This window comes from Halomonas sp. EF61 (assembly GCF_040147045.1).
Lineage (GTDB): Bacteria > Pseudomonadota > Gammaproteobacteria > Pseudomonadales > Halomonadaceae > Halomonas > Halomonas litopenaei.
The window spans coordinates 628,107-743,449 of sequence record NZ_JAMSHM010000002.1 but is presented as its reverse complement, the minus strand read 5'-3'; the positions used below and the strand labels follow the sequence as shown (position 1 = coordinate 743,449).

General features: G+C 64.8%; 92 protein-coding genes (1 of these 92 only partly in view). 44 read left to right on the top strand and 48 right to left on the bottom strand.

Annotated features, from left to right (window positions below; genetic code table 11):
* Window positions 1-250: 250 nt before the first annotated feature.
* Window positions 251-838, bottom strand: coding sequence for a Smr/MutS family protein (locus NFI08_RS12170; RefSeq protein WP_045991797.1), 588 nt, complete (start codon window positions 836-838; stop codon window positions 251-253).
* A 264-nt stretch (window positions 839-1,102) separates the two neighbouring features.
* Here NFI08_RS12170 and prmB point away from each other — a divergent pair, with 264 nt between their 5' ends.
* The 5 genes from prmB to phaC all read left to right on the top strand — a co-directional run bounded on the left by prmB (window position 1,103) and on the right by phaC (window position 6,584).
* Complete coding sequence (prmB, locus tag NFI08_RS12165) at window positions 1,103-2,074, top strand: 50S ribosomal protein L3 N(5)-glutamine methyltransferase (RefSeq protein ID WP_231498478.1); 972 nt, start codon at window positions 1,103-1,105, stop codon at window positions 2,072-2,074.
* Window positions 2,075-2,084: 10 nt separating this feature from the next.
* Window positions 2,085-3,170 (top strand): chorismate synthase, encoded by a 1,086-nt coding sequence (gene aroC, locus NFI08_RS12160; RefSeq protein ID WP_108131481.1) that lies wholly within the window; start codon window positions 2,085-2,087, stop codon window positions 3,168-3,170.
* Between the two features lie 131 nt (window positions 3,171-3,301).
* Window positions 3,302-3,682 carry a hypothetical protein gene (locus tag NFI08_RS12155; protein ID WP_045991794.1) on the top strand — a complete coding sequence of 127 codons (381 nt, stop codon included), beginning with the start codon at window positions 3,302-3,304 and terminating at the stop codon, window positions 3,680-3,682.
* 284 nt (window positions 3,683-3,966) lie between these two features.
* Window positions 3,967-4,509 carry a phasin family protein gene (locus tag NFI08_RS12150; protein WP_045991793.1) on the top strand — a complete coding sequence of 181 codons (543 nt, stop codon included), beginning with the start codon at window positions 3,967-3,969 and terminating at the stop codon, window positions 4,507-4,509.
* A 236-nt stretch (window positions 4,510-4,745) separates the two neighbouring features.
* A complete protein-coding gene (gene phaC, locus NFI08_RS12145; protein ID WP_045991792.1) occupies window positions 4,746-6,584 on the top strand; it encodes a class I poly(R)-hydroxyalkanoic acid synthase in 1,839 nt (612 codons plus the stop codon).
* Window positions 6,585-6,811: 227 nt separating this feature from the next.
* Here phaC and lnt read toward each other — a convergent pair whose 3' ends face one another.
* From lnt to miaB, 5 genes are all read right to left on the bottom strand, one after another.
* A complete protein-coding gene (gene lnt / locus NFI08_RS12140) occupies window positions 6,812-8,302 on the bottom strand; it encodes an apolipoprotein N-acyltransferase (RefSeq protein WP_108449787.1) in 1,491 nt (496 codons plus the stop codon).
* A gap of 60 nt (window positions 8,303-8,362) precedes the next feature.
* Window positions 8,363-9,229 (bottom strand): CorC family transporter, encoded by an 867-nt coding sequence (locus tag NFI08_RS12135; protein ID WP_045991790.1) that lies wholly within the window; start codon window positions 9,227-9,229, stop codon window positions 8,363-8,365.
* The gene (ybeY, locus tag NFI08_RS12130; protein ID WP_108449786.1) at window positions 9,226-9,732 is read right to left on the bottom strand and encodes an rRNA maturation RNase YbeY; all 507 of its coding nucleotides are present in this window, start codon (window positions 9,730-9,732) and stop codon (window positions 9,226-9,228) included. The genes NFI08_RS12135 and ybeY overlap by 4 nt, the downstream gene beginning before the upstream one ends.
* Window positions 9,729-10,820, bottom strand: a complete 1,092-nt coding sequence (locus NFI08_RS12125; RefSeq protein WP_045991788.1) for a PhoH family protein — start codon at window positions 10,818-10,820, stop codon at window positions 9,729-9,731. Before NFI08_RS12125 ends, ybeY begins: the two co-directional genes overlap by 4 nt.
* A gap of 141 nt (window positions 10,821-10,961) precedes the next feature.
* Window positions 10,962-12,305: a tRNA (N6-isopentenyl adenosine(37)-C2)-methylthiotransferase MiaB gene (gene miaB, locus NFI08_RS12120; protein WP_045991787.1), complete on the bottom strand. Its 1,344-nt coding sequence runs from the start codon at window positions 12,303-12,305 to the stop codon at window positions 10,962-10,964.
* 468 nt (window positions 12,306-12,773) lie between these two features.
* Here miaB and NFI08_RS12115 point away from each other — a divergent pair, with 468 nt between their 5' ends.
* Window positions 12,774-13,400, top strand: a complete 627-nt coding sequence (locus NFI08_RS12115) for a TIGR04211 family SH3 domain-containing protein (protein ID WP_108131485.1) — start codon at window positions 12,774-12,776, stop codon at window positions 13,398-13,400.
* A 20-nt stretch (window positions 13,401-13,420) separates the two neighbouring features.
* Window positions 13,421-14,056 carry a class I SAM-dependent methyltransferase gene (locus tag NFI08_RS12110; RefSeq protein ID WP_349589623.1) on the top strand — a complete coding sequence of 212 codons (636 nt, stop codon included), beginning with the start codon at window positions 13,421-13,423 and terminating at the stop codon, window positions 14,054-14,056.
* A gap of 88 nt (window positions 14,057-14,144) precedes the next feature.
* On the opposite strand, the gene NFI08_RS12105 is transcribed toward NFI08_RS12110, so the two are convergent.
* The 5 genes from NFI08_RS12105 to cysP form a co-directional block, all read right to left on the bottom strand.
* Window positions 14,145-14,732 carry a YajG family lipoprotein gene (locus NFI08_RS12105; RefSeq protein ID WP_349589620.1) on the bottom strand — a complete coding sequence of 196 codons (588 nt, stop codon included), beginning with the start codon at window positions 14,730-14,732 and terminating at the stop codon, window positions 14,145-14,147.
* Window positions 14,733-14,942: 210 nt separating this feature from the next.
* On the bottom strand, window positions 14,943-16,085 hold the full coding sequence (locus NFI08_RS12100) for a sulfate/molybdate ABC transporter ATP-binding protein (RefSeq protein WP_213231530.1): 1,143 nt from the start codon (window positions 16,083-16,085) through the stop codon (window positions 14,943-14,945).
* Window positions 16,082-16,909 (bottom strand): sulfate ABC transporter permease subunit CysW, encoded by an 828-nt coding sequence (gene cysW / locus NFI08_RS12095; RefSeq protein WP_108449783.1) that lies wholly within the window; start codon window positions 16,907-16,909, stop codon window positions 16,082-16,084. The genes NFI08_RS12100 and cysW overlap by 4 nt, the downstream gene beginning before the upstream one ends.
* A complete protein-coding gene (gene cysT / locus NFI08_RS12090; protein WP_108131489.1) occupies window positions 16,909-17,772 on the bottom strand; it encodes a sulfate ABC transporter permease subunit CysT in 864 nt (287 codons plus the stop codon). Before cysT ends, cysW begins: the two co-directional genes overlap by 1 nt.
* A gap of 24 nt (window positions 17,773-17,796) precedes the next feature.
* A complete protein-coding gene (cysP, locus tag NFI08_RS12085; protein WP_502881096.1) occupies window positions 17,797-18,750 on the bottom strand; it encodes a thiosulfate ABC transporter substrate-binding protein CysP in 954 nt (317 codons plus the stop codon).
* 337 nt (window positions 18,751-19,087) lie between these two features.
* Here cysP and rpe point away from each other — a divergent pair, with 337 nt between their 5' ends.
* From rpe to NFI08_RS12070, 3 genes are read left to right on the top strand one after another with little or no spacing between them, the layout of a single operon-like run.
* Window positions 19,088-19,777, top strand: coding sequence for a ribulose-phosphate 3-epimerase (gene rpe / locus NFI08_RS12080; protein ID WP_083970258.1), 690 nt, complete (start codon window positions 19,088-19,090; stop codon window positions 19,775-19,777).
* A complete protein-coding gene (locus NFI08_RS12075; protein ID WP_349589611.1) occupies window positions 19,774-20,205 on the top strand; it encodes a GIY-YIG nuclease family protein in 432 nt (143 codons plus the stop codon). The genes rpe and NFI08_RS12075 overlap by 4 nt, the downstream gene beginning before the upstream one ends.
* Entirely contained in the window at window positions 20,206-21,063 is an 858-nt protein-coding gene (locus tag NFI08_RS12070; protein ID WP_249743072.1) for a mechanosensitive ion channel family protein, read from the top strand.
* A gap of 123 nt (window positions 21,064-21,186) precedes the next feature.
* Here the strand turns inward: NFI08_RS12070 and NFI08_RS12065 are convergent, their stop codons facing one another.
* Window positions 21,187-22,485 carry an NAD(P)/FAD-dependent oxidoreductase gene (locus tag NFI08_RS12065; protein WP_108131491.1) on the bottom strand — a complete coding sequence of 433 codons (1,299 nt, stop codon included), beginning with the start codon at window positions 22,483-22,485 and terminating at the stop codon, window positions 21,187-21,189.
* A 127-nt stretch (window positions 22,486-22,612) separates the two neighbouring features.
* On the opposite strand from NFI08_RS12065, the gene NFI08_RS12060 reads away from it, so the two are divergent.
* The 5 genes from NFI08_RS12060 to trpC all read left to right on the top strand — a co-directional run bounded on the left by NFI08_RS12060 (window position 22,613) and on the right by trpC (window position 27,816).
* Window positions 22,613-23,278, top strand: coding sequence for a phosphoglycolate phosphatase (locus tag NFI08_RS12060; RefSeq protein ID WP_108131492.1), 666 nt, complete (start codon window positions 22,613-22,615; stop codon window positions 23,276-23,278).
* A 323-nt stretch (window positions 23,279-23,601) separates the two neighbouring features.
* On the top strand, window positions 23,602-25,083 hold the full coding sequence (gene trpE, locus NFI08_RS12055) for an anthranilate synthase component I (protein WP_045993597.1): 1,482 nt from the start codon (window positions 23,602-23,604) through the stop codon (window positions 25,081-25,083).
* A 266-nt stretch (window positions 25,084-25,349) separates the two neighbouring features.
* Window positions 25,350-25,931, top strand: coding sequence for an anthranilate synthase component II (locus NFI08_RS12050; protein WP_286985312.1), 582 nt, complete (start codon window positions 25,350-25,352; stop codon window positions 25,929-25,931).
* 19 nt (window positions 25,932-25,950) lie between these two features.
* Window positions 25,951-26,970 carry an anthranilate phosphoribosyltransferase gene (gene trpD, locus NFI08_RS12045; RefSeq protein WP_045994365.1) on the top strand — a complete coding sequence of 340 codons (1,020 nt, stop codon included), beginning with the start codon at window positions 25,951-25,953 and terminating at the stop codon, window positions 26,968-26,970.
* A 45-nt stretch (window positions 26,971-27,015) separates the two neighbouring features.
* Window positions 27,016-27,816 (top strand): indole-3-glycerol phosphate synthase TrpC, encoded by an 801-nt coding sequence (trpC, locus tag NFI08_RS12040; protein WP_108131493.1) that lies wholly within the window; start codon window positions 27,016-27,018, stop codon window positions 27,814-27,816.
* A gap of 56 nt (window positions 27,817-27,872) precedes the next feature.
* Here trpC and NFI08_RS12035 read toward each other — a convergent pair whose 3' ends face one another.
* Both NFI08_RS12035 and ydiJ read right to left on the bottom strand, forming a co-directional pair.
* Window positions 27,873-29,816: a cation:proton antiporter gene (locus tag NFI08_RS12035; protein WP_349589604.1), complete on the bottom strand. Its 1,944-nt coding sequence runs from the start codon at window positions 29,814-29,816 to the stop codon at window positions 27,873-27,875.
* 97 nt (window positions 29,817-29,913) lie between these two features.
* Window positions 29,914-33,060, bottom strand: a complete 3,147-nt coding sequence (ydiJ, locus tag NFI08_RS12030) for a D-2-hydroxyglutarate dehydrogenase YdiJ (protein WP_349589601.1) — start codon at window positions 33,058-33,060, stop codon at window positions 29,914-29,916.
* Between the two features lie 396 nt (window positions 33,061-33,456).
* On the opposite strand from ydiJ, the gene serS reads away from it, so the two are divergent.
* Window positions 33,457-34,734, top strand: coding sequence for a serine--tRNA ligase (gene serS / locus NFI08_RS12025; protein ID WP_349589598.1), 1,278 nt, complete (start codon window positions 33,457-33,459; stop codon window positions 34,732-34,734).
* Window positions 34,735-34,952: 218 nt separating this feature from the next.
* On the opposite strand, the gene NFI08_RS12020 is transcribed toward serS, so the two are convergent.
* Window positions 34,953-35,825: an SIMPL domain-containing protein gene (locus NFI08_RS12020; RefSeq protein ID WP_261392147.1), complete on the bottom strand. Its 873-nt coding sequence runs from the start codon at window positions 35,823-35,825 to the stop codon at window positions 34,953-34,955.
* Between the two features lie 333 nt (window positions 35,826-36,158).
* Between NFI08_RS12020 and NFI08_RS12015 the strand changes: the two genes are divergently transcribed.
* Window positions 36,159-37,292 carry an AI-2E family transporter gene (locus tag NFI08_RS12015; protein ID WP_045994370.1) on the top strand — a complete coding sequence of 378 codons (1,134 nt, stop codon included), beginning with the start codon at window positions 36,159-36,161 and terminating at the stop codon, window positions 37,290-37,292.
* A gap of 248 nt (window positions 37,293-37,540) precedes the next feature.
* Here the strand turns inward: NFI08_RS12015 and NFI08_RS12010 are convergent, their stop codons facing one another.
* A complete protein-coding gene (locus NFI08_RS12010) occupies window positions 37,541-39,475 on the bottom strand; it encodes an alkaline phosphatase D family protein (protein WP_349589593.1) in 1,935 nt (644 codons plus the stop codon).
* A 259-nt stretch (window positions 39,476-39,734) separates the two neighbouring features.
* On the opposite strand from NFI08_RS12010, the gene NFI08_RS12005 reads away from it, so the two are divergent.
* Window positions 39,735-40,730 (top strand): cation diffusion facilitator family transporter, encoded by a 996-nt coding sequence (locus NFI08_RS12005; RefSeq protein ID WP_108450108.1) that lies wholly within the window; start codon window positions 39,735-39,737, stop codon window positions 40,728-40,730.
* Between the two features lie 101 nt (window positions 40,731-40,831).
* On the opposite strand, the gene NFI08_RS12000 is transcribed toward NFI08_RS12005, so the two are convergent.
* Window positions 40,832-42,481 (bottom strand): FMN-binding glutamate synthase family protein, encoded by a 1,650-nt coding sequence (locus NFI08_RS12000; protein ID WP_045994372.1) that lies wholly within the window; start codon window positions 42,479-42,481, stop codon window positions 40,832-40,834.
* A 401-nt stretch (window positions 42,482-42,882) separates the two neighbouring features.
* Between NFI08_RS12000 and NFI08_RS11995 the strand changes: the two genes are divergently transcribed.
* The 4 genes from NFI08_RS11995 to NFI08_RS11980 all read left to right on the top strand — a co-directional run bounded on the left by NFI08_RS11995 (window position 42,883) and on the right by NFI08_RS11980 (window position 47,670).
* Window positions 42,883-43,089, top strand: a complete 207-nt coding sequence (locus NFI08_RS11995; protein WP_045994373.1) for a cold-shock protein — start codon at window positions 42,883-42,885, stop codon at window positions 43,087-43,089.
* 282 nt (window positions 43,090-43,371) lie between these two features.
* A complete protein-coding gene (locus tag NFI08_RS11990) occupies window positions 43,372-45,141 on the top strand; it encodes an SLC13 family permease (protein ID WP_045994374.1) in 1,770 nt (589 codons plus the stop codon).
* Between the two features lie 114 nt (window positions 45,142-45,255).
* Window positions 45,256-45,918: an alpha/beta hydrolase gene (locus NFI08_RS11985; protein ID WP_108450110.1), complete on the top strand. Its 663-nt coding sequence runs from the start codon at window positions 45,256-45,258 to the stop codon at window positions 45,916-45,918.
* Window positions 45,919-46,104: 186 nt separating this feature from the next.
* Window positions 46,105-47,670 (top strand): sensor domain-containing diguanylate cyclase, encoded by a 1,566-nt coding sequence (locus NFI08_RS11980; protein ID WP_349589587.1) that lies wholly within the window; start codon window positions 46,105-46,107, stop codon window positions 47,668-47,670.
* A 141-nt stretch (window positions 47,671-47,811) separates the two neighbouring features.
* Here the strand turns inward: NFI08_RS11980 and NFI08_RS11975 are convergent, their stop codons facing one another.
* The 6 genes from NFI08_RS11975 to NFI08_RS11950 form a co-directional block, all read right to left on the bottom strand.
* Window positions 47,812-49,215 (bottom strand): PhoH family protein, encoded by a 1,404-nt coding sequence (locus tag NFI08_RS11975; protein WP_045994377.1) that lies wholly within the window; start codon window positions 49,213-49,215, stop codon window positions 47,812-47,814.
* Between the two features lie 496 nt (window positions 49,216-49,711).
* Window positions 49,712-50,077, bottom strand: coding sequence for a nitrite reductase small subunit NirD (nirD, locus tag NFI08_RS11970; protein WP_108450113.1), 366 nt, complete (start codon window positions 50,075-50,077; stop codon window positions 49,712-49,714).
* Between the two features lie 77 nt (window positions 50,078-50,154).
* A complete protein-coding gene (gene nirB / locus NFI08_RS11965) occupies window positions 50,155-52,722 on the bottom strand; it encodes a nitrite reductase large subunit NirB (protein WP_108450114.1) in 2,568 nt (855 codons plus the stop codon).
* The gene (locus tag NFI08_RS11960) at window positions 52,722-54,035 is read right to left on the bottom strand and encodes an NAD(P)/FAD-dependent oxidoreductase (protein ID WP_349589582.1); all 1,314 of its coding nucleotides are present in this window, start codon (window positions 54,033-54,035) and stop codon (window positions 52,722-52,724) included. Before NFI08_RS11960 ends, nirB begins: the two co-directional genes overlap by 1 nt.
* 300 nt (window positions 54,036-54,335) lie before the next feature.
* Window positions 54,336-55,430, bottom strand: a complete 1,095-nt coding sequence (locus tag NFI08_RS11955) for a CmpA/NrtA family ABC transporter substrate-binding protein (protein ID WP_108450116.1) — start codon at window positions 55,428-55,430, stop codon at window positions 54,336-54,338.
* Window positions 55,427-56,026, bottom strand: coding sequence for an ANTAR domain-containing response regulator (locus tag NFI08_RS11950; protein ID WP_045994380.1), 600 nt, complete (start codon window positions 56,024-56,026; stop codon window positions 55,427-55,429). Before NFI08_RS11950 ends, NFI08_RS11955 begins: the two co-directional genes overlap by 4 nt.
* Before the next feature lie 712 nt (window positions 56,027-56,738).
* Between NFI08_RS11950 and NFI08_RS11945 the strand changes: the two genes are divergently transcribed.
* Both NFI08_RS11945 and cobA read left to right on the top strand, forming a co-directional pair.
* Window positions 56,739-59,570, top strand: a complete 2,832-nt coding sequence (locus NFI08_RS11945; RefSeq protein WP_108450117.1) for a nitrate reductase — start codon at window positions 56,739-56,741, stop codon at window positions 59,568-59,570.
* A complete protein-coding gene (gene cobA / locus NFI08_RS11940; RefSeq protein ID WP_240184321.1) occupies window positions 59,533-60,498 on the top strand; it encodes a uroporphyrinogen-III C-methyltransferase in 966 nt (321 codons plus the stop codon). Before NFI08_RS11945 ends, cobA begins: the two co-directional genes overlap by 38 nt.
* An 18-nt stretch (window positions 60,499-60,516) precedes the next feature.
* On the opposite strand, the gene NFI08_RS11935 is transcribed toward cobA, so the two are convergent.
* The 4 genes from NFI08_RS11935 to NFI08_RS11920 are packed head-to-tail and all read right to left on the bottom strand — an operon-like array spanning window position 60,517 to window position 65,783.
* Window positions 60,517-61,833: a fimbrial protein gene (locus NFI08_RS11935; protein ID WP_108450119.1), complete on the bottom strand. Its 1,317-nt coding sequence runs from the start codon at window positions 61,831-61,833 to the stop codon at window positions 60,517-60,519.
* On the bottom strand, window positions 61,834-64,443 hold the full coding sequence (locus tag NFI08_RS11930; RefSeq protein ID WP_349589575.1) for a fimbria/pilus outer membrane usher protein: 2,610 nt from the start codon (window positions 64,441-64,443) through the stop codon (window positions 61,834-61,836).
* Between the two features lie 9 nt (window positions 64,444-64,452).
* On the bottom strand, window positions 64,453-65,244 hold the full coding sequence (locus NFI08_RS11925) for a fimbrial biogenesis chaperone (RefSeq protein ID WP_349589572.1): 792 nt from the start codon (window positions 65,242-65,244) through the stop codon (window positions 64,453-64,455).
* Window positions 65,241-65,783 carry a fimbrial protein gene (locus NFI08_RS11920; protein WP_306168875.1) on the bottom strand — a complete coding sequence of 181 codons (543 nt, stop codon included), beginning with the start codon at window positions 65,781-65,783 and terminating at the stop codon, window positions 65,241-65,243. The genes NFI08_RS11925 and NFI08_RS11920 overlap by 4 nt, the downstream gene beginning before the upstream one ends.
* Before the next feature lie 338 nt (window positions 65,784-66,121).
* Between NFI08_RS11920 and NFI08_RS11915 the strand changes: the two genes are divergently transcribed.
* Window positions 66,122-67,678 (top strand): phospholipase D family protein, encoded by a 1,557-nt coding sequence (locus NFI08_RS11915; RefSeq protein WP_349589568.1) that lies wholly within the window; start codon window positions 66,122-66,124, stop codon window positions 67,676-67,678.
* A 179-nt stretch (window positions 67,679-67,857) separates the two neighbouring features.
* Here the strand turns inward: NFI08_RS11915 and NFI08_RS11910 are convergent, their stop codons facing one another.
* The 4 genes from NFI08_RS11910 to NFI08_RS11895 all read right to left on the bottom strand — a co-directional run bounded on the left by NFI08_RS11910 (window position 67,858) and on the right by NFI08_RS11895 (window position 71,441).
* Complete coding sequence (locus NFI08_RS11910; protein WP_045994383.1) at window positions 67,858-68,295, bottom strand: GFA family protein; 438 nt, start codon at window positions 68,293-68,295, stop codon at window positions 67,858-67,860.
* Window positions 68,296-68,578: 283 nt separating this feature from the next.
* On the bottom strand, window positions 68,579-69,058 hold the full coding sequence (locus NFI08_RS11905; protein WP_349589565.1) for a peroxiredoxin: 480 nt from the start codon (window positions 69,056-69,058) through the stop codon (window positions 68,579-68,581).
* A gap of 64 nt (window positions 69,059-69,122) precedes the next feature.
* Window positions 69,123-69,812: an SDR family oxidoreductase gene (locus NFI08_RS11900; protein WP_045992600.1), complete on the bottom strand. Its 690-nt coding sequence runs from the start codon at window positions 69,810-69,812 to the stop codon at window positions 69,123-69,125.
* A 279-nt stretch (window positions 69,813-70,091) separates the two neighbouring features.
* Complete coding sequence (locus tag NFI08_RS11895) at window positions 70,092-71,441, bottom strand: MFS transporter (protein WP_045992599.1); 1,350 nt, start codon at window positions 71,439-71,441, stop codon at window positions 70,092-70,094.
* Window positions 71,442-71,855: 414 nt separating this feature from the next.
* Between NFI08_RS11895 and NFI08_RS11890 the strand changes: the two genes are divergently transcribed.
* The gene (locus NFI08_RS11890; protein ID WP_349589562.1) at window positions 71,856-72,257 is read left to right on the top strand and encodes a hypothetical protein; all 402 of its coding nucleotides are present in this window, start codon (window positions 71,856-71,858) and stop codon (window positions 72,255-72,257) included.
* On the opposite strand, the gene NFI08_RS11885 is transcribed toward NFI08_RS11890, so the two are convergent.
* Window positions 72,247-73,002 (bottom strand): murein L,D-transpeptidase catalytic domain family protein, encoded by a 756-nt coding sequence (locus NFI08_RS11885; protein ID WP_083970384.1) that lies wholly within the window; start codon window positions 73,000-73,002, stop codon window positions 72,247-72,249. The genes NFI08_RS11890 and NFI08_RS11885 overlap by 11 nt on opposite strands.
* Before the next feature lie 215 nt (window positions 73,003-73,217).
* On the opposite strand from NFI08_RS11885, the gene NFI08_RS11880 reads away from it, so the two are divergent.
* Both NFI08_RS11880 and NFI08_RS11875 read left to right on the top strand, forming a co-directional pair.
* The gene (locus tag NFI08_RS11880) at window positions 73,218-74,924 is read left to right on the top strand and encodes a L,D-transpeptidase family protein (RefSeq protein WP_349589559.1); all 1,707 of its coding nucleotides are present in this window, start codon (window positions 73,218-73,220) and stop codon (window positions 74,922-74,924) included.
* 177 nt (window positions 74,925-75,101) lie between these two features.
* A complete protein-coding gene (locus NFI08_RS11875) occupies window positions 75,102-76,160 on the top strand; it encodes a polyamine ABC transporter substrate-binding protein (RefSeq protein ID WP_348827722.1) in 1,059 nt (352 codons plus the stop codon).
* A 206-nt stretch (window positions 76,161-76,366) separates the two neighbouring features.
* Here the strand turns inward: NFI08_RS11875 and NFI08_RS11870 are convergent, their stop codons facing one another.
* The 5 genes from NFI08_RS11870 to NFI08_RS11850 all read right to left on the bottom strand — a co-directional run bounded on the left by NFI08_RS11870 (window position 76,367) and on the right by NFI08_RS11850 (window position 82,095).
* Window positions 76,367-76,981: a LysE family translocator gene (locus NFI08_RS11870; protein WP_349589555.1), complete on the bottom strand. Its 615-nt coding sequence runs from the start codon at window positions 76,979-76,981 to the stop codon at window positions 76,367-76,369.
* 124 nt (window positions 76,982-77,105) lie between these two features.
* Complete coding sequence (locus NFI08_RS11865; RefSeq protein ID WP_349589552.1) at window positions 77,106-79,445, bottom strand: xanthine dehydrogenase family protein molybdopterin-binding subunit; 2,340 nt, start codon at window positions 79,443-79,445, stop codon at window positions 77,106-77,108.
* A complete protein-coding gene (locus NFI08_RS11860; protein ID WP_222515451.1) occupies window positions 79,442-79,906 on the bottom strand; it encodes a (2Fe-2S)-binding protein in 465 nt (154 codons plus the stop codon). Before NFI08_RS11860 ends, NFI08_RS11865 begins: the two co-directional genes overlap by 4 nt.
* 456 nt (window positions 79,907-80,362) lie before the next feature.
* Window positions 80,363-80,887, bottom strand: coding sequence for an invasion associated locus B family protein (locus NFI08_RS11855; RefSeq protein ID WP_045992593.1), 525 nt, complete (start codon window positions 80,885-80,887; stop codon window positions 80,363-80,365).
* Window positions 80,888-81,300: 413 nt separating this feature from the next.
* Window positions 81,301-82,095: an arylamine N-acetyltransferase family protein gene (locus NFI08_RS11850; protein ID WP_349589549.1), complete on the bottom strand. Its 795-nt coding sequence runs from the start codon at window positions 82,093-82,095 to the stop codon at window positions 81,301-81,303.
* A gap of 140 nt (window positions 82,096-82,235) precedes the next feature.
* Here NFI08_RS11850 and NFI08_RS11845 point away from each other — a divergent pair, with 140 nt between their 5' ends.
* The 7 genes from NFI08_RS11845 to NFI08_RS11815 all read left to right on the top strand — a co-directional run bounded on the left by NFI08_RS11845 (window position 82,236) and on the right by NFI08_RS11815 (window position 89,673).
* Window positions 82,236-82,793, top strand: coding sequence for a YgjV family protein (locus tag NFI08_RS11845; protein WP_349589546.1), 558 nt, complete (start codon window positions 82,236-82,238; stop codon window positions 82,791-82,793).
* Between the two features lie 105 nt (window positions 82,794-82,898).
* Entirely contained in the window at window positions 82,899-83,354 is a 456-nt protein-coding gene (locus NFI08_RS11840) for an arsenate reductase ArsC (protein ID WP_308812402.1), read from the top strand.
* A 72-nt stretch (window positions 83,355-83,426) separates the two neighbouring features.
* A complete protein-coding gene (locus NFI08_RS11835; RefSeq protein WP_108450213.1) occupies window positions 83,427-84,443 on the top strand; it encodes an ArsJ-associated glyceraldehyde-3-phosphate dehydrogenase in 1,017 nt (338 codons plus the stop codon).
* 7 nt (window positions 84,444-84,450) lie between these two features.
* Window positions 84,451-85,698: an organoarsenical effux MFS transporter ArsJ gene (gene arsJ / locus NFI08_RS11830; RefSeq protein WP_502881095.1), complete on the top strand. Its 1,248-nt coding sequence runs from the start codon at window positions 84,451-84,453 to the stop codon at window positions 85,696-85,698.
* Between the two features lie 238 nt (window positions 85,699-85,936).
* On the top strand, window positions 85,937-86,290 hold the full coding sequence (locus NFI08_RS11825; protein ID WP_108131519.1) for a metalloregulator ArsR/SmtB family transcription factor: 354 nt from the start codon (window positions 85,937-85,939) through the stop codon (window positions 86,288-86,290).
* 180 nt (window positions 86,291-86,470) lie between these two features.
* Window positions 86,471-88,822 (top strand): glucose/quinate/shikimate family membrane-bound PQQ-dependent dehydrogenase, encoded by a 2,352-nt coding sequence (locus tag NFI08_RS11820; protein WP_349589541.1) that lies wholly within the window; start codon window positions 86,471-86,473, stop codon window positions 88,820-88,822.
* 233 nt (window positions 88,823-89,055) lie between these two features.
* Window positions 89,056-89,673, top strand: a complete 618-nt coding sequence (locus tag NFI08_RS11815) for a hypothetical protein (RefSeq protein ID WP_222515446.1) — start codon at window positions 89,056-89,058, stop codon at window positions 89,671-89,673.
* Window positions 89,674-89,760: 87 nt separating this feature from the next.
* On the opposite strand, the gene NFI08_RS11810 is transcribed toward NFI08_RS11815, so the two are convergent.
* The 6 genes from NFI08_RS11810 to NFI08_RS11785 all read right to left on the bottom strand — a co-directional run bounded on the left by NFI08_RS11810 (window position 89,761) and on the right by NFI08_RS11785 (window position 98,327).
* On the bottom strand, window positions 89,761-91,023 hold the full coding sequence (locus NFI08_RS11810; protein WP_349589538.1) for a lactonase family protein: 1,263 nt from the start codon (window positions 91,021-91,023) through the stop codon (window positions 89,761-89,763).
* A 248-nt stretch (window positions 91,024-91,271) separates the two neighbouring features.
* Complete coding sequence (locus NFI08_RS11805) at window positions 91,272-92,636, bottom strand: APC family permease (RefSeq protein WP_045991889.1); 1,365 nt, start codon at window positions 92,634-92,636, stop codon at window positions 91,272-91,274.
* Between the two features lie 273 nt (window positions 92,637-92,909).
* Complete coding sequence (locus NFI08_RS11800; protein ID WP_108449709.1) at window positions 92,910-93,941, bottom strand: histone deacetylase family protein; 1,032 nt, start codon at window positions 93,939-93,941, stop codon at window positions 92,910-92,912.
* A 69-nt stretch (window positions 93,942-94,010) separates the two neighbouring features.
* A complete protein-coding gene (locus tag NFI08_RS11795) occupies window positions 94,011-95,480 on the bottom strand; it encodes an NAD(P)/FAD-dependent oxidoreductase (protein WP_349589534.1) in 1,470 nt (489 codons plus the stop codon).
* Complete coding sequence (locus NFI08_RS11790; protein ID WP_045991891.1) at window positions 95,480-96,856, bottom strand: Na+/H+ antiporter NhaC family protein; 1,377 nt, start codon at window positions 96,854-96,856, stop codon at window positions 95,480-95,482. Before NFI08_RS11790 ends, NFI08_RS11795 begins: the two co-directional genes overlap by 1 nt.
* Before the next feature lie 178 nt (window positions 96,857-97,034).
* The gene (locus NFI08_RS11785) at window positions 97,035-98,327 is read right to left on the bottom strand and encodes an NAD(P)/FAD-dependent oxidoreductase (RefSeq protein ID WP_108449707.1); all 1,293 of its coding nucleotides are present in this window, start codon (window positions 98,325-98,327) and stop codon (window positions 97,035-97,037) included.
* 466 nt (window positions 98,328-98,793) lie between these two features.
* Between NFI08_RS11785 and NFI08_RS11780 the strand changes: the two genes are divergently transcribed.
* From NFI08_RS11780 to NFI08_RS11770, 3 genes are all read left to right on the top strand, one after another.
* Entirely contained in the window at window positions 98,794-99,516 is a 723-nt protein-coding gene (locus tag NFI08_RS11780) for a GntR family transcriptional regulator (RefSeq protein ID WP_108449706.1), read from the top strand.
* Between the two features lie 71 nt (window positions 99,517-99,587).
* Window positions 99,588-100,034 (top strand): VOC family protein, encoded by a 447-nt coding sequence (locus tag NFI08_RS11775; RefSeq protein WP_124802494.1) that lies wholly within the window; start codon window positions 99,588-99,590, stop codon window positions 100,032-100,034.
* A 139-nt stretch (window positions 100,035-100,173) separates the two neighbouring features.
* Complete coding sequence (locus tag NFI08_RS11770; protein ID WP_162816517.1) at window positions 100,174-100,836, top strand: MOSC domain-containing protein; 663 nt, start codon at window positions 100,174-100,176, stop codon at window positions 100,834-100,836.
* Window positions 100,837-101,047: 211 nt separating this feature from the next.
* On the opposite strand, the gene NFI08_RS11765 is transcribed toward NFI08_RS11770, so the two are convergent.
* Entirely contained in the window at window positions 101,048-102,817 is a 1,770-nt protein-coding gene (locus NFI08_RS11765) for a peptidoglycan DD-metalloendopeptidase family protein (protein ID WP_045991895.1), read from the bottom strand.
* Window positions 102,818-103,257: 440 nt separating this feature from the next.
* Here NFI08_RS11765 and NFI08_RS11760 point away from each other — a divergent pair, with 440 nt between their 5' ends.
* Complete coding sequence (locus tag NFI08_RS11760; RefSeq protein WP_045991896.1) at window positions 103,258-104,148, top strand: LysR family transcriptional regulator; 891 nt, start codon at window positions 103,258-103,260, stop codon at window positions 104,146-104,148.
* 124 nt (window positions 104,149-104,272) lie between these two features.
* Window positions 104,273-105,274, top strand: a complete 1,002-nt coding sequence (locus NFI08_RS11755) for a glutathione S-transferase family protein (protein ID WP_349589527.1) — start codon at window positions 104,273-104,275, stop codon at window positions 105,272-105,274.
* Between the two features lie 82 nt (window positions 105,275-105,356).
* Here NFI08_RS11755 and NFI08_RS11750 read toward each other — a convergent pair whose 3' ends face one another.
* Entirely contained in the window at window positions 105,357-105,809 is a 453-nt protein-coding gene (locus NFI08_RS11750) for a YaiI/YqxD family protein (protein ID WP_045991898.1), read from the bottom strand.
* Between the two features lie 433 nt (window positions 105,810-106,242).
* Here NFI08_RS11750 and NFI08_RS11745 point away from each other — a divergent pair, with 433 nt between their 5' ends.
* The 4 genes from NFI08_RS11745 (at window position 106,243) to NFI08_RS11730 (ending at window position 112,249) form a co-directional block, all read left to right on the top strand.
* Window positions 106,243-107,979, top strand: a complete 1,737-nt coding sequence (locus NFI08_RS11745; RefSeq protein WP_108449702.1) for a DEAD/DEAH box helicase — start codon at window positions 106,243-106,245, stop codon at window positions 107,977-107,979.
* 358 nt (window positions 107,980-108,337) lie between these two features.
* Window positions 108,338-108,874 (top strand): fimbrial protein, encoded by a 537-nt coding sequence (locus tag NFI08_RS11740; RefSeq protein ID WP_052704279.1) that lies wholly within the window; start codon window positions 108,338-108,340, stop codon window positions 108,872-108,874.
* An 88-nt stretch (window positions 108,875-108,962) separates the two neighbouring features.
* Complete coding sequence (locus NFI08_RS11735) at window positions 108,963-109,688, top strand: fimbrial biogenesis chaperone (protein WP_045991900.1); 726 nt, start codon at window positions 108,963-108,965, stop codon at window positions 109,686-109,688.
* Between the two features lie 62 nt (window positions 109,689-109,750).
* The gene (locus tag NFI08_RS11730) at window positions 109,751-112,249 is read left to right on the top strand and encodes a fimbria/pilus outer membrane usher protein (protein WP_349589521.1); all 2,499 of its coding nucleotides are present in this window, start codon (window positions 109,751-109,753) and stop codon (window positions 112,247-112,249) included.
* Here the strand turns inward: NFI08_RS11730 and NFI08_RS11725 are convergent.
* The 3 genes from NFI08_RS11725 to NFI08_RS11715 all read right to left on the bottom strand — a co-directional run.
* The gene (locus NFI08_RS11725; RefSeq protein WP_108449698.1) at window positions 112,246-113,013 is read right to left on the bottom strand and encodes a glutamine amidotransferase; all 768 of its coding nucleotides are present in this window, start codon (window positions 113,011-113,013) and stop codon (window positions 112,246-112,248) included. The two genes, NFI08_RS11730 and NFI08_RS11725, sit on opposite strands and share 4 nt — an antisense overlap.
* A gap of 47 nt (window positions 113,014-113,060) precedes the next feature.
* Window positions 113,061-114,227: an acetylornithine deacetylase gene (gene argE / locus NFI08_RS11720; RefSeq protein WP_108449697.1), complete on the bottom strand. Its 1,167-nt coding sequence runs from the start codon at window positions 114,225-114,227 to the stop codon at window positions 113,061-113,063.
* A gap of 203 nt (window positions 114,228-114,430) precedes the next feature.
* On the bottom strand, window positions 114,431-115,343 hold the final stretch of the coding sequence (locus NFI08_RS11715; RefSeq protein WP_108449696.1) for an AAA family ATPase. Its footprint extends 2,402 nt past the window's final position; 913 of the gene's 3,315 nt are visible here — the last part of the coding sequence; its start codon lies off the right edge, out of view; the stop codon is at window positions 114,431-114,433.

The following is a 115,343-nucleotide window of genomic DNA, read 5'->3' as shown; positions in this document are numbered from 1 at the left end:
TTCGGCATCGGTGGCAGGGGTTGAGAAAGCGAAGGCCAGTACGCTTGGCCATTCTCCTGAATTTCTAGAGAGCCAGCCGTTGCCGCGGGGGACTCAAGGCGTCTGTCCGCGCCGTCTCAGCAACACGTAAACCGCACCGGTGCCGCCTTCGGCGTCGGTGGCAGGGGTTGAGAAAGCGAAGGCCAGCACGCTTGGCCATTCTCCTGAACTTATGGAAAGCCACACATTGACGGTCGTTCGTGACAGGGCCTCAGGGCGTTTGTCCGCGCCGTCTCAACAGCACGTAAACCGCACCGGTGCCACCTTCGGCGTCGGTGGCCGAACAGAAGGCCAGTACGCTTGGCCATTCTCTCAACCACGCATTGACGTGACTCTTGATCACCGGATAGTCGGCGGTGGCGCCCCAGGCCTTGCCGTGGACCACGATCACGCAGCGATGACCACTGGCCACCGAGTCACGCAGAAAGCTCTCGAGTTCCGAGCGAGCCTCCTCGAGGCTGTAGCCGTGCAAGTCCAGACCACCTTCCCAGCCGATCATCCCGCGCTTCAACTGGCTACGGGTGCGATAGGGCAGGTCGGGAAGGGCAAAGTCCAGATACTCCGATGGGCGTACCGGCTCGACTCGTCCATCCGAGGTGCGCCCGGTGGCCACGTCATCACCCGCGCTGACGGCGGCAGCGCGGCGCGCGGCGGCGGCCTGATCTCGCTGGGCACGGGTGGTCGGACGCGGCTTGCCGGTGTCGGCGCGGTTGTGGCGGATACGACGGACACCTGCCTGCTCCAGGGCCTGGCGAAATGCGCTGATCTCGTCGTCGGGCGGTGGCTGGCGCTGGCTCATGGGGTCCTCGGGTCCGGTAAAAGGGAGGCCCAGTATACCGTGGTGGCCGTGGCAGTGAACCGCCGGCACGGATACAATGCCTTGCGAGTCAGATAGCCATCTATATCGCTATCTCGATCTCTATCTATATCGCTATCCAGGATCTTGCATCTGCCTTCGCCCCTGGAACGGAAGGGACCTTCGCGTGAAGGTCGTCGAAGGCGGTGATGGTCCATGCGATCCTGGCGCACGCCTCTTCTTGAACCCGATCGACAGGATGCCCTCTTGGCCGACTCTTCCTCCTCTCCGTCCACTTCCAGGTCTTCGACGCTGGCGCTCCCCGACGCTGAATTGGCCGACGGCCTTTTCACCCTGCGCGACTGTCTGCGTTGGGCAACCAGCGAGTTTCACCTGGCGGGGCTGACCTATAGCCACGGCACAGACAGCGCCTGGGACGAGGCGGTGGCCCTGGTGCTTGGCGCCTTGCATCTGCCCTGGAACGTGGACCCCGGCGTGCTGGATGCGCGGCTGCTGCCGATGGAACGCGAGCGCATCGTCGGCCTGGTGCGCGCCAGGATCAGCGACAGGCGGCCCTTGCCCTACCTGCTCGGCGAGGCCTTCTTCGCCGGGCTTGTGTTCAGTGTGGACGAGCGGGTGTTGATTCCGCGCTCGCCGATTGCCGAGTTGATCGAGTCGGGCTTTCAGGCCTGGTTCCCCGAGGAGCCGCCTCGGCGCATCCTCGACCTGTGCACCGGCTCGGGCTGTATCGGCATCGCCTGCGCCGAGTATCTGCCTACCGTCGAGGTGGACCTGTCCGATATCAGCCAGGACGCCCTGGCGGTGGCCCGTGAGAACATCAATCGCCACGACGTAGGCCGGCGCGTGCGCGCGGTGCACAGCGACGTCTTCGATGGCCTGGAAGGGCAGCGTTACGACTTGATCGTGTCCAACCCGCCCTACGTCGATATCCGCGACCTGACCACCATGCCGGAGGAGTTCCGTCATGAGCCGGCGCTGGCGCTGGGGGCGGGCAGCGATGGCCTTGATATCGTCAGACGTATCCTGCGCGAGGCAAGAGCGCACCTCAGCGACCACGGCGTGCTGATCGTCGAGGTCGGCAACTCCGATCATCATCTGGAAGCGGCCTTCCCCGAGGTTCCCTTCCTGTGGCTCGAATTCGAGCGCGGCGGCCAGGGCGTGTTCGCCCTCACCGCCGAAGAACTCGACGCCCATGCGGCGTCCTTTGCACAACAATAGAGGAGCGCCCATGTCCGGCAATACCTTCGGCAAGCTGTTTACCGTCACCACCTTCGGCGAGAGTCACGGGCTTGCGCTCGGCGCCATCGTCGATGGCTGCCCGCCTGGCATCGAGCTCAGCGAGGCCGATCTGCAGGCCGACCTGGATCGTCGCCGTCCAGGCACGTCGCGCCATACCACCCAGCGTCGTGAGCCTGATCAGGTGAAGATCCTGTCGGGCGTGTTCGAGGGGCGCACCACCGGTACCTCGATTGGCCTGTTGATCGAGAACACCGACCAGCGCTCCAAGGACTATTCGAAGATCAAGGACCAGTTCCGGCCGGCCCACGCCGACTACACCTATCACCACAAGTACGGCGAGCGCGACTATCGCGGTGGCGGACGTTCCAGTGCCCGCGAGACCGCCATGCGGGTGGCCGCCGGGGCCATCGCCAAGAAGTACCTGGCGAGCCAGGGCATCGTGGTGCGTGGCTACATGAGTCAGCTGGGCGAGCTGGCCATCGAGTTTCGTGACTGGGAAGCGGTCAACGACAACCCCTTCTTCTGTCCCGACCCCGAACGGGTGCCGGAACTCGAGGCCTACATGGACCAGCTTCGCCGTGACCAGGACTCGGTGGGGGCGAAGATCACCGTCACCGCCGAAGGGCTGCCGCCCGGGCTTGGCGAGCCGGTGTTCGACCGCCTCGATGCCGAACTGGCCCACGGCCTGATGAGCATCAACGCGGTCAAGGGCGTCGAGATCGGTGACGGCTTTGCCAGCGTGGCCCAGCGTGGCAGCCAGCACCGTGACGAGATGACCCCGGAGGGTTTTCTGTCGAATCATGCCGGTGGCGTACTGGGAGGCATCTCCAGCGGCCAGACGCTGATCGCTCACCTGGCGCTCAAGCCGACCTCCAGCATCACCATTCCTGGGCGCTCCATCGACGTGGATGGCAACCCGGTGGAGGTGGTGACCAAGGGACGCCACGATCCCTGCGTGGGGATTCGTGCCACGCCCATCGCCGAAGCGATGATGGCGCTGACCCTGATGGACCACCTGCTGCGTCATCGCGCACAGAACAGTGATGTGCGAGTCAGCACACCACGGCTACGCTGAATCGCAGAGCATGACAGGACTGCTACACTCAAGTAACGGTGGCAGGGAAGGTGCAGGATGCAGGCATCTTTGCGCCCGATAGTGCGGGCTACCGGCGCCACACACCGCCATACAAGGATCACGAGGCCAGCATGAAGATCAACGTCGAATTCGATCTGACCCCGGAAGAGTTACGCCAGGCATTGGGGCTTCCCAATATCGAGGCCTTCCAGCAGGACCTGCTCGATCGCATTCATCGGCAGATGGAGTCCGGTGTCGAAGGCTACGATCCGATGAGCCTGATGCAGCCGTTCCTGCAACAGCCGGCGCTGCAGCAGGGACTGTCCCAGGGGCTTGCCAGTTTCGGCAACTATCAGAAGATGATGATGGATATGCTGACCCAGGCCGCCCAGAGCGCCAAGGGGTCTTCTGCCAAGGATGACAAGGCCGAGGAGGCGTCAAGCTCCACGGCGCCGCGGTCCAGTGGGGCGGCCAAGGCCAGCTCGCGCAGCGCCAAGGGCGGCAAGAGCTAGCCAGGTGCTCGTCAAGTGCCTGCCAGGGGCCCGCAGGAAAGCGGCCTCGGGTATGACGGGGAGGGCAGATTCGCCGATGGCGAGGGTGCGGGGCGTCTTGATGCACAATCGCGCAGGAGGCGACGCCTGTCATGGCGTTGTCACCGAGGGTGTGCCAGACTGAGTTTGTTGCGCTGCAACAACGCTGTCCTCAGCATGCTTCCTGGACGGAGGCGCCCTGCGGACAGTGGCAGCGGATTGCCGAGTGGACAGACACCATCGACACGATTCCAGGAGGTTCGGTCATGCAAGACAAGATGTTCGACAACTTCAACGAGCAGACTCGTCAGTTCTTCGAGCCGATGCGCAAACTCAACTCCCTGATGCTGGACAACATGCAGAAGATGTCCCAGTACCAGATGGAGTCGATGAAGCGCTATAGCCAGATGGGTACCGAGCGCATGCGTGAAGCCACCGCGATCAACGACGCCGAGGGGCTGCGCGACTTCTCTACCCGTCAGGCCGAGATGCTCAACGAACTGTCGGCGCAGATGCTCGAAGATGCCCGCGCCATGAGCGAAATGAGCCTCGAGTTCAAGAGCGAACTGGAGTCGCTGTTTGCCGAGTCCGGCCAGCAGCTTGCCGATCAGGCGACCCAGGCCCGCGACCAGGCGACCGAGGCGGTCGAGAAGGCCACCCAGCAGGTCACCGAGGCAGCCGAAAAGGCCACCCAGCAGGCCAGCCAGGCGACTTCACAGGCGGCCTCCCAGGCCTCGTCTCAGACCAGCAGCGCCAGCAAGTCGACCGGCGGAACCGCCAAGGCGACCTCCAGCCGCAAGCGCACCTGAGGCAAGCGCACCTGAGGCAAGCGCACCTGAGACAAGAGTACTGTTGGACGTGCCAACGAGTGAGCGGCCGCAGGCGAGTGCAGGCATTGGCGTGAAGCGCCTGCCGCACGACGGTATAGACGGCGGCGGCCGACTCGCCCCCCAACAACGATGACGAAACGAGGGTGGATAGCTGCGACGCCGCGAGGCCGACGGTGGTCCACCCTTTTTTGCAGGGCAGGCCAGAGGAGAACGCAATGGCGGCAGGTGATCAGGCGGCGGACAACCCGGAGGAATGGGGCAACCAGCTATCGGTGCTGGGCGCCGAGTACCAGGCGTTGATGGAAGATTTCCTTTCGCGCATGGTGCCCAATGACGCAGCGGATTCGGTGATGGAGGACATTCGCAACAGCTTCCAGGCCGGTGCCGAATCGCTGATGCGCAATCCCACCCTGCTATGGGAGACCCAGGCCAAGCTGATGCAGGATCAGATGGCGCTGTGGCAACAGGCCATGGCAGCGGCCAGCGGCGGTGCCTTCGAGCCCTTGGTGACGCCGTCCCGCGGCGATCGCCGCTTCAAGGACGAGGCCTGGACCAGCGATCCTGGCTACAACGCCATCATGCAGCAGTATCTGCTGTTCTCGAACACCGTCGAGACTCTGGTGGACAAGCTCGATGATCTGAGCCCCGGCGAGAAGCGTAATCTGTCCTTCTACGCGCGTCAGATGGTCAACGCCATGTCGCCGACCAACTTCGTCTCCACCAATCCCGAAGTCATGCGCAAGACCCTCGAGACCCGGGGCCAGAACCTGGTCGACGGTCTGTCGCGTCTGCGCGAGGACCTGGCCAACTCGGCCGAGGGTCTTAACGTCACCATGACCGATCGCAGCGCCTTCGAGGTCGGTGAAAACATCGCGGTGTCACAAGGCGCGGTGGTGATGGAAAACGAGCTGATCCAGCTGATCCAGTACGCGCCCACCACCGAGAAGGTGTTCAAGACGCCGCTATTGATCGTGCCACCCTGGATCAACAAGTTTTACGTGCTCGACCTGCGCCCGGAAAACTCGCTGGTGAAGTGGCTGGTGGACCAGGGCCACACCGTGTTCCTGATCTCCTGGCGCAACCCCGGACCGGAGCAGCGCGATCTGACCTGGGCGGACTACATGCAGCTTGGTCCGATCGCGGCACTGGACGGTATCGAGCAGGCCACCGGCGAGAAGTCGGCCAACTTCCTGTCCTACTGCATCGGCGGCACCCTGACGGCCTCGACCATGGCCTACCTGACCAGCACCCGGCGCGGGCGCAAGGCCAAGTCGGTGACCTACATGGCGACCCTGCAGGACTTCCGTGACCCCGGCGAGATCGGCGTCTTCCTGAGCGAACCGGTGCTCCAGGGCATCGAAGCCAAGCTCGAGCAGGACGGTTACCTGGATGGCCGCGTCATGGCCTACTCGTTCAACCTGCTGCGGGAGAACGACCTGTTCTGGTCGTTCTACGTCAACAACTACCTGAAGGGCGAGGATCCTGCGGCCTTCGACCTGCTGTACTGGAATACCGACGGCACCAACCTGCCGGCGGGCACCCACGGCTGGTACCTGCGTCACCTGTATCAGGAGAACCAGCTGGTCGAGCCAGGCGGTGTCGAGCTCGACGGCGTCAAGATCGACCTGCGCAAGGTGTCGACGCCGAGCTACTTCATCGCCACCAAGGAAGACCATATCGCCAAGTGGAACAGCAGCTACTACGGCGCGCTGTTGCCCAAGGGCCCGGTGACCTTCGTGCTGGGGGGCTCCGGCCATATCGCCGGTGTGGTCAATCCACCGCACAAGAACAAGTACGGCTACTGGACCAACGACGAGCTACCCGACAACCACGAAGAGTGGCTGGCCGGGGCCAAGGCCAATGAAGGTTCCTGGTGGCCCCACTGGCAGGAGTGGATGGTCAAGGGTGGCTACGTGGACGCCGACAAGATGGTCGATGCCCGCGAGCCTGGTGGCGGTGAGCTGCCGCTGCTGGAGCCCGCGCCGGGGCGTTTCGTCAAGACCAGCATCCCTGAAGTGCTGGGCGAGGCGGAGGACGACGAGGCCGCCGAGTAACGTTCGTCAGCGTGACAGGCAGGAGGGTATCCGAGGAACGCATCTGGCCTTTGATACCCGCCTGACGCTCGTACACTAATCCGCACTGTTGCAACATGGTGGCAACACGGTTGCAACACAACAACGCCGCGAGGGCTCAGGCCCTCGCGGCGTTGTCGTTTGTGGTGAATGTCGTTCGCGGCCAGAGCGGCGTCGACGGTCGTTGGCTTGCGTCGGCTTGCGTTGGCTTAGTCCCGTCGGCGCCACAGTGCGCCCGCCAGCAGCATCAGCCCGGCGACGAGCCAGGTGGGCCAGCTACCGGTGCGGGTGAAGGGCGTCAGCCCCTGCATCGGCTGCACCTGACCGTCCAGGCGTGCCGTCTCGAACTGGGGCAGCTGGTCGAGCAGGCGGCCCTGATCGTCGATGATGGCGGTGATGCCATTGCTGGTGGCACGCATCACGTAGCGGCCGTTTTCCAGGGCGCGCAGCCGGGCCATTTCCAGGTGCTGGTGGGGGCCGATCGAATCGCCAAACCAGCTGTCGTTGGAGACGGTGAGCAGCAGTTCCGAATCACGGGCACGCTCGGCCACCAGGTCGGCGTAGATGATCTCGTAGCAGATGGCGTTGCCGAGGGTGTGACCGGCGGCGGTCATCGGCGGCTGCGTATCCGGTCCCGGCGTCATGGCAGGCATCGGCAGGTCGAAGAAGGCGATGGCACCCCTGAGCAGGCTTTCCAGCGGCAGGTACTCGCCGAAGGGCACCAGGTGGGCCTTGCGATAGGCGCCACTGGCGTTGCCGTAGGCGCTCACGGCGTTGAAGAAGCGCCCGTCAGCGTCGCGCTGGAGGATACCGGTCAGCAGCGCCGTCTCGGGGGCCAGCGCCGCCTGGGCGCGGGCCATGATCGGCTCGGCCTGGTCCTCGAACATCGGCAGGGCGGCCTCGGGCCAGATGACGATGTCCGGCTCCACCGGGACGGTCGCCTCCAGGTCACCGGTCATGCCCAGATAGGTATTGACCGCCTGACGCTGGCCTTCTGGCAGCCACTTGATCTCCTGGGGCAGGTTGCCCTGCAACAGGGCCACGTTCAGCGGATCACCGGTGGGCGAGGTCCACTGGTTCGGCAGCAGCCAGGGCAGGCCCCACAGGGCCACCAGCGGCAGGGCGGCCAGCGGTCGTGGCCGCGCCAGCTCCGTCAGCAGCACACCGCTGGCCGCCACCACCAGCGACAGCAGGTAGACGCCGCCCAGGGGCGCCAGCGCCGACAGCGGTGAGTCGACCTGGGTGCTGCCGAGCAGCAGCCAGGGAAAGCCGGTGAACAGCCAGGTCCTGATCCACTCCATCAGTACCCAGAAGCCGACGAAGCCGAGCCCGCCCGCCAGCGCGGTGGGGCGGGCCGGCATCAGGCGACGGAACAGCCCCATCGGCAAGGCGACGAACAGCGCCATGCTGGCCACGAACAGGGCGGTCAGGAAGAACGCCAGCGGTGCGCTGGTGTAGCCATAGTCGTGGATCGATACGTAGACCCAGGAGGCGCCGCTTCCGAACAGTCCGAGGCCGTAACACCAGCCGCGCAGCAGCGCCTGGCGTGCGCCCCGACGATAGAGACCGGCGTAGACCAGGGCGGCGGCCAGCGGGGCCAGCCACCACCAGGAAAAGGGGGCGGCGGCGAGGGTCGTCAGCCCTCCGGCAATCAGGGCGGCAAGGTAGCCGGCCCTGCCGCCGAGCACTCGCTCGAGCATGGGGTCCATCCTTGGTGTGGGCGAGAAAGGCAAGGCGTCCCCGGACGGGGACGCACGGGTTCAGTCGTCGGTACGGCTTTCGGGTTCGACCTCGAGCAGCCGGATACGCCGATTGTCGGCGTTGAGCACGGTGAAGCGCCAGCCCCCGATCAGAGTATGTTCGCCGCGCGCCGGCAGGTGGCCGAAACGCTGCATCACCAGTCCTCCCAGGGTATCGAACTCGTCGTCGGAGAAGCGCGTACCGAAGCGCTCGTTGAAGTCCTCGATGGGGGTCAGGGCTCGCACCGCGTAGCGGTCATCGCCCAGCTGGCGGATGTCCTCTTCCTCGTCGGTATCGTGCTCGTCTTCGATGTCGCCGACGATCTCCTCGAGGATGTCCTCGATGGTGACGATCCCGGCGGTGCCGCCGTACTCGTCCACCACCACCGCCATATGGCTGTGGGTGTCGCGGAACTCCTTCAACAGGCTGTTGAGGCGCTTGGACTCGGGCACGAACATGGCAGGGCGCAGGACTTCTTCGAGCTGGAAGGGGCGGTCGTCGCTGGACCCCTGCAGCAGCGGCAGCAGGTCCTTCACCAGCAGGATGCCCTTGACCTCGTCGAGGTTCTCGCCGATCACCGGGTAGCGCGAGTGACCGGTCTCGAGAATGATCGGCAGGTAGTCTTCCAGCGGCTGATCGAGCTCCAGGGCGGTGACCTGGGAGCGCGGAATCAGCACCTCCCTGACCTGCTGGTCGCTGATGTTCAGGGCGCCTTCGATGATGGTCATGGCATCCTGCTCAAGCTTCAGGCGGCTGCCCGCCTGGCGCAGGAATTCGCGCAACTCTTCTCGCGAGCTGGGTTCGTCACTGTCGCTGGACAGGGCACTGAAGAGTTTGTCGAACCAGGATTTGTTGGGGGCCTGGCTACTCGATCGGTCTTCGCTCATGCGTCGGCTCTCTCGTCCTCGCTACCGGGATCCGGAGATGGGGCCGGCGGGGCGTAAGGGTCGTCAATGCCCAGGCCGGCAAGGATACTGCGCTCGAGGCCTTCCATGAGGTCGGCCTCCTCATCCTCGATATGGTCATGGCCCAGCAAATGCAAGGTGCCGTGCACGACCATATGAGCGTAGTGATCGATCAGCGACTTGTCCTGCTCGCGTGCTTCGCGCACGACCACCGGATGGCAGATCACCAGATCGCCAAGCAGCGGAAGCTCGAGGCCTGGCGGGGCCTCGAAGGGGAATGACAGGACATTGGTCGGGGCATCCTTGCCACGGTAGTCACGGTTGAGGGTCTGGCTCTCGTCGGCGTCGACCAGGCGAATCGTGAGTTCCGACTCCGCCCGTTCGGGGTAGTGGGCCAGCACGGCGTCGACCCAGCGCTCGAGGTCATCGGCCTCTGGCAGGTCGCTGGCCTCGCTGGCCACCTGACGGTCCACGCAGGCGCTCATCGGTGGGCGTCTCCGTCACCGTTCATGGACTGTAGACGCTCGGCACGCTCCAGCCGGCGCTCTTCGGCACGCGCCTCGCGGCGGGCGCGCTCCTCGGCTTCCTGGTTGGCCTCGAACAGGTCGTAGGCCTCGATGATACGCTGCACCAGCGGGTGGCGAACCACGTCCTTGGCGGCGAAGTGGGTCACCCCGATACCGGCGGTGTCCTTGAGCACATCGAGTACCTGGATCAGGCCGGAGCTCTGGCCCTTGGGCAGGTCGACCTGGGTCACGTCGCCGGTGATCACCGCGGTGGAGCCGAAGCCGATGCGGGTCAGGAACATCTTCATCTGCTCGCGAGTGGTGTTCTGGCTCTCGTCGAGAATGATGAAGGCATTGTTCAGGGTGCGCCCGCGCATATAGGCCAGCGGCGCGATCTCGATCACCTGGCGCTCGATCAGCTTGGCGACTTGCTCGAAGCCGATCATCTCGTACAGGGCGTCATACAGTGGGCGCAGGTAGGGATCGATCTTCTGGGCAAGGTCACCGGGCAGGAAGCCGAGCTTCTCGCCGGCTTCCACCGCCGGGCGCACCAGCAGGATGCGTCGCACCTGCTGCTGGTTGAGCGCTTCCACCGCAGCCGCCACCGCCAGGTAGGTCTTGCCGGTGCCGGCGGGGCCGATGCCGAAGTTGATGTCGTGGTTGCGGATGCTGGTGACGTAGCCCTGCTGATTGAGGCCGCGCGGCTTGATCAGGGTGCGCGGGGTACGAATCAGCACCTCGCCCTCGCCGGCGTCTTCTTCGGCGTCCTCGTCGAGGGCCTCGATGCCGGCTTCCTGCAGGAACAGGTGCACGGTGTCCGGGGTCAGCTCGGTGGCCTCGGCCTCACGATAGAGGTGTTCCACCAGGTTCGCGGCCGCCTTGACGCGAGCGCCGGGGCCGGCCAGCTGGAACATGTTGCCGCGGTTGCGCAGGGTGACGCCGAGCCGGCTTTCGATCAGCTTCAGATGCTCGTCGCGCTGGCCACACAGGTTGGCAAGACGGCGGGGCTCGTTGGGTTCGAGGTTGAGCGTGATGATGCGGTTGGCCTGGGTCGATGGCTGGCTCAAGGCGTGAAGAATCCGTGTTTGGGTGGCTTTGAAGGTTCAGCTTACTGCCCCGGCGTGGGCCAGGGCAATGCTCCGGGACGAGTGCATTGGCGATCGACATGCGGAAACGGCCGAGCCGCCCGCCCCGGGACAGGACAAGCCTCAGTAGCGCTCGCCGGAAGCCAGTTCGCCACGCAGCGAGTTGGGCAGGGCCTCGGTGATCTCGACGTCGACGAAGTAGCCGATCAGCTCGGTGGGGTTGGCCGCGCGGAAGTTGACCACCCGGTTGTTCTCGGTGCGTCCGGACAACTGGCCCGGGTCGCGGGGCGAGAAGCCGCTGACCAGCACACGCTGGGTAGTGCCCACCATGCGCCGACTGATCTGCATCGCCTGCTGGTTGATGCGCTCCTGCAGGATCGCCAGACGCTGCTTCTTGATCTCTTCCGGGGTCTCGTCGTCAAGCGCCGCCGCCGGGGTGCCCGGGCGAGCGGAGTAGACGAAACTGAAGGATACGTCGAAGCCGATGCGATGGATCAGGTCCATGGTCGCCTCGAAGTCCTCCTCGGTCTCGCCCGGGAAGCCGATGATGAAGTCCGAGGAGAAGCTGATGTCCGGGCGCAGGGCGCGGATGCGCTCCATCTTGTCGACGTACTCTTCGACCGTGTGACCGCGCTTCATCGCCGCCAGGATGCGGTCGGAACCGGCCTGCACCGGCAGGTGAAGGTGGCTGACCAGCTCCGGAATCTCGGCGTAGGCCTCGATCAGGCTGTCGCTGAACTCCACCGGGTGCGAGGTGGTGAAGCGGATACGGTCGATGCCGTCGACCGCCGCCACGCAGGCGATCAGTTCGGCCAGATCGATTTCGTCGCCGTCGTCGTTGAGCCCGCGGTAGGCGTTGACGTTCTGGCCCAGCAGGTTGATCTCGCGAACGCCCTGGTCGGCCAGGTGGAAGACCTCGTCCATGACCGCCTCGAACGGCCGCGAGACTTCCTCGCCACGGGTGTAGGGCACCACGCAGAAGGTGCAGTACTTGGAGCAGCCTTCCATCACCGAGACGAAGGCGCTGGCGCCATCGGAACTGGGCTTGGGCAGGTGATCGAACTTCTCGATCTCGGGGAAGGTGACGTCCACCACCGAGATCTGGTTGTCACGGCTGGCGTCGAGCATGCTCGGCACCCGGTGCAGGGTCTGGGGACCGAACACCATGTCGACGTGGGGGGCGCGCTTGCGAATGGCCTCGCCTTCCTGGCTGGCCACGCAGCCACCGACGCCGATCACCAGATCGGGGTTGGACTGCTTGAGCTTCTTCCAGCGACCGAGCTGGTGGAAGACCTTCTCCTGGGCCTTTTCCCGAATCGAACAGGTATTGAGCAGGATCACGTCCGCGTCCTGTTCGTTGTCGGTCAGTTCCATCTGATGGGAGTCGCCGAGCAGATCCGCCATGCGGGCAGAGTCGTACTCGTTCATCTGGCAGCCGTGGGTCTTGATGAAGAGTTTCTTCGTCATAGCAATATGTCGGGCTCCCGGCCCGATGGGCACCAGGGGTGCCTGGTCACGTGAGTGGTGGTGAATGGGCGCGAGACTGGCGGTCGAACGACCGTGGCGCATGGTGGCGCATTATACGCACCCGGCCCGGGTGGGGCCAGTTTGCCGACGTACCGGCCAGGGACCAGGGCAGGGCGCGCGGAGATCCCGGTGGATCTTGGTCCACCGGCCGGGGTATCCCGGTGAGCCAATGTGATAGTCTTGCGGGCGGATGGGAACGCGGGCTGGCTATTTTATGACCATTTTGTGCCAACCCCAGGTGTCTCGCCCGCAGGACAGCGATGTCCAGCGGTTTTCCCGACACTTGTCCACAGGAGCTGTGGAACGTTTGTCACCCTCCTTGGTCTCATCGCACGTTGCGGCTTGGCAGGAAGCCGGCGCAGCGTCACTCGAGTCGCAACCGAGCCCAGATTAGCCAGGAAAGACGGCATGAAAACGCAATTTCTCAAGACAGTGACCCTGGGCCTCGCCCTGACCGGCGCCGCCCTGCCGGCGATGGCTCAGGACGACGGCACCTCACGGTGGGTGTCGGACGAACTCACCACCTATGTGCGCAGTGGCCCCACCGACGGCTACCGCATCGTCGGCACCTTGACCGCCGGCCAGCCGGTGACCCTGCTGGACACCTCCGGCGACTATTCCCAGGTCCGAAGCGACAGCGGAGACGTGGTCTGGGTCCCCAGCAGCGAACTGCAACAGACCCCCAGCGCCAGCGACCAGCTGCCCAAGCTCGAGGCAAGGGTGGAAGAACTCACCGAGGAGCTCGACGGCATCAACGAAAGCTGGGAAGAGCGCACTCGGACCATGACCGAGACCCTCGAGGTGCGCGAGAGCCGCATCGCCGAACTGGAAGCACGCAATCATGAGCTGGAGAGCGCCTTCAGCGATATCAGCGAGACCAACAAGGACCTCGAGGCTCGCCTGGAGACCCGCAAGGAAGACCTGCTGATGCGCTACTTCATGTACGGCGGGGGCGTCGCCGGGGCGGGCCTGATCGTCGGCCTGATCGTGCCGCACCTGCCGCGGCGTCGGCGCAAGCGCGACCGCTGGTTCTAGCACCCGGGACAGAGAATTCGATGCACGAACACTGGTTGAAACGCTGGGAAGAGGGGCGCATCGGCTTTCATCGCGATAGCGTTCATCCTGCACTGATCCGCCACTGGCCGATGCTGGGGGTGGTTCCCGGGACCAAGGTGCTGGTGCCACTGTGCGGCAAGAGCCTGGACATGCGCTGGCTGGCCGAGCATCAACATCCGGTGCTCGGCATCGAGCTGTCGGAGCGCGCGCTCGAACAGTTTGTGGAAGATGGCCGAGGGGAGGTGTCGCGCTACCAGCAGGACGGTTTCGCGATTCTGCGACAGGGCAGTATCGAGCTATGGTGCGGTGACTTCTTTCACTTCCATATCGCCCAGGCCTCGGAGATCGGCGCCTTCTATGATCGTGCCGCCCTGATCGCCTTGCCCGAGGCCACCCGCCAGCGCTACGCCTTTCACCTGGCCCAGCTGATACCGCCTGGCGCGCGGGGGCTGCTGGTCAGTCTGAGTCGGAGCGGCGACGAAGGTCCGCCGTTCCATGTGGACGGCGCCGAGGTGAGGCGGTTGTTCGACCCCAACTTCATCGTCACCCACCTGGAAGACGGCGAGCCCGAAGCCAATGGCTTTCGTGAGTCGGTCTGGGCGCTGGTACGGCGTGGTCCCACCACCGACGAGTGATTGAGTGCATCAAACCAAAGCGCGCCACCCACAAGGGGCGGCGCGCTGTCGTGTGCCTGCCTGGCCCGCCCCGCGGGGCGGGCGAGCGTCAGCGGGCCAGCAATTGGCCCAGCTCCGGGTCGGCGAAGGCCCGGTTCAGACCGTCGGTGAGCAGGTCGGTGACCATGCGCTGATTGGTTGCCTTGTCCGGCTTCACCGCATAACTCTGCACGCGGCGCGAGGTGTAGGTGCCGGTGTAGGTCTGGCCGTCATTGCTGGCTTCGGCCTCGATGACGCTTTCCAGTCTGGCCTCGTCCACCAGCGGCTGACTCTGGCCGCGTTCATAGCTCAGCTTCTTCAGCGTCAGCGTCAGGCTGGGGCGGCCCGGAGCCGGTTCGGCGGTGGGGCTGAAGCCCATCTCGCGCACCGCCCGCTCCACCTCGGCCTGAAGCCTCGGCACGATCTCGTGGGGGCTGACGCTGATGGTGGCGGTGGAGCTTGCGCTGCCGCTGCGGGTACCGAGCACGTCCGAGGCGCGGTCATCGGCGGCGATGACGGTGACCGCCTGGCCAGAGCCGGAGGCCGGCACGGCCACGCTGCGCTTGGGGTCGGGCTGCAGATGGTGGGGGCTCGAGCAGGCGCTGAGCGCGAGCAGCGCGGTCACACCAGCGGCGCCCAACAGAAGGCGACGAAGCATAGGGGGAACTCCTTGTCGTATTATCGGTAGAAATCGCACCGTAGTGCGCACTCGTCGGACGAGGCTTTGCCTGGACGGGCGATAGTACGTCTATCAGAGGGGGGCGTGCAGCAAAAGTTCCTGGGCTGATCGAAGCGGACAAGGCCCCACCTGGCGGGCATCTGCGCCGGATTCGCGGCGCTTGGACAGTGGCGCCACCCTTGGCGGCGCTCAGACAGTTGCGCCGGATTCTCGGCGCTTGGCACCACTCTTGGCGGATCTATCACCCGACACGTCCGGTTGCTGGCTATCGGGCCGACTGTCTGGATAGTGGTGCCAGTGCCGGGGCAGGGCGTAGACCCGGGAGCCACGGCCAAGTGCCAGGCGTTCGGCGTCGCCATGGCTCAGGGTCGCCATCCAGGGCTCGTCCATCCAGTCGGCGTTCAGCTCGATGCGCACTTCGGCGCCCACCGGGACCACCGCGGTGACCACCGCGGGCAGGTGAGCGTCGGCACTGGGGGCGGCGGCCACCTGTACCTCGTGGGGGCGCAGCAGGATCTCCTGAGGGCCGTCGTCCAGGTCCAGTGTCAGGCGCGCCTCACCACAGGTCAGCACGCCGCCGCGAACCTCGCCTTCCAGATGATTGACGTCGCCGAGGAATTCGAACACGAAGCGATTGCGCGGTTGACGGTACAGCGTCTCCGGGGTGTCGATCTGCTCGATACGGCCGTTGCTCATCACCACCACACGGTCAGACAGCTCCAGCGCTTCCTCCTGGTCGTGGGTCACGAACACGCTGGTGAAGCCCAGCTCGTCGTGCAGGTGCCTGAGCCAGCGGCGCAGCTCCTGGCGGACCTTGGCATCGAGCGCCCCGAAGGGTTCATCGAGCAGCAGCACCTCTGGCTTGAGCGCCAGGGCGCGTGCCAGCGAGACACGCTGCTGCTGCCCGCCGGAGAGCTGTGCCGGGAAGCGTTCGGCCAGGTGAGACAGCTGCACCATCTCCAGCAGTTGCATGACCCGGGAGCGGATCTCACCGCTTGAGGGACGCTCGCGGCGGGGCAGCACGGTCAGGCCGAAGGCGACATTGTCGAACACGCTCATATGGCGGAACAGCGCGTAGTGCTGGAACACGAAGCCGATACGCCGGTCACGTACGTGGACGTGGGTCACGTCGCGTTCGCCGAACAGAATGCGGCAGTCGGGGTGGTCGTCCGGTGTCTCTAGCCCGGCGATGATCCGCAACAGGGTGGTCTTGCCGGAACCGGACGGACCCAGCAGGCCGATCAGCTCGCCGCTGTTGATGTCCAGGTCGATGGGAGACAGCGCCTGGGAGCGTCCGAAGTGCTTCTGGATATGGTCGAGACGAATGCTCATGTCAGGGCCTCCCGGCGCGTGGCGCGCCATTCGAGCGTGGCCTTGGCGGCCAGGGTAAGCAGGGCGATCAGTGCCAGCAGGGCGGCGCTGGCGAAGGCGCCGACGGTGTTGTAGTCCTGATACAGAAGCTCCACGTGCAGCGGCAGGGTGTTGGTCTCGCCGCGGATGGCCCCGGAGACCACCGAGACCGCGCCGAATTCACCCACCGCCCGGGCGTTGGTCAGGATCACGCCGTAGAGCAGGGCCCAGCGGATATTGGGCAGGGTCACCCGGCGAAACAGCGTAAAGCCGCGTGCGCCGAGGGTTACCGCCGCTTCTTCCTCGCGGGAGCCCTGGGCCTGCATCAGCGGGATCAGCTCCCTGGCGACGAAGGGGCAGGTGACGAAGATGGTCACCATCAGGATGCCGGGCCAGGCGAACATCAACTGGATGTCGTGGGCATCCAGCCAGCCGCCGATCCAGCCGTTGCGGCCGTAGAGCAGCAGGTAGACCAGGCCCGCCACCACCGGCGAGATGGCGAAGGGGATGTCGATCAGTGTCTGCAGCAGGCGCCGTCCGGGGAAGGCGAAGCGGGTCACCAGCCAGGCCAGCATGACTCCGAAGACCAGGTTGACCGGGATCGTCAGCAGGGTGATGAACAGGGTCAGGCCGATCGCCGCCAGGGTGAAATGATCCGTGACATTGGCGATGAAGGGCCCGACACCCTCGGCCAGGGCCTGGGCGAAGATGGCCAGCAGCGGTAGCAGCAGAAACAGTGCCGAGAGCGTTACCGCCAGCGCGATCAGGCTGCGCCTGAGCCAGGGGGCGTCACCGATTCGTTGCATCAGCCGCGTCCTCCGTGCAGTCGGCGGATAAAGCGTCCCTGCCACAGGTTGATCGCCAGCAGCAGCGCCAGCGAGGTCGCCAGCACCACCGAGGCGATGGCCGAGGCCCCCACGTAGTCGTACTCCTGCAGCTTGACGAAGATCATCAGCGAAGTGATCTCGGTCTCGTAGGGCATGTTGCCGGCGATGAAGATCACCGCACCGAATTCGCCCAGGGAGCGCACGAAGGCGAGCCCGGTGCCGGTGACCAGGGCCGGCCACAGGTGGGGCAGGATGACCCGACGAAAGGCCACGCCGTCGCGGGCGCCCAGACTCATGGCGGCTTCGTCGATTTCCGCGGGCAGGTCCTCGAGCACCGGCTGCACCGTGCGCACGACGAAGGGGATGCTGGTGAAGGCCATGGCCAGGGCGATGCCGACCCAGGTGTAGGACACCTGCCAGCCCAGCGGCTCCAGCAGCTGTCCCATCCAGCCCTTGGACGAGTAGAGCGTTGCCAGGGTGATGCCGGCGACCGCCGTGGGCAGCGCGAAGGGCAGGTCCATCAGGGCATCGAGCAGGCGCTTGCCGGGGAAGTCGTAGCGCACCAGCACCCAGGCCATCAACAGCCCGAACACGGCGTTGACCAGCGCCGCCACCAGGGCGCCACCGATGGTGGTGACGTAGCTTGCCACCACGCGGGGTTCACTGATGATGAACCAGTACTCGGACAGCGACAGCCCCTTGAGCTGGCCGACCAGGCCGGTCAGCGGCAGCAGCAGTACCAGCGAGACGAAGGTGAGGCTGATGCCCAGAGACAGGCCGAAGCCCGGCAGCACGCGGCGCCGGGCGGATCGGGCAAAGGGCAGGGAGATGGCCTTGTGCATGGGATAGGTCGCTTGCCTTGACGATCAGCGACGCTGCAGCTGGTCCAGCTCGCCGCCGCTCTTGAAGTGGGTGTCCATGGCGCTGTCCCAGCCACCGAACACGTCCTGAACCTCGAACAGCTCGGTCTCGGGGAAGCGATCGGCGAACTCTTTCTTCACCGCTTCGTTGTGGACGCGGTAGTTGAAGCCTGCCAGCTGGCGCTGGGCCTCCTCGGTGTAGAGGTAGTCGAGGTAGGCACGGGCGAGCTCGAGGTTGCCGTTGCGCTCGGCGTTCTCCTCGACCACCGCCACCGGGAACTCGGCGAGGATGCTGACCGGCGGCACGATAACGTCGTATTCGTCGCTGCCGTACTCGTTACGGATATTGTTGACCTCGGACTCGAAGCTGATCAGCACGTCGCCGATGCCACGTTCGATGAAGCTGGTGGTGGCGCCGCGACCGCCGGTGTCAAACACCTTCACATTGCCGAGGAAGTCGCTCATGAACTCGCGCACCTGGTCCTCGTCGCCGTCGAAGTTGCGCTCGGCGGCACCCCAGGCGGCCAGGTAGGTATAGCGGCCGTTACCGGAGGTCTTGGGGTTGGGGAACACCAGTTCGACGCCCTCGGCGGCCAGGTCTTCCCAGCTCTCGATACCCTGGGGGTTGCCCTTGCGCACCAGGAAGGCGGTGGTGGAGTAGTAAGGCGAGGCATTGTTGGGCAACTGGCTCTGCCAGTCTTCCGCGACCAGGCCGGCATCGGCCAGTACCTGGACGTCGGTGACCTGGTTGTAGGTCACCACGTCGGCCTTCAGGCCCTGCAGGATGGCGCGGGCCTGGGCGGAAGAGCCGCCGTGGGACTGCTTGATGGTCAGCTCACCGTCATTCTCTGCCTGCCAGTGCTGCTGAAACGCCGGGTTGATGGCGGCGAACAGCTCGCGGGCGATGTCATAGGACGAGTTGAGCAGCTCCTTGTCCTCGGCCATTACCGGCGAGGCCATGGCACCGCCGAGGCCGGCGGCCAGGGACAGGGACAGGGCGGTACGGCGCAGGATCGGGGGCAGCTTCATGTCGGGGTTCCTTGACGTCGGGGGTGGGCCGGGGAAATCGGCGGATCGCAACGAAGGCTAAGGCTAATTTTAAGGAATTACAATCCTGTTTGTTAAAACTGTTTGGAATATAAGATGTCGCAACGCGCATACTATAGACGACTGCAACCGGACGAATCGGCAGAAGACGTGGAGGAAGATCGCTGATGCGGGCGGGACCAACTGCTAGAATGCCGCTTTTCGTCGAGCCCTTGTGGCCTCCACCATGACTCTCTCCTCGGATGACTCCATGAACGACTTCCTGATCGCGCCTTCGATCCTGTCCGCTGACTTCGCCCGCCTGGGAGAAGAGGTCGACAACGTGCTGGCATCGGGTGCCGATATCGTCCACTTCGACGTGATGGACAATCACTACGTGCCTAACCTGACCATCGGGCCGATGGTCTGTGAGGCGCTGCGCAAGCATGGCGTCACCGCGCCCATCGATGCCCACCTGATGGTCAAGCCCGTGGATCGACTGATCGGTGACTTCATCGATGCCGGTGCCAGCTACATCACCTTCCACCCCGAGGCCTCCGAACATATCGATCGCTCGCTGCAGCTGATTCGTGACGGCGGCTGCAAGGCGGGACTGGTGTTCAACCCGGCGACGCCACTGTCCTACCTGGACTACGTGATGGACAAGGTCGACATGGTGCTGCTGATGAGCGTCAATCCGGGCTTCGGCGGGCAGTCGTTCATCCCGGCGACGCTCGACAAGCTGCGCCAGGCGCGTGCGCGCATCGACGCCAGCGGACGGGATATTCGTCTGCAGGTGGATGGTGGCGTGAAGGTAGACAATATCGCCGAGATCGCGCGCGCCGGGGCGGACACCTTCGTCGCGGGCTCCGCGGTGTTCGGCGCGCGTCGCGACGAGGACCCCCACGGCTACGACAGCATCATCGCCGACTTTCGCTCGCGCCTGGCCTCTACGCGGTGATTGGCGATTCGGACTATGCTGGCTCAGGCAAGCCGGGCTTAGTCGAGCCTGTCTCAGATGAGCCTGTCTCAGGCGAGCCAGTACCCGAGCTGCCGGCGGCGGCAACGACGACGTGGTACCTGTATATCGTCGAGACGGCGGCCGGGGCGCTTTATACCGGCATTACCACCGATGTCGCCAGGCGTGTCGAGCAACACCGCAGCGGCAAGGGCGCCAAGGCGCTGCGTGGCAAGGGCCCTCTGACGCTTCGCCATCAGGAGCCGGTCGGCACGCGAGGTGACGCCAGCCGGCTGGAAATCGCCGTCAAGCGCATGTCGGTGCGTCGCAAGCGCCAGTGGCTGGCGGCGCGCATCAGCACTGGCGAAGCGAGGGCGGTGGTCGAGCAGGATCGTACTTCGATAACGAAAACGACATACAAGGAGAGGTAGATGGAGTTCCTGCAAAAGCTGGACGTGGAGGCCCTGATCGAGTTTGCCTCGACCACCGGGCTGCAGTTTCTGATCAATCTGGTCGCCGCGGCGGCGATCTTCATCATCGGGCGCTGGGTGGCCAAGGCGGTACACCGGGTGGTGGTCAAGGGCATGCAGCGTGCCGACGTCGAACCCCTGCTGGTCAAGTTCCTCGGCAACATCCTGTATGCCTTGCTGCTGACCTTCGTGATCCTGGCCGCCATCAGCCGGATCGGTATCCAGACCGCCTCGTTGATCGCGGTGATCGGTGCCGCCGGTCTGGCGGTGGGTCTGGCCCTGCAGGGGTCGCTGGCCAACTTCGCCGCCGGGGTCATGGTCATCATCTTCCGCCCCTACCGGATCGGCGACTACGTGGAGGCCGGTGGGGTCAGCGGCACCGTCGAGGATGTGCAGATCATCAGCACCGAGCTGAGCACGCCGGACAATCGCAAGATCATCGTGCCCAACGGCCAGATGATGAGCGGTGCCGTGGTCAACTATTCTGCCCACGCCACTCGTCGGGTCGATCTGACGGTGGGGGTCGGCTATGACGACGACATCGATACCGTGCGTCGGGTGCTGGAGAGCGTGGTCGCCGACGACCCTCGCGTGCTCAGCGAACCGGCGCCGAATATCCGCATGAATGCCATGGGCGACTCCTCCATCACCTGGATCGTGCGGCCCTGGGTGCAGGCATCCGACTACTGGGACGTCTACTGGGAGATGACCGAGGAGATCAAGCGTCGCTTCGATCGCGAAGGCATCAGCATTCCCTTTCCCCAGCGCGACGTGCACCTCTATCACCACGCCAAGGACGAGTCCCAGGCCAACGCCTGAGCAGGATGTGGTGCTGTCGATGACGACAAGCAAGAGAGGCTGCCCTGGGGCAGCCTCTCTTGCTGTAAACGCACAGTGCGAAGTCTTTCAGGGGTGTGCGGGCAGGCACGTTTCAGACGAGCCCTAGTGCAGCTTTAGCCTGGGCTTGAGGAAGCGGTTAAGCCCATCGACCACCACCATCATCGCGGTCTTGACCGTGCCGTGGATGGCGCGCTGGTGCATGCGGTAGAGCGAGGCGTAGAAGAAGCGCGCCAGGTTACCCTCGATGAACAGGCTACGGGCCGAGGCGGCGCGCATCAGGCTGCCGATGGCGTCGAAGTGGGCCAGCGAAATCAGCGAGCCTCGGTCGCGGAAGACAAATTCCTTGAGCGGCTTGCCGTCGACCACGGCACACAGGTTGCGGTAGAGCACGCCGGCCTGCTGGTGGGCGGCCTGGGCCCTGGGTGGCACCACCGTGCCATCTTCCTGGGGGCAGCTAGCGCAGTCGCCGAAGGCGAAGATGCGCGGGTCATCGATGCTCTGCATGGTGGCGGCCACCTTGACCCTGTTGTTGCGCTCCACCTCCAGCCCCAGTTCTGCCAGGAAGGCCGGAGCCTTGATGCCGGCGGCCCACACCCCCAGGTCGATCTCGATGGCGTCATCGTCGGTGGTGTGGATGGCGCGCTCGTCGACCATGGTCACCCGGGTGTCCACATGGACCTTGACCCCCAGGTTCTCGAGTTCCTTGTGCACCGCGCCGCTGATGCGGTCCGGCAGCGCCGGCAGCACCTTGGGTGCGGCCTCGATCAGGTGGACCCGCAGGTGCTCGCGGCCCAGCGCGGTAAAGCCGTAGCTCTTGAGCATGCGCGATGCGTCGTGCAACTCGGCGGCCAGTTCGACGCCGGTGGCCCCGGCCCCGATGATGCCCACGGTAATGCAGGGATCCTGATCCTCGAGCCGGGTGCTGTAGCGCATGAAGGTATTGAGCAGTGCCTGTCGAAAGCCTTCGGCCTGGGCAGGGCTGTCGAGGAAGTGGCAGTGGTCCGCCACGCCTTTCGTGCCGAAGTCGTTGCTGACGCTGCCGACCGCCAGTACCAGGTGATCGTAGTCGAGACGCCGCGCCGGCAGGATCTCGTTGCCCTCGTCATCGACGATGGGGGCCAGGGTCAGTTGGCGGGACTCGCGATCCAGATCGCACAGGGTGCCACGCTGGAAGCGGTAGCCGTTGGCCGCCGAGTGGGCCTGATAGGAAATCTCGTCGAGGCCCGAGTCGAGGACGCCGGTGGCGACCTCATGCAACAGCGGTTTCCAGATGTGGGTCGAATTGCGATCGACCAGCACGATGTCGGCCTTGTCCTTCTTGCCGAGCCGTCGTCCCAGGCGCGTGACCAGCTCAAGGCCGCCGGCGCCGCCGCCGACAACCACGATGGTGGGTTTGCTCATGATGAGCTCCAGAAAAAAGGTGGAGCGCCATCATAGACAGATAAGTGCTTGGCTGACCACGGCGCTTGCGCCAGAATGTGCGCCGCGCATAGATATTCCAATTTCGGCATAGTCGAGGAGACGGCCTATGGGTGACGCCCTGGAGGGGGTGCTGTTGGTGGCCTTCGATCTGGATGGCACCCTGATCGATTCGGTCCCGGACCTGGCAGCGGCGGTGGATGCCGCCTTGATCGACGTCGAACTGGCGCCGGCAGGCGAAGCCAGGGTGCGCGACTGGGTCGGCAATGGTGCCTGGGTGCTGCTGGAACGTGCCCTGACCGATGCACTGGGCGAGGCCCCCAGCGAGGTGCTGTTGAAGACCGCCCACGAGCGCTTCCTCGAGCACTATCATCGTCGTCCCTGCGACAGGACGAGGCTCTATCCGGGGGTGACGGAGACCTTGAAGCGGCTGTTCGGGCGGGGTCTGATCCTGTGTCTGGTCACCAACAAGCCCGAGGCCTTCATCCACCCGATCCTCGAGCACCTGGGTATCGATGGCTTCTTTTCCGCCTGCCTCGGTGGCGACACCCTGCCTCGTCGCAAGCCTGATCCCATGCCGCTGCGACACCTGTCCCAGCAGTTCGACGTCTGTCCCTCGTACTGTCTTATGGTGGGCGACTCCCGTCACGATGTCGCGGCGGGCAAGGCCGCCGGTTTCCGTACCGTGGCGGTGCCTTACGGCTACAATCACGGCGAGCCGATCAGCCTGAGCGAGCCGGATCTGGTGGTTGAATCGCTGGAACAACTCGTTTAGGGTTTTTTGGCATGACACTATCGTTAGCGTCATGCCGATAAATCCTCGCTATTGCAGGCCTTGCCAGGCGCGCGTCACAGGGAATCCCGTCGTGTGGAATCCTCGAGCGCGGCGCACGGGTCTCGCGGTAGCGGTCTGTCACTCGTTGGCTTCATTCATTCGTTTCGCTGGTGGACTGCCCATGGCCCAGCCTTGCTTCTCCTCGATGTCCTGTCCGCATCTGTCTGCGTCGCTGCCTACGACGTCCTGCGGTTGGCGATGGTGACCGTTTCTCCGTTCTTGTCGTTGTCACTTTCGTCTCTTGAATTGAGGATCTGGGCATGATGACCCCCGAGCGTTTCGATGAGCTGGCCCAGGCCGGCTACAACCGTATTCCCATCACCCGCGAGATGATGGCCGACCTGGACACGCCGCTGTCCACCTATCTGAAACTGGCCGATCAGCCCTGGACCTTTCTGCTCGAGTCGGTGACCGGCGGCGAGAAGTGGGGGCGTTACTCGATCATCGGGCTGCCCTGTCGCGAACGCATCGAGGTGCGGGGCTATCAGGTTCAGCATATTGTCGATGGTGACGTGACCGGCGCCACCGAAGTGGAAGATCCGCTGGCCTGGATCGAGGAGTTCCAGCGTCGCTTCAAGGTGCCGGTGCTCGACAACCAGCCGATCTTCGACGGCGGACTGGTGGGATACTTCGGCTACGACACCATCCGCTATATCGAGCCGCGCCTGGCCGGTGTGGAGAAGGACGACCCCATCGGGGTGCCGGATATCCTGTTGATGGTGTGCGATGAGCTGGTGGTGTTCGACAACCTTTATGGGCGTCTGACCCTGTGGACCCACGCCGATCCTTCCACGCCCTCGGCCTTCAGCGCCGCCCAGGCCCGGCTGAGCGCCCTGGAAGACGCCCTGCGCAGCCCGCTGTCGGTGGCCTCGCGGGTGCCCGGTGACGCGCGCCCGGCGGTGGAGGAGGGGCACTTCACCTCCGGCTTCACCGAAGAGGGCTTCAAATCGGCGGTGGAAAGGATCAAGGAGTACGTGCTGGCCGGCGACGTGATGCAGTGCGTGCCGTCCCAGCGCATGTCGATCGAGTTCCAGGCCGAGCCGCTGGACCTGTATCGGGCTCTTCGCAGCCTCAATCCGTCGCCCTACATGTTCTTCTTCAACCTTGACGACCACCATGTGGTGGGCGCCTCGCCGGAGATCCTGACCCGCCTGGAGGATGGCATGGTGACGGTGCGTCCGATCGCCGGCACCCGGGTGCGTGGCAAGACCGAGGCCGAGGACAAGGCGCTGGAGGAGGACCTGCTGGCCGACCCCAAGGAAGTCGCCGAGCACCTGATGCTGATCGACCTGGGCCGCAACGACGTCGGCCGCATCTCCGAGACCGGCAGCGTCGAGGTGACCGATCAGATGGCCATCGAGCGCTACTCCCACGTCATGCACATCGTCTCCAACGTCACCGGCAAGCTGAAGCCGGGCTACAGCGCCATGGACGTGCTGCGCGCCACCTTCCCGGCGGGCACCCTGTCCGGAGCGCCCAAGATCCGCGCGATGGAGATCATCGACGAGGTCGAACCGGTCAAGCGCGGCGTCTACTCCGGGGCCGTCGGCTACCTGTCCTGGCATGGCAACATGGACACCGCCATCGCCATCCGCACCGCGGTGATCAAGGACGGTCAGCTGCACGTCCAATGCGGCGCCGGCGTGGTGGCGGACTCGGTGCCCCAGTCCGAGTGGGACGAGACCCTGAACAAGGGGCGTGCGCTGTTTCGTGCCGTGGCCATGGCCGAGCAGGGACTGCGCTGAGTTCGGCCTGACATCCGCTTGACAGCCATGACCACGACACACACTATAAGCCCATGATGAATATGACCTCCGCACCGTCCCGTAATCGCCAGCAGTGGTGGCGCCCCTTCGACTGAAGCGGGCGGAGGAACCCTGAGCGCCGGGGTGTCGCGGACCACGGTCTGGACAACGACGGTCAGGACAGCGAGAGTGCCGCCCGCGAGGCGGCATTTTTGTGTGTGGGTCGTCTCGCTGGGTGAAGCCCAATATTGAATCCTGGAGCCACCATGATCTTGATGCTCGATAACTACGACAGCTTCACCTACAACATCGTCCAGTACCTAGGCGAACTGGGCGCCGAGGTGGTAACCCGACGCAACGACACCATCAGCCTCGACGAGATCGAGGCCATGGCGCCCAGCCACATCGTGGTGTCGCCGGGGCCCTGCACGCCCAACGAGGCCGGCATCTCGCTGGAGCTGATTCGCCACTTCGCCGGCAAGCTGCCGCTGCTCGGTGTGTGCCTCGGCCACCAGGCCATCGGCCAGGTGTTCGGCGGCAAGGTGGTCCGCGCGCCCCAGGTCATGCACGGCAAGACCTCCGACATTCGCCATGCCGGACAGGGCGTGTTCAAGGGCCTCGATGATCCGCTCTCGGTGACCCGCTACCATTCGCTGGTGGTGGAGCGCGAGAGTCTGCCGGAGTGTCTCGAGATCACCGCCTGGACCGATGACGACGACATCACCCCCGGCCTGATCATGGGCCTGCGCCACAAGGAGCTGCCCATCGAAGGGGTGCAGTTCCACCCGGAATCGATCCTGTCGCGACAGGGACACGAGATGCTGGCCAATTTCCTCGAGCGCCACTGACTACCATCAGGAGACTTGCATGCAGATGACCAATGCCATCGCGGCGGTGATGCGCCGGGAGAACCTGGGCCGAGAGCAGGCCTATGCGGTGATGCGCACCATCATGACCGGCGAGGCCAGTGACGCCCAGGTCGCCGCCTTTCTGATGGGGATGGCGATGAAGGGCGAGACCGCCGAGGAAATCAGTGGCTGCGCCCAGGTGATGCGCGACCTGATGACGCCGGTAACGCTGTCCTGCGACAACGTCGTGGATATCGTCGGCACCGGTGGGGACGGCGCCAACCTGTTTAACGTATCCACCGCCTCGAGCTTTGTCGCCGCCGCCGCCGGCGCCCATGTGGCCAAGCACGGCAACCGAGGGGTGTCGTCGTCCTCGGGCAGCGCCGATCTGTTCCAGGTGGCCGGCATCGGCCTGGATCTGGACGCCGAACAGGTAGGCCGCTGCATCGAGGAGGTCGGCGTCGGCTTCATGTTCGCGCCCAATCACCACCCGGCCATGCGTCACGCCATCGGTCCGCGCCGCGAGATGGGTGTGCGCACCCTGTTCAATATTCTGGGGCCGTTGACCAACCCTGCCAGTGCGCCCAATCAGCTGCTCGGCGTCTACCACGCCGACCTGCTGGAGTTGATGGTGGAAGTGCTGCGTCAGCTCGGCAGTCGGCATGTGCTGGTGGCCCACGCCGAAGACGGCCTGGACGAAATCTCGCTGGCGGCGCCGACCCGCATCGCCGAACTCAAGGATGGCGAGATCCACCGCTATACCCTGACCCCCGAGGATGTCGGTATCGAGCGTCAGTCGCTCGCTCCGCTCAAGGTCAAGACCGCCGAAGACAGCCTGCGTCTGGTCGAGAAGGCGCTGTCAGGCGAGGGGCCTGCGGCGGATATCGTCGCCCTCAACGCCGGCGCCGCCCTCTACGCCGCCGACGTGGCCGATTCCCTCAAGGAAGGCGTGCTGATGGCCCAGGACGCCCAGGGAACCAGGCTGGCGCTGGAAAAGATGAAGGAACTGGCCCACTTTACCCGGGTGTTCGCTCAGTAGGACCTTTCTGAAAAGAGCCCGACGGGCCGCAAGGAGAATCACAACATGGCCAATGCCACCCCGACGATCCTCGAGCGAATCCTCGAGCGCAAGGACGAGGAGGTCGCCAGCCGACGCCGCCAGGTCAGCGAGCAGGCGCTGCTCGCGCGTGCGCGAGAGCAGGATGCACCGCGCGGTTTCGTCATCTCGCTGGCCGAGCGGATCCGCGACGGCGACGCCGCGGTGATCGCCGAGGTCAAGAAGGCTTCACCCTCGAAGGGGCTGATCCGTGAGGACTTTCGCCCGGCCGAGATCGCCGCTCAGTACGCCCGGGGTGGGGCGGCCTGCCTCTCGGTGCTGACCGACGCTGACTTCTTCCAGGGCCATGAGGACTACCTGATTGCCGCCCGCGAGGCGTGCAGCCTGCCGGTGATCCGCAAGGACTTCATCGTCCACGGCTACCAGGTCAGCGAGGCGCGGGCCATCGGCGCCGACTGCATCCTGCTGATCGTCGCCGCCCTGGAGGACGCCCAGATGCGCGACCTGCACCAGCAGGCTGGCGAGCTTGGCATGGACGTGCTGGTGGAGGTCCACGACGCCCAGGAACTGGAGCGGGCGCTGGCGCTCGATCTGGATCTGGTCGGGATCAACAACCGCGACCTGCATACCTTCAATACCCGACTCGAGACCACCCTGGAACTGCTGCCGCGGATTCCGCCCGAGGTCACGGTGATCACCGAGTCCGGCATCCACAGCCGCGACGATGTGCTGCGCATGCGCGAGAACGACGTCCACGGCTTCCTCGTGGGCGAGGCCTTCATGCGCGAAGAAGATCCGGGCGAGGCCCTGCGGCGACTGTTCTTCTGAGTCCTGTACTCGCCTGAAGACACCTCGGGCCGGTCATCGACCGGCCCGAGGTGTTTTTATTTCCGACTACTTTGCCGGTCCGGCATGACCAGGCGGATCACATGATCGCCCTTGCGCGGTGTCAGCGGCGCGTCGGCGGTGGCGATGCGCGGCCGCCCTGAAGTGCCGACACAGATCAGCGGCGCCGAGTCGGTGTCGCCGGGGAAAGCCCCCTGACGTCTCGCGCTGGCGATGTCCTTGGCCTGGAGGGGCGCTTGCCGGGTGTCTGTGCTGTGGACGTGACCTGGGCGTCTTTCTCCCCTTTCTCCCCTTTCTCCACTCGCACGCTTATCGCCGCTGGCGCGCAGCAGCGCCCGTGAACGGGGGGCTTCGTCGAGCCTTTCGACCTCGAAGCGAGCCCCACGCTCGACCAGGCTCGAGAGCTGGGCAAAGGTCATCTCGCGGCCGAACAGATAGGGAACATGCTCGATGGCGGTGGCGTGCTGGCGCCGGGCCTGGCGCCCCAGGTTGACCGCCAGGCGGAACACCTGGCCCTGGCCCAGCAGATGCTCGAAGTGCAGCGCGGCCAGATCATTGAGCTCTCGGTAGGGCGACAGCGGCATCAGGTAGCCGATACCGCTCAGTTCCATGTGCTGGGCGGCGTGTTCGGACAGCGGGTCACCGTAGTAGGCCGAGAGCCCCTCGGCGCGGGCGGCCTGCACCGCGTCCCAGCTCGAGTCGGTCAGCAGCACGCCGAGTCGGGCCTGGCGCAGACAGTGGGCCATCTGCCGGGCCACCGGGTTGGCGCCGATGATCAGCACGCCGTGGGCCGAGGGACGGCGCACCTTCAGCCAGTCGCCCAGCGGGCGGGCCAGCAGACTCTGGGATACGACCGTGGCGATGATCACCAGAAAGGTCACCGGCACCAGCCGGTCGGCGCCGGGCACTCCGATCTCTTCCAGCCGCAGCGCGAACAGCGAGGCCACCGCGGCGGCGACGATGCCGCGGGGCGAGATGAACGCCAGCAGACTCTTCTCGCGCCAGTCCAGGCCGCTGCCCAGGGTGCACAGCCACACCGCCAGCGGACGCACCAGCAACAACAGCACCGCCAGAAAGGCCCAGGCCGGCCAGCCCAGCAGTGCCAGTTGCTCGACCGTCAGACGTGCCGCCAGCAGGATGAACAGACCCGAGATCAGAAGGATTGACAGGGTCTCCTTGAACTCGATGATCGGTCGGGTGGGGACGCCACGCATATTGGCGAGCCAGGCGCCCATTACCGTTACCGTCAACAGGCCGGACTCGTGAAACAGGGTGTTGGACAGGGTGAACAGACCGAGCATGGTCATCAGGGTGCCGAAGCTGTGCAGCCGTTGCGGCAGCAGGTGCTGGCGCAGTACCTGGCCCCATAGATAGCCGCCGGCGACGCCGAAGCCGAAGCCGATCAACGCGGTCTGGGCGAACAGCATCAGGGTGTGCGGCAGTGCCTGGGTGCCGGAGCCCAGGGCGACGAATTCGTAGACCAGCACCGCGCCGATGGCGCCCACCGGGTCGATCAGGATGCCCTCCCAGCGCAGGATCTGGGTCAGGTGCTCGCGGGCCCGCAGGGTCTGCAGCAGCGGCAGGATCACCGTCGGGCCGGTGACCACCAGCAGCGCCCCCAGCAGGCTCGCCATCTCCCAGCTCAGGCTCAGCAGCCAGCGGGCGGCCAGCGCTCCGCACAGGGCGGTGATCAGGGCTCCCCAGGTGACCAGGCGGCGCACCGTGCGGCCATGGCCGCCCAGCTCGCGAAAGTTCAGGGTGAGGCTACCCTCGAACAGGATCACCGCCACCGCCAGCGACACCAGCGGGAACAGCAGCTCGCCGAACAAGGCGTCGGGGTCGAGCAGGCCGGTCACTGGGCCTGCGGCAATGCCGGCGATCAACAGCGTCAGGATGGCGGGGACCTTGAGGCGCCAGGCTAGCCACTGTGAGCCCAGCGCCAGCAGGCCAACGGCCGCCAGGGTGAGTCCGGCATGCTCCATGGTCGGTCGACTCCGAAACGGGAAAAGCCGCGCAGCGTACTGACGCGGCGTCGATCATGCAAACCATCGCCATCATAGGCCTCAACGATGGTCTGACTCAGCTCGCCCGACGAAGTGCGCCGAGCAGCGCCTGCAGCGGATGCGGCAGCTGGCTGTCGGAGAAGCGACGGGCCTGGCTGCGACAGGAGTAGCCGGTGGCCAGCAGGCGACCGCTGCCGCCGTGCTCCTGCACCACCGGTTCCCACGACTGGGCGTAGATGGTACGCGAGGTCGTAAGGTTGCGTGCCTCGTGGCCGTAGGTGCCGGACATGCCGCAGCAGCCCGAGGGCAGCGGCGCCAGGCGCAGCCCGAAACGTTCGAACAATTGCTGCCAGGCCTTGGGGCTGCCCGGCGCCTGGGTCTTCTCGGTGCAGTGGGACAGCAGCTGGAAGGGGGCTTCCTCGCTCAGGTCGAGTCCCGAGGGCACCAGCGAGGCGCCCAGGCTCAAAAGCCACTCCTGCAGCATCAGCACCTCAGGCACGGCCTGCTCACCCAGTGCCTTCACGTACTCCTGACGATAGGTCAGCGTCATCGCCGGGTCGATGCCCACCAGCGGCACGCCGCTGGCAGCCAGGGTGGAGAGCTCTCGGGCACGCTTGCGGGCGGTGCGCTCGAAGGCGCCGAGAAAGCCCTGGACGTTGAGCGGCTTGCCGTTGGGCTTGTAGGGCGCGACGAAGACGCGGATATCGAGGCGCGACAGCAGCTCCACCACGTCGGCGACCAGTCTGGCTTCGAAGTGGCTGGTGAAGGCGTCCTGCACCAGGATCACGCTGCGCGCCTTCTGGCGCTCGCTGAGGCGTCCCAGCGTCAGCGGAGTGGCCTCGGCCACGCCCCAGGCCTTGAGCTGCTTCTTGAGCCGGGCGCGTGACAGCCTGGGGCTGTCGACCATGCCGAGGCCGCGGGCCATCAGCCGGTCCACCAGGCGGTTGTCGAGTGCCGCGTTGTAGGCCGGGGCCAGTGGCGCCAGCGCCGGCAGCAGGAATTCGAGCCCGCCGATCAGGTAGTCGCGCAGCGGTCGCAGGTAGCGTCCGTGGTAGACCTCGAGGAACTGGGAGCGGAAGGCCGGGACATTGACCTTGATCGGGCACTGGCCGGCGCAGGACTTGCACGCCAGGCAGCCGGCCATGGCGTCGTAGACCTCGTGGGAAAAGTCGTCCTTGCCGCGCAGGCTGTTGAGCGCGCGGCGGGGTAGGTGGGCGAGCCAGCCGAGCGCGGTCTCATCCTTCTTGCGCTGTGACTCCTCGACCACGTCGATGCCGGCCTTTCCCTGCAGGCGCAGCCATTCGCGCATCAGGCTGGCGCGGCCCTTGGGCGAGTGCACACGATCCCGGGTGGCCTTCCACGACGGGCACATGGCGTCGTCGGGATCATAGTTGTAGCAGGCGCCGTTGCCGTTGCAGTAGACGGCGTCGGCGTGGGCCTGCCACACCCGCTCGTCGATCTGACGATCGAAATCGCCGCGCATGGGTACCGCGTCGATGGCCAGCAGGCCGGGGTCGCTGAGGCTGGCCCCGGGCTCGGGCTGGCTGTTGGCCGCTTCGTCGGTCTCCACCAGCGGCGTGGCGATCTTGCCGGGATTGAGCTGGTTGTGCGGGTCGAAGGCACCCTTGAGGCGTCGCAGGCTGGGGTAGAGCTCACCGAAGAAGGCCGGGGCGTACTCCGAGCGCACGCCCTTGCCGTGCTCCCCCCACAACAGGCCGTGGTAGCGCTGGGTCAGCGCCGCCACCTCATCGGAGATTTCGCGGATCATCGCCTGCTGGCGCGGGTCTTTCATGTCCAGCGCCGGGCGCACATGCAACACTCCGGCGTCGACGTGTCCGAACATGCCGTACTCGAGCCCTCGGGCATCGAGCAGGGTGCGGAACTCGGCGATGTAGTCGGCCAGGTGCTCTGGGGGGACCGCGGTATCCTCGACGAAGGGCAGCGGGCGCTTCTCGCCCTTGACGTTGCCGAGCAGGCCCACCGAGCGCTTGCGCATGGCGTAGACCCGACCGATGGCGTCACGGCCGACGGCCTGGGTGAAGCCCAGGCGGGTGACGCTGGTGTCGCTTTCGAGTCCCCGGCAGAAGGCGTCCACCCGGGCCTCGAGGCGCTCGGGGTCGTCGTCGTTGAACTCCACCAGGTTGATGCCCTCGATGGCCGGTCCGTCATCCACCGGGAAGAACTCGGCCACCGAGTCCCACACGAAGTCCTCCATGGCGAGCTTCAACACCTTGTCGTCCACGGTCTCGATGGAGGTGGGGCGAAGCGCCTGCGGCTTTTCTGGTGACGAGCCGCCGGCCATCAGCGCCTTGGCGTCGGCGAGGGCCGCCATGAAGCTCGGGTAGCGCACATTGACCAGAATCGAGTGGCGCGGGATCGGTAGCACGTTGAGCACCGCCTCGTTGGTCAGCGCCAGCGAGCCCTCGGCGCCGCACAGCACGCTGTTGAGGTTGAAGCGGCCGTCGTCGTCGCGAAGGTGGGCCAGGTCATAGCCGGTCAGGCAGCGGTTGAGCGGCGGGAAGATCGCCTCGATGCGCTCGCGCTCCTGCTCGATGATCATGCGGGCGGCGCGATAGGCGCGGCCCCGGGCCGAGTCCTCGGCGCACAGGGTCTCGAGTTCGTCCTCGTCGACCGCGGCGCTGATCAGGCGCTCGCCGCCGATCAGTACGCTGTCGAGCTCGAGCACATGGTGGCGGGTCTTGCCGTATTCGCAGCTGCCCTGGCCGCTGGCGTCGGTGGCGATCATGCCGCCGATGGTCGCCCGGTTGGAGGTGGACAGTTCCGGTGCGAAGAACAGCCCATGGGGCCTCAAGGCGGCGTTGAGCTGGTCCTTGACCACCCCGGCCTGGACCCGTACCCGGCGGTTGTCGACGTCGATCTCGAGGATCTGGTTCATGTGCCGGGAGACGTCCACCACCAGGCCGTCGCTCAGCGACTGGCCGTTGGTGCCGGTGCCGCCACCACGCGGTGTCAGGGCCACCTTGCGGAAGGCTTCGCGCCCGGCGAGCCGGCCGAGCAGCTCGAGGTCGCCTGCATGACGCGGGAACACCGCCGCCTGGGGCAGACGCTGGTAGAGCGAGTTGTCGGTGGCCAGTACCGTGCGGCTGGCGTAGTCCGGGGCGATTTCGCCCTCGAAACCTTCCGCCTTCAGGGCATTGAGAAAGTCGACGTAGTGTTGGTCCAGTGGGGTCGCGGCATCAGCTAGGGGCAGTGGTGCGATCATGGTCTCGGTCGATACAGGCCCCGCGGTGGCGCGGCTGGCGCTATCGACAGGGCAGGAGAATGGGAGGGCGTCCACTTTACCGCGTCTCGGGGGGTAGGTGCATCCCGATCGCGCGAGAAGCGGGCGCTCGCCCCCGGTCGATGGCGCCGCCTCTCGCTTTTGCCTACAATAGCCGCCGGCAGAAATTCTACGTATTACTTTAAACACAGCTTTGCGATTTTACGTCTCGACGTAAATGCGACGACAAGTTTCTGTGTAGTGCCTACAACCAGGCTTGATCAGGATTGGCCCTTGATTACCAATCCTCTTGCTTGCTTGCTTGCTTGCTTGCAGAACGGACGTGGCGCTATCTCAGGCGATTGATTCAACTTTCATTCAGGCGACGGACCAGACTCCATGCTCGATCCGAAACTGCTGCGCGGCGACCTCGATACGCTCGCCCAACGACTGGCCACCCGCGGTTACTCTCTCGACAGCGAGGCGCTTGGCTCGCTGGAATCCCGCCGTCGCGAGCTGCAGACCGAGACCGAGCGTTTGCAGAACGAGCGCAACACTCGCTCCAAGGCGATCGGCAAGGCCAAGGCCGCCGGCGAGGACATCCAGCCGCTGCTCGACGAGGTCAGTGACCTGGGCGAGCGCCTGGACGCCGCCAAGGTGGCGCTGGCCGAGGTGCAGGGCCAGTGGGAAGACATCGCTGCGGGGATTCCGAACCTGCCCCACGCCAGCGTGCCCGAAGGTGCGAGCGAAGACGACAACGTCGAGGTGTCGCGCTGGGGCAACCCCGGCGAGTACGCCTTCGAGGTCAAGGATCACGTCGACCTGGGAGCCAAGAAGGGCGATCTGGACTTCGAGGTTGCCGCCAAGCTGACCGGCGCTCGCTTCGCCGTGATGCGCGGGCCGATCGCTCGCCTGCACCGCGCCCTGACCCAGTTCATGCTCGACAAGCAGACCCTGGAGCACGGCTACGAAGAGTGCTACGTGCCCTACATGGTCAACCGGGACTCGCTCTACGGCACCGGCCAGTTGCCCAAGTTCGGCGAGGACCTGTTCAAGCTTGACGACGAGCGCGAGTTCCACCTGATCCCCACCGCCGAGGTGCCGCTGACCAACCTGCTGCGCGGCGAGATCGTCGACGCTGGCGCCTTGCCGCTGAAGCTGACCGCCCATACTCCCTGCTTTCGCAGCGAGGCAGGTTCCCACGGTCGCGATACCCGCGGGATGATCCGCCAGCACCAGTTCGACAAGGTCGAGATGGTGCAGCTGGTCGATCCGGCCAAGAGCTACGAGGCGCTGGAGGAAATGCGCGGCCACGCCGAGGCGATCCTTCAAGCACTCGAGCTGCCTTATCGGGTGGTGACCCTGTGCACCGGTGACATGGGCTTCTCCGCCGCCAAGACCTACGATCTCGAGGTCTGGCTGCCGAGCCAGGACACCTACCGCGAGATCTCCTCGGTGTCCAACTGCGAGGACTTCCAGGCACGCCGCCTGCAGGCGCGCTTCCGCGCCAAGGGTGAAAAGAAGCCGCAGCTTCTGCACACCCTCAACGGCTCCGGCCTGGCGGTGGGCCGCTGCCTGATCGCGGTGATGGAAAACCACCAGAACGAGGACGGCTCGATCACCGTTCCCGAGGTGCTGCGTCCCTATATGGGTTGGGTCGAGCGCATCAACGTCTGATCCGTCCTTGAGAGGGGCGGGCGCGCTTGCCCTTGCTCAAGCAAAAGCCCCGGTGGTCGAGACCACCGGGGCTTTTTACGTCACGGACTTTTTACGTCACGGGGTTTTGCGTGACGGGCTTAGGCGATATGGCACCGGACCCCGGCCGCTTTCCGTTGGGCGGGTGCGACTCGCTGGCCACCGGTGCCATGGCCGTCGGGCTGACGTCGCCGCTATCGTCATTGCGGCGCAGCCGGGACCTGCTGGCGATCCTGATCGATATCCGCGGTTGCCTCGGCCAGCCCCCAGCGGACCTGGACACCGGCGTCAATGGTGATGCTGCCGGGGCTGTAGTCGGCGTTGCCGCCGCTTTCGGCCATGTCGGCGCGCATCGCCATCATGCGTGGCTGAAACACCGGGGCGTTGGTCTCGCTGACATGGATCACCTCACCGAGCTCCACTCCCAGGGCGTCCGCCATCAGTTCGGCCTTGGCCCTGGCGCGCTCGAGAGCCTGGGTCAGTGCGCGGTCGCTGGCCGCGTCGCGGTCGGCAAGATCGTAGCTGACGCCGTCCAGTGCATTGACGCCGGCTTCGGTCAGGGCGTCGAGCAGGGTCGGAAGGCTATCGAGATCGCTGATCGCCAGGGTCACCGGACGCTCCAGGCGAGTACGTACCATGGGGATGGGGTTGTCGTTGCCCTGGCGCGTTTGATGCAGCATCTCCTGCTGTACCCGCAGCGATCCAGCGTTGATCGCCTCGCGGGAAAGACCCGCGTCTTCCAGCGCCGAGATCAGCTCGGCGGCACGATCCTCCAGGCGTTGGCGGGCCTCAGCCAGGGCCTGGCCGTGGTCACCACTGTCCTTTTCCTGGGCGATGGCCGGTGTCAGCTCCCACAGTCGGGCGTTCAAGGTCGCCTCGTCCGGCGCGACCTTGAGCTCGGACTGGGCCTGGATATCCAGATAGCGTGGCGTGGGTGACTCGGCGGCCAGGGAGGGCGTGGCGGCCATAGAAGCCAGCGCCAGGCCGAGCCCCACCGTTGCCAGCCGGTGGAGGTGGCGCAGGCGAAGGCTCGGCATCGCCCGTGACCGGGCGGAGGGAGTGGCGAGTGACATCGGATTCTCCTTGTAACGTGGGGGATGAACGACAGGGCAAACAACAGGGCGAACAACAGGGGGCGCGTCGCAGACAAGTCTGACAGGTACCCGCACCGGCCAGGGCCTACTGGCTGGGACGGTGTCCCTGGCGAGACGTTCCCGGATCTCAAGCGTCTCCACGATCCTTGCATGGTTGAGGCTGGGCCGGCCAATGTCGCCGGAGTGATACACGGAACATTGGCAATGTTGCGCCATGTGCCATGATTCTTTGTGCTGAAACGATTGGCGGGGCATGATGGCGCCGACAACGCCGTCGAGCCGACGGCTGGTTAACGAGAGGAGCTACCGTCCATGGAAGATGAAGTCGAGGCGCAGGAGCGCAGGCTCCCCTTGAACCTGACGCTGGCCCTGGCTGCACTGGTGGTCATCGTCGCCGGCATGCGCGCGGGGGCAGACCTGCTGGTGCCGGTGCTGCTGTCGCTGTTCATCGCGGTGGTGTGTACCGCCCCGGTGCAGTGGCTGCACGAGCGGGGGCTGGGCTTGAGACTATCGGTATGGGTCACGCTGGTGGTGATCGGCGGCATGCTGATCCTGCTGGCGCTGTTGCTGGCCAATAGTGTCGGTACCTTTGCCGAGGCCTTGCCCGGGATCGAGGAAAAGCTCTACGAATACTACCTGCGCCTGCTCGATGGACTGGCCAGCATGGGGCTTGCCATCGACACCCAGCGGTTGGCCGGGTTTCTCGACACCCAGAAGCTTGGCGAATGGCTACCGGCACTGCTCAGCCAGCTCGGCAATCTGATGATGCAGAGTGTCGTGGTGGCGCTGCTGGTGATGTTCATGTTGTTCGAGACCCTGAACTTCCGCGACAAGATATCCCGGGCGCTGGCCAACCCCGCCCCGAGCCTCGAGCGCTTCAACGAGTTCAGCCACACCCTCAAGCGTTACCTGGCGGTCAAGACCGTGATCAGCCTGGTCACCGGGGCCCTGGTGTGGGTGGCCTGTCTGCTGGTGGGGGTCGACTTCCCGCTGCTGTGGGCGGTGTTGGCCTTTGCGCTCAACTATATCCCCAACATCGGTTCGGCCATCGCCGCGGTGCCGGCGGTGCTGCTGGTGCTGGTGTCTCCGGACGGGGGCATGGGCGATGCGCTGCTGCTGAGCCTTGCCTATCTGTCGATCAACTTCGTCATGGGCAATCTGGTCGAACCGCGGGTCATGGGGCGGGCGCTGGGGTTGTCCACCTTCGTCGCCTTTCTGTCGCTGGTGGTGTGGGGCTGGATCTTCGGGGTCACCGGCATGTTGCTGTCGGTGGTGCTGACGATGACGTTGAAGATCGCCCTCGACAGCCACCCCCAGACCCGCTGGATGGCCCACCTGCTGGGACCGGCCAAGGGTGGCCCGGTGGAGGACGCCAGCCGGCCACTGGCCGAGCGTGCTCGCATGAGCAAGCTGAAACGCAAGGTCGAATCGGTCCAGCGCAAGTAAGCCGACCGGGCACATGAGCCAGCGATATGGACCACCTGAACGCAAGGTCGAATCGGTCCAGCGCAAGTAAACCGACCGGGCGCATGAGCCAGCGATATGGACCACCTGAACGCAAGGTCGAATCGGTCCAGCGCAAGTAAACCGACCGGGCGCATAAGCCAGCGCTAGTAAGCTGGGCAAACCCAACAAAAGGTTGAGCCGACCCGGTCAGGGTCGGCTGCTGTAGCGCAAGCGAGCCAAGGACGGGGTTATGGCGCCTTCTCGGGCGGTGGAAACACCACCTCCATGCCGCGGGCGTCGAGCTGACGGATGTCCTCGGGGCTGCCGTCCTCGGCCAGGGTGACCAGACCGATGCCGGGCCCGTTCCACAGGCGTTCTCCGGCCTTGGCGCGGTCCGGGTCCCTGGGCTCCACTGCCATGGGCCGGCGCTGGGTGAACCAGTTGAGCGGCGAGCGTGGCGAGTAAAGCCAGCGATTGAGCCGGTCGAAGGTATCCAGCAGGGTGTCAGGAAAGCAGTTCTTGAGACCGCTGGAGGTGATCTGCCAGATCATCGGGCCCTGGTGCCGGTGACGGATACGCACGTCGTAGACGAAGGAGTAGTGCACGTCGCCGGACAGGATGACGTAGTGTCCCGGGGTCCGCGAGTGGCGGAAGATGTTGAGCATCACGCTGGCGGCGCCACGATGGGCCATCCAGTTCTCGGCATCCACCAGCAGCGGCTTGCCCGCCAGGGTGAACAATTTCTGGATGGTCTCGATCAGCTTGACCCCGAACATCGGCGCCGGAGAGACGATGACCGCCGACGGTGCGTCGATCAACTCCTGCTGAAATTCCGATAACGCCTCCCAGTCCATCAGGCCGGATGGCCGTTCGGGCTTGCGCCCATTGCGCCAGCGTCGGGTGCGGGTATCCAGCACCACCAGCCGTGGACTGCCCTCCACCTGAAATTCCCAGCCCTCGAAGCGAAAGAGGCGCTCGAGACAGGCATCCTGCTGATCCTTGTCGAGCCAGCCTTGATGGTCATTGGCGTCGTTCAACAGCGCCTGGGCTTCGTCCAGCGGTGTCTTCAACCGCTCGGGGGCGTTGCCCCAGCCCTGACACAGCAGATAGGCCAGCAAGGCATTGCCGATGATGCGCTTGGAGAAGGGGTGGCCGTAAGCCGTGCTTTCCCACTGCGCGGTAAGGTTCCAGTCGTCGGTGACGTCGTGGTCATCGAAGATCATCAGGCTCGGCAACTGGGCCATGACGCGGGCGGCGGCAGGCAGGGTAGCGACAAAGTCGTCGATGATCCGAGCCTGGTCGTCGTAGGTCTCTCGTCGCTCTTCTTCAAGCGCAGGAGGCTGGCACTCGATGAGGCGCCACGGCGTCGGCGACCAGACCAGCAGGTACATGGCCACCATCTCGGCGAAGGTCATCAGGTGATTGGCGGCGCTGGCCGACGTGAACACCGGCTTGCGTACGCCCCCGAAGAAGCGATCCTTGAGGGCAGCCGAACTCTTGACGTCGGGCAGCAACTCCTCGCGTCGATAGTAGCTGAAGGGGCTTGCGTAGAGCGATTGGCTGTCGTCGATGGTCGAGCCCTCGAGGGTCTCGTCGAACAGCCCCAGGCGCTCGATCAGCGCGTGTATCGCCACCAGCAAGGGGCCGGCGACGTCATCGGCGTAGATCTGGTCGCCGGTCATCAACAGCCAGGCCGGCCACTGTTCGGGACAGTCGAGACGCTGGGCGAGCCAGCTGTCCAGATGGGCCAGGCCGTCCGGGCCATCGTAGTGAGGACGACGGCAGGAGCCGTGCAGCAGGCGCCGGTGGCTCGACGCCAGCACGAATGCCGGCGTCTCGTGCCCTTCATGGCACAGATGGGGCGCCAGCTCGCCGAGGGATGCTTCGCGCTCGTCCGTCACCTTGAGGTCGTAGTCGATCCGGGTGTCCTGGGGCAGAGGCTCATCCAGCGGTGCATCGATCAGGTAGAGCAGGGCATGGCGGCCCAGTGGCACCAGCCGGTAATCGTCCTCACCAAGCGGCTGTCGGCGAGGTGACTCGCCGCTGGGTGACAGCTCGAGGGTCAAGCTGAGCGGACGGCTCGCCACCAGCCAGATGCGCAGACGTTCGGGACTCAAGCGTCGCAGGATGGGGCCGGCGAGGATAGCGGGGAGGTCGTCGGGAGACGTTCCGGTGTCGGTCATGGCGGTCCTGTGTCGGTTCGCTGTCGGTAAGCCCCGTTCCGGGGGAGACCTCGCGCATGGCGAATACATCAAGAGTATCAACGGTAAGCGGCAAGGAGGCCAGAGCGCCGGCGTATGCCATGCAGACTGTTCCCGAGGTGGCCGTTGCGCTGGCTGGTCTGGTAGCGCTGGTCTTGAACTGGCTGCGCGAGTGGACCAGGTCAGCACCTGGCAAATGCTAGCATCAAGGATGAGGAACGCGTCTTCCCGGGAGACTCCCATGGCTCATGAACATCGAACGACCGAAAGCGCCAGAGCGGACGGCCCTGCTCACCAGCACGCTGAGCGTGACAAGCATCGGCACGATCCCCACGGTCATGACGCGCACCGCCATGGCCATGGCATCGGCCATGTGCACACCGACAGCCAGCGTCGGCTGGCTTGGGGCATCCTGCTGACCGCGTCCTTCATGGTGGCCGAGGTGATCGGAGGTGTTGTCTCCGGATCGCTGGCGCTGCTGGCCGACGCCGGCCATATGCTTACCGACAGCGCTGCTCTGGTACTGGCCTGGTTCGCCGCCCGCCTCAGCAAGCGACCTGCCGACGACGCCCGCAGTTTTGGCTATGACCGGGTGCAGATCCTCGCCGCCTTCGTCAACGGCTTGACTCTGATCGCCATCGTTGTGTGGATATCGATCGAGGCGGTCCGCCGCCTGCTGAGTCCGGTCGAGGTGCTGGGGCCTGTCATGCTGACGGTGGCGGTGGCGGGACTGCTGGTCAATATCGTGGTCTTCGTGATTCTTCACGGCGGCGATCGCGACAATCTGAATATTCGCGGTGCTGCGCTGCACGTGCTGGGCGATCTGCTCGGTTCCGTTGCGGCGATCGTTGCATCGCTGGTGATCATGGCGACCGGATGGACGCCGATCGACCCGCTGCTGTCGGTGCTGGTGGCGCTGCTGATCCTCAGGAATGCCTGGACACTAACGCGCCAGAGTGGGCACATCCTGCTGGAAGGCGTTCCGGAATCCCTGGACATCGATGCCATGAAGCGGGCCGTCGTCGAGACGGTACCGGCGGTATGCGACGTTCATCATGTTCACGCCTGGTCGCTGACACCCGGACGGCATCTGGTGTCGATGCACGTCGGCGTGCGCTCGGGAGAAGACCACCAGACAACTCTGGTGGCAGTGCGGGAGGTGCTGACCCAAGGGTTCGATATCGAGCATGTCACGATGCAACTGGAAGAGGTGGGGGACTGCGTCGACCATCGCTGAGCAACACCACTGCGTGGGGTCAGGCAGGCGCAAGGTAAGCCGAAAGGGAAGAGCGGGTGGCCGCCCCCCCTGGAGGCAGGGAGGGCGAGGATGGCCGGCGACTAGAGAAGCTTGGTCTGTCGCAGACTGTGCAGGGCGCAGGGGGCATCGAAGCTGTTCGCATCTGCCAGATCCCAGAACTCACGATACAGCGGATGGTTCTTGGCGCCGCCCTCCAGCAACTCCTTGGGTGCCAGGCTGTCGATCAGGCTGATGTAGGGCAGCGCCTTACCATTGGAGAGGCGCCTGATGATGTGTTCGGGGCCAAGTTCGCTGGGGTGATGCAGCCCAGCAGCCTCCAGCATCTCGCACAGGGCGAACTTGGTATTGGCGTGGAAGTTCTTCACCCGCACCGACTTGTCCTCGACGTCCAGGCGGTTGCCGCGGGCCTTGTCCTGGGTGGCGACCCCGCTGGGGCACTGGTCATTGTGGCAGCTCTGGGCCTGGATGCAGCCCAGCGAGAACATGAAGCCACGGGCCATGTTGACCCAGTCGGCGCCCAGCGCCAGCGTGCGGGCGATGTCGAAGGCGCTTATGATCTTGCCGCTGGCGCCGATGCGAATCTCGTCGCGCAGTCCGGCGCCGACCAGGGTGTTGTGGACCAGGATCAGGGCGTCATTGAGCGGCATGCCGAGGCGGTTGATGAATTCCAGCGGTGCGGCGCCGGTGCCGCCCTGGCCACCGTCGACCACGATATAGTCGGGGCGGTCGCCGCATTCCAGCATGGCCTTGACCATGGCGAACCATTCCCAGGGATGGCCCAGGGCCAGCTTGATGCCCACCGGCTTGTCGCCGGAGAGGGTGCGCAGCTCCTGGATGAAGTGGATCATCTCGCAGGGGGTGGAGAAGGCGGAGTGCTTGGACGGCGAAAGTACGTCCTGGCCTTCGGGCACGCCGCGAGTCGAGGCTATCTCGGCGGTCACCTTGGCCCCCGGCAGGATGCCGCCATGGCCAGGCTTGGCGCCCTGGGAAAGCTTGATCTCGATCATTTTCACTTCGTCACGACGGGCATTCTCCTTGAACTTGTCGCGATCGAATCCACCGTCGTCGCGACGACAGCCGAAGTAGCCGGAACCGATCTGCCACACCAGGTCGCCGCCGCGCAGGTGGTAGGGCGATATCGCCCCTTCCCCGGTGGTGTGGTAGAAGCCCCCGAGCTTGGCACCTTCGTTGAGGGCGCTGATGGCATTGGGCGACAGGGCACCGAAGCTCATGGCGGAAATATTGAGCACGCTGGCCTTGTAGGGCTTGGCGCGATGCTCGCCAACGACCACGCGGAAGTCATGATCGGTGATCTCCACCGGTGACAGCGATGGCCCCATCCACTCGTAGCCGGGGGCGTTCATGTCCCGGAGCGAGCCGAAGGGCTTCTTGTCGATGGTGCTCTTGGCCCGTCGATAGACCAGCGAGCGCTGCTCGCGGGAGAAGGGCGACTCGAAGGTGTCCGCCTCAATGAAGTACTGGCGGAACTCGGGCCCGATGGATTCCAGGAAGTAGCGAATATGCGCCAGGATCGGGTAGTTGCGACTGACCGTGCGGCGACGCTGGACGATGTCATAGGTGCCCAGCGCGGTCAGCGCGCCAAACGCCAGCACCCCCGTCAGCCACCATAGTGACGCCAGTAGCCCGAGCAGGCTGACGATCAGGCCGGCGACGGCGATGTAGTAGGCGCCGAAGCGGGTCGAGGCGTGGCGTGAAAGGTACGAGGCCATGTCGTTCTCCCTGAGTCACGGTTTTCTTGTGTTCTTTACTCATGCAAGCACATTACCTGTCACCGGCATAGAGCACGCGGCACCGGGTGACGACCAGGCACAGTGGAGCAAAAGGCGGAGGCATGGCTCGGGAGAGAGGCCGCGCTATAGGCGGCAGCCGGCCAGTCGTGAGGTGCTGCTGCAGGTGACTGCAAAGCGTCATCGTCTCGTAACCAAGTGCAAATAGTGTTTGACCTGAGCGCCAAGACGGCGCATGCTGCTCGCAGTTGGTTAGCAAGTTGAACGTCTCAGAGGTCATCGAAGCATCCTGGCGACGATGTTCCGGGGGAAGGTTTCTTGTTTTACCCACTGCAACTCGGGTATCTCCCGGTAATGTATATACGCTAGTCGAGGATTCGATCATGGCAACTGGTACCGTCAAGTGGTTCAACGACACTAAGGGCTACGGCTTCATCTCTCCGGACGACAACGGTGACGACCTGTTCGCTCACTTCTCCGAGATTCAAGCCGACGGCTTCAAGTCCCTGCAGGATGGCCAGAAGGTCTCCTTCGAGGTGACTCAGGGCAAGAAAGGCCTCCAGGCTTCCAACATCAAGGTCATCGACTAAGTCGATCGCTTGATGGCCGCTCAGGCGGCATGATGCATCGCACTTGATGCATGGAAAAGGCTCGCTACGGCGGGCCTTTTTGCGTTTCTGATGTGTCATTCTGCGCCCCGGGTGGGTGCCGGTGAAGGACACCCGTAAACGAGGTGAATCTCTCGCAAAGGCGCTGTGGCATAGGGTGAATGGCGCATATGCCTGAAAGAGATAAAAAAATAATACATTGTAACTATTTAGAATAAGGTGAGGGAGGCACAATAGGCTGATTCTCTTCAGCAAGGCCACCTCATGTCGCTGGATGCCTGGATCGCCCTTTCCGTTGCCTGTGCCGTCTTCCCGTTGATGGCGCTGACCCGTCTCGGCCCCGACATGGTGCTGATGGGGGCTCTTGTGGTGCTTCTGAGCCTTGGGGTCATCGACGCCGAGCAGGCGTTGGGCGGCTTTTCCAACAGTGGCCTGTTCACGGTCGCCTTCCTCTACATCCTGGTCGCCAGCCTGCGTGATACCGGTGGTATCGATCTGATCATTCGTCACGTGCTGGGACGCCCCTCCGGCGAACGTCACGCCTTGTCACGCCTGGTGTGGCCAGTCACCGCCGTCAGCGGGCTGCTCAACAACACGCCGGTGGTGGCCACCTTCATCCCTGCGGTGATCAGCTGGGGGCGTCGCTTCTCGATTGCCCCGCAGTTGCTGCTGATGCCGCTGAGCTTCGCTTCGATCCTCGGCGGCACCGTCACCCTGATGGGTACCAGTACCAATCTGGTGGTGCATTCGCTGATGCAGGAGCGCTTCCCGGACCTCCACCTGGGGCTGTTCGAAATCGCCTGGGTGGGCGTGCCCATGGCGCTGGTTGGGGTCGTCTACCTGCTGGTAGTAACGCCTCGTCTGCTGTCCAGGCGCCCCGGCAGCGAGGAGGCCTTCGCCAACCTGCGCGAGTTCACCATCGAAATGGAAGTGGATCCGCAGGGGCCGCTGGTCGACCGCACCGTCGAAGAGGCCGGGCTGCGGCATCTTTCCGGGCTCTTCCTGGTGGAAATCGAACGCGGTGGCAATGTGGTCAGCGTGGTGGGGCCGGGTGAACGTCTCAAGGGCGGGGATCACCTGGTCTTTGCCGGCACCACTGAGGGGGCAGTGGAATTGCAGCAGATGCGCGGTCTGAGGCCATCCCGTCTGGGGGAGTCGCATCTTGAGAAGGAGTTTCGCGAGCGCCGCCTGGTGGAAGCGGTAGTCTCCGACCAGTGCCAGTTCATCGGGCAGAAGATTCGCGATGGCCATTTTCGCACGCTCTATGGCGCCGCTGTGCTGGCGGTCTGTCGTGGTGGGCGCAGGGTGGCGGGTAGCCTCGGGCAGATTCGTCTGCAACCCTCCGATGTGCTGTTGCTCGAGGCGCGCCCGGCCTTTATCGAACGTCATCGACAGTCTCAGGACTTCCTGTTGATCAGCCAGGTCAATGGTCAGGCCAGGCCCGCCTTCGACCGAGCGCTGCGCGCCTGGGCGATCCTGGCGACGGTAGTGGTGCTGGCCTCCACCGGGCTGATGAGCATGATGAACGCCGCCATGCTGGGCGCCACGGCAGCCCTGTTGAGCGGCTGTGTCAGCGTCCGCAGTGCCCGTCGCGGCATGGACACCCAGGTGTTACTGACCATCGCCGCATCCTTTGGCCTGGGCGCCGCACTGCAGACGTCCGGGGCAGCAGATGTGGTGGCCCGTGGGCTGCTGAGTGTCGTCGGCGACAGTCCCTGGGCGCTGCTGGTGGGCACCTACTGTGTGGTGGCGCTGCTGACCTCGCTGGTGACCAACAATGCCGCAGCGGTCATTACCTTCCCCATCGCCATGGCAGGGGCCGAGAGTCTCGGCGTCAATCCTTTGCCCTACGTGGTCGTGGTGATGTTTGCCGCATCGGCCAGTTTTCTCACCCCGATTGGCTATCAGACCAATCTGATGGTCATGGGCCCCGGTGGCTACCGGGTTCAGGATTACCTCAAGCTCGGCGGCCCCCTGAATCTGCTGACTGCGGTCGTGGTGCTGGTGCTGACCCCCTTTTTCTGGCCCTTCTAAAAAGCCCTGTGTGCTTCTCGGTAGCCGGGTGACTTCACCTGTTTGGCTCGTCCCCTCTGGCGCATTGCGGTAGGCTAGGAGGTTGTGCTTTGCAACATAGACTGAGATCTGCCCATGAGCGACAACGACCAGCTGGTCATCGAGCCCCGAGGCGAAGCGGACGCCTGCATGATCATTCTTCACGGCCTGGGAGCGGATGGGCGTGACTTCGAGCCGGTGGTGCCCATGCTGCCAAGGCCCGGTTACGCTCAGATCCGATTTATCCTGCCCCATGCACCGCGCCTGCCGGTCACCATCAATGGTGGCATGGTCATGCCCGCCTGGTACGACATTCTCGAGATGAGCCTGGACCGTCGGGTGGACGAGATGCAGCTGCGGCTGTCGGCCGAGCGGATCAAGGGCGTCGTACAGTCCCAGATCGATGCCGGCATCGACAGCCGACGTATCCTGCTGGCCGGGTTTTCCCAGGGTGGGGCCGTTGCCTACGAGGCCGCCTTCAGCTTTGACAAGCCGTTAGGCGGTCTGCTGGCGATGTCCACCTACTTTGCCACCGCGAACTCGATCAAGCTGAACGAGGCCAATCGCGACCTGAGGGTGGAAATCCATCACGGCAGCATGGATCCGGTGGTACCCGAATCCCTGGGCCGAGCCGCCTTCGCTCGTCTGGAGGAGCTTGGCTATCACACCGTCTATCGTCAGTATCCCATGGCTCACGCGGTCTGCCCGCAGCAGATCGGGGATATCGGCGAGTGGATGAGTGAGCTGCTGGGACAGTGAGTCCTGAGGCTGCTTTGCTCAGCCTGCGAACATGAGACTTTTCATCCTGCGAAGGAAGTCTGGTTCTTCTAAGCTTTTTTCGTACAAAAAATTAAGAAAAAGCTTACGGGATGCAGGGTGATGTCTGTATGGAGGTTTTTCCGTCGCGACAAGACAAAGGCCGAGAGTGGCGCACCCCCAAAGACCATGACGGTCAGTGACGGGGAGTCGGGGGCCGAGGCCCTGCTGGGCGCCGCGCCGGGGTCCGCCTTGTTGCTTGACCATGAAGGAATCATCGTCTGGGCGAACGCTCGTCAGTGCAATGAACTGGGCAAGTCTCTGGCAGACATCAGGGGGCTGCGCCTGACCGATGTTCATTGCAGTACGGCAGCCGAGACACTGGAGCTGGCCCTTGCGCGTTGTCGCGAGGGAGGCGGGAGCTGGGAAGGCGTGGTGGCCTGTGACGGGGTTGGTCGTCTACGTCACCTTGGTACCAGCATCCACCCGGTGTCGTGGTGCGCTGCCCGCTGGATGCTGATGAAGCACGACGTCAGCCGACTGCAACTGCAGGCGGCGTCAGCTCAGCGACTGAGCCGCACCATTGAAAGCCGCATGGCGAGGCTCCCGGGAGTGGTGTTCCGGCTGCGCCAGTCGCCCGGGGGAGGCTTGTCGTTTGACTACCTGGGACCTGGCTTCGAATCCCAGACGGGGCTGTCTCGTCAAAGAGCCCTTGAAGACGTCGAGGTCGTGCTTTCCAGGCTGGACGAGGACGCGCGTGAGCAGTTGACGCTGGCGCTCGCCCAGTCGCTGGTCAGCCTCACACCCTGGCACCTGGACATCACCCTGGGTGATGCTCAGGAGACCGTAGCGGAAGGACAGCGCTGGTTCGAGGCCAGGGGGACGCCCCAGCGATTCGATGACGGCACCGTGGTCTGGGATGGCCTGCTGCTGGATGTGACCCAGCGCAAGCAGGCGGAGTCGCGTGTCGCCAAGCTGGTCAGCACCGATGTCCTCACCGGCGTGATGAATCGCCGTGCCTTCCTCGAGGCAGGAGCGCGGGTACTCGCCCGATTGCGGCGCCGTGGCGAGCCAGCGGTGCTGGCGATGCTGGATCTTGACCATTTCAAGTCACTGAACGATGCCTACGGCCACGCCGCCGGGGATATGGTGCTGAAGGCTTTCGCCGATACCTGTCGTCTAAGCCTGCGCCCCTATGACCTGCTGGCGCGTATCGGGGGCGAAGAATTTCTGGTACTGCTCGGTGACGTTCATGCCGAAGACGCCTGGGACATACTGGAGCGTCTTCGAAGCAACGTGGAAGCATCGACCTTGAAGGTCGACCGTCGTGCCCTCAAGGTAACGGTGAGCATGGGAGCCATCTGTGTCGGGCAGGACGAAAGTCTCGACATGGCCATGCGGCGTGTGGACGGAGCGCTCTACGATGCCAAGCGTGCCGGTCGCAACCAATTGAAGGGCCTCCTTCCTGAGTATGAACGCGATAACCTCGCGTTGGGCAAGGCCCTGGCATCATCCACCATCTACAAGGAGATCGAGATGGCGTTGAGCGAAGATCTGCGGATCCCCAAGCCCTGCCCGAACTGCGGCAGCTACAACATGCGAGTCCCCAGCACCAAGAATCCCGATGAAAAGGTGCACTGCGCTTCCTGCCAGACCTACGTCTGCCTTTATTCCGAAGCGGCCGAAATGATCGAGAAGACACCCAAGAGCGAGTCCGAGGAGCTGATCGAGAAGGCCATGAACCGGGACAAGTGACCGTGACAAGTGACCGGGGCAACTGAAAGTGTCAGCTCCGGGCCGAACGCCAGCGCCCCCGCCTTGCAGGCGGGGGCGCTTTGGTTTCGTTGGGGGGCGCTTTCGTTTCGTTGGTGGGCGCGTTCGTTCCGCTGGGGGCGCTTACAACAGCTCTTCGCCGGCCAGGGCCAGGCGCGAGCGCTCGACGCTCTTCAAGGTCACATGGCCGGCATGGGGCCAGTTCTTGAAGTTCTGAACCACTGCGGCCATGCCGCAGGTATTGGCGGTGAGGTAAGGGGTGTCGATCTGGCCGACGTTGCCCAGACAGACGATCTTGGTGTTGCGTCCTGCTCGGGTGATCAGGCTCTTCAACTGCTTTGGCGTAAAGTTCTGGGCCTCGTCGATGATCAGGAAGGTGTCGTTGAGGGTGCGTCCACGCATGAAGCCCGGCGCCCGGATCTGTACGCGTGAGCCCAGTAGCTGGCGCGTGGCGTCCTGGTTCCAGGTCGAGCTTCCGTCATGCTCGTCGCGCAGCAGGTTGTCCATGTTGTCGTGGAAGGCGCCCATCCAGGGCGACATCTTTTCCTCTTCGGTGCCGGGCAGAAAGCCGATGTCCTCGCTCATGGAGATCGGCGCCCGGGTGAATACCACCCGTTCGAAGCGCTTGGTATCGAGGGTCTGCTGGAAGGCAGCGGCCAGGGTCATGAAGGTCTTGCCGGTGCCGGCACTGCCGGCCACCGTGACCAGGTCCACGGCGTCATCCATCAGCAGGTTCAAGGTGAAGTTCTGCCGGCTGTCGTGGGCGTGTACCCCCCAGACGCTGGCGCCGTGGCGATAGTTGGTCAGAAGCTCCAGGGTGGCCTGGTGGGGGGCGAGTTCGCGCACGATGGCCTCGAAGCTGGCCTCGCCGTCGGCGTCGGACACCAGCATGCCCAGGTGCCAGTGCTGGGGAATCTCGCCGCTCAGTCGATAGATGACACGGTCATGGTCGCGCTCGACCTTGACGTCCAGCGCCATGGCGTCCCACAAGCCACGGCCGGCGTCCTCATACACAGCGACACCGTCGGTCATGGCGTCGGAGTCATCGAAGGCGCGATCGGTCAGGTAGTCCTCGACCGGCACGCCGAGGGCGGCGGCCTTGACCCGCAGGTTGATGTCCTTGGTGACCAGGATCACCGAGGCGTCGGGGCGCTCCTGACGCAGTCGGCAGGTCTCGCCGAGCAGACGATTGTCGGGGCTGTCTTCCAGGTTGTCGGGCAGGGTGAGGTCGGAGTAGCAGAGCAGTCTCAGTCGGCCATCTGGTCCGCTGACGCGGGTGATGGGAATACCTTGGCGTATCTGGTCGATGTCGACGTTGGCGGTCAGGTCAGAGAGGGTCCGGCTGACTTGCCGGGCGGTGCGGGCGATTTCGCGGATGCCATTCTTGTGCTTGTCGAGCTCCTCGAGCACGGTCATGGGGATAACCACTTCGTGCTCTTCGAACTGGTAGAGGGCGCTGGGATCATGGATCAGTACGTTGGTGTCCAGCACGTACAGTCGGGTGGCCTTCTTGTCGATGCGTACCATCGGCACAGCTCTCCTGATTGTCACCTTGGGCGTCAACATGACGCCTTGATGTCGACACTCTCAGCGCGCGATGTCAGGAATGTGACAGCCGCCAAGGTGTCGGATTGCACACGATAGGCTCCTCCTGTGGCCATGAAACGGTTCTCAACCAATTCTCAACTGGTTCTCAATCGATTCTCGAACCCTTGGGCGGGTTGGCCGTTCCTTGCAGCTTGTCCCGCTGTGGCGCAAGACGTGCTGCCAACGGCGCTTCTTTACATTGGACCCTGATTCGGTCCAGCGGTGCCCTTGAGTCAAGCATGGACGATGACAAAAATGCTGCAAGGGCGAAGTGTCAACGCTGCGCTATCAGGTCAATTCTTCGGTCAACCTTCCCGCTCACGCCAGGCCGGTCCTCTGCGATTCGGCCGCGACGGACTTATCCCCCGAGATGACGGTCAGGACCGAGCCCGCCAGCTTTCGTGCCGCACAGGCCCGGGCCGAAATGCTGCGGCGCTCAGGGTGCGATCATTACCCTGTCCTGGTCGAAGGCCACCGCCCAGGTGCGCAGCGAGACGCTGTCGTCTTCCACGCAACTGCCGTCCTTGAGGCGAAAGTGCTGCTTGTACAGGGGAGAGGCCACCACCGGCTCTCCCTGGATGTCGCCGACGATGCCTCTGGCCAGCACATTGGCCTTGGCGATGGGGTCGTGGTGGTCGATGGCGAACAGTTCCGGGCTATGCCCGGGCAAGTAGAACAGCGCCACCTGGGCGGGGCCCTCGGCGCTGTCGATCCAGGCGGCGACACCGGAGAAGGGCACCAGGTCGCTGCGCTGGCACAGCGGTATCCAATCCAGCGAACGGCTGATGGAAGAAGCGGTCATGGAAAACTCCTTGTGGCGTTGTTGGCAGCCCGTCTCGTGACGTGGTGTCGGTCACGAGGGCGGAAACGGTGGTTGGCTCAGGCTGGGCGGAGCTGACCGCGCTCCTCGGTGACGATGATGTCCGGGTCGGGGCGGCTGTCGTTGACGTAGCTGCGAAAGCGCTTGAGCTTGTCCGGATCGGCCAGGGCGCCCGCCCACTCGCACTCGTAGGTATCGATGACGTGCTGCATCTGGCGTTCGAGCTCCTCGCCGATGCCTAGACTGTCGTCGAGCACCACCGCCTTGAGGTAGTCGAGGCCTCCCTCGAGGTTTTCGCGCCACACAGAAGTCCGCTGCAGTCGATCGGCGGTGCGTACGTAGAACATCAACAGACGGTCGATGGCCTGGATCAGGGCCTGGTCATCCAGGTCGGTGGCGAACAGCTCCGCATGACGCGGACGCATGCCGCCGTTGCCGCAGACGTACAGGTTCCAGCCATGCTCGGTGGCGATGACGCCGATATCCTTGCTCTGGGCCTCGGCGCACTCGCGGGTGCAGCCGGACACCGCAAACTTGAGCTTGTGCGGCGAGCGCAGTCCCTTGTAGCGATGCTCGAGCCGCAGCGCCATGCCGACGCTGTCCTGGACGCCGTAGCGGCACCAGCTGCTGCCGACGCAGGATTTCACCGTGCGCAGCGACTTGCCGTAGGCGTGTCCGGTCTCGAATCCAGCGTCGATCAGTTCCTCCCAGATGGCCGGCAGGTCTTCCAGGCGCGCGCCGAACAGGTCGATGCGCTGGCCGCCGGTGATCTTGGTGTAGAGGCCGTACTTCTTGCCCACCTGGCCCAGCACGATCAGCTTGTCCGGGGTGATCTCACCGCCGGCGATACGTGGCACCACGGAAAAGGTGCCGTTCTTCTGCATGTTGGCCATGAAGGTGTCATTGGTGTCCTGCAGCGGGATATGCGCCGCGTCGGTGATCGGCTCGTTGAAGCAGGAGGCCAGGATCGAGGCCACCGCCGGCTTGCAGACGTCACAGCCGAGACTCGGCGCCCCGTCGTCCAGGATGGTGCCGTGTCGGGTCATCAATTCGCTGAAGGTCTTGATGCCCGCGACCCGAACGATATCGAAGAGCTGCTGGCGGGTGTGGGCGAAGTGCTCGCACAGGGAGGTGTCGACCTCCATGCCGCGGGCCGCCAGTTCATGGTCGAAGACGTTCTTGAGCAGCGCCGCACAGCCGCCGCAGCCGGTACTGGCCTTGGTCGTCCCCTTGACCGCGCCGAGGTCCTCGCAGCCGGCGTCGATGGCGACGCTGATGGCGCCCTTGGTGACGTTGTGGCACGAGCAGATGGTGGCACTGTCCGGCAGGGCGTCCGGGCCCAGCGCCGGCGCCGGTTCGCTGGAGGGCACGATCAACGAGGCGGGGTCCGCCGGCAGATCCAGGCCATTGGCGTAGTACTGCATCAGGCTGTCGTAGGCGGAGTTGTCGCCCACCAGCATGGCGCCGAGCAGGCGCTTGCCGTCACCGGAGACCACCAGCTTGCGATAGACCTGCTGGATCTGGTCGAAGTAGCGGTACTGCTTGGCGCCGGGATGGCGGTTGGCGTGGGCGTCGCCGATGGCCCCCACGTCGACCCCCATCAGCTTGAGCTTGGTGCTCATGTCGGCCCCGGTGAAGGTCGAATCGCCACCGCACAGGGTGTCGGCCGCGGCCTTGGCCATCTGGTAACCGGGGGCGACCAGGCCGAAGATGCTGTTGTTGTACAGCGCGACCTCGCCCACCGCGAGGATGGCGGGATCGCTGGTCAGGCAGTGGTCATCGATCACCACGCCGCCACGTTCGCCGATCTCGAGCCCGCACTCGCGGGCCAGCTCGTCCCGGGGGCGTATACCGGCGGAGAACACGATCAGATCGGTCTCCAGCACCTTGTCGTCCTGAAATACCATGCGCAGACGGCTGGCTTCACCGGGGACGATCTCGCGGGTCGCTCTTTCGGTCAGCACCTGGACGCCCAGGCCCTCGATCTTTTCCTTGAGCAGTTCACCGCCTTGCTCGTCCACCTGCATCGGCATCAGACGCGGGGCAAATTCGACCACCGCAGTGTCCAGGTCGAGGCCGCGCAGGGCGTTGGCGGCCTCCAGCCCGAGCAGTCCGCCCCCCACCACCACGCCGGTATTGGCGGTGGCGGCGGCGGCGCGAATGGCGTCGAGATCGTCCAGGGTGCGGTAGACCAGGCAGCCCTCGCGATCATTGCCGGGAATCGGCGGGACGAAGGGGAAGGAACCGGTGGCCAGCACCAGACGGTCGAAGTCGAGGTAGCCAGCGTCGGTGTGAACGCGCCGTGCATCGCGATCGATGGCGGTGACCGCCTGGTGCAACTTGAGCTCGATGCCGTGCTCGGCGTAGTAGTCGGCGGTGGACAGCGCCAGGGACTGGGCGTCGCGGCCGCTGAAGTACTCTGACAGGTGCACTCGGTCGTAGGCCAGATGACGTTCCTCGCCGAATACCACGATGTGGTAGCGGCGGTGCTGATCACGTTCGACCAGCTGCTCGACCAGGTGGTGACCGACCATGCCGTTGCCTACCACGACCAGGGTGGGGCGGGTATCCGTGGCGTCGCTGTCGGGAGCATTGTGTGCGGCGAGATTGTGCTTTGTGCTGGACATCAGGCGGCATCCTGTTCGGTGGTCGATGGGTCGGTGTCGGTGGTGGCGTCGTCCGCCAGCAGAGCCTCGGTATCGGCCTGGCCCAGCAGCAGCGAGTGGCGCACTTGGTCCAGTCGCAGGCCTTGCTCGGCGAGCCGGAATAACCAGGGGCCCATGCGGGTATCGCCGTAGAGCACGGCACCCTCGAGTCGGCCGTCGCGCAGCAGCAGTCGGCGGTATTCGCCCTGGTCGCGGTAGCTGAGGACCTCATGTCCGTCCTCGGCCTCGGTGGGGCCGAAGGCGTACAGCGAGACGCCGGAAACCTTGAGCTTGGTGGCGCAGGCGCGTTCGTGGTAAGGCGCCGAGGGCTCGCCGCACAGGCGACGGGCCAGTACCTCGACCTGATGCCAGATCGGCTCCACCAGACCGTAGGTGGTGTCCTCGAACTGGCAGCATTCGCCGAGGGCAGAAATGTCGGGGTCCGAGGTGGCCAGGGTGTCGTCGACGACGATGGCGCGATCGCAATCGAGCCCCGCATCCCTGCCCAGCTCGGCGTTGGGGGTGATGCCGGCGGCGATCACCACGCAGTTCGCCGGCAGCAGGCGCTCGTCGTCTTCCAGGCGCACACCGGCGACCTGGCCGTTTTCATCGCCGACGATCTCGGCCAACCGCGCCCCGGTCTCAAGATGGATGCCGCGGCCTTCGATTTCGCTTGCCAGCATGGTGCTGGCGGTGGCGTCCAGCTGCCGGTTCATCAGGCGCGGTGAGCGTTGCAGCACGCACACCTGCATGCCTCTGGCGGCGAGGCCGGCGGCGGCCTCCAGGCCCAGCAGACCACCACCGACCACCACCGCCGCGTCGCCAGCCTTTGCTGCGTCGGCCAGGCGCGCCGCATCGTCCAGATCGCGAAAGCCCGACACGCCCGTCAGCGTGATGCCGGGGATCTGTGGCATGGCGCTGCGCGAACCCAGCGCCAGCACCAGATGGTCGTAGGGGATCACCTCGCCGTCGTCGCACTCGACCAGGCGCCGGGTACGATCGATCCGCTCCACCCGCGCGCCCAGGCGCTGATCGACCGTGACGGCGGAGTCATGCGGCGGTGTCAGCGTCAATCCATCCTGCTCGACATCGCCGGCCAGCCAGCTCGACAGCAGAATGCGGTTGTAGGCCGCGTGCGGTTCGGCGCCGATCACGGTGATGTGTCGTGGGGCATTACTCTTGGCCGCCAGGGTCTCGATCAATCGATGCGCGGCCATGCCGTTGCCGACGATCACCAGGTGGGGAAGACGTGCGTCATCAGACCTCGTCGGGGAAGACGAGCCGGCCTGGGTCATTTCGGAACGGGACCTTGAGTCAGGCAGGCCAGAGGAACGGGGCCTGGAGTCAGAAGGTCCAGTGGAATAAGGCATCGCATGGGCTCCAAAAACGCCAAAGACGTCTCTCACACCTCCGGCGTCGGAGGGTGAAGAGACGTCTTTGTCTAGTGTCGGTGCGATCGCCGTTGACCGCCGCCGGCATTCGCCGGCACTTGCTACAGGCTATCCAAGTTTCATGCCTGTTTTACGTTTTGTGCTGGTAAAACAGCCTGTTGGTGCAGGCCCTGGCGGCGGGCTGCAGCACCGATCAGGCAGGGTTCAGGGCGTGTCGGCACCGTACTGGTGCGTGGCGGCGTCGTAATGCACAGCGCTGTAGCACTCCTCCAGGGTGGCGGTGTCGAGCTGTCGCCCGCGAGCCTCGAGCAGCGGCGACAACCGCTGGATCAACCCCTCGAAATCGGCCGTCAGGGGACGCAGTCGCTCACCGATGCAGGGGTAGCCCGGGGCGGCTTCCAGCGGCAGTTCGTCGAGATGGCCTACGGCTTCATCGAGGTAGGGGGGCAGTGCCAGCCAGGCCAGGGTCTGGCGTCTGGCCTCAGGTGCCTTGTCCAGCCACAGGGCGGCGGCCTGGAGGGCGCGCAGCAGCGCGGACAGGGTATTCGGGTAGCGCCGCGCCCAGGAGGCAGTCACCCCCAGCACCTTCTCGGGATGCGCCGGCATCAGTTCCGCGCCGCTGGCCACCACTCGACCCACCTGACGATGCTGGGCCAGGCTGCCCCAGGGCTCGCCGACGCAGAAGCCATCGATCTCGCCTTCGCGCAGGGCGTCCACCATGCGCGGGGGCGGCAGCGCGACCAGTTCGACCTCGCGGTCGACGTCGATGTCGCCGCGGGCCAGCCAGTCACGCAGCAACAGGTGCTGGCAGGAGTAGGGGTAGACCATGGCCAGGCGTGGCCGGGTGCCTTCTTTCAGCGAGGCCTTGAAGCGTCGGGCCAGTTCGCTGGCCGCGCCGAAGGCGTCGGGCTCCCCGTTGTCGACCGAAGCGCCAACCGCATCGGCCAGGCGGCGAGACAGCACCAGCGTATTGCCCTGGCGGCTCAGCACCGCGGCGGCCAGGGTGTCACAAGGCGCGCGGGACAACCCCTGGCTCATGGCCAGCGGCATCGGCGCCAGCATCTGGGCGCCGTCAAGCAGGCCGGCGGCGACCTTGTCGCGCAGGGTGGACCAGGCGTTCTCGCGTGACAGGCTGACCTCGACTCCCTGGGCGGCGAAGAAGCCGCCTTCCCGGGCGATGATCAACAGCGCAGCATCCAGCAGTGGCACGAATCCCAGAGTCAGGCTGGCGAGCTCGGGTGGATGCGGCGCGCCAGTTCTGGACGTGCTGGCCGCGTCAGAAGACAGCGATGGACTCATGATCCCTTCTCCAGTGGCTTGAGGATGTCGATGACGTTCTGGGCGACCTGGGCGATGCGCTGGCCGCGGTCCATGGCCAGCTTGCGCAGCATGCGGTATGCCTGTTCCTCATCGCAGCTCTGATGCTTCATCAACAGGCCCTTGGCCTGTTCGATGCGCTTGCGGTCGGCGAGCTGATTGCGTGCCTTGTCGAGGTCGCGGCGCATTCCCTGAAAGGCTTCGAAGCGGGCGATGGCGACATCGATGACCGCCTTGACGCGGTTGGCCGCCAGACCGTCCACCACATAGGCGCTGACGCCGGCCTTCACCGCCGCCTTGAGCGATTCGGGGTCATGCTGGTCGGCGAAGAACACCACCGGTCGAGGGTTCTCCCGCTGCAGCAGCGCCATGCTCTCCAGGGTGTCCCGGTCCGGCGATTCCATGTCGATGATGACCACGTCGGGCTGATGCTGCTGCACCATGTCGTTGAGGCTGGCCGGGCTTGACAGTCGGCAGACCACCTGGTGTCCGTCCAGCGCAAGCGCCTCTTCGACCATGGCGGCGCGCACTATCTCGTCGTCGACCAGCAGGACCTTCAAGGTGTCGTGTTCGGGCATGGGCGTGGCTCGATGATGCTGTCGCTCGATAGAGCTCGAGTCGACATGATGAGGGGTGCACCTTGGGTGCCTCTGCACCTGTCAGCGCAAAAGGCGTTCCATTTTCGATCTTGTCGTTTCCTGTCAGGGAGATAACCCCCTGCAAAGCCACCGCCCTGCCCCCGCAGATATGCCGGGCAGGCGCTCGCGCACCGAAAGGGTGCGTAAACGGTGGCCTCCATCGTTCGTTGTGGTGCGAGCCTGGGGTCCGTCAGTCGTCTTCTCGCCGCCATCGCCTGGGTAAACGGCAGAAAAAAACGTCGTGGCTTCAATTGGCTGGCACCAGCATTCCACACTGCAAGGGGCGATTGTGGTGTTCTGGCACAGGGTTTGCTTTGGTTACTGGCAAAGCTAGTGCCGTTGGTGGTGCCATGGGCATCACTAAGCCGGGCCAGATCGCTAGGCCGAGCCAGGAAGGGTCCCGACGCTGGTGGCGGCGTGGGCCGGTTCGACAACTCGTCCGCAACGGGCGCTAGCACACACGAAATCCAGCGCGGGATTTCATCCGGCAACGACGCCCATCTCCTCGAGCCTTGCTCGACGGGATGGGCGTCGTGCGTTTGGACCGCAGCAAGGCCCGACCGATCAAGGCCCGGCCGCTAGCGGAGCGATGATCTGCCGATGAGATGCCGCCGATATGCCAGAGCAGCAAGATGGCCGACAGGAGAGCGCGATGACCCGGACGGATAGCGACAGCACGGAGATCGACAGCGGTGTGGGCGGCGAGGCCACAGGCACCACCTGTCCCTACTGCGGGGTCGGCTGCGGCGTCGAGCTACGTCGCGATGGCGAGGCGGTTACCCTCAAGGGCGATCGGGATCACCCGGCCAACTTCGGTCGCCTGTGCGTCAAGGGCTCGGCCCTGGCGGAGACTCTGGGCGGCCAGGGGCGCTTGACGCGACCCAGGGTGGACGGTCGCGAGACCGACTGGGACAGCGCGCTGGACGCCGTCGCCGAGCGTCTGGGAGCGATTGCCGAGGGTAGCGGCCCACAGGCCATTGCCGGCTACCTGTCCGGGCAGCTATTGACCGAGGACTACTACGTCGCCAACAAGCTGTTCAAGGGATTTCTCGGGACACCGCACCTGGATACCAACTCGCGGCTGTGCATGGCGTCGGCGGTGGCAGCCTACAAGCGCACCCTGGGCGCCGACGCCGTCCCCTGCAACTACGAGGACCTGGAAGAGGCCGAACTGGTGGTGCTGGTGGGGTCCAATCTGGCCTGGAACCATCCGGTGCTGTATCAGCGGCTGCGTCTGGCCAAGACCCGCAATCCGCTGATGCGGGTCGTGGTCATCGATCCTCGGGTCACCGATAGCTGCGAGATCGCCGATCTGTACCTGGGGCTGCGTCCCGGCAGCGATGCTTTGCTGTTCAATGGCCTGCTGGCCTGGATGGCCCGTCGCCAACGGCTCGATGAGGTCTATCTGAAGCGCCATGTGGACGGCGCCGAAGAGACGATTGCCGCCGCCCTGGACGAGGCGTCGGACATCGAGGCGGTGGCGGCGGCCTGCGATCTCGACGCCGAGCGCCTCGAGACCTTCTACTACTGGTTTGCCACCCAGCTGCACGTGGTCACGCTTTACTCTCAGGGCGTGAACCAGTCGACCAGCGGCACCGACAAGTGCCAGGCCATCCTCAACTGCCACCTGGCCGGCGGCAAGATTGGCCTGCCCGGCGCCGGCCCCTTTTCCATCACCGGCCAGCCCAACGCCATGGGCGGGCGCGAGGTCGGTGGGCTGGCCAACCAGCTGGCCGCCCATATGGACTATCACACCCCGGGCGCCATCGAACGGCTGACCCGCTTCTGGTCGACCGAGGCGCTGGTGCCGACACTGCCCCGGGAGCCCGGCCACAAGGCGGTCGAACTGTTTCAGGCCGTCGAGCGCGGCGACATCCAGGCGCTGTGGATCATGGCCACCAACCCTCTGGTGAGCCTGCCGGATGCCGACCGGGTGCGCCGCGCCATCGAGCGCTGTCCGCTGGTGATCGTGTCGGAATGCATGGCCGACACCGACCTGGTGGAACTTGCCGATATCGTGTTGCCGGCCAGCGGCTGGTCGGAAAAGGACGGTACCGTCACCAACTCCGAGCGGCGTATCTCGCGCCAGCGCGGTCTCCTGCCGCCGCCGGGCGAGGCCCGCCACGACTGGTGGATCCTGTGCCGGGTGGCCGAGCGCCTGGGCTTCGGCGAGGCCTTCGCCTATGACCACCCCAGCGAGATCTTCGACGAGCATGCGCGCTTGTCGGGCCTCGACAACCAGGGACGGCGGGCCTTCGATATTTCCGGGCTGGCGGGGCTGTCCCGGGTCGAGTACGACGATCTCGCACCGATCCAGTGGCCGGTGACGGCAAGCGCACCACGAGGCACCGCGCGGCTGTTCGAAAACGGCCGCTTCTACACCGAGAGTGGCCGGGCACGGCTGTGGCCGGTGAGCGCGCGGGCGCCGCGCCAGGCGCCTGACGCCGACTATCCGCTGCGGCTGAATTCGGGGCGGGTGCGCGATCAGTGGCACACCATGACCCGTACCGCCAGGGCCAGCCGACTGATGAATCACCGCTCCGAGCCCTTCGTCGAGGTCCATCGGGATGACGCCGAGGCCCTGGGGCTGTGTGACCAGGGGCTCGCCAGGATCCGCTCGCGCAGCGGCGAGATGCGCGCCCGCGTCAGGGTCTCTGCCGCCCAGCGCCGTGGGGAAGTGTTCGTGCCCATCCACTGGACACCGCGCTTCAGTCACTCGCCGCTGGCGGGGAGCCTGTTCGCCCCGGACGTTGATCCGCTTTCTGGCCAGCCGGAGACCAAGCATGGCGCGGTGGCGGTCACGCCGCTGCAGCACGCCTGGGAGGCGACCCTGGTGGTTTCCCGGGCACTGGCCCAGCAGGGACCACCCGAGGGTTCGGGCCTGGCGGCCCGGGTGGTCGAGGGGACGAACTACTGGACGCGGGTCCCGCTGGCCTCGGCGGAGCGATGGCAACTGGCCGGTGAGCCGATCGAGCCAGGGGGTGTTGAGAAAGGGAGCGTCGAGAAAGCGGGCGTCGAACGCGACTGGCTCGACTGGGCCGCACGCCAGTTGCCGGGGGAGCTGGGCCCGGTGGCCCAGGACCCGGCCAGTGGTCGCTGGCGCCTGGCGGGGTTCGAGCAAGGACGCCTGTGCTGGTGGCTGATGGTTGGCCCGGTCAGCGAACTGCCGGGGCTTGGCTGGCTGTGCGAGCGCTTCGACGAGGCCGCACGTGGCGAGGCCATGGGTCAGCAGCATCGGCGGCGAGTGCTGGCGGCCTGTCATGACGGCGCCGCTGACCAGGGGCCGATCGTGTGCAGTTGCCATCAGGTGGGGCGCACCCCGATCCAGCGGGCGATTCGTGCCGGCGACGACAGCGTCGAGGCGCTCGGCGCGCGGCTGGCCTGTGGCACCCAGTGCGGCAGTTGTATTCCCGAATTGAAGAGTCTGGTGGAAGAGGAGAAGAGCCGTGGTCGCATCGAGCGTGCACAACCCCAGTCGGCCTAGAGACCGGCTGGGTCACCTTGTTGAAGCGGGGACGACGCCTTGGCTGGCACGTCGTCTGGACGGGTTGTCGATGCTGCTGGGGCGACTGGCAGGGCAAAGCCAGCATTGGGCCGACCGGCTGGCCTCCCGGTCCGCTGCCAGCGGCGCTGGCCATCGGTCAGGCGGCGCTGTTGGCCGGGTCGCGCTGGTGGGGGCGGGCAGCGGTGCGGGTGAACTGCTGACGCTCAAGGCGTTGGATCGGATCGAACACGCCGACGCGGTGGTCTACGACCGCCTGGTGGGGCCCGAGGTGCTGGCGATGATTCCGGCCGGTGTCGAGCGCCACTATGTCGGCAAGGCCAGGGGCCACCACAGCGTCGATCAGGCGCAGATCGGCACCCTGCTGGTGGCGCTGGCGCGCCAGGGCAAGGCGGTGGTGCGCCTCAAGGGCGGCGATCCGGGCATCTTCGGGCGCCTCGGGGAAGAACTCGACGCCCTCGACGAGGCCGGCATTGCGCGTGAGATCGTGCCCGGCATCTCGGCGGCGGCCAGCGCCTGCGCCGCCATGGGGATTCCGCTGACCGATCGCGGCCACGCCCAGAGCCTTCGCCTGATCACCGCCCAGCAGTGTCGCGAGGGGGGCGAGCCGGACTGGGCATCACTGGCCCGACGCGACGAGACCTTGGTGTTCTACATGGGGCTCAACAAGCTTGGCGCGATGACCCGTGGCCTGCGTGGCGCAGGCCTGCCACAGGACTGGCCGGTGATGCTGGTGGCCAACGCCAGTCTTCCCGAGATGGCCTCGTTGGTGGGCACCCTTGGCAATATCGATCAGCGCCTGGCGGAGAACCCCTTGCCATCCCCCTGCCTGATCATCGTCGGCGGGGTGGTGTCGCGGGTCGCCGGCAGCCGGGCGAGCGTTGCTGAACCGGCTGCCTGCCTGTCGTAGAGCGAAGACGGTGGAAACTCATTTAGGCGACAGCACCAGGGTGGCATGGCCATTGGCGGTACCTGGCGTGACGGTGCCGGTCTTCACGTAGCGGGCCAGAAAGTCGAGCATCAAGATGTTGCCGCCCTGCGCATGAAGGTTGGTGTCGATCCAGCGGTAGGCGTCGAAGGCGCTGCCTTCGGGGGTGATCGGCAGTGGCGCCAGGCTACCGGTGTGGATCAGCTGGATACCCACGCCGCTGGCGCTTTCCTCCGCACTGTCCAGGGCCAGAATACCCTGATTCCCGCCGGGATCGTAGGCTGCCGACTTGCCCAGTACGGCCCACTTGATGTCGCCGTCGGAGTGACACCAGGCGGTGACATGTACCGGGGTGTCGGCGACGCCTGAGGCAGGCTGGCCCAGGGTGGTGAAGCGATGGCTGCCTACCTCTCCCAGTGACACCGAGACATTGTTGATGCCATGGCAGGGATTGATTCGAACCCGAGTGCGCTGGGCCAGCTGCAGCCTGACCAGATTGAACAGGTCTCCATTATTTGAAGGTGGCGTGCTCTGGCGGTTCATCAGCGAGAACAGGCTGAAGCCGGCGTTGTTGTTGTTCTGAAGCTGTACACCGCTGGTGCCTGGGGAACCGGCCATGCGGTAGAGCGTGACCTTGATCTGGAAGGGGGGAAGCTGGCGCCAGTTGACCGCGTAGTCACCGATGGGGCAGTTGATATCTATCAGGGGGGGATAACCCTCGGCCTCACCCGTTCCCAGCAGGGCGTCGCTGCAGGGGATGCCGTGGATCTCCTCGCCGATCGGGGGAATGTTCTTGTTGGGGGAAGCGGAGACCCAGGCGAACGCATGGGCGCTGCCGTTGACCAGCAATTCCGTGGTATAGCCGACGCTGCCGCTGCCCCCGCCGCCGTAGGGATTGCGGCTACCGCTGTCCTGCATGATGTAGACGCGCCCGTCGGCGCTGTCCACGCTGATGCCGGGGACCGGGTGGGAGCCGCTGGACTGGGAGTAGTGCTGCTCGAGCCACCAGTACTTGATCGCATCGTCCTGATTGTTGCAGGTGGCGACCCAGCCTCCTTTGATCGCATAGAGTTGGCTGCCGGGGATGACCGCCGTGGCGATGGGCGTGCCGACGGCCACGTTTTCGTCGAGCACGATCTCGGCGCCAAAATTTACCGTCAGAGGCTGGTCACTCCATGGTGGGTTGATGCGTCGGCAGCTGGCCTCCACCGAGGTCGCCGACAGCAGTGCGGCGATCGACAGCAGCAAGCCGAGAAGTCTGATGGCGAAACGCAGCGGAGCGCTCGCGCTGCGGGTCTTCAAGCCGATGGTGCGCATTCACGTTGTCTCCAGCAGGTCTTTCAGTGGCGTTGGCTGGCAGGGGCTGGTGACGATCGGTATCTCGTCGCTGTCCGTCGGAGGCGTCCAGACAGGACGTGCCCAGCAACGTCGTTCGCCTCCCAACGTCACCTGGAGCGAGGTACCGGGCGTCAGATCGCGCAGTAGCAGCATGCCGCCGGCGCCGACCACCCCCAGCTTGCGTCCGTCGGTGGCGCTGACTTCGGCGCCCAGCGGTACGCCCCGGCCGTTCTGCTCCAGCACGATCACCACCGGCAGCCCGGTTCGAGTGGCGAAGCGCAGTGGCACCACCGCGCCGGCATAGGGCGCGACATCGATCGAAGTTCGCTGAAATTCCACCGAGGTGGCGGCGCCGCGCGGGTCCAGCTGGACCGCGTTGTCGTGGTAGGCCGTCAAGTAGGGGACCAATGCCTCGCCGTCATCGTCGAGGGTCAGGTTGGCGGCGTTGGTGACGCGAGCGCCGGCGCCCCCCGGGGCGCTGACCAGGCCTACGGTATCGCCGGTGCTCTGGCCGAAGGTCACGCCGTGGCGGTGTACCAGCACGGCGCCGCTGGCGCCGATGGAAAGTTGTCGGTAGTCGTCGCTTTTCGAGCCTGCCGCGGTGAAGCGGCCGACGGAGGTGCCGCTCGACAGGTTGAGCCCATAGGAGCGGTAGCGCTCCTTCGGGCCGCGGGTCTGATTGGCGAACAGCCCGTAGGACAGCTCGCGTTCGTCGCCCAGGGTGCCGGTGAGGTCGAGCTGGGTATCGTCATGATGGCGGCTGTCACGACTGGCGGAGACACCCAGACGTGGGGCGAAGGACGCGTTGGACAGCGGCAGCGTCAGCGATACCAGCGCCCGGTGCTCGGCCTCTCCTTCACGGTTGTCGGTGCGCGACAGGTTGAGGGCAAGGCTGACGCGCCCGATGCGGTGACTCAGACTCAGCTGGTAGGACGACTCGGTGCCGCCGCGATGCCAGTAGTCCGCCAGGCTGCCGGTTGCGGAGATGCGTGTATGTGGCCCGAGGGGCTGGCTCAGATTGAGCTGCAGACGACTGCGTTGATCGATGGTCGTGCTGTCGTCTTCGTACCCTTCATCTGCCTGAGCGCCGTCGTCGTCAGCGTCGGCAATCCAGGCGGCGTCTGCCAGCGACACGAACCCCGTGGTCGAGTAGCGATACGCCGCCAGATTGATGTCGGTATCGGTGGATTGCAGGTGGCGGCTGTAGGAGGCCTCGAGACTCCAGCCGTTGCGCCCTCCCTGGGGAAGGTCGGCGTGGGCGTACTGGGCATCGAGAGCAATGGCCCCCGCGGGGGTATTGAAGGCGGCGCCGATCAGCGGAGACCAGTAGTGTTCGCTGAGCTGGGCGCCGCCGTAGGCGGTGATGGCGTTGTCGAGCCCCCGTCGATAGCCGGCCTCCAGCAGTGAGGGAGGGTCATCGAGGCCTTTGGCATGGTACTGACCGGCGGCCAGCGAGAGGCGCGATTGCCCCGGTCTCAGCAGGCCCGGGACGGCAGCATAGGGCACGCTGTAGCGCTCGACGCGTCCATCGGCCTCGGTGACTTTCACCTCAAGATCACCCCCGTAGCCGGTGGGATAGAGGTCGTCGATCTCGAAGGGGCCGGGAGGCACGCTGGTCTCGAGCAGACGCCGCCCCTGCTGGGAGATGGTGACATGCGCCTGGGTTCTGGCGCTGCCGCGGACCACGGGAGCGTAGCCACGTCGACTGTCGGGCAGCATGCGGGTCTCTGTGCGTAGCGTGACTCCGCGCAGCGCCAGCGAATCGAAGAAGTCCCCTCGGGTGTTGATCTCGCCGGCCCGCAGCAGCAAGCCCTGGTCCGGCAGGGGCCGCTGAACGTAGTGATGAAGGCTGTCCCAGTCGACGTCGCCGTCATCGCTGCGGGAAACGTTGAGGCTGCTGCGAAACTGCCACAGGCCAAGGTTGGCGCCGAGCGTCGTGCCGAGAAAGGCACTTTGATAGTGCCCTTCGTCGGTGCTCGAGCGATAACCGTTCACTTGATAGTTGGCCAGCAGGGCGGTGGTGCCGGGCTCCCAGCGCGCGCTGTCGACCTGGCCACGAGGCAGCCGATGAAGCAACGCCTGGGGCACGCTGAGGTGGGCGCGCAGGTCACCGATGTCGAGATCCAGGCTGGCGCCGGGCAGGGCGGCGTCCACCCCCAGAAAGCAGTTGGCGTCCAGCCGGCAGATGTCTCGCACTTCCTGTTCGATGGCCGGCTCAAGGCGCGCGGCCAACCAGGCGTCGAGGGGCAGGGTAAGTCGCTGTGTTCCGTCCGGGGTGTCCTCGACACGCAGCGGATAGCGTCCCAGTGGCGTCTGGTTGAGCGTCAGATCGACCAGATAGTCGCCTGGTACCACGTAGTCCGGGCGGGAGAAGCGACGCATGTCGAGACTGGCGTCTTCGAGGAAGGCTGGGTCGAAGGTCACCTCGTCGGCCTGGACCGGCCGTGGCCCTGTCACCGTCGCCACCACTGCCGCCGCGACCACCAATGCCGCTCGCCACCGGTAGCGCCCGGCGGTGAAGCACCACCGGCAGGGGGGAGGATGTCTGGCAGCGGCCAGCGGCGTCGACTCGGTAGACGGTGGTGCCATGTCGTCGGTTCATTCGGTGTCCGGGATGGCCTCGCGTACCACGACGGCGCCGTAGTCGTTGATCGCCCGGTACCACAGTGATGTCCCTGGCGCAGGCCTCGTCTGCAGTGACCAGCTTGCCTCGCTGTGCGGAGCCAGCATGTCGAGGGAAAGATCATCGTGGTCGCTGAACTGCCGCCAGGCACCGCCGATCAACGACACGTGGTAGTTCGAGGGGTTGTCGCACACCAGGCGCAGGTCGGGGCCAGGCGCCAGATGCCACTGAAGATTGGCGATGGCGTCGCCTGGTTCACCGGCGAGGCCCGTCGGACGATAGAACAGTTTCAGGCGTGTCAGGATGCCTAGCTGCAGTCGGTTGGTGGTCCCCTGGGGTAGCGGTGGCACCTCCTTGATGTTGAGCCAGTAGAGCGACTCCTGGTCGGACCTTTCCACGTCGCGAATGCGCAGGATGCGCAGGGTCTGGCTCTCCCCGGGGTCGAGACGGAATACCGATGGCGTCACCAGAAATGGCGACTCGGCGTCCCGCGCCGGGCGCCCTCCGGCGTGGCGGTCGGCCCAGGCCTGGACCAGTACCGGGACACTATCCTGGTTTTCCAGTCGGAGCGTCTGCTCCCGCTGGGCCTCCTGATAGATGACGCGGGTGCCATTGATGGTGATGCTGGCCTCGGCCTTGTGGCCTGGCAACGCCGCGATCATGAGCGCAAGACACAGACTCAGACCCAGGCCGAGGGCGTGTATCACCAGTCGCTGCCACGCCCGCATGGCAAAGGGCGAGGCGCCGGGGCCTTCTATCGCGGTCATTGGTAGACAATCTCGATATTGCCGCTGGCCTTGACGGTGCCGGCGGTTACCGTGGCGGCGGTGGACTGGTACCAGGCGCTCAGGGAAATGACCGTCGTGTCATCGCCTGCCACGATGTCCACCGGCGGGGTGCTGTCGTTGTCGGCCGCCTTGACCCAATCGTCGTTGGCATCGTAGACGGCGATCCCCACGTCCTTGGCAGTGCTGTCGCTGGTGAGCAGGAACAACCCGGTGACCGGATCCACCTGGGTATCATCTCCGGTAAAGCGCACCGAGACCTTGTTGCGGCCGGTAGCGCCGGCGGCGCATTTCAGCACGAGCTGGAAGGCCTTCTGGCCTGCTCGGGTGCCGGAGGCGCCGAAGGCGCTGGTGGACACCTTGGGTAGCGTCACGGTAGTGGCGGCCGTCGGTATGGTGCAGTTGGCCGCGACGATTTCGCCGGTGAAGCTGATGGTGCCGTCGGCGGCCTGGGCCGAGGTACCGGCAAGCAACAGAGCGACAAGGCTCAGCCGGGTGATGGAGAAGTGACGGACGGGCATCGTGGTTTCCTCTTGTTCGGGGCAGTCGGCTTTTCACGGCGGTGGAGAAGGCCTGCGTGAGGGGATAGGGGAAAGGCTATTAGAAAAAGTAAAATTAGATTTGACGTAAATCAGTGCAGCGACGAACGAAGGCTGCGATCGCTCGTTGTGGTCAATATGGCGTTCGGGTGGCAACGGTGGCGGCGTTGGGGGGGCATCGAGAGGGCATCGAGAGGGCTATCGAGAGGTTGATCGAGGGGGCGGCCGAGGAGGCCGGCGATGAGAAAAAGCCTTGCGGTGGTTCTTCTGCAACTTCGCTATGCTGTAACGGCCAACCCAGCGACGAATGGAACTCTCGAATGCCCGTTATCGGAAAACCGCTGATGCTTGCCCTGTGGCTATCGGTGGCCGTGTTGTTAACTGGATGCAGCGGCCTGCCCTCCCTGGAAGGGCGTAGCCAGACACAGCATCTGACGCTGGAGCAGGCCCGCGACACGGCGCTCGGCGAGATGCTGGCACCCTATGTGGATGCCCATCCCGGCAAGAGTGGTATCCATACCCTGCGCAATCCCCACGACGCCTTTGCCGCACGACTGTTGCTGGCGGAAGCGGCAGAGCGGACCCTCGATGTCCAGTATTACATCTGGCACGACGACATCACCGGCTCGATGCTGTATCAGGCCATGCTGGACGCCGCCAATCGTGGCGTGCGCGTCCGCATGCTGCTCGATGACACCAACACTGCAGGGCTCGATGACAAGCTGGCAGCGCTGGATGCTCACCCCAATATCGAGATACGCCTGTTCAATCCCTTCGTGGTGCGCTCACCGCGGTTTATCGGCTACCTGACCGACTTCTCCCGGGCCAATCGGCGCATGCACAACAAGTCACTGACGGTGGACAACCAGGCCACCATCATCGGCGGGCGCAATATCGGTGACGAGTATTTCGGCGCCGGCGATAACGTGATGTTCGCCGATCTCGATGTCGTCGCCGTGGGGCCGGTGGTCGAGCAGGTCTCTGAAGACTTCGATCTGTACTGGGCCAGCCAGTCCTCCTACCCGGCCAGTCGGGTGCTCGACTCGGTGGGGCGCCAGGGGCTGGCACGCTTCGAGCAGGCCTCGGCGGAAATCGTCCGTACCCCTGATTCGCTGGAGTACCGGCAGGCGCTGGACGAAAGCCAGTTCATCGAGTCGATCGAGGACGGTAGCCTTGAGCTGGTCTGGGCCAACACCAGAATGGTCAGTGACGATCCGGCCAAGGGCCTGGGGCTGGCCGCCGATGAAGACCTGCTGACCGGACGCATACGTGGCCTGCTGGGGCCGCCCCGGGACAGCGTGCATCTGGTGTCGCCGTATTTTGTGCCGGTAGAGAAGGGCACTCGCATGTTCGCCGATCTAGAGGCGCGCGGCGTGGAGGTGACCATTCTGACCAACGCACTGGAGGCGACCGATGTGGCCGCAGTGCACGCCGGCTACGCCAAGCGGCGACGCGAGCTGTTGGAGGCTGGCGTCCGGTTGTTCGAGCTCAAGCGCGCGCCAGATGCGCCGGGGCGCAGCGAGTCTGCCGGCCCCTTCGGCAGCTCGGGTGCCAGCCTGCACGCCAAGACCTTCGCCGTGGACGGCGATCGGCTGTTCGTCGGCTCGTTCAATTTCGACCCACGCTCGGCGCGACTGAATACCGAACTCGGCTTTATCATCGAGAGTCCGGAGCTCGCTCAGGAAATGCAGCGGGTGTTCAATACCGACGTGCTCGACAACGCCTATGAGGTCAAGCTGGACGAAGACGGCAGCATGATCTGGCTGGAGCGCACGCCGCAAGGGGTAGTGCAGTACGACGGCGAGCCCAACGTGGGCGTCTTCCGCCGGGCGGCGGTAACCTTGATCTCGGTGCTGCCGGTGGAGTGGATGCTTTAGCGTCCCGAGCGGCAAGTGCCGAGATGCCAGGACAAGACTCGGCTCGACACGGCTCGATACAAAGACAGGACGGCCAGCATTGCGCTGGCCGTCCTGGTGTTACCTGGGTGAACAGGACGGGCTCTGACGCAAGAGGCGAAAGTCACCAACGCTGGCCAAGGGCCTGGCGGGAGCCAGTCTCAGGTGTCCTTGGAAAACGCCTCGAACAGTTCCTGGCCTGTCAGATTGCGGGTGTCGTTGCCGAAGTGGTACCAGTGGGGCTTCTCGTCGATGAAGATCTGGAGGTCGAACCGCCAGGCTTCTCCGCTGTCGATCAGGCCAACGGGTACCGAAGTGTGCTCGCCGTTCTTCAATCGGTAGAACAGGTGGGTGCCGCAGTGGCGACAGAAGGCACGCTCGGCCCAGTCGGACGATGAATAGAAGGTGACAGCCTCTTCGCCTTCGAGCGTCAGCTGACTGACCGACTCCAGTGCCAACAGCGGGCCGCCGCCCCAGGTTCGACACATCTGGCAGTGGCAGGCGCCGACGCTCTGCTGTTCAAGTGCTACCTTGAGTGTCACCGCACCGCACAGGCAGGTACCGCTCAGGCGCATGGCCTGGTCTGCTGTCGCGTTCATGGACCGTGTTCTCGTCAGTGGGGGCTACCCCCCAAGACTAGCAGAACTGTGCTGGATGACCGCCTTGAAGAAGGGGGTGAAGGCAGGGGCTTGAAGGCGGGGGCGTCAGCCCCCGCTTGCAGCGCCAGGCTTAGTACGAAAAGCCGACGAGCGATGGTCAGACAAGGCAAAAATCGGTGAGAAAGCGCAGTTTACGAGGTGTAAATGAGCATGTTGACCGGGCTGGCGCACCAGCCGGTTTTTAACGCCGTATTACCGAGCGCAGGCACTTTTCGTACAAGCCTTAGAGCCTGGCCAGCACCGTCTCGGCACTGGACGCCTCGATCACGCCGCGTTCGGTGTCGACGCCCAGATACTCGACCACGCCGTCGTTGACGATCATCGCGTAGCGCAGGCTGCGCACGCCCATGCCTGCGGCACTGGCATCCTTGTCCATGCCGATGGCTCGGGTGAAATCGGCGTTACCGTCGGCCAGCATGGTGATCGCTTCGGCGTTCTGGTCCTTCTGCCAGGCGCCCATGACGAAGGCGTCGTTGACCGCCAGGCAGGCAACCGCGTCGGCCTTTTCCAGCAGCTTGTCGGCGTTGACCACGAAGCCGGGCATATGGGTGTTGGAACAGCCCGGAGTGAAGGCGCCGGGGACAGCGAACAGCACCACCTTGCGTCCCGAAAAGAAGGCGTCGGTGGTCAGTGACTCTGGACCCTTGTCGCCGTTGGTAAAGAGGGTCTCGTCGGGCAGGCGTTCGCCGGTAGCAATGGTCATGAGGTCTCCATCAGGGTGTGGTGAAATCGCGTCGGTGATGGTGGTGTCCGAAGAGTGAAGACGCTCACTCTTCCAGCGGTGGCGTGGGACGCACCAGGATCTCGTTGACGTCGACATGGTGAGGCTGGGAGATGGCGTACATCACGGCGTTGGCGACGTCGCGATCTTCCAGAGCATGTTCCGGTGGTTCATCGAAGAAGGGGGTGTTGACCATGCCGGGCTCGATGAGCGTGACACGGATCCCGCTGCCGCGCAGTTCCTCGCGCAGGTTGTAGCCGATGCCGGAGACCGCCCACTTGGTGGCACCGTACATGGAGCCGGGGATGGTGGTACGCCCCGCTGCCGAGCCGGTCAGCAGGATGTGTCCGTGGCTACGCCTGAGCTCTGGCAGGCAGGCCTGGATGGTCAGCCCCAACCCGTACACGTTGGTCATCAGCATCGACTTCCAGCTTTCCGGGTCGGCCTCGCTGAAGCCGCCGGGAGAGCCACCACGTCCGGCGTTGGCGAACACCGCGTCGAGACGACCAAAGCGCTCGAGCGTCTCGTCCACCATGGTCTTCTGGGCCTCGATGTCGGTCACGTCAACGCCGACCGTCAGCACGTTCTCCGGCCCCAGCTCCTGAGCCAGGGCCTCGAGTCCGTCCTTCGAACGGGCCGCCAGGACGAGGTGATAGCCCTCTCGAGCGGCCGCCCTGGCCGTGGCGGCCCCGATGCCGCTTGACGCTCCGGTGATCAGCAACACTCGTTCTCGCATCGCTTCCTCCTGGTCTCTCGGTGACGGGGCTTGACGGGCTATCTCTGTATGATTGATTCAGCATGCTCGTCCATTGCCTTTGTTGCAATCCTTCGGGCGGCGTCTGCGACTTTCAAGGGGGCATCTTTTCCCGGATATCCGGCAGCATAAACGGATGAGTCCTGTCGGATATCGGCGGACGGACCTGCACGGGAGGGGCTCGTCAGGCTGGGCCCGATACGAGAAGGCCCGGCAGGATGCCGGGCCCAGGTCGTCTTGCCAGGGGTCGCAACAGCGGACTCAGCGCAGCGACAGCGCGCCCCTTGTCTCGCCTGAGGCCGCCTGTTCGTAGGCGGCGGCTTCTTCGGCTTCGACCTCGGGGCTGAAGCGCACCAGCAGCGCGCACAGCGAGGCCAGGATCACCGCCGCGCCCAGGTAGAACAGCCCCTGCTGGTAGCTGATCGATTCGGAACGGAACAGGAATCCCGCTGCCACCGCACCGGCGTTGCCGCCGGCGCCGACGATACCCGCCACCGCGCCGAGGGCGCGACGGTTGATGAAGGGCACCACGCCGAAGGTGGCGCCTTCGGCCATCTGCACGAACAGACTGAACACCAGCATCAGGCCGATGGCCAGCGCCAGTACGTGCATCTGGGAGAAGAACATCAGCGCCACGCCCTCACACAGCATGGCGATGAACAGCCAGCGTACGCGACCCTTGAGCCCGGCGTTGCGGGCGAACAGGTCAGAGAAGACCCCGCCCATGGTGCGAGCGAACAGGTTCATCAGGCCGAACAGTCCGGCGATCATGCCGGCGGTGGCCAGGGTCAGGTCGAAGTTGTCGAAGAAGTAGATGGCGGCGATGTTGTTGATGGTGAGTTCGACGCCGAAACAGGCGGCATAGACCACGAACAGCGCCCACACACGGATATCCCGGGCGGCGGCGCCGAAGGTGCTGGACATGGAGCCTTCGCCGGAGGCTTCCGGCAGCTCGCCGCGTGCACGCAGGTCCTTGAAGTTGCCGTCGGGCGCGTCCTGGGTGAAGCGGTAGTAGCACAGACCGGCGATGAACATCACCACACCTGGGACCACCATGGCCAGGCGCCAGCCCAGGGTCTCGCTGACGCCCAGCATCAACAGGCCAGAAAAGATCAACGGCATCAGGATCTGGGTAGTGCCACCGCCCAGGTTGCCCCAGCCGGCGGAGGTGGCGTTGGCCGTACCCACCACATTGGGCGCGAACATCACCGAGGTGTGGTACTGGGTGATGACGAAGGAGGCGCCGATCGCGCCGATGGCCAGGCGGGCCATCAGAAAGGACTCGAAGCTGTCGGCGAAACCGATGCTCATCACCGGGATGGCGCCCAGGCACAGCAGCCAGGTGTAGGCCAGGCGCGGCCCGATACGGTCACACAGGACGCCGATGGCCAGACGCACGATTACCGTGATGGCCACCGAGGCGATGATGGTGTTGCCGATCTGGGTCTTGGTCAGTCCGAGGTCATCTCTGACCACGGCCATCAATGGCGCGATGCCGAACCAGCCGAAGAAGCACAGGTGGAAGGCGAACCAGGAGAAGTGAAAGGCTCGCATCTGGGGAGTCGAGAAGGAAAACAGGCGAATCCTGTTGGCCTTGTTGCGCAGATTCATGAACACAGCCCTCGCTGGGTGGACGAACACTCGAACTTGTGTGGCCTTCGCCATTGAAGGTCGGGTCCGACGCACTCGTACCGCTGGGGCCTGGTCTACGTCTGGCTCTCGCTAACCACTACCAAGCAAGCGGGATGCCTATTTTTATTGAAACCTTGTTATATCAACGTCTTGTGGTTTTTGTGCGGAATAGCACTTCAGCAGGATCGCATCATTGCGCTGCATCATTGTGCACTCGACACCGCCCCAGTGCGCCGACTTGGTGCCAAAGGGAGAAGGTAGAGGAGCGCAGCGAAGAGAGAAGGAGCAGAAAGAGAGAGAAGGAGCAGGAAGAGAGAAGGTAGAGAGAAGGTAGAGAGAAGGGAGAGGGAGAGAGAAGGGAGAGAAAGAGAAAGGAGAACGACTCAAGAAGATGTGCGAACAGAGCTGCGAACAAAAAGAGAACAAGGAGGAGGCGTCACCCCCCCCCGGCCGGGGGCGCCCGGCCCGGGGAACCTCAAGCGACGGACTCAGTCGTTGAGGGCCAGGCGCTCACTGCTGTTCGGACAGCGCAGAAAGGCCGAAAAAAAAAAAAACGAAAAAAAAAAAAATAAAAAAAAAAAAAAAAAACCGAAAATAAAAAAAATAAAAAAAATAAAAAAAAAAAAAAAAAAAAAAAAAGAAAAAAACAAAAACGAAAACGAAAAAACGGAAACAAAAACAACAAAAATCCCCTTTAAAAAAAAAAAAAATAAAAAAAGAAAGGGGGGGCGGCGCCCCCCCCGGCGGGGGGGTAACCCCGACGCTGGAACCTCAAGCGACGGACTCAGTCGTTGAGGGCCAGGCGCTCACTGCTGTTCGGACAGCGCAGAAAGGCCGAATTGTTGAGCCAACGCTGGTCCGGGTAGTAGGTGAACAGGTACTGATTGTCGCGAATGCTGTTGATCAAGGGTACCGCCACCTCGGTACGTACCGCCGGACAGCCGTGGCTGCGGCCGATGCGTCCGGTACGGTCGATGAACTCCTGGCTGACGTAGTCCGCACCGTGCATCACGATGGCGCGATCGAAGGCGTTGTCGTTGACCCCCGGCTCCAGACCCTCGAGTCGCAGGGAATAGCCGTTGCTGCCTACATAGCTGTTCTTGGTGCGAAACAGTCCGATGCTCGACTGGTAGCTCTCGGGCACGTTGGAGAACAGCGTGGCCATGGCATCGCCGGAGTTCTTGCCGTGGCTCACCCATTCGCGAAACATCAGCCTGGGCTGGCGCAGGTCGAAGACCCACAGGCGGCGTTCGGTTGAAGGCAGGGAAAAGTCGATGACCGCCAGGCGCTCGGCGCCGGGGTCGGCGCAGTTGAGCGCCCGTGCGGCCAGGCGCAGTACCCCCGGGTTGGCCTTGGGGGCGAGGCGGGCCAGGGTCTGTTCGAGCGATGTGGCTGACGGCGCATTCGCCCTGACGGATGTCCTGAGAAAGTCCTGAGCGAGAACAGGCGCCGCAAAAAAGGCACTTAGGGTCAATAATAAGAGGTAACGAAAAATCGAGAGACGAGGTGATGCATTGTCATGAGAGGAGCTTCGTGACATCTCTAGGCTTCCTGTCGGTGATGTCGCGGATACGCGAACAGGCGTTACGCAAGATCAAATAACGCGATACGCTAATACACAGAGCGGAGAAACATGATCTTCGCGCACGCTAGAAAAATCAGGTCGGCTCGGCGGAACCCGATACCGACGACTCTATTATGACAATACCGCCCAGGATGGCCAGTATTGACGTCATGTTGCAGGGAGTAGATGCCATGTTTAGCCCAAATGTTCTATTGCGACTCATGCCAAGGAGGGGTGTCGCTATAGCGCTTTGTTATGGTCTGCTGGTTACCCCGGTCTGGGGGGCAACGGCAAGCGATGGAAGCGACGTCAGTGGCGAGGGCGCCAACGGCCAGGGGCTTGCCAGCGATGCCAGCGTCGAGCAGAACCTTCAGGATCTCGACGGGGTCGTGCCGGGTCCCCTGGCCAACGAGTTGGTCGGCGCCTCCGAGATGGCGCAGCGATTCTACAGTCTGCGTGGCCAGCGTCCGGTGTGGACCGACATGGGCCGCGTGGAGGCCCTGGCCGACGGACTCAGGACGCTCGAGGAGGATGGGCTCTCACCCTCGGACTACGCGCCCGACGCGCTGCTTGGCCGGGCCAGAGGGGCCAATCTCGAGACCCCCGGAGGCTTCGAGCTCGAGGCCACCGAAACGCTGCTGACCGCCATGGCCCATCTGCAACGTGGCAAGGTGGATCCGTACCGCATCGACAGTGACTGGGAGGTCGATATTGCGCCACCGACGTTCGACCTGGTGGCGTTGTCGCGTGCCCTGGACGACGGCGATGTCGAGGCTGCGCTGGCGCTGGCACGGCCTCCTTTCGAGCCGTATCGTCAGCTGAGGGCCGCCCTGGCACGCTATCGCAACATCGAACGTCTGGGGGGCTGGCCACTGCTGCCGAGTCGCGAGACGCCGCTGCGTCCCGGCGATCAGGACACCGACGTCGCGCTGTTGCGACAGCGCCTGGCGATGATCGGTGAACTGGAAGTGATGTCCGCCGACACCGGCCACTACCCGCACGTGGAACTCGAGGCCCCCGAAGCCGAGGTGTACGACAGCACCCTGGCCGAGGCGGTACGCCGTTTTCAGCGCCGCCACCTGCTCGCCGACGATGGGGTGGTCGGACCCAATACCCAGAGCGCGCTCAATCTTCCGGTGGGCTTTCGCATCGATCAGATCCGCGCCAACCTGGAGCGTGCCCGCTGGCTGCTGCATGGCCTGCCGGACTCTTTCGTGCTGGTCGATATCGCCGGTTATCGGCTCAGCTACTTCCGCCCCGACGGCGACGTCTGGCGCTCACGTATCGTCGTCGGCCAACCCTACCGGCGCACGCCGACATTGCGTTCGGAGATTACCCACCTGACCCTCAACCCCACCTGGACGGTGCCACCCACGATCTATCGTGAGGACATTCTGCCTCGAGTGAAGCGCGATCCGGGGTATCTGGCCAGCCGTGACATGGTGGCGTTATCACCCTCCGGCAAGCGCGTTGATCCCTATTCGGTCAACTGGTCGAGCCCCGGCGGGGTGATGCTGCGCCAGGGGGCCGGGCCTCGCAACCCCTTGGGGAGGGTCGTGATCCGTTTTCCCAATGACCACCTGGTCTACCTGCACGACACCCCGTCGCGAGGGCTGTTCAACCGTACTCAGCGTGCGCTGAGCTCAGGCTGTATCCGCGTGGAAGGGGTGGCGGAGCTGGCCCAGCTGTTGTTCGACGACTCGGACACCTCCGCCAACGTCGGCCGCCTGATCAACGACGGCAAGACCCGCAACGTGCGTCTGGATCGGCGCATACCGGTGGTGCTCAACTACTGGACGGTGCAACCCGAGACCGACGGCCACCTGGCCTTTCGTCCCGATATCTACGACCGCGACCAGGCGGTGGTAACGGCGCTGGATGCCCCCGTCATCCTGTAACAGGCCTGGAGTATCCACGACGCCGCTCTCGCAAGCGGCGTCGTGCCTTGTGAGGGGGAGGGGCGGGCCTGTCAGTTTCGCGTTGTACAACGCTGTCTGGCTGGCGCATTATTTGCCTGCGAACCAAGCGCTTTTCAGACAAGATCAAACAACAACGACATGGAATGAGGCGAAGTCATGCAACGATGGATGGCGGTGGCAGCACTAGGCATGGTCAGTACCGGTGTCTGGGCGCAGGATGACGACAAGCTGTTTCTGTTCAACTGGACCGAGTACATGGACCCGGCGCTGGTCGAGGCCTTCGAGCAGGAGTTCGGGGTGGAGGTGGTGCAGAACTACTTCACCTCAAACGCCGAGATGTTCTCCAAGCTGGCCGCCGGTGGTGACGCTCAATACGACGTGGTGGTGCCCACCGACTACTACGTCACCCGGCTGATCGACGCCGGCCTGGTGAGGGAGCTCGACGACCTGCGCATCCAGCAGGGGCGAGAGGATCTGATGGAAGCCTTCCGCCAGCCGCCCTATGACCCCGAAGAGCGCTACAGCGTGCCCTACCTGTGGGGCGTTACCGGTATCGTCTACGACACCAACACCTTCGACGAGCTGCCGCACTCCTGGAGCGTGCTGTTCGACCCCGAGATCAATCCCGACCAGCCCTTCGCGCTGCTGGGTGGCGATCCCCAGGTATCACTCGGCATGGCCTGCGCCTACCAGGGAGCGGGGTTCGACTGCGTCGGTCAGGAGGCCTGGATCAACGCCGCCAAGCTGGTCAGCCAGACCCTGGAACGGGGCAACTTCACCGGCTTCGTCGACAGTACCGCGGCGGTGGAGCAGGTGGCACGAGGCGTCAGTGCAGTGGCGGTGACCTACAGCGGCGACGTGGACTACCGCAAGGCCGATTCCCCCGAGATCTATGGTGATCTGGCCTTCTTCGCCCCCGAGGAAGGCGCCCAGCTCGGCATGGATACCTTCGTGGTGCCGGCGAGAGCCCCCCATCCGCAGCTGGCCCAGGACTTCATCAGCTTCATGATGCGTCCGGAAAATGCCGCCAAGGCGGCGAACTATGCCTACTACAGAACGCCCAATGAGGCTGCCCTGCCGATGGTCGACGAGGCACTGCGAGAGGCCTCCAGGCTCGATCCCGAGACCAGCGGTCACCTGGTGACCACGCCGCTGATCGAGGGGGACTCGCTGACCATGCTGCAGCAGCTATGGACCGAGGTGCGCTCACGTTGAAGCGCGCATGGGTGTTGTTTGAAAAGTGTCCGTACCCGTCCACGTTTCGGACGTGACCTCGAGGGCGTTGGTGCCTAGTGCGCCGCGCCCTTTACGCCCACCTTGCGATCGCTTGACCTTGATACCCTTGGTGTCTCGAAGGGCATGAAGCTTGGGCCACGAAATCGGCAAGGGGCTGTTCTTCCTCTATCTCTCCTATCTCTCCGCTATCTCTCAGCGAGCGCCAGCTTGGCACCCAAGGCAATGAAGGTCCCTGCAAACAGCCGCCGAAAGGCGGTCATGATGCCGGGGCGTCCCTCGACGCGGTGTCTGATCCAGGCAGCTCCCAGCCCATAGGCTGAAAAGATCACCAGGGTCATCAGCATGAAGATGCCGCCGAGGCCCAGCATCTGTTCGAGTGCGCTCGCTCCCGACGCGGTGATGAACTGCGGCAGAAAGGCCAGGAAGAAGACCGGCAGCTTGGGATTGAGGACGTTGATCAGGGCGCCGATGACGCCGATCCTGACAAGTGAACCCTGACGGGCCGGCCGGTCAGGGAGGTCCAGGGCTCCACCCTGCTTCAGCAGGCTAAGGGCCATGTAGAGCAGATAGATGACGCCGAGTATCTTGAGCAGGGAAAAGGCCAGGGCGCTGGTATGCAGGATGGCGGCGACGCCGGTGATGGCGGCAATCAGGGAAGGCACGATGCCAAGTGTGCAGCCAAGCGACGCGGCTAGGCTAGCCTTTGCACCACGCCCGAGTCCTGTCGCCAGGGTATAGATGACCCCGGTGCCGGGGGCAAGTACCACGATGAGACTGGTCAGCAGGAACTCTATCGACATGGTGACGCTCCTTGATCCGGTTGATGCTGGCGGTAAAAAAGCGGCCAGGCGACCCTTTCAGGGTAGCCTGGCCGCTCGCTTTTGCGCGGACGTCACCGCGCAAGGGGGCTCACTTCGGTGGACGTCAGCCCTTCAGCTGGTTACCCACCGGCAGCTCCCGGATGCGCTTGCCGGTGGCGGCGAAGATGGCGTTGGTCAGGGCCGGCGCCACCGGGGGAAGCCCTGGCTCACCGACGCCGCCCATCGGCGCATCGGGATTGTCGACCAGATGGACACGCACCTCACGCGGGGCGTTGGCCTGGCGTGGCAGCAGGTACTGGTGGAAGTTGTCCTGTTCGATGCGCCCGCCGCTTGCGCTGATCTCGTTCAGCAGGCCGATGCCGATGCCCATCACCACCGAGCCCTCCATCTGGGCACGGATGCGCTCGGGGTTGACCCTGGGGCCGCAGTCGAAAGCCACGTCCGCCTGGTGGACGATCACACTGCCCTGATCGTTGACCTCCACGTCCAGCACGATGGCGGTGTAGGAGCAGAAGCTGTGATGCACCGCCAGGCCTTGGCCGCGGCCTTCGGGCAACGACTTGCCCCAGTCGGCTTCCTCGGTCGCCCGCTCGATGACGCCACGCAGGCGACCGACATCGATGGTATAGCGCTCCGGGTCCTCGCCGTAGTTCCAGGTGGCGCCGACGGCCAGCGGGTCGATCTCGCGCGCCGGCCCCAGAAGTTCCAGCAGGTAGTCGCGATGATCGCGTCCGGCGGCTGCGGCGAGCTCGGCAACGAAGCTCTGGATGGCAAAGGCGTGGGGCAGGTTGACCACCGAGCGGAACCAGCCGATGCGCTTGTGCGCCGGGGCCTCGCCGTTTTCCAGCGATAGCGCGGGAATGTCGAAGGGCAGGGGCGTCAGGCCCATGCCGAGTTCATAGGTCGCCTTGTATTTGGGGTCGTCCTGGAAGATCGACATGATGGTCGGCGCCAGGGTGCGATGACGCCAGCCCTGGACCTTGCCGTCGCTGCCAAGACCGGCTTCCAGGCGGTCCACCGACAGCGCGTGGAAGTAGGTGTGGTGAAGGTCGTCCTCGCGGGTCCATTGAAGCTGCACCGGGCGGCCGTCGAGGGCACGACTCAGGTGCGCCGCCTCCACCACGAAGTCAGGCTTGGCCTTGCGCCCGAAGCCGCCGCCCAGCAGCGTCTGGTTGACCTTGACGCTGGCGCCGTCGATGCCGAGCTGCTCGGCGACCTGGTCGCGGGCGCTCTGCGGGTCCTGCACCGGCGCCCAGGTCTCGGCACCGTCTGCGCTCACCCGGGCGATGGCCACCGGTGGTTCCATGGTGGCATGGGCCAGGTGAGGCATGTAGTAGGTGGCGCTGTGGCGGGACTCGGCGTCGGCCAGCGCCGCCTCGATATCGCCGCTGGCTCTGAGCACCTTGCCGGGGGAATCGGCGCGCTGCTCGAGCATCTCGCGGTAGCTTTTGGTGTCGTAGCCGGCGTTGGCGTCGAGCCCTTCGGTATTCCACTGGATCTTGAGCGCCTTGCGTCCTTCGATGGCCGCCCAGGTGTTGTCGGCGATCACCCCCACGCCGCCGAGCGGGTGGAAGGACGACGGCTGGGAGGTGCCCTCGAGCCTGACGGTCTTGATCACCCCGGGAATCTTGAGCGTCTCGCTGTCATCGACGCTGGCGACGCTTGCACCCAGCACATCGGGGCGCGCGATCACCGCGTAGGCCATGTCCGGCAGGCGCATGTCGCCGCCGTAGATGGCCTTGCCGCTGACAATATCCTCACCGTCCACCGCCGGGGCGCGCTCGAGGTTGCCGGTATCACTGTCGTGGCTGGGGCCTAGGGACTTGCCGATCAGTCGCCATTCGCTTTCTGGCTTGAGCGAGAGGGTGTCTCGGGAGGGGATATCGAGCTCCCTGGCCGCCGCCGCCAGCTCGCCGAAGCCGAGTTCGCGCCCGCTAGGCGTGTGGACGATGACGTGGACGCCGGCCTGGCATTCGTCCACAGGTACGTCCCAGCGCTGGGCGGCGGCCTGTTCCAGCATCCGACGGGCCGACGCGGCGGCCCGCCGCATGGGATCGAACCAGTGGCGCATGCTGCGCGAGCCGTCGGTGTCCTGGTTGCCATACGTTTCGGAATCCCCCGGTGCCTGGGTAGCCTTGACCTTGCTCCAGTCGGCACCCAGCTCATCGGCGGCCACCATCACCAGGCTGGTACGGATGCCCTGGCCCATCTCGGCGCGATGGTTGGTCACGGTGACGCTGCCGTCCTCGTCGATCTGGATGAACACGTTGGGATTGTCGACCCAGCCGTAGGCCATGCCGGCGGCGCCGTACTGCTTGTCCTCGGCGGCGGCGGCCAGGTCCCAGCGGGCGGCTACCACCAGCGCGCTTCCGGCGGCCAGTCCCTGGAGAAAGCGTCTGCGGCTGACGTTGGCCAGCAGCAGCGTATCGACGGTAGGGTTCATGCCTGCTCCTCCTGTCCGGCTGCACGATGGATCGCGGTGCGGATCCGGTTGTAGGTGCCGCAGCGGCAGATGTTGCCCCCCATGGCGCTGGCGATGTCATCGTCGCTGGGGTTGGCGTTGTCCTTGAGGAAGGCGGTCGCGCTCATGATCTGGCCGGCCTGGCAGTAGCCGCACTGGGCCACGCCGATATCCAGCCATGCCTCCTGCACCTTGCTGCCGACAGCGTCGGTGGCCATGGCCTCGATGGTGGTCACGCGCTTGCCCGCCGCCGCCGCTACCGGCGTGACGCAGGAGCGCACGGCGGCGCCGTCCAGGTGAACGGTGCAGGCGCCACACAGCCCCATGCCGCAGCCAAACTTGGTGCCGGTCAGATTCACCACATCGCGCAGCGCCCACAGCAGCGGCATCTGCTCGGGCACGTCCAGTTCATGCTGCTGGTCGTTGATCGTCAGGGTTATCACCGTTCACCTCCTGGTGCTTGTTGTTGTCGATGCGCTCTTTGTTGGCGCTGTGCTCTTTGTTGGCGCTGTGCTCTTTAATGTCGATGCGCTTGCGATATCGCTGCGCTCTTCACTGGCACTGCACTGGTCGTTGTCGCCATGCTTGCCGTTGCCTTGGCGTGTCACGGTCGAGGCTTTGCCCCTGCAGCTGATCATAGGCAATTTACCTGCAACTTATTGTTCCACTTTGGGCCGAAGTCGGCGCCCTTGGCTAAGCGTACTTAGGTGTGCGAGTGCCGTAGCACGGCCTCGGCTCTGCCGACCGAAAACGCCAGCGGGAGAGGGGGCCAAAGAAATGCGCGAGCGCAAGATCGGTAACAATGCGACTGGCAGAAAATCGACAGGTGGGGAGAAGAGACAGGAGAGGAGAAAAGACAAGGGACACGCCACCCGAAGGCGGGTGGCGTGAAGGATCGATCAGTTCTGGTCGACGCGATCCTTGGCGGCGCTGAAGCCCATCAGCGACACGTTGAGGTCCTGACGCTGGCCGCGCGGGTTGACGATGCTGACGGTGGCGGTGCTGCCGGCCTTCAACTGGTTGAGCAGTTGCGGCTGCAGCGGGATGTCGGCACGGCAGCCCTGGGGCACACACACCTGGTAGGGCATGCCCACCGGCTCGTTGGTATCGACCTTGAGCTGCAGGCCTGGGGCCAGACGTACGCCCAGCGGAACCAGGAAGGTCATGGCAGAACCGTCCAGCTGAGCAGGGTTGCCGACCACGACCCGAAGGACCGGCTCGCCATCGGCACCATTGACCAGCTGGGTCATGGAGCAGGAGCCGTCGGACGGGTTGACCGGGCAGTTGACCTCCCAGGACTGGAAGGTTTCGGTGTTGACGGCGGGTCCGGCATTACCGGTGCTCTGGGCGAAGGTCAGCGGCGACAGCGCCAGCAGGCTCAGCACACCGGCGGCACGCAGGCCGGACGCAAGGCGATTGAACATAAACGGCAGGCTCCTTTCCAAATCCATTGGCAGACAAAGGCTCGGGGCATAGTTCAACACGGAATGGGGCCTGTTGGCGACTGTCGCGAGGGGTTAAGGGCACTGACCACGGCGCCATGTCGGATTTTCTCTTTTTCCCAGCCCAGCCCAGCCCAACCCAGCCCAGCCCAACCCAGCCCAGCCCAGCCCTACACAAGACGCGGTCGACCTCGGATAGCGTGGAAGCAGGAGCGACTGCGGGATCGATCGAGAGATCGACAGCGGGATCGACTAGGCGCTGTCCGAAAAGTCGACGAGCGAAGGTTAGACAAGGCAAAAATCGGTGAGACAGCGCAGTTTACGGGGTGTAAATGAGCATGTTGATCCGATTTTTAACGCCGTATTACCGAGCGCAGGCACTTTTCAGACAAGCCCTAGAGTGGGGCGAGATCCTCGTAGCTCGCCTCCAGCACGATCCCGAAGTGCTCTTCAAGCGCCGCCAGGTAGGCCGCGCCCGGGGGCAGGAGCTGTTCGCTTGTCGTGTCCCCGCGTCGGATCTTCAGGGTGAAGTCGGAAAGGCTGATCTGGCCCTCGGGGGTGGCCAGCACGGCCATGCGCGAGGTGGTGAAGTGCAGGCCTGGCCAGGTGGAGGTGAAGTGATTGGCCATCTGAATATCACCTTCGCAGACCGTGGTGAAATCGACGGTATAGAGGTCGACCCACTGGGCTCCCATCAATGATTGCAGCATGATCCCGTAGCGAGCGTTTTCCACCAGTCGTAGTGTCTGGTCTCCGATGTGGAGCGGGGTGTCCGGGGTCAGCGGGATCGGGGCACGGGGCGTATTGGTGCCGAAGCCGGCGTCGACCAGCCATTGGCGTTTGTCCAGCGTCACCAGCGATACCTGATGACTGCGCCCGGTGGGGGTTCCCGACAGATGCACACGTCCCAACAGGGCCCTGGCCTCGAATCCGAAGGCCTCAAGTGCCATGAGCAACAGGCCGTTGAGCTCGAAGCAGTAGCCGCCCCGGCGTTGACCGATGAGCTTGGCCAGAATCCCCTGGGCACTGACATCCACGCCGCGGCCCAGGCAGATATCGAAGTTCTCGAAGGGCAGCGAGGTGAGCTGGGCGCGATGCAGCGCGCGCAAGCACTCGGCAGACACCTCGACGGGTTGCACAAGGCCGATACGCTCAAGGTATTGGTCGCAGGGAAAGTCCGAGAGGGGCATGGGCGGTTACGCGTAGCAAAGTTCGGTTTAGCCTAGTGCGAGGGCAGCGGCCTTGCCAGCCTTCGCACGTCGTCACCACGCGTGCGGACAGGCGCGGTCGCTTGCCTGCCTGCCCGGCATAGCGCAACAGCCGTGCTAGGATGACCGATCCTTTTTCGATCGCTTGGGGGCTTGGCATGGAGGAGATGGGGCTGCGATGGCTCGCCGGGCAGGCCGTCAGCCTGGTGGCGCTCACGCTCTGCGTGATCGGCTTCGCCAGCCGGCATGACGACAAGCTGTTGGTATTGCTGCTAGGAGCCAACCTGGCCTTCGCGACCCAGTTTGCCCTGCTGGGTAGCTGGGTAGCCGCGTCGATCTCGGCCCTGATCATCCTGCGCATCGCTCTGGCGCGACGCTTTCCCGGCAATCTGGCGATCATGCTCGGCATGTTGCTCGCCACCTTGCTGGTAGCGGCGCTGACCTGGAGCGATGCGCGTGATCTTCCTGCCCTGGCGGCAGGGCTGCTTGGCACCTTTGCCATGTTCATGCTCAGAGGGGTGGCGATGCGTCTGGTACTGGCCGGCGCCGCCTTCTGCTGGATCATCAGCAATCTGCTGGCAGGTTCGCTGGGTGGCACTCTGGCCGAGACGCTGATCTTCACCACCAACATCATCACCATCGTGCGCCTGAGGCGCCAGGCCTCGGCCGCCGCCCACTGATCCTGGCGCCAGTCGTCGATTCCTTGTGGTGGACGCGAAACGGTCACGGAATTGACATCCTTGTCTCGTATATATGAAATTCCATATATCCTGAGGCGCCCCCCGATGACGATGTCACAAGAGTCCCGCAAGCAACGCGTGCTGTTTCTGTGTCACGCCAATTCCGCTCGCTCGCTGATGGGCGAGGCGCTGCTGCGCCACCTGGCCGGTGATCGCTTCGATGCCTTCAGCGCCGGTACCGAGCCGGACGAGCCGCATCAGAAGACGCTGGCCGCGCTCAAGGAGCAGTCCATCAGCACCGAGGGGCTCGCCAGTCAGTCCCTCGACAGCTTTGAGGGACAGCACTTCGATGCCGTCATCGTGCTTTGCGACAAGGCCCAGGAAACCTGTCGCGACTGGGAGGGCAGTCGCGACGAGCATCTCTATTGGGATATCCGTGATCCCCGTGGCATCGAGCGTGACAACGCCTACGCCCAGGCGCTTCAGGAAATCCGCGTGCGCCTGATGCTGTGGCTGCAGATCAAGGATCGTGATCGCGCCCGCCACCTGGCCGACGATTGATGGCGTAACCCTCTGTCGGCAGAGCCTGGCGGGTGCCGGGGCGCGATACTCACTTTCTAAAGCGAGACTTTCATGACACTACGTATCGGTATCAATGGTTTCGGACGGATCGGCCGCCTGGTGGTTCGCAGTCTGTGGCCGCGTATCGCCGCCGGGGAGGTCGACCTGGTTCGCGTCAACGATCCCGGTGGTGACGCCGCCACCTTCGCCCACCTGCTGGAGTTCGATTCGGTGCACGGCCACTTTTCGCCTGAGGGCGGGATCAATGGCGAGGGCGAGCAGCTGAACCTCGACGGTCGCGCGGTGGCCTTCAGCGGAGCAAGCGTTCCGGCCGACGCGGACTGGTCCGGCTGCGACGTGGTGATCGAATGCTCCGGCAAGCACAAGACTCTGGACAGGCTTCAGGCCTATCTCGACCAGGGCGTGCGGCGCGTCGTGGTCAGCGCGCCGGTCAAGGAGGAGGGCGTGCTCAACGTGGTCATGGGGGTCAACGACGATCTCTACGAGCCCGAGCGTCACCGCATCGTCACCGCCGCCAGTTGCACCACCAACTGTCTGGCCCCGGTGGTCAAGGTGATTCAACAGCGTTTCGGTATCCGTCATGGCTCCATGACCACGGTGCATGACATCACCAACACCCAGACCATCCTCGACGCGCCCCACAAGGACCTGCGTCGGGCGCGGGCCTGTGGCATGAGCCTGATCCCGACCACGACCGGGTCGGCCAAGGCGATCACCGCGATCTTTCCCGAGCTCGAGGGCAAGCTCAATGGCCACGCCATCCGCGTGCCGCTGGCCAATGCCTCGCTCACCGACATGGTCTTCGAACTTGAACGCGAGGTGACGGTGGATGAGGTCAACGCCGCCCTGCGCGAGGCCGCCGAAGGGGAGCTTGCCGGTATTCTCGGCTACGAGGAGCGCCCGCTGGTGTCCATCGATTACCGCACCGACCCGCGCAGCTCGATCATCGATGCGCTGTCGACCATGGTGGTCAACGCCACCCAGCTCAAGCTCTACGCCTGGTACGACAACGAGTGGGGCTACGCCAACCGCACCGCAGAGCTGGCACTGAAGGTGGGTCGTGGCTGAATCGTTGATGGCACGGGTGAAGGCACTGCCCTTCGAAATCCGCCAGTACCTGCTGATCACCGGTAACTACTGGGCCTTTACCGTTACCGATGGCGCCCTGCGCATGCTGGTGGTGCTGCACTTCCACCAGTTGGGCTATTCGCCCCTCGAAGTGGCGATGCTGTTCTTGTTCTACGAAGCCTTCGGGGTGATCACCAACCTGGTGGGGGGCTGGCTCGGGGCACGGCTGGGCCTCAATCGCACCATGAATCTGGGACTCGCTCTGCAGATCGTGGCGCTGGCCATGCTGATGGTGCCGTCCTCGGCGCTGAGCGTGGCCTGGGTCATGGCGGCCCAGGCATTGTCGGGCATCGCCAAGGACCTCAACAAGATGAGTGCCAAGAGCGCGGTCAAGGTACTGGTGCCCGCCGAGAGTGCCTCGGCAAGCTCCACCCTGTATCGCTGGGTGGCGATCCTGACCGGCTCCAAGAACGCGCTGAAGGGGGCCGGTTTCTTCCTCGGCGGCCTGCTGCTGACGCTGATCGGCTTTCGTGGTGCGGTCATCGTCATGGCGGTGATGCTGCTGGCGGTGCTGGTCCTCTCGCTGGTTCGCCTCAAGGCCGATCTGGGGCGCGCGAAGCGCAAGCCCAAGTTCTCCGAGATATTTTCCAAGTCCCGCGCGATCAATGTCCTGTCGGCCGCGCGCCTGTGTCTGTTTGCCTCCCGGGACGTCTGGTTCGTGGTGGCCTTGCCGGTGTTTCTCTATGACCAGCATGGCTGGAGCCACTGGACGGTGGGCGGGCTGCTGGCGATCTGGGTGATCGGCTACGGGGGTGTCCAGACCCAGGCGCCCCGGCTGACCTCGCTGATGGCAGGAAGCCAGCGACGCACGACGGTATTCTGGGCGCTGGCCCTGGCGGGGCTGCCGGCCCTGCTGGCGGTGCTGCCGCTGGCTCAGGTGGGCTGGCTGGTGGTGGGCCTGTTGCTGTTCGGGGTGCTGTTCGCCATCAATTCGAGCTGGCACAGCTACCTGATCGTGCACTACGCCCGCGCCGAGGGTGCCTCCATGGACGTGGGCTTCTATTACATGGCCAACGCCATGGGGCGCCTGCTCGGCACCTTGCTGTCGGGCTGGCTGTATCAAAGCCAGGGACTGTCGGCCTGCCTGTGGGTGTCGGCGGCGCTGGTGCTGGCCAGCGCCCTGATGGCACTGGCCTTGCCCGGCGATGGTCAGCCTGAGCCCGCAGCCTCTGACGACGAGGCAAGGCCCGCTTAGGGCTTGTCTGAAAAGTGCCTACGCTCGGTAATACGGCGTTAAAAATCGGATCAACATGCTCATTTACACCCCGTAAACTGCGCTGTCTCACCGATTTTTGCCTTGTCTAACCTTCGCTCGCCGACTTTTCGGACAGAGCCTAGGATAGTCGGCCCGCGGAGGAACCCCGTGACGCTGAACGAAGAAAGCCGCTGCCCAGGGAAAAAGATGAACAGGCAAAGATGAACAGGAAACGCCGATGATGTCGCTGGACCCGTTACGCCTCTACAAGTGCCTGTCGGAAGAGACGCGCCTGTCGATCATGCTGTTGCTGCTGCAGGAAGGAGAGCTTTGCGTCTGCGAAATGACCGCGGTGCTCGAGGTGTCGCAACCCAAGGTGTCACGCCACCTGGCGGAGTTGCGCCGCTGTGGGTTGCTCCAGGATCGTCGCGATGGACAGTGGGTCCACTACCGGCTGAGCGCCGAACTGCCCGACTGGGCGCTCGACTGTCTCGAAGCCGGCGCCCGAGGGCGTCGGGCCGAGCTTGAGGCATTGCACGCAGGACTGGCCAGGATGGGGGATCGCCCTCAGCGCTGCGAGAGCCTCTGCTGAGGCGCTGTCGCCTTCCATGGTCACCCTGATCGCCTTGCCCGGCCTTTGAAAAGACGCAGGCAACTTGCCTGTATTACAAGAAGAGGGCCTACACTGAAGCTGTGCACCGGCATGTTAATTCTCATGCTAATCAATTAACATGCCGGCCACTTAAACGATTCAGCGCAAGGACCTTGGATCATGATCATCTACTCCCTCATCCTGTTGTTGGTGGGGCTTTCGCTATTGGGGGGCGGCGCCTGGCTGGCCACCCTGGGTGGAAGCTGGTACTACGCCCTGGCCGGTCTGGTGCTGATCGCGGTGGGCGCCATGGCGCGCTCCCGTCGCGTGCCGGCGCAGTTGCTTTACGCCGGTCTGCTTGTCGCCACGGCCGCCTGGGCCCTCTGGGAATCCGGCTATGACTGGTGGCCGCTGGCCACCCGCATGGGCCTGTTGATGCTGCTTGCCATTCCGCTGCTGTGGCCGCCGCGTGCCGGCAAGCGTCTGGGCACGGTCGTGCTGCTGCCGGTCTGGGCGGTGCTGGGTGTAGGCCTGCTGGGTAGTCTGGCGGTGGACGCTCATCGCATCGAGGGGCGACTCAACGAGGACGAGATCGTCCAGTCACCCGAGCTTGGCGATTCGCCGGAGGCGAGCTGGCATGCCTACGGCCGCAGCAACCTGGGTCAGCGCTATTCTCCGCTGGACCAGATCACCCCGGATAACGTCGGCGAACTGGAACTGGCCTGGCAGTATCAGACCGGTGACAGGAAGGGCCCTGACGACGTCGGGGAGACCACCTACGAGGCCACGCCGCTGAAGGTGGGCAATGCGCTGTTTCTGTGTACGCCGCACAACTGGCTGGTGACGCTTGACGCCGATAGCGGCGAGAAGCTTTGGCAGTATGACGCCAAGGTGCCGGCGGAAAGCTCACGCCAGCACCAGACCTGTCGTGGCGTCTCCTACCTGCCGCCGGCATCCGGCGATGGCGATAGCCTCGACGTCGCGGCGGCGAGCCAGCCGGCCGAGGCGCTGGAGCCGATCCAGTGCGACGCCCAGCTGTTCATGCCGACCTCCGATGCGCGCCTGCTGGCCGTCGATCCGGCCACCGGTGCCCGCTGCGCCAACTTCGCCGACAACGGCGAGCTGGACCTGATGCACAACATGCCGTTCACCCAGTCCGGCTTCTACTACTCGACCTCGCCCCCCGTGGTGGCCAATGGCCTGGTGGTGGTGGCCGGGGCGGTCAATGACAACTACGCCGTCGATTCACCCTCCGGCGTGATCCGCGCCTACGACGCCAGGACCGGCGAGCTGCGCTGGAACTGGGATTCCGGCAACCCGGACGAAACCGCGCCGATCGGTGAGGACGAGACCTACGCCACCAGCTCCCCCAACAGCTGGGCGGTGGCCAGCGCCGACGAAGAGCTGGGGCTGATCTACTTCCCGATGGGCAACCGGACCCCGGACCAGCTCGGCCACTTCCGCAGTGAGGCCGAAGAGAAGTTCGCCACCTCGGTGGTGGCGCTGCGTCTGGACAGTGGCCAGGTGGAGTGGGTCCAGCAGTTCGTCCACCACGACCTGTGGGACATGGACACCCCGGCGCAGCCGAGCCTGGTCGACCTGGAGACCGACGAGGGCATGCAGCCCGCGCTGGTGGTGCCGACCAAGCAGGGGGACGTCTACGTCCTCAACCGCGCCACCGGCGAGCCGATCTTCCCGATCACCGAGGAGCCGGCACCGCAGGGCACCATCGAAGGCGACTACGCGGCACCGACCCAGCCCAGGTCTGCGCTGAGCTTCCGTCCGCCGAAGCTGCGCGAGGCCGACATGTGGGGAGGCAGCCTGATCGACCAGATGGTCTGCCGTATCCAGTTCCGCTCGCTGCGCTACGAGGGTCAGTACACCCCACCGTCCGAGCAGGGCACCATCGTCTTCCCCGGCAACTTCGGCGTCTTCAACTGGGGTAGCCTGGCGGTGGACCCCAAGCGCCAGGTGATGTTCGGCATGCCGCTGTATCTGGCCTTCACCAGCACCCTGGTGCCCAAGGACGGCGCCGAACTTGGCGAGACCAACCAGGGTGAGCAGGGGCTCAACGAGAACGCCGGTGCCGACTATGCGGTGGAGATGAAGCCGTTCCTGTCGCCGCTGGGCATTCCCTGCCAGCAGCCGCCCTGGGGCTACGTGGCCGGCACCGACCTGCGTACCGGTGAGGTCGCCTGGCAGCACAAGAACGGCACCATCGAAGACATGACAGCGCTGCCGCTGCCCTTCGAGATGGGGGTGCCGGGTATCGGCGGCCCGATCATCACCGACGGAGGGGTGGCCTTCCTGGCGGCGTCCGTGGACGACTACTTCCGTGCCTACGACCTGACCACCGGCGAGCAGCTGTGGGAGTCGCGGCTGCCAGCCGGCGGCCAGGCCACGCCGATGACCTACCTCAACAGCCAGGGCGAGCAGATGGTCGTGCTGGTGGCCGGGGGGCATGGCTCGATCGGCACCACCATCGGTGACTACGTGATGGCCTACAAGCTGCCGGATCAGGCGTCACAATAGGCGAGCAGGGAGGGGAGCCGAACATTCGGCTCCTGCCCTGAAACAACGCCATTGCAGCAAGAGCCCCCGTCGGATGCCCGTCGGGGGCTCTTGCTTGTGTCACAAGGTGGCCGACAAGGGTGCGGCAAAACACCCGCTACCGGCCATAATAAAAGATTTAGATAATGGGGATCTTTGTGCCGCTTCGGGATCGAGCGTCTCGACGGCCTACCGCCAGGGACAGGGAGAAACGCATGTCAGATATCGCCCTCTACGTGATGATCTACGCGGCCGTGCTGTTGTCGATCTATCAGGTCTACTACATCTACTACGAGCAGCACTTTGCCGACTTCGAAAAGCGTCCCGGAATGGATGCCGAGGCGCTTGAGGAGCTGTCGCGGTTGGCCGAGCAGGCCAGGAATACCGGTGATCGCGAGGCCTTTGCCCGGGCGGTGAACGAGCGCTTCGATGGCCGCGTCGACCCCAGGGTAGCGCTGGCGGCCTTTTCCCGGGACGACGAGCCGGTCAATGCCGCCATGCTGCTACGCCGCCGTCGCCAGATCGTCACCAATGGTCGCATCATGGTCCGCCATCTGGCCAGCTGGACGACCCGCCCGCCGAGCCGGGACCTGCGTGGCACCCTGATCATCGTGATCATCGCGCTGTGCCTGTCGGTGCTGGGGCTGGGTGGGCTCAGCGTCTATACCATCGGCTATGAACTGGGCTCACCGGCGTTCGCCTGGGCCAACGATCCCGCCGTCCTGCTTTCGTTGATCGCGCTGCTGATCGTCGCCACCCACCTGGTCTACAAGCTGGACGTCTACCTTCACGATCTCTACGAAATTGGCAGGCTGAACCCGCACTTTCGCTAGGGCTAGCCTGAAAAGTGCCCGTGCTCGTCGACTCTTTGGGCAGGGCTCCAGGCGTCGCCGTATCTGCCGTCTTCCAGTGCCACAAGGCTAGCCGTCTTCCAGCACCACCAGGCCGTAGCTGCCGAGCTCCGGCAGTCCGCCTGCACTGGTGCGCAGGGATAGACCACCATCCTCGGCGACATCGAAGGCCATCACCTGGCCGGTGTTGCCGACCAGCTGATAGAGGGTGTCGCCGTCGGGGCTCAGCGCCATGTCCGAGAAGAACAGCAATTCGCCGTCGTCCTTGTAGGCGGTGGCATCCTTGAGGGCGATGCTGCCGTCCGGTTTGACGCTGTAGCGGCTGATGGAACTCGACAGGGCGTTGGCGGTGTAGAGGGTGTCGCCGTCGGCGTTCAGCGCGACCCAGCAGTTGGCGATCTCGCCTCCTTCCATGGCAGCGCCGGTCAGGGCGTCGGCGGTCTTCAGGGTGAGTCCGCCCTGATCATCCAGCACATAGCTCGAAACCGAGCTGGTCTGCCAGCTGTAGAGCGGGCTCTGGGGTACCTTGTCGGCCTCTTCACGCAGGCCGAACTCCGGCGTCAGGAAGCGTGCCTCCGACATCAGCAGGGTCTCGCCCTGGTCCCCCTTGCCGATGGCGAAGCCCACCGGTATGGCGTGGAAGCGTTCGGCCGGCGCACGCGGGCTGTCCACGCTGGCGATCGGATCGGCGGACAGACCATCGTCACTGACCGCAAAGCTGTGAATCTTGCCGGTCACCAGCTCGTTAACGATGACGAAGGCTCCGGAACGCGAGAAGGCGATGGTCGAGGGGCGGGCACCCAGGTCGCGCCGGCTGCCCTGGATCGCGATCAGTCCTTCGGGGGTGTGGCGATACAGCGCGATGGAGCCGGCCTGGTTGCTGTCACCCACGCTGGCGGTGGCGACCAGGTGGCCGTGGATGGCGACAGAAATCGGGAAACGGTCCGAGGCCGTCACGCTGTTGACGGCCTGAAGGCTGCCGTCGGGGGCGCGGTTCATCAGGCTGAGGGTACCGTCGCCCGGGTTGACCGCCACCATCCAGCCGCCGTCCGCGGAGGCCGCGATGGCGTTGGCGGAGATCAGGGGGTCGTCGCCGTTGGCCAGCGGGTGGTCAGGGTTCTTCTCCAGAGCCGGAATCTCCAGATCACCGGTACCAAGGCCCCCGGTGGGATACTCGGAGGCTAGGGAAAGCGTGCCGTCATCGTCGGCATGGAAGGCGGCGACCGAGTTGCCTTCGGTCTTGTTGGTGACCACGTAGATCGTTTCTGCCGCCAGGCAGGTGGACAGCGGGGCAAGTGTCAGCAGCATCAGGGTGGGCAGGCGTGGCGTCATGGGCGGGGCTCTCCATGGGAAGGGACTCTCGATAGCTATCTCTTACCTTAGGGCAGTCCTGCAGCGGTGCTCTTCATGGCTGTGCCTTGCCACAACACGGCCGGAAAAAAGGTCGATGCGATGCCTCGATGCGCGATCTTGCAAGGTTTGTGGTGCGCCAAAGAAGAGCGCCGACATCCCGGGATGTCGGCGCTGTGGGCAGGGGCTGTAAACCGCGACGCTCTGATCGGAGGCGCCGCGGTCAGCGCTCAGTTTTCCTTGAGCTCCAGGTCCGGTACTTCGACCTTGAACAGGCGGGTCAGATAGAGCAGGTAGGCAAAGCCGACGGCGACCCAGGTGAGGCCCACCTGGAAGGTGTTGAGCGACAGACTCGACCACAGCCAGATGGTCAACAGGAAGCCGACGCTTGGCATGACGCCGTAGCGCAGCAGGTTCTTGGGTTGCATCAGGTGCTCATCCACCAGGTAGTGCTTGATCACCGAAAGGTTGACGAAGGAGAAGGCGACCAGGGCGCCGAAGCTGATCATGGTGGCGGCCAGCTCCAGGCTGATGACCAGCGCCATCAGCGAGATGGCGCCGACGATCAACGTCGACCCCAGCGGGGTGCCGTAGCGCTGGCTGAGCTTGCCGAAGACCTTGGGCAGGACCTGGTCGCGGCCCATGGCGAACAGGATCCGGGAGACGCTGGCCTGGGCGGCCATGGCCGAGGCGAAGCAGCCTGCTACATATGCAGCGGTGAAGAAGGCGACCAAAAAGCCCCCGCCGGCGCGGCGCATCACGTCCACCGCGGCCGAGTCGGCGCTGCCGAAGTTGTGATAGTCGGGGAACACCAGATGCCCGACCCAGGAGGCCAGAATGAACAGGCCGCCGCCGATCAGGGTGCACAGCATGATGGCGCGGGGAATGTCACGCTTGGGCTCGCGGGTTTCCTCGCACAGGGTCGAGACGGCGTCAAAGCCAAGAAACGACAGGCACAGGATGGCGGCACCACCGACGATGGTGGTCCACTGGAGCCCTTCGCTGTGGAAGGGCGCCAGCAGCGAGGGGGCTTCGCCACCGGCGATGACCTTCAGCGAGATGGCGATGAAAGTGGCCAGAAAGACGAACTGAAAGCCGATGATGATCAGATTCATCTTGGCCACCAGCTTGATGCCCAGGATGTTCAGTGCGGTCACGGCGACGATGGCTCCTACCACCCAGACGCCCTGATCGATGGCGGGGAAGACCTCCTTCATGTAGATCCCGATCACCAGGTAGTTGATCATCGGCAGGAAGATGTAGTCGAGCAGCAGCGCCCAGCCCACCATGAAGCCCACACGGCCACCGAAGGCGCGGCGTGTGTAGGTGTAGGCGGAGCCGGCGGTAGGGTAGTGCTCGACCATCTTGCCGTAGCTGTAGGCGGTGAAGAACATCGCCGCCAGGGTGATCACGTAGGCCATGGGCACATGGCCGCCGGTGGTTTCGGTGACCACGCCGTAGGTGGTGAATACGGTCAGGGGCACCATGTAGGCGAGGCCGAAGAACACCAGGGCAGGCAGGCCAAGGATGCGCTTGAGGCCGCTGTCCTGGCCGTCGGGGGCCTCGGGGAGGCTGGAACGTCGTTGTTGTGTCATGGGTCGGTTCCTGTTGTTGCTGTTGTTGTTCTGAGCGCTGCTCAGGGCGTGGTCTACCGCCCGTTCCAGGTTGCCGTCGTCGATGCGGTCTGGCGGCTGCGTCGGGGGAGACGTTTCGCCGAACCGTGCACGGTCCCCGTGGCAAACCAGTATGGAAAACCGGCGGTGCTCGCGTGGCGCTGACGCCCGTCCGGGACAAGCGACCTACTGATGTCGTACGGGGCGTCCAGCGTTTTCGTCGAATCGGTCGTGCCTTGTGCCGCGTGCCGGGGCTCAGGCGTTGTCGAAGCCCTTGAGCACGTTGATCGCATTGACCCCGATCTCTTCCACCGCGTAGCCGCCTTCCATCACGAATAGTGTGGGCAGTCCGATGCGCTTGAGGCGGGCGCCGATGTCCAGATAGTCGTCGCTTTGCAGGGTGAAGGAGCTGATCGGATCGTTCTTGAAGGTGTCGACCCCGAGGGCGATGATCAGCATGTCCGGGGCGAAGTCCCTGACGCGCGCGATGGCGTCATCCAGTGCCTGCGCCCAACGGGCGTAGTCGGTGCCGCTGGGCAGGGGGTAGTTGACGTTGTAGCCCTCGCCGTCACCTCGTCCGGTCTCGTTGGCGAAGCCGAGAAAGTAGGGAAACTCGTCCATGGGGTCGCCGTGCAGCGAGAGAGTGAGCACGTCGCTGCGCTCGTAGAAGATGTCCTGGGTGCCGTTGCCGTGGTGGAAGTCGATGTCGAGGATGGCGACACGCCGGTGGCCCCGGTCCAGTGCCCGCTGGGCGGATACCGCCACGTTGTTGATGAAGCAGTAGCCGCCGTACTGGTCCCGCGCGGCGTGATGGCCGGGCGGTCGGCACAGGGCGAAGGCTGGCGCGCCGCTGTCGAGCACCTGGTCCAGGGCGGTCAGGGCGATGTCCTTGCTGAGCAGGGCCGCCGCGAAGGTGTCGGCGTTCAGCGAGGTTTCTCCGGCCAGGGCGTAGTAGCCAAGGCGGCCCTCGATATGGCGGGGTATGGGGCCGCCGGGCATCCGTCGTGTCGGCCAGATATTGGGAATCGCTTCGCCTTGGTAACCGGCCGCCTGCCAGTCGCGCCAGGCAACCCGCAGAAAGTCGATGTAGTCCGCGTCATGGATGGCCAGCACCGGCTCCAGTCCATGCTCGTCGGGGCCGCGGATCTCGCCGATGGACTCGGTCCTGGCGCGTTCGATGATGTAGTCCACCCGCTCGGGACACTCGAAGGGCGCGACCAGTTGGCCGGCAAACAGCTCGGTGAGAGTGCGACGGTCGCGGGTGGCGTCGCTATGAACGATCAACATGGCGGTGTCTCCTTTGGCAGTTCCGGGGCAAGGTGACGAGTGTGCGGCCTGCATCGCGGCTGTCGCTGTCTACTCGATCACGGCGGCAAAACGGTCGTTGAGTCGGCTCAGCGCCGGGCCGATCAGCGGCAGGTGGCGCTCACGCGACGCCAGGGCCTCCTCGGTGGCGTAGCTCAGGGTGATGGTCTGGGCGCCCAGCCAGCGCAGGGGTTCGGGCTCCCAGCGACGAACCACCTGGTCCAGTGCACAGCCATCGAAGGCCCAGGGGGCCCGTGTCAGCGGAGTGTCCTGTCCACAGAGCATCTCGGCCAGGGTGCGCGCCATCAGGTGGCTGGCGGCGACGCCTTCGCCGGCATAGCCGCCGGCGGTGGCGATGCCGGCTCGCCGATCGACGAGGGCGTGGGGGCGAAAACTGCGCGAGAGGCCCAGGGTGCCGCCCCAGCCGTGGCTGATATCGACCTCGCCGAGGTCGGGAAACAGATCCTGGAGCAGCGCCTTGCGCATCTGGATGTCGCCCTGGGTGATGGAGGCCTGGTGACGCGGACGGGCGTTGAAGCGGTAGCGACCCCTGGCGCCGAAGATCAGGCGACCATCGCGGCTGCGATGGCCGTAGTTGATCAACCGGCTGGCGTCGGCGAAGGTCGGCCGCTGTGCCAGGCCGATGGCATCCCACTGGCTCTGACTCAAGGGCTCGGTGGCGATCACCAGGCTGGAGACCGGGACCAGGTGGGGACGTAGCTGGGGCAGGGTGTTGTAGCCTTCGGTGGCCATCACGATCATCGGCGCGCGGATGCTGCCCTGGGGCGTGGTCACCTTGCCGTCGTCGATGCTCGTCGCCGGGCTTTGTTCGTAAAGCCTGACCCGCATGGCCGCGAGTCGCTCGACCAGCCCATCGATCAGCTTGCCGGGGTGCAGCGTGGCGACCTGACGATGAAAGATGCCACCGAAGGGGCGGCGGAAGCGGGCCCGGTCGCTGAGTTCGTCGGCGGACAGCCAGCGGCAGTCATGCTGGCGATGGCCGAGTTCCAGTAGGTGTGCGAGGTAGTCCCGCTGGAGCGCCTCCTGGGCCGGGTAGCGCGCCGCCGCGTAGAGCGCCCCACCCTTGTGGAAGTCGGCGTCGATGGCTTCCTGCGAGAGGGTCGTGCCGATCTCGTCGACATTGGCGGACAAAAGCTCGCACAGCGCCTGGCGCCGGGCCAGGGTCAGGCCCTTCAGGTGCCGCTCGAGGCCCGCCAGGTTGCCCACCACCCAGCCCCCGTTTCGCCCGGAGGCGCCGTGGCCGAAACGCCTGGCCTCGAGGACCCGGATGTCTTTCTCCGGGGCCAGGCGCTTGAGGTGATAGGCGGTCCACAGGCCGGTGAAGCCACCGCCGACAATGACCACGTCTGCCTGTTCATCCCCGGTCTGTTCATCGATAGCCTGTTTATCCCCGGTCTGTTCACCGATGGCCTGTTTATCAATGGAGAGGGGGGCGAGTGGGACTCGCCCGTTGTCTCGGTGTGACCAGAAGATGGCGTCGTTGGACGGTGCTTTCGTCATCACATGAATCCCAGTACCAGATAGAGGGCGGCGGCCAGCAAGCCGGCCAGGGCCGCGTAGGGCAGTTGGGTAAAGGCGTGCTGGAAGGGCGTGCAGCCGCTGGCTTGGGCCGTCAGCACCGTGGCGTCCGAATAGAAGCAGGCGTGGCTGCCGAAGGTGCTGGCCGAGAGGGTGGCACCGATCACCAGCGTCATGTCGGCGCCCAGATTGTGGCCCAGGGTGGTGACGATGGGCAGGATGATCACGAACACGCCCCAGTTGGAACCGGTGGCGAAGGAGACGAAGCCCATCAGCGCAAAGATGATGAAGGGCAGGATCTGGGCGTTGATCAGCGGTTCGACCGTGGTGATGATGTACTCGTTGAGTCCCAGGGTGGTGTTGACGTCATTGAACATGAAGGCCGCCACCAGCACCGCCAGGGCATCCAGCATCGACTTGAAGCCCTCCAGAATGTTGTCGAAGGTCTCGCCGGGGGTCAGCTTCTTCAGGCCGATGAAGGCCACGATCATGCCGGCCAGGGTCACGAAGATGCCCATCAGGAAATCGAGATCGAAGTACCAGGTGAAGAAGGCCAGCGACATCATCGGCAGCAGGAACATCCAGACGCTGCTGCGTGTCTGGTCCTTGGCCGCCAGGTGGGCGATCTCTTCATCGATGTGCTCGGCGCCGGGCGGCACGCAGCGACCCTCGAGCTGGGCGCGCTGCTCGGCGCGCTTCATCGGGCCGAACAGCGGAATCTTGCCGTAGGCGACCAGCGGCACCATGGCCACCGCGATCCACGGATAGAACATGAAGGGGATGGCCTGGATATAGGTCCAGACTCCCTGGCCGTCGGCGGCCAGGCCGTTCTTTTCGATCAGCGCGCCGAAGAACACCGCCCAGGTCGAGATCGGGATCAGTACGCTGATCGGTGCGGCGGTGGAGTCGATGACGTAGGCCAGCATCTCTCGCGACGTCTTGAAGCGGTCCGTCACCTGACGCATCGAGGTGCCGACCGCCAGGGAGTTGAGGTAGTCGTCGACGAACAGCACGATGCCCATGAACCAGCAGCCGAGCAGCGCCCGGGGCTTGCTGGTGATGTAGCGCAACAGGCTTTCGGCGAAGGAACGCGAGGCGCCGGATTTCAGCAGCAGCGCAATGATCGAGCCCATCAGCCCGCATACCGCGATCACCCAGGCCACGTCCTCGTCGGTCAGGACGTTGAGCAGGCTCTCGGAAAGGGTGGACAGGGCGCTGGTCGGCTCGATCAACAGGGTGCCGACGAAGGCGCCGGCCACCAGCGGCTCGAGCGCGCGACGGCTCCACAGTGCCAGCAGCAGTACAACGGCGGTGGGCAGCAGCACCAGCCAGCCGCCTGCGGGGAAAAACGCTTCCATGGATGTCCTCCTGGACGATCATTGTTGTTGGTGAAGCGACCTGGCGATGGCCGTGGGTCGCGTCGATCAGGAGCGTGGCGTGACAGCTATTGGTTGTCGTTGATGTTGTCGTTGGCGTCGTTGATGGTGAAAGGTCCGGTCGATATCGAGCTGCCGACGGCGAGTCGGCGGCGGACGCTCAGCGCAGTTTTTCGCGCAACTGGTAGTACCACATGCCCGCGGCCAACAGGCCGTTGCCGAGGCGCTCGCTGACCGGGATGCGCCAGTGGCGCATGTCGGCGAACAGGTCGAACTCCTCCAGCTGACCGCTGACCGCCCTGGCCATGATGTTGCCGACGATGTGCGAGGTGGCGATGCCGTGGCCCGAGTAGCCCTGGGCGTAGAAGACGTTGGGTGACAGCTTGCCGAGCTGAGGGATGCGGTTGATCACGATGCCCGCCTTGCCCTGCCACTGGTAGTCGAGCGCGATGCCCTTGAGCTGCGGGAAGGTGTGTTCGAGCCGGGGGCGCAGTTCGGCGCCGATATCCGCTGAGTCCTGGCCGGAATAGTTGGCGCCGCCACCGAACAGCAGGCGACCGTCGGCGGTCAGGCGGTAGTAGTCGAGCACGAAGCGGGTGTCGTAGACCGCCAGGTCCTGGGGATTGATCGCGGCCTGCTGCTCCCGGCTCAGCGGGGCGGTGGTGACGATGCCGAGAGAGGCGGGGAACAGCTTGCCCTTGAGCGCCTTGCGCTCCAGCCGGTGATAGGCGTTGCCGGCCAGCACCACGCTGTCGGCGTGGATCTGGCCACGCTCGGTGACGACACAGGGGGTAGCGCCGTGGCGAATCTCGGTGACCCGGGTGTCCTCGAACAGCAAGCCGCCCAGGTCCTCAAGGGCGCGGGCCTCGCCAAGACACAGGTTCAGCGGGTGCAGGTGCATGTTGTAGTCGTTGCGCACCGCGCCATGGTAGAGCTCGGTGCCCACCAGTTCGCGCGTCTGATCGGCGTCCAGCAAACTCAGGTGCCGGGCGATCTCGTGGCCCTGGGCCGCTTCGACGTCGCGCTTAAGCTCGGCCATGTGGCTCGGTCGGTAGGCGGCGTGCAGGTGGCCGAACTTCAGGTCACAGGCGATGGCGTACTTGTCGACACGCTGACGCAGAATGTGGTGGCCTCGCCAGCGAAGATCCCAGACGAAGTTCTCGGCTGCCTCTCGCCCTAGCGGGCCGGAGAGCTGCTTGAGCATGGCATCCTGCCCCGACAGGCTGCCGGTGACCTGACCGCCATTGCGACCGCTGGCCCCCCAACCGATCCGGTTGGCCTCGACCAGCGCTACCCGGTAGCCACGCTCGGCGAGTTCCAGCGCGGTGTTGACGCCGGTGAAGCCGCCTCCGATCACCGCAACGTCGACCCGATGCTCGCCCTCGAGCCTGGGGTATTCGGCTTCTTCGTGGATGGTCGCGGCGTAGTAGGACGCGCAGCGCGGTTCGCTCATGACGACTCCCGAAACGATGGCAGCTTGTTATTGGTGTGATCACATGTTGTGATCACACTAGCAGGGCTTGCAGATGCGCACAAGATGCGAATTCGACCCTGGGCGGCCCAGGCTGCGGCGTCTCGGCGTGGGCTATCGTCATCGAGATGGGCTAGTCTTGACGCCAGACGCAGGTAGATATCGCCGTGATGGTGGCAGGCCAGCGGCCTGTCGGGTTTTCCGCCGATGGTGACAGACGAGCGGTCGACGGGCGGCCGGCAAAAGAAGCAAAAGGGGAGTGATAGAAAAGTTATAGTGGGTTGGCGTGAGGAGTGAAGTGGAGAAAGGAATGGCGAGGGGAATGGCGAGGGGAATGGAGAAGGGAATAGAGAGCGGAATGGCAGAAAGGAATGGAGAGCGGAATGGAGAAGGGAATAAAGAGCGGAATGGCTGAGAGGAATGGACAGAGGAGTGACAAGGAAGCGCAATGACCGACGTTCATACTGACAATAGCGATGACGCCATGGTCGCGCCGATCGGCACGGAACCATCGCCTCCGCCCTACCTGCCGGATACCGCCTCGACCCGAATTCACCGGGACCTGAGGCGTCGTCTGTGCGAAGGGGCCTTCAGTCCGGGCGAGGTGCTTTCGATCCGCGGCATCGCCGCCTGCTATGACACCAGCGCCATGCCTGCTCGGGAGGCGCTGCGCTGGCTGGTGAGCGAGGGGGCTCTGCAGTTTGTCGACAGCCGCAAGATCATCGTGCCGCACTTGAGCCGGGAGCGCTTCACCGAGGTGCTGTTCGCCCGCAGGCGGCTGGAAACCGAGTTGGCCCGGCAAGCCTTTACCGCGATCGAGCACCAGCACATCGACGCCCTGGAGGCGTTGGACGATGGCATCAATCGTGCCATCGAAGCTGCTGATCTCAAGAGCTATATGCGTGGCAACCACGCCTTTCACTTTCTGATCTACCGGCTGAGCGGCTCGACGGTATTGCTGCCGCTGGTCGAGCAGCTATGGCAGCAATACGGTCCCAGCATGGGCTTTATCTGCACGCGTTGGGGCGGCTCCGCCATCGCCGACGATCACCATCGTGAGATTACCCAGGCGCTGCGCCGGGGGGACAGGGACGCCTTCTGTCGCGCGGTGACCGCCGACATCGAGCAGGGAATGCGGCTGCTGGACGACTACTACGCCTCGTCGAAGTGATTTCTGGGCTATCTTGATGACGTCCGGCGCCAGTCCTTCGGACCGCCGACCCGAGCATCGAAAGAACGTCGTTGAGTCATCAGGAAAAGCTCATGCAAATCTACCCTTACCTGTTTTTCGACGGCCAGTGTGAAGAGGCCCTGGCGTTCTATGCCGAGCTGATGAACGGCCGAGTGAGCGAGCTTCATCGCTACAGGGACATGCCCGCCGATGCACCTGATGCTGGATGCGGGGAAGCGGGCACACCGTCACCAGAGCACATCATGCATATGCAGATCGAGGTGGCGGGTCATGTGCTGATGGGGTCGGACGCCTCTGGGGAGGCGCCTCAGGGCTTTTCTCTGGCGCTGTCAGTGGACACGCGCGAAGAAGCCGAACGGCTTTGTTCCGGGCTTGCTGAAGGTGGAGAGATCATGTTGCCCCTGTCGGAAACCTTCTGGGCCGAGCGCTTTGCCCTGGTGAAGGATCGCTTCGGCGTCGCCTGGATGGTCATGTATGAAGGCGCACGTGGCGGCTGAATACCGGTGCGTCTTGATGCAGGGCGTCCAGCGGAGCCGGAGGATTCCCAGGCGGCATTCGCAAGCGGGGGCAAGGAGCACGACAAGCGCTCAAGCATGGGCGGCGAATAGCGACAAGAGAAGGAGGATGGGGGCAAGGATGGAATTTTCAGATGTCAGGGGGCCCTATATCAGCGAGCCGCAGATGCTGCCGGGCTTCGGTGAGAAGAGTGGTATCTACAAGGTCGCTGCCGCTGAGCCTCAATGGCTGTCCCGACTGGGGCTTTCCAATGACAGCCAGGCCAATCAGGTCGACCACGGTGGGGTGGACCGCGCCCTGTGTCACTACTGCGCCGATCACTATCCCCGCTGGAGCGAGCGCTATCCCGACGCCGGTGTGGTGCTGGAGGCCGGCGTGCTGGGTGAGAATATTGCGAGCCAAGGGGCCGATGAGCGCGAGGTGCGTATCGGTGACGTCTATCGCATCGGCGAAGCGCTGGTGCAGGTGACCCAGCCCAGGCAACCCTGCGCCAAGGTCGATGCCCGTACCGGCCAGCCGGGGCTGGCGCGGGCCTTTATGCAGGAGGCCCGGATGGGCTGGCTCTACCGCGTGCTGGAGGAAGGATGGATTGCGCCGGGGCCTGTCATCGAGGTGGTCGAGCGCGGTGATGAAAGGTGGAGCGTGGAGGCCTGCTGGCGGGTGCTGGAAGACCGCAGGGCGCCCCTGGATACCATGGCCGAATTGCACGGTGTCGAAGCCCTGGCGCAACACTGGAAGGACCAGTTGGTCCGGCGCATGGACTATTGGCGCGGGCGCGCCTGAGGACGGCAGGCGGGTGAATACCACGCGCTGTAGGGTGCTGCTGCGCCTGGCGCCGAACTGAGCCTGTCTTCTCTACACCTGTCTTCTCTACACCTGTCTATTGTGTGCCCCTGTCTCTTGGACTGAAACGACAAGGCCCTGCTGTGTCGCAGCAGGGCCTTGTTGCAGGGCCTTGTTGCAGGGCCTTGTCGTGATCAACCGCAGCGGAGCATCAGATGTCGCTGTCGGCGGCCAGGTCGTTGGCCAGCGCCACTTCGGAGCCGGGCTTGGCGGTCTGAAGCGCGGCCAGGGTGGGGCCGGTTTCCTGCTGGAAGGAGGCCAGCGCCTGACCGGACAGGCTCTGGTTTTCCGGAAGGGCCACGCGCATCGCATTGACCTGATTGTTGTTGACCATGACCTCGTAGTGCAGGTGAGGTCCGGTGCTGCGACCGGTGTTACCCGACAGGGCGATCCGTTCGCCCATGGTCACGCGCTGTCCGGTGCTGACCAGCGGGCGCGACAGGTGCAGGTAGCGTGTCTTGTAGCCATTGTCGTGACGAATCACGATATAGCGACCCGCCGCCGGGTGGTTGCCGACCTTTTCCACGCGACCATTGGCCGGGGTCTCGATGCCGGTGCCGATCGGCATGGCGAAGTCCGTGCCCTTGTGCGGGCTGACGCGGCCGGTGATCGGATGGCGGCGGTTGAGGTTGAAGTTGGAGCTGATGCGGTAGCTGCCGGAGAACGGGTAGCGGTTGAAGGCCGGGTCGAGGCTCTGGCCTTCGGGGGTGTAGAAGTTGTTGTCCTCGGGATTGCGCACCAGCGTCAGGTCCATGCGCTCGCCGTCGTAGGACACCGCCAGCACGCGGGGGTCCAGGCGCTGGCCGTCGATGATGTCGGACTCGACCAGTACCCGGAAGCTGTCTCCGCGACGGGTGTCGCGGCGAAAGTCGAGCTTCTTCTCGAGCACCCGTGCCATCTCCGAGACTTCGGCACGGCTCAGGCCTGCGGCCTCGGCGGAGCGAGCGAAGCTGCCGCTCACGGTGCCGGCGTAAAGGCGTTGTGAGGCTTCGCCGGCACGCTCGATGGTCGCCACGTCAAAGCCTGAATCCTGGCGTTCGATCAGGTAGCCGTCGCGCACGTTCTTCATGATGCGCAGCGCCAGCAGTCGACCGTCCTCGCCAAGCTGATACTCGAAGGTGTTACCGACGCGCCAGCGGGTCAGCACGTTCTGGTCGGGCAGGTCCTCGAGCAGCGCCATGACCTCGCTGTAGCCCAGCCCCAGGGTCTTTTCGGCCATTTCGGCGAAGGTGTCGCCCTGCTGGACGCGATAGGTCTGCCAGGTCGGGACGAACGGCTCGTTGGCCGCAATCTCTTCCTCGAGCACGATCGGGCCTTCATCGAACAGTTCGAGCTCGTCTTCGCTGACATCCTCATAGGAAGTGGCGTCGCTGGCGACGTCCAGTGACTGCTGCTCCAGCAGCCCACTGGCCACGGTGCCGAGCACCACGGCGATATGCAGGGAGCCTTCGTCGAGCTTGAAGGCGGGCGGCTGCGGATTGCCGTCCAACGCAACTGGCGCCGCGGTGGATGAATCAGCGGCGCCAGGAAGCGTGCGAGAGGATTGTAAGGTAAGAGGAGGTAGTCCCGACGATGAACGCATGGCGTTCTCGAACTTGACGTCGGCGTGGGCCTCGTCGACGAAGTCGATGTCGACGATTTCGCTGGCCTTGAGCTGGGAAATCGGGATGTGCTGGCTGGTGGCATCCAGCGCCAGGTCGATGGCTTCGGCGACCTGGGTTCGCTCGAAGTTCAGCGATGGCAGTTCCGGCGAGGCAGACTCTCCTAGCGGAACCAGAACTGACTCCAGCGATTCATTGCCTCGCTGAACGTCTTCGTAGGTGGTGACAATCTTGTGGGCGCCCAGCACGGTGACCATGGTGGCAACGGGTAACAGCAGCAGCTTGTGCGTGCGGGGCAGCGAATGGAGGATTCGCATCATGGTAAAAGGGCCATAGAAAAATTGATGAAGGTAAATATATAGGCTATTGCACCATACCCCATGAAGTATGGTATGCCTAGACTGTATGGCCATACAGCGGATGGCGCATCGCCCGGTGGTTTATGTGACCGGGGGCGCCAGGAATGGATGAAGCTGTGACAAAACCCTGTTCGAACGCTGTTTATTAACTGTTCTTCATTGGACCCTTAGCGTTGAACAAATGCAACCCCCCGGTAAGTCGTAGTGCTTTCTACTCCCCCTGAAGGACGATAAGTCTCATTTTGTTGATATAAGTCCAATGACTGGCCAGGCGCCGTACAAGGCCTCGCGCGGGAGGGGCGTATCGTGATTTTCATCGATGCGACTTTCATCGATGCCAAGTCGTGTCATTGGCGCCGTCGGCTGGCATGCTCAATGGATATCGTCAAAAGGATTCAAGCATGTCGCGTGTCACGCTCGCACAGTGGCAGATGCTGGCCGCCGTGGTCGATCACGGTGGCTTTGCCAGGGCCGCCGAAGCCGTTCACAAGAGCCCTTCGACCCTCAACCATGCAGTGCACAAGCTGGAGGAGCAGTTGGGGGTCAAGGTGCTGGAACCGGTGGGGCGCCAGGTTCGGCTTACCGAGGAAGGGGCCTTGCTGCTGCGCCGTGCCCGCCAGCTGCTGGAGAGCTCCGACGCGCTCGTGGATATCGCCGCTCGACTGCGAGAAGGCCTGGAGGCCGAGGTGGTGCTGAGCATCGACCAGATCTTTCCCTCGAACGTACTGGCCAAGGCGATGGAAGCTTTCTCCAGCGCTCTTCCCCAAGTCAGGCTGCAATTGCACGAGTCGGTACTCAATGGTGGTGTGGAAATGCTCGAGGATGGCCGAGCCGACCTGGTGGTTTCAGGGGTGACCACGTCGGGCTATCTGGGCGAACCCCTGGTCAGCGTGCCATTTATCGCGGTCGCTCACCCGGACCACCCTCTGCATGCCATGAGCAGGCCGCTGGACCTCAGGGATCTGGAGCACCATCGCCAGGTCGTGGTGAGGGACTCGTCGCAAAGGGCGTCGCGCGATTCGGGCTGGCTCAAGGCCGAGCAGCGCTGGACCGTCAGCCATATCGCCACCTCGGTAGAGATGCTCGAGCACGGGCTGGGGTTTGCCTGGCTGCCCAAGACCCGCATTCGCGACCAACTGGCCAGTGGCCGGCTCAAGCCATTGCCGCTGCAGGCCGGCGGTACGCGTGAGGTGCCCATCCAGCTGTATCATCGCGACGCCGACCGGGCGGGACCCGCCACCAGGGCCATGGCGGAGCATCTGCGCCAGGCTGTCCGGGACTGCAGTTGCTGAGGTCTGGGCACATCGGAGGCAATGGGTTCGAAAGAATCGAAAGGTTGGCGGCAAAATGTGCGCTTGTGGTCGATTCTTTCCACCGTATGCTGGGAGCTCCAAGGCGCTTCACGGGAGAGACCGTATGGGACTGTTAATCGATGGGGTCTGGCACGACCAGTGGTACGACACCGAGAGTACCGGCGGCGAGTTCGTGCGAGAGACCGCCCAGTTGCGAGACTGGGTCAGCGCCGATGGCGCGCCGGGCCCCGATGGCCAGCCTGGCATCAAGGCCGAGGCGGGACGTTTTCACCTGTACGTGTGTCTGGCCTGTCCCTGGGCCCATCGCACCTTGATCATGCGGCGACTCAAGGGGCTTGACGCGCTGATCGGCGTCTCCCACACCAGTCCGCTGATGGGCGACAAGGGCTGGAGCTACAACGAGGCCGAAGGCTCCAGTGGTGACTCGATCAACGGCGTGAGCTTTCATCATGAGCTCTACACCCTGACCGACCCTCACTACACCGGTCGGGTGACCGTCCCGGCGCTGTGGGACAAGCAGCGCAAGCGCATCGTCAACAACGAGTCGGCCGAACTGGTCCGAATGTTCAACTCGGCCTTCGACGAGCTGACCGGCAATCGCCTCGACTTCTATCCCGAGTTCCTGCGCCAGACCATCGACGAGATCAACGCCGACGTCTACGACAACATCAACAATGGTGTCTACAAGGCGGGCTTTGCCTCCGATCAGGCGGTTTACGAACGTCACGTCTCGGCGCTGTTCGCCTGTCTCGACAGGCTCGAGGCGAGGCTTGCCAATCATCGCTATCTGGCCGGAGCCTGGCTGACCGAGGCCGATATTCGTCTGTTCACCACCCTGGTGCGTTTCGATGCCGTCTACCATGGCCACTTCAAGTGCAACCTCTATCGCATCGAGGACTATCCCAATCTGTCGCACTACCTGCGCGAGCTCTACCAGTGGCCGGGTGTCGCCGAGACCGTGGACCTGGATCATATCCAGCGCCACTACTATATGAGCCACGACACCATCAATCCCAACGCCATCGTGCCGTTGGGGCCTGTGCTGAGACTGGATCGGGACCACGACAGAGAGCGTCTGGCCTCAGAAGGCGTCTACCAGGGCTGAGTCAGACGCTGGCGGAGAGGATCCGCTGGTGAGCCGTGGGTGGGGGAGGGGACCGGCTCGTGAGCCGGTCCGGGCGGCTCGATCAGCGTGCGTGCCTGGCCAGCCAGCGATCGAGGGCGTTGGCAAACTCCCGTCGATCACTGTCCGAGTAGCCCTTGGGGCCGCCGGTGTGCTCGCCGCTGGCACGCAGCGTCTCCATGAAGTCGCGCATCTGCACGCGTGCCTTGATGTTGTTGCGATCCAGGGTCTCGCCTCTGTTGGTCATTACCATGGCCCCCTTGTCCAGCGCCTCCAGTGCCAGCGGTAGATCGGCGGTGACCAGCAGGTCACCGGGTGCGATGCGGCTGACGATCTCGTTGTCGGCGGCGTCGAAGCCGTGGCTCACCGCCATGGCCTTGACCCACTTCGAACTGGGCAACGGGATCTGGTGGTTGGCGACGAACCAGGTCTGGGTGGTGGTGCGTTCGGCGGCGCGGACGATGATGTCGCGAGCGACTCTGGGGCAGGCGTCGGCGTCGACCCATAGTTGGGGCATTGGTGTCTCCGGTGCAGAAAAAGGGGGCTCGATCATAAAAGGGCTGGTCAGAGCCATGAGTCGATGGTAGCATGCGCCCTCCTCGCATGTGTTGACCCCACCATCATGACGCAGCGACCTCCGACGCCCAAGCGGCCTCGAGAGTTCAAACAGATGCTGCAACGCGCAAGACGCGTTCGAATTGTGAAGATGGAGCACCCGACGTCGATCCCGACGCCCGCGGTGCAAACGGTCGCCACGATGGCTCCACGCAGTTGCGTGAGCCGATGCCAGGTGCGACCGGCGTCCCCGACTCCGAATGTTGACAACAGACTTGTTGACCTTGCTCTACCACGAGTAGAGCGACGTATTTCTGTTCGCCCCGAATACGGGCGCGTCAGGGACGCCAACCACGTTATTTTGCCGGTAACCCCGGCCTACCAAGGTGTGATTCATGACCTCGACGACTGTCGCTTCACCGTCTTTTGGTGATCTGGCCCTGCTGCCTGCCGTTCTCTCCGCCATCGAGACCCTGGGCTACGAGACTCCCTCGCCCATTCAGGCGCAGACCATTCCAGCCCTGCTGGAAGGCCGCGACATGCTGGGCCAGGCCCAGACCGGCACCGGCAAGACCGCTGCCTTCGCGCTCCCCATCTTGTCTCGTATTGAACTCGATCGGCGTGAGCCCCAGGTGCTGGTGCTGGCACCGACCCGCGAGCTGGCTCAACAGGTAGCCGTCTCCTTCAGCAAGTACGGCCAGAACCTCAAGGGTCTGGAAGTCGCCACCCTGTGCGGCGGCCAGGAATACCGTGAGCAGCTCAGCGCGCTGCGTCGTGGCGCCCAGGTAGTGGTCGGTACCCCCGGCCGCGTCATCGATCACCTGGATCGTGGCAGCCTCAAGCTTTCCGGCCTCAACGCTCTGGTGCTGGACGAAGCCGACGAGATGCTGCGCATGGGCTTCATCGACGACGTCAAGCGTGTTGTCGCCGATACCCCCGAGAACGCCCAGCGTGTGTTCTTCTCGGCGACCCTGCCCACCGAGATCGAGCGCATCGTCAATCGCTACCTGGTGGATCCGGTCAAGGTCGCCATCGAGGCGCGTACCACCACCGCCGAGAGCATCGAACAGCGCCTGGTGCGCGTCGATGGTGGCGCCAAGCTGGAAGCGCTGTCGCGCATCCTTGAAGTCGAGCCGGTGGACGCCGCCATCGTGTTCGTGCGCACCCGTGCCGCCTGTACCACGCTGATGGAGCAGCTGTCTGCGCGTGGCGTCAACGTCGCCAGCCTGTCCGGTGATCTGGACCAGAGCCTGCGCGAGCGCACCATCACTCGCCTCAAGCGTGCCAAGGTCGATGTGCTGATCGCCACCGACGTGGCCGCTCGTGGCCTCGACGTGCCGCGCATCACCCACGTCATCAACTATGACCTGCCCCAGGATGCCGAGGCTTACACCCACCGCATCGGCCGTACCGGCCGTGCCGGCCGCAACGGTGTGGCGATCACCTTCGCCGGCTTCCGTGAAGGCCGCAAGGTAGGTTGGCTCGAGCAGGCCACCGGCCAGAAGATGGCGGTCATGGAGCTGCCCGACGAGGCCGCCATTCGTGCCCACCGCGACAACGTCTTCCATCAGCGCGTGATCGCCGCCGTCACCAAGGGTGCCGAAGAGCAGCGTGCTCTGGTCGAGCGTCTGGTCGAGGAAGGCTACGATCCCATCGAGCTGGCCTGTGCCTTCTCCGCCATGGCGCGTGCCGACGAGGCACCCATCGGTCGCCTGCAGGCGCCGCGCAAGGAGCGCAATGACCGCGCCCCGCGTGACGGCAAGCCGCAGCGTCGTCGCGAGAGCCGTGGACCCAGCGAAGGCATGACCCGCTACCGCGTCTCCGTCGGCCACAAGGATGGCGTCAAGCCAGGCCAACTGGTTGGAGCCCTGGCCAACGAAGGTGGTATCGAAGGCGCCCGTATTGGCCGCATCGACATCCGTAACGGCTTTTCCACCGTGGAGCTGCCCAATGGTCTGCCGGCCAGCATCCTGGCCAAGATGGCACGTGCCCGTGTGGCCGGTCGTCCGCTGGAAATCAGCGAAGACCGTGGCGGTGATCGCGCTGAGCGTGGTGGCGAGCGCAGCGGCGAGCGTGCTCCCCGTCGTCGTCGCGATGACGAGGCGCCTGTGCGTCGCCAGTCGCGCGCCTGATCGGGGTGCCAGGGGCCTGAGCCGACAGCCGGAACAAGGCCCCTGTTGATCCGATGACGCATCGGATCACGACAAGGCAAGTTTCGTGAACGGGCCGGTGGATATCCACCGGCCCGTTTGCGTGTGCATGTTTCGCTGCTTCCTGGGCGTTGGCTCCCGGGGAGCGGGCCCGATGCGATCCTCATTCCCCTCAACGTCGACTTTCCCTCTCTGATCTACGTCAACCTCTGATGCGATGCCGCCGCTCCTGATGGCCGAAGCACGACATAATGTTGCAAAGTGTAACATCCAGGTGCGGTGACAGGGTCTCTCTTGTCCCGGCCGGGCTGAAGGCATGATTGCAATGGAGCGACGGAACATGGAACGGAAAACAGGCAAGGGATGGCTGCTTGGCGTCATGCTTTTTACCCTGGCAGGCAATGGATACGCCGCCACCGGCACCATCACGATATCCGGGAAGGTGCTTGCCACGACCTGTACGGTAAAGGTCAACAATGCGGGAACCGGGGATGGCACTGTGGTGCTTCCAACGGTCAGTGTCAGCGACTTGAAGAGCGGTGAGACGGCGGGTGACACCTCCTTCACCATCGACATGAACTGCTCCGCTGCTGTGGACAATGTGAAGCCGTACTTCGAGCCTACCAATGTCGATGCCGCCACCGGCTATCTGGTGAATACCGCAGGCACCGGCGGCGCCAAGAACGTCGAGATACAACTGCTCGACCATACCAACAAGGTGATCAATCTGATCGCCAATGATGCCACCGCGATGGATCTGGCCGACGACACCACGGCGACTCAACTTCGCTACACCGCGCGCTATTACGCCAGTGGCGCGGACGCCGTCGCGGGTACCGTCAGCACCTCAGCGGTGTATACCCTGAACTACCAATAGATCTCGCAGACCGCCCGCACTGGCAGAAGTGCGCGGAGGTAGGGCGTCTGGCAAGGCTTCATAAAGGCTACAGAAAGGCATAGGGATCATGCGTGTACGGGAGTCGTGGGGAAGGGGAGTGGCGCTGTTGGCGCTGGTGGCGCTTTGCAGCCTTGTCAGTCGTGTCGATGCCAGTGTGGTGGTCTCGGGCACCCGGGTGATCTACCCCGCCGATGCCAGGGATGTGAGCGTCGCGCTGACCAATGCGGGTGATACGCCCTCGCTGGTGCAAGTGTGGATCGATCGTGGCGACCCGGACTCCACGCCGGAGAGTGTCGAGGTGCCGTTTCTGACGACACCGCCGGTGACACGCATCAATGCCCATGGAGGACAGGCGATTCGGATCGCCTATCTGGGCGAGGTGGCGCCTGTCGATCGCGAGTCTGTCTACTGGTTGAACGTGCTGGAGGTGCCCGCCACCCAGGCGGCGCCGGACCGAAACGTGCTGCAGCTGGCATACCGCACCCGCATCAAGCTGTTCTATCGACCCGTCGGGCTTGCCGCTTCCCCCGAGCAGGCCGCCGAGCAGCTTCACTGGGAGCTTGAGCGGGGGCCAGGCCGCTGGACGCTGGTGGCCCGCAATGAGAGCCCCTACAGTGTGTCGCTTCGTCGGGTCGGGCTGGGCAACGAAGAGCACCAGGTCACGGCGCGTGGCAGTCTGATCCCGGCCCAGAGCTCCCGCCGTTTCGGCATCGAACCGCTGGCAACCTCCCAGGGTTTCTTCGATTGGATCAATGACTACGGGGTGACGCAGCGGCGCCGATTCGAGCTGTGAAACGTCTGTCTGGCACAGCAGCCGGCAAGGTTCGAGGCTTTCGGCGGCACGAAGGCCTGTCTGTGCTCGTTGCGCTGGGGCTGTCACTCGTCACCGACGCCGGTCTGTCCGCCCGGGCCGACGAGGGTAGCAGGGTGACCGGCGGTGCGTCCGAGCGCCGGGTCGAGTACGCCTTCAACGCCAAGCTGCTGAAAGGATCACTCCAGGGCATGGACCTGACCCGCTTCGAGCAGGGTATGACGGTCCCCCCTGGTCGCTATGAACTCGACGTTCTGGTCAATGGCCAGGCGTTCGGTCGCGAGACGGTGACGATCGGTGAGGACCCGGAAGGGACGCGTCTGTGTCTGTCGCTTGATGCGATAAAGCGCCTGCCGCTGAAGCCCGCGGCAGGGGGAGGCGACTCAGGCCGCGAGTGCGTCGATCTGGCCGCTCGCTATCCCTACGTCGATAGCTCGATCGACTCGGCGAACATGCGACTTGAACTGAGCGTGCCCCAGGCCTATCTGCGACATCGCGTCAGGGGAAAGGTGCCGGCCGAGGCGTGGCAGGACGGCATCAATGGCGCCTTTGTTCGCTACAACAGCAATGCCTTCCGTGGCGAGCGAGACGGGCAGGAGTCCCGTGAGGACTATCGACTCGGGATCAACGCCGGGGTGAACCTTGGCGGTTGGCAGCTTCGTCACAATGCCAGTCTCGATGACGCCAGTGGCGAGACCGCCCACTATCATGTCACCAACACCTACCTGCGCCACGACGTGACGCCCTGGCAGGCCGACCTGGTCATCGGCGAGTATCAGACCTCCGGGATGGGATTCGAGTCGATACCCTTCACCGGCGTCCAGCTCGCCAGCGACGATGCCATGCTGCCTCCGTCCCGGCGGGGCTACGCCCCGGTAGTGCGAGGCACCGCTCGCACCAACGCCAGGGTGACGATCCGTCAGGGGGAGGACGTCATCTACGAGACCAGCGTGACGCCCGGCCCCTTTGCCATCGACGACCTTTACGCCACCAATGTGGCTGACGACCTTGAGGTCACCATTACCGAGGCCGACGGCAGCGAGCGCGCCTTCGTGCTGCCCTATACCTCGGTGGCACAGTTGCTGCGACCCGGCGCCCACCGCTTCCACCTGACCCTGGGGGAGTATCGGGATGACGGCCTCGTCGACCTGCCCCGGTTCGTTCAGGCCGAATACCGACGCGGGGTCAGCAATCGGCTGACGCTCTACTCCGGCGCCATCCTGGCCGAGGACTATATGGCGGGGCTTGCCGGTGGCGCCGTGTCGACCCTGTTGGGCGCCTTCGCGCTGGATGCCACCATGACCCGGGCGAATCACCTGGAGGCGCTGAGCGGTGAGCCGGAGAGCCCGCGTGGCGAGAGCTTTCGTGTGAGCTACAACACCCGTTTTGATCCCACCGACACCGAGCTGTCGGTGGTCAACTACCGTTTTTCCAGTCAGCACTATCTGAGCCTTTCGGACGTTGCGCTGCTGCGCGATGACGGCACGACATCCTCACCACGGGACCGTGAACGCCAACGTCTCGAGGTCAATCTGACCCAGACCCTGGCCGGCGGCACCAGGCTGTTTGCCTCTGGCATCAGCGCCGACTACTGGGATCGCGAGGACGCGACCACCTATCAGGTCGGTGTCAGTCGTGGCTTCTCCTGGGGCACCCTGAGCGCCACCGCAGGCCGTAGCGAGACCGAAGGCGACTACACCAACGAGTTCTACCTCAATCTCAGCGTTCCGCTGGGAGGCCACCTGCAACTGACCTCCAATCTGGCCCATCGGGGCGATCATCGCTCGGGCCAGTTGAACCTCAGCGGCGACAGCGGCGCGCTGAACTATGGTGTCTACGTCAACCACAGCCGTGATGACCGGTCGCACGATTCAAGCTATGGCGGCAACCTGGGGATGGACACCTCCAGGGTACGTCTTGGCCTCAACCTCAGCGCCGGAGATGACTACCGCAGCTACAGCGCCAGCGCCGATGGCACCGCCATTGCCTATGCGGGTGGCCTGGTGCTGACGCGGGATCAAGGCGAGACCATGGCGGTCATCGAGGCGCCGGGCGCCAAGGGCGCGGCGATTTCTCAACATGACCAGGTGTTGCTGGACGGGCGAGGCAAGGGGGCGATCAGCGGACTGACACCTTACCGCTACAACCGGGTGGCGCTGGATCCCTCCGGCATGACCGATGGCGTCGAGCTCAAGGGCAATGCCAGGCGGGTAGCGCCTCGCCGAGGCGCTATCGTCAGGCTGACCTACGACACCCTGGTGGGGGCGCCGACCCTGGTGCGGGTGACCACGCCGGCGCCTTTCGGCGCGCAGTTGATCGACGCCGATGGCGACGTGCTGGCGGTGCTGGGTCAGGGGCGCATGGCAGTGGTCAGGGGAATCGATGCACACCGCGGCTATCAGCTTCGCTGGGGGCCGAGCCCGCGGGAGCGCTGCCGCCTGACACTGGAGCCGCAACGCGAGGCGACGCCGCACCAGGGTGCAGCGCCGCGTATCGCCCAGCGCCAGGCGACCTGCTTGCCTGGAGATATCTCGTCTGGCTAGCTTCGCCGATCGAACAGGGTTAGGGCGAAGGCGTCCAGCAGGCTGCTGGCCTCGGGGGTCTCGATCACAGACCGCTCGAGTGCCTCGACGTCCTCGTCCTGAGCGACAAGAATGTCGCGCTGGTGCGCCAGGTAGGCCGCGGTCACCTGGACGGTGAATTCCGGGTGGAACTGCACGCTGTACTGGGCTGGGCCATAGCGCAGGGCCTGGTTGGGGTCATGGTCGTTGGCCGCCAGGACCGTGGCGGCCTCGGGGCGTGACAGGGCGCTCTGGGCGTGGGTCAGCTGGGCGGCGAAAGCATCGGGCAGCGCACCGAACAGCGGGTCCCCGCGACCGGCCTCGGTCAGCGTGAGGGTACGCGTGCCGCATTCCCGCCCTCGGGGGTGGTAGCCGGCGCTGCCGCCGAAGGCCTCGGCCATCAGCTGGTGGCCATAGCACACGCCAAACAGTGGCAGGCCGCGGTCGAGCGCCTCCCTCAGCCAGGGTTTCAGCGCTTCGCTCCAGGCTTCCCGGTCGGACACCATGGCGTGGGACCCGGTCACCATCACCCCGTCCTGATCACTGATTGCCGGCAGCGGTTGGCGGCGAACGTCGATCACCTCGATGACGCCGCCACGACGACGAAAGCCGTCGAGACGTGCGCTGAACAGGTCCTCGAAGTCGCCGTGCTCGGCGACGACATCGGCGAAGCTGTCGCCGGTCTTGAAGATGGCAAGGCGAGGCGGCTCAACGGGCCTCGCCGGGCTTGAAGCAGTGTGGGTCACGGTCTTGGCTCGAAAAGGGGAATCCAGGGGCGCTTGCAGGTGTAGATTCAGCCGCGCTTGAGGCGATCACCGAGGGCGACCATGAAGCGGCTGCCGGCGTCGAGCTGTTCGCGCTCGATGTATTCGTCGGGCTGGTGGGCCTGGCTGATGCTGCCGGGGCCGCAGATCACCGTGGGCAGGCCGGCGAGCTGGAACTGACCGGCCTCGGTGGCGTAGGCCACGGCGGCACCGTCGGGGCTGTCGCCGAGCAGTTCGCGGCACAGGCCCAGCGCCTCGCTGTTGTCACGATCGGCCAGGGCCGGCACGGTGGTGTTGAGCGCCTCGGTGGTGATCGAGGCCTCGGGGGCGCGCTGGCGCATGCGGGCTTCGAGTTCGCGGGCGGTGGTCTCGACCCGGGCCAGCAGCCCCTTGGCGTCATCGGTGGGCAGGTGGCGAATTTCCCATTCGAAGCTGCAGCGCCTGGCCATGATGTTGATGGCGGTGCCACCCTCGATCTTGCCCACGTGCAGGCTCGAGTGGATCACGCTGAAGGCCTCGTCGACCCGACCCTCTTCCTTGAGCTCCGCCATCACGTCCTCGATGCGGGTGACCAGGCGGGCGGCGACGTGGATCGCCGAGACCCCTTGATACACCTGGCTCGAGTGGGCTTCGCGTCCGATCACCGTGGTGCGGAAGTTGCTGGCCCCCTTGTGGGCCACCACCGGCTCCATCAGGGTCGGCTCGCCGACCACCACGGCGGCAGGGCGGGGGTGTTCGGCCATCAGCGTCTCGATCATGCGCGGGGCGCCGACGCAGCCGATTTCCTCGTCGTAGGACAGCGCCAGCCAGATCGGTACCTCAAGCTCCATTTCGCTCCAGCGCGGAACCTCGGCCAGGGCGCAGGCGATGAAGCCTTTCATGTCACAGGTGCCGCGACCGTACAGGCGCCCGGCATTGTCGCCCTCGCCGGCGGTCAGGGTGAAGGGATCGCTGGTCCATGGCTGGCCCACCACCGGCACCACGTCGGTATGGCCCGAGAGCACCACACCGCCCTCTACCGCCGGGCCGATGCGCGCCAGCAGGTTGGCCCTGGAACCGTCGTCGCTCTCGACCCGCCAGTGATCGACGCCGTAGCGGTCGAGCCACTGCTCGACGAAGGCGATCAATTCCAGGTTGGAATCCCGAGACACGGTGGCAAAGCCCACCAGGGTCTTGAGCAGGTCGTGTGCGGTCATGAAGGCTCCGTCGACTGAGGTCACTAGGAGCGTCAATGTACCATGGCCAGGCGACGCGCCCCAGCGTATCGCCCCGGGTTACCGCCCGAGCACGCTGCTCTCCTGAGTCACCCAAGACTGAGGCCGCCCAAGACAGGAACCGCCCAAGACTGGTCCGCCCAAGACCAGGTCCGCCCAACAGCGACGTGCGGGGCGGACGGGGTTCAGTCAGACAGCGCGACCCGACTCTCGCCATTGCCGGCGGGATGCACCTGGATCTGCACCGGAATGCGCTCGTGCATTTCCTGGACGTGGGAGATGACCCCGACCCGGCGGCCCTGGGCCTGGAGGCCGTCGAGGGCGTCCATCGCCAGCGCCAGCGACTGGGGGTCGAGGCTGCCGAAGCCTTCGTCGATGAACAGCGACTCGATGGCCAGCTCCCCCGAGGCCAGCGAGGCGAGCCCGAGCGCCATGGCCAGTGACACCAGAAAGGTCTCGCCGCCGGATAGCGAGTGCACCGAGCGACGCTCGTCGGCGACGTCCTGATCGATCACCAGGAGCCCCAGCGGGCTGCCCCCTCTCACCAGACGGTAGCGCCGGCTGAGGCCCGCCAGGTGGACATTGGCCTCGTCGATCAGGCGCTCCAGGTTCCAGGCCTGGGCGATGCGCCGGAAGGTCTTGCCGTCGGCGGCGCCGATCAGCTCGGCGATGCGGCCCCAGCGATGATGCTCGGCCCTGGCCCTTTCCAGGGCCTCGAGGCCATCGCGTTGGCGCTGCCGGCGTCGATCATCGTCGCGCACGGCGTGCAGGGCGCCATCGCGGCGTTGCTGGGCGGCCTCCAGCCGCGGCCGGTTTGCCTCACGTCTGGCGTCGAGGTCGGCCTGGCGTGCATCCAGCTGGCGTTGGGTGGCCTCGTCGAGCAGTGTCTGCGGGTCCTGCTCCGGCAGATGGCGGGCGCGCCAGGCGCGCCAGCCCTGGCGGCGCTCGTCGCGACTGGTGCGGGCGGTCTGGCAGGCCTCGCGGGCGCCGTCCAGTCGGGCGCGCAGGGCCTTGAGCGCATCGTCGGCCTGGTCGAGCAGCCGCTCCAGGTCGCCATCGGTGATGTCCGGATGCTCGCTGCGCCAGCGTTCCAGTTCG

What these genes read in the sequence shown, in the direction of transcription:
- NFI08_RS12170 (WP_045991797.1), bottom strand. Translation starts at nt 838, where the DNA reads ATGAGCCAGCGCCAGCCACCGCCCGACGACGAGATCAGCGCATTTCGC.
- aroC (WP_108131481.1), top strand. Translation starts at nt 2,085, where the DNA reads ATGTCCGGCAATACCTTCGGCAAGCTGTTTACCGTCACCACCTTCGGC.
- NFI08_RS12155 (WP_045991794.1), top strand. Translation starts at nt 3,302, where the DNA reads ATGAAGATCAACGTCGAATTCGATCTGACCCCGGAAGAGTTACGCCAG.
- NFI08_RS12150 (WP_045991793.1), top strand. Translation starts at nt 3,967, where the DNA reads ATGCAAGACAAGATGTTCGACAACTTCAACGAGCAGACTCGTCAGTTC.
- phaC (WP_045991792.1), top strand. Translation starts at nt 4,746, where the DNA reads ATGGCGGCAGGTGATCAGGCGGCGGACAACCCGGAGGAATGGGGCAAC.
- lnt (WP_108449787.1), bottom strand. Translation starts at nt 8,302, where the DNA reads ATGCTCGAGCGAGTGCTCGGCGGCAGGGCCGGCTACCTTGCCGCCCTG.
- NFI08_RS12135 (WP_045991790.1), bottom strand. Translation starts at nt 9,229, where the DNA reads ATGAGCGAAGACCGATCGAGTAGCCAGGCCCCCAACAAATCCTGGTTC.
- ybeY (WP_108449786.1), bottom strand. Translation starts at nt 9,732, where the DNA reads ATGAGCGCCTGCGTGGACCGTCAGGTGGCCAGCGAGGCCAGCGACCTG.
- miaB (WP_045991787.1), bottom strand. Translation starts at nt 12,305, where the DNA reads ATGACGAAGAAACTCTTCATCAAGACCCACGGCTGCCAGATGAACGAG.
- NFI08_RS12115 (WP_108131485.1), top strand. Translation starts at nt 12,774, where the DNA reads ATGAAAACGCAATTTCTCAAGACAGTGACCCTGGGCCTCGCCCTGACC.
- NFI08_RS12110 (WP_349589623.1), top strand. Translation starts at nt 13,421, where the DNA reads ATGCACGAACACTGGTTGAAACGCTGGGAAGAGGGGCGCATCGGCTTT.
- NFI08_RS12105 (WP_349589620.1), bottom strand. Translation starts at nt 14,732, where the DNA reads ATGCTTCGTCGCCTTCTGTTGGGCGCCGCTGGTGTGACCGCGCTGCTC.
- NFI08_RS12100 (WP_213231530.1), bottom strand. Translation starts at nt 16,085, where the DNA reads ATGAGCATTCGTCTCGACCATATCCAGAAGCACTTCGGACGCTCCCAG.
- cysW (WP_108449783.1), bottom strand. Translation starts at nt 16,909, where the DNA reads ATGCAACGAATCGGTGACGCCCCCTGGCTCAGGCGCAGCCTGATCGCG.
- cysT (WP_108131489.1), bottom strand. Translation starts at nt 17,772, where the DNA reads ATGCACAAGGCCATCTCCCTGCCCTTTGCCCGATCCGCCCGGCGCCGC.
- cysP (WP_502881096.1), bottom strand. Translation starts at nt 18,750, where the DNA reads ATGGCCTCGCCGGTAATGGCCGAGGACAAGGAGCTGCTCAACTCGTCC.
- rpe (WP_083970258.1), top strand. Translation starts at nt 19,088, where the DNA reads ATGAACGACTTCCTGATCGCGCCTTCGATCCTGTCCGCTGACTTCGCC.
- NFI08_RS12070 (WP_249743072.1), top strand. Translation starts at nt 20,206, where the DNA reads ATGGAGTTCCTGCAAAAGCTGGACGTGGAGGCCCTGATCGAGTTTGCC.
- NFI08_RS12065 (WP_108131491.1), bottom strand. Translation starts at nt 22,485, where the DNA reads ATGAGCAAACCCACCATCGTGGTTGTCGGCGGCGGCGCCGGCGGCCTT.
- NFI08_RS12060 (WP_108131492.1), top strand. Translation starts at nt 22,613, where the DNA reads ATGGGTGACGCCCTGGAGGGGGTGCTGTTGGTGGCCTTCGATCTGGAT.
- trpE (WP_045993597.1), top strand. Translation starts at nt 23,602, where the DNA reads ATGACCCCCGAGCGTTTCGATGAGCTGGCCCAGGCCGGCTACAACCGT.
- NFI08_RS12050 (WP_286985312.1), top strand. Translation starts at nt 25,350, where the DNA reads ATGATCTTGATGCTCGATAACTACGACAGCTTCACCTACAACATCGTC.
- trpD (WP_045994365.1), top strand. Translation starts at nt 25,951, where the DNA reads ATGCAGATGACCAATGCCATCGCGGCGGTGATGCGCCGGGAGAACCTG.
- trpC (WP_108131493.1), top strand. Translation starts at nt 27,016, where the DNA reads ATGGCCAATGCCACCCCGACGATCCTCGAGCGAATCCTCGAGCGCAAG.
- NFI08_RS12035 (WP_349589604.1), bottom strand. Translation starts at nt 29,816, where the DNA reads ATGGAGCATGCCGGACTCACCCTGGCGGCCGTTGGCCTGCTGGCGCTG.
- ydiJ (WP_349589601.1), bottom strand. Translation starts at nt 33,060, where the DNA reads ATGATCGCACCACTGCCCCTAGCTGATGCCGCGACCCCACTGGACCAA.
- serS (WP_349589598.1), top strand. Translation starts at nt 33,457, where the DNA reads ATGCTCGATCCGAAACTGCTGCGCGGCGACCTCGATACGCTCGCCCAA.
- NFI08_RS12020 (WP_261392147.1), bottom strand. Translation starts at nt 35,825, where the DNA reads ATGTCACTCGCCACTCCCTCCGCCCGGTCACGGGCGATGCCGAGCCTT.
- NFI08_RS12015 (WP_045994370.1), top strand. Translation starts at nt 36,159, where the DNA reads ATGGAAGATGAAGTCGAGGCGCAGGAGCGCAGGCTCCCCTTGAACCTG.
- NFI08_RS12010 (WP_349589593.1), bottom strand. Translation starts at nt 39,475, where the DNA reads ATGACCGACACCGGAACGTCTCCCGACGACCTCCCCGCTATCCTCGCC.
- NFI08_RS12005 (WP_108450108.1), top strand. Translation starts at nt 39,735, where the DNA reads ATGGCTCATGAACATCGAACGACCGAAAGCGCCAGAGCGGACGGCCCT.
- NFI08_RS12000 (WP_045994372.1), bottom strand. Translation starts at nt 42,481, where the DNA reads ATGGCCTCGTACCTTTCACGCCACGCCTCGACCCGCTTCGGCGCCTAC.
- NFI08_RS11995 (WP_045994373.1), top strand. Translation starts at nt 42,883, where the DNA reads ATGGCAACTGGTACCGTCAAGTGGTTCAACGACACTAAGGGCTACGGC.
- NFI08_RS11990 (WP_045994374.1), top strand. Translation starts at nt 43,372, where the DNA reads ATGTCGCTGGATGCCTGGATCGCCCTTTCCGTTGCCTGTGCCGTCTTC.
- NFI08_RS11985 (WP_108450110.1), top strand. Translation starts at nt 45,256, where the DNA reads ATGAGCGACAACGACCAGCTGGTCATCGAGCCCCGAGGCGAAGCGGAC.
- NFI08_RS11980 (WP_349589587.1), top strand. Translation starts at nt 46,105, where the DNA reads ATGACGGTCAGTGACGGGGAGTCGGGGGCCGAGGCCCTGCTGGGCGCC.
- NFI08_RS11975 (WP_045994377.1), bottom strand. Translation starts at nt 49,215, where the DNA reads ATGGTACGCATCGACAAGAAGGCCACCCGACTGTACGTGCTGGACACC.
- nirD (WP_108450113.1), bottom strand. Translation starts at nt 50,077, where the DNA reads ATGACCGCTTCTTCCATCAGCCGTTCGCTGGATTGGATACCGCTGTGC.
- nirB (WP_108450114.1), bottom strand. Translation starts at nt 52,722, where the DNA reads ATGTCCAGCACAAAGCACAATCTCGCCGCACACAATGCTCCCGACAGC.
- NFI08_RS11960 (WP_349589582.1), bottom strand. Translation starts at nt 54,035, where the DNA reads ATGACCCAGGCCGGCTCGTCTTCCCCGACGAGGTCTGATGACGCACGT.
- NFI08_RS11955 (WP_108450116.1), bottom strand. Translation starts at nt 55,430, where the DNA reads ATGAGTCCATCGCTGTCTTCTGACGCGGCCAGCACGTCCAGAACTGGC.
- NFI08_RS11950 (WP_045994380.1), bottom strand. Translation starts at nt 56,026, where the DNA reads ATGCCCGAACACGACACCTTGAAGGTCCTGCTGGTCGACGACGAGATA.
- NFI08_RS11945 (WP_108450117.1), top strand. Translation starts at nt 56,739, where the DNA reads ATGACCCGGACGGATAGCGACAGCACGGAGATCGACAGCGGTGTGGGC.
- NFI08_RS11935 (WP_108450119.1), bottom strand. Translation starts at nt 61,833, where the DNA reads ATGCGCACCATCGGCTTGAAGACCCGCAGCGCGAGCGCTCCGCTGCGT.
- NFI08_RS11930 (WP_349589575.1), bottom strand. Translation starts at nt 64,443, where the DNA reads ATGGCACCACCGTCTACCGAGTCGACGCCGCTGGCCGCTGCCAGACAT.
- NFI08_RS11925 (WP_349589572.1), bottom strand. Translation starts at nt 65,244, where the DNA reads ATGACCGCGATAGAAGGCCCCGGCGCCTCGCCCTTTGCCATGCGGGCG.
- NFI08_RS11920 (WP_306168875.1), bottom strand. Translation starts at nt 65,783, where the DNA reads ATGCCCGTCCGTCACTTCTCCATCACCCGGCTGAGCCTTGTCGCTCTG.
- NFI08_RS11915 (WP_349589568.1), top strand. Translation starts at nt 66,122, where the DNA reads ATGCCCGTTATCGGAAAACCGCTGATGCTTGCCCTGTGGCTATCGGTG.
- NFI08_RS11910 (WP_045994383.1), bottom strand. Translation starts at nt 68,295, where the DNA reads ATGAACGCGACAGCAGACCAGGCCATGCGCCTGAGCGGTACCTGCCTG.
- NFI08_RS11905 (WP_349589565.1), bottom strand. Translation starts at nt 69,058, where the DNA reads ATGACCATTGCTACCGGCGAACGCCTGCCCGACGAGACCCTCTTTACC.
- NFI08_RS11900 (WP_045992600.1), bottom strand. Translation starts at nt 69,812, where the DNA reads ATGCGAGAACGAGTGTTGCTGATCACCGGAGCGTCAAGCGGCATCGGG.
- NFI08_RS11895 (WP_045992599.1), bottom strand. Translation starts at nt 71,441, where the DNA reads ATGAATCTGCGCAACAAGGCCAACAGGATTCGCCTGTTTTCCTTCTCG.
- NFI08_RS11885 (WP_083970384.1), bottom strand. Translation starts at nt 73,002, where the DNA reads ATGTCACGAAGCTCCTCTCATGACAATGCATCACCTCGTCTCTCGATT.
- NFI08_RS11880 (WP_349589559.1), top strand. Translation starts at nt 73,218, where the DNA reads ATGTTTAGCCCAAATGTTCTATTGCGACTCATGCCAAGGAGGGGTGTC.
- NFI08_RS11875 (WP_348827722.1), top strand. Translation starts at nt 75,102, where the DNA reads ATGCAACGATGGATGGCGGTGGCAGCACTAGGCATGGTCAGTACCGGT.
- NFI08_RS11870 (WP_349589555.1), bottom strand. Translation starts at nt 76,981, where the DNA reads ATGTCGATAGAGTTCCTGCTGACCAGTCTCATCGTGGTACTTGCCCCC.
- NFI08_RS11865 (WP_349589552.1), bottom strand. Translation starts at nt 79,445, where the DNA reads ATGAACCCTACCGTCGATACGCTGCTGCTGGCCAACGTCAGCCGCAGA.
- NFI08_RS11855 (WP_045992593.1), bottom strand. Translation starts at nt 80,887, where the DNA reads ATGTTCAATCGCCTTGCGTCCGGCCTGCGTGCCGCCGGTGTGCTGAGC.
- NFI08_RS11850 (WP_349589549.1), bottom strand. Translation starts at nt 82,095, where the DNA reads ATGCCCCTCTCGGACTTTCCCTGCGACCAATACCTTGAGCGTATCGGC.
- NFI08_RS11845 (WP_349589546.1), top strand. Translation starts at nt 82,236, where the DNA reads ATGACCGATCCTTTTTCGATCGCTTGGGGGCTTGGCATGGAGGAGATG.
- NFI08_RS11840 (WP_308812402.1), top strand. Translation starts at nt 82,899, where the DNA reads ATGACGATGTCACAAGAGTCCCGCAAGCAACGCGTGCTGTTTCTGTGT.
- NFI08_RS11835 (WP_108450213.1), top strand. Translation starts at nt 83,427, where the DNA reads ATGACACTACGTATCGGTATCAATGGTTTCGGACGGATCGGCCGCCTG.
- arsJ (WP_502881095.1), top strand. Translation starts at nt 84,451, where the DNA reads ATGGCACGGGTGAAGGCACTGCCCTTCGAAATCCGCCAGTACCTGCTG.
- NFI08_RS11825 (WP_108131519.1), top strand. Translation starts at nt 85,937, where the DNA reads ATGATGTCGCTGGACCCGTTACGCCTCTACAAGTGCCTGTCGGAAGAG.
- NFI08_RS11820 (WP_349589541.1), top strand. Translation starts at nt 86,471, where the DNA reads ATGATCATCTACTCCCTCATCCTGTTGTTGGTGGGGCTTTCGCTATTG.
- NFI08_RS11815 (WP_222515446.1), top strand. Translation starts at nt 89,056, where the DNA reads ATGTCAGATATCGCCCTCTACGTGATGATCTACGCGGCCGTGCTGTTG.
- NFI08_RS11810 (WP_349589538.1), bottom strand. Translation starts at nt 91,023, where the DNA reads ATGACGCCACGCCTGCCCACCCTGATGCTGCTGACACTTGCCCCGCTG.
- NFI08_RS11805 (WP_045991889.1), bottom strand. Translation starts at nt 92,636, where the DNA reads ATGACACAACAACGACGTTCCAGCCTCCCCGAGGCCCCCGACGGCCAG.
- NFI08_RS11800 (WP_108449709.1), bottom strand. Translation starts at nt 93,941, where the DNA reads ATGTTGATCGTTCATAGCGACGCCACCCGCGACCGTCGCACTCTCACC.
- NFI08_RS11795 (WP_349589534.1), bottom strand. Translation starts at nt 95,480, where the DNA reads ATGACGAAAGCACCGTCCAACGACGCCATCTTCTGGTCACACCGAGAC.
- NFI08_RS11790 (WP_045991891.1), bottom strand. Translation starts at nt 96,856, where the DNA reads ATGGAAGCGTTTTTCCCCGCAGGCGGCTGGCTGGTGCTGCTGCCCACC.
- NFI08_RS11785 (WP_108449707.1), bottom strand. Translation starts at nt 98,327, where the DNA reads ATGAGCGAACCGCGCTGCGCGTCCTACTACGCCGCGACCATCCACGAA.
- NFI08_RS11780 (WP_108449706.1), top strand. Translation starts at nt 98,794, where the DNA reads ATGACCGACGTTCATACTGACAATAGCGATGACGCCATGGTCGCGCCG.
- NFI08_RS11770 (WP_162816517.1), top strand. Translation starts at nt 100,174, where the DNA reads ATGGAATTTTCAGATGTCAGGGGGCCCTATATCAGCGAGCCGCAGATG.
- NFI08_RS11765 (WP_045991895.1), bottom strand. Translation starts at nt 102,817, where the DNA reads ATGATGCGAATCCTCCATTCGCTGCCCCGCACGCACAAGCTGCTGCTG.
- NFI08_RS11760 (WP_045991896.1), top strand. Translation starts at nt 103,258, where the DNA reads ATGTCGCGTGTCACGCTCGCACAGTGGCAGATGCTGGCCGCCGTGGTC.
- NFI08_RS11755 (WP_349589527.1), top strand. Translation starts at nt 104,273, where the DNA reads ATGGGACTGTTAATCGATGGGGTCTGGCACGACCAGTGGTACGACACC.
- NFI08_RS11750 (WP_045991898.1), bottom strand. Translation starts at nt 105,809, where the DNA reads ATGCCCCAACTATGGGTCGACGCCGACGCCTGCCCCAGAGTCGCTCGC.
- NFI08_RS11745 (WP_108449702.1), top strand. Translation starts at nt 106,243, where the DNA reads ATGACCTCGACGACTGTCGCTTCACCGTCTTTTGGTGATCTGGCCCTG.
- NFI08_RS11740 (WP_052704279.1), top strand. Translation starts at nt 108,338, where the DNA reads ATGGAACGGAAAACAGGCAAGGGATGGCTGCTTGGCGTCATGCTTTTT.
- NFI08_RS11735 (WP_045991900.1), top strand. Translation starts at nt 108,963, where the DNA reads ATGCGTGTACGGGAGTCGTGGGGAAGGGGAGTGGCGCTGTTGGCGCTG.
- argE (WP_108449697.1), bottom strand. Translation starts at nt 114,227, where the DNA reads ATGACCGCACACGACCTGCTCAAGACCCTGGTGGGCTTTGCCACCGTG.